This window comes from Pseudomonas sp. R5-89-07, assembly GCF_003851685.1.
GTDB lineage: Bacteria > Pseudomonadota > Gammaproteobacteria > Pseudomonadales > Pseudomonadaceae > Aquipseudomonas.
Genome location: NZ_CP027727.1, coordinates 113,122 through 228,464, shown reverse-complemented (window position 1 = coordinate 228,464; position 115,343 = coordinate 113,122). Strand labels below are relative to the sequence as shown.

The window sequence follows — 115,343 nt, the reverse complement described above, 5'->3', positions numbered from 1 at the left end:
TGGCGCCTTGCTCGGCGCGCTTCTGGTGACGCCGAGCTGCCTGTTGCTGGTCAACTACCTGTGCATTCCGCTGGGTTTGCCGGTGGTGATTGGCAACGTATTGGGCATGGCGTTAGGCAGCGTGGTGGCGTTTTTACTGTGCCGTGCACTGCCGGTGCTGGTCAGCCGTGCTGCTGAAACCAAGGCCAGCACCGCTCCCGTCGCCGCCCAGAAAATACCTGACTACGGTATACGCTGGACGTTACGTCGGGTGTTGGCGGACTTTTCCGAAGCGCCGTTCTTTGGCAATGAGTGGGCCAGCCTGGGTTTGCTCGCGGGGGTGTTGCTGGCCTACGCATTGAATCCCCTGAGCCCCGCTTATGGGTCTGGATGGTTGCCACACCTGATTGCAGGCCAAGCGCTGACCTCACTCATCGGCATTATTCTGTGGCGCCGGCAATGGCGTGAGCGTGGCTGGTACCCGACCTATGTGCCCCTGGTGTCGGTGGTGCCCGCGGCTGTGTTGACCTATGGCGGCAACCCGACCGTGATTGTAGCCAGCGCAATACTGGGCGCGCTGATCGCCCCGCCGTTGGCCTGCGCGATTGCCGGGCGCCTGCCTGGCTACCTGCACCCCTACATCGGCAACGTATTGGCTATGGCGATCAGTACGGTGTTGATCGTGCCGTTGATCGGTGTAGTGCTCGTTGATTAAGCCAAACAACGCCTGAAGGTGATTCACCCGGCACAAAAAAACCCGCCGAGGCGGGTTTTTTTATCGACACAACCCTGGGCTTAAAGCTCGGAGAAGCACTCTTCAATGATTGCCAAACCTTTATCCAACTGCTCGTCCGGGGAAGTCAACGGCACAAGTACGCGCAACACGTTGCCGTAGGTACCGCAGGACAGCAGGATCAGGCCCTTGTCGCGCGCCTTGGCCACCACGGCGGCAACAGCGGCGGCGTTCGGCTTGTGGCTGTCGCCATCTTCGAACAGCTCCACGGCAATCATCGCGCCCAGGGCACGCACTTCGCCGATCACCGGGTATTTGGCCTGGATGGCCTTGAGGCCGGTCACCAGGCGCTCGCCGACGGCCTTGCAGCGGTCCAGCAGGTGCTCTTCTTCGAACACTTCCATTACCGCCAAGGCGGCAGCGCAGGCAATCGGGCTGCCGGCATAGGTGCCGCCCAAGCCGCCTGGGGCGATGGCGTCCATGTATTCAGCCTTGCCGCACACACCGGCCAGCGGGAAGCCGCCAGCGATGGATTTGGCGAAGGTGGTCAGGTCGGCGGCAACGCCCATCTGTTCCATGGCGAAGAAGGTCCCGGTACGGCCGGCACCGGTTTGCACTTCGTCGGCGATCAGCAGGATGCCGTGCTTGTCGCACAGTTCGCGCAGGCGCTTCATGAAGGTTTTCGGCGCGACGTAGAAACCGCCTTCACCCTGCACCGGCTCGATGATGATCGCAGCGATATCACGCGGCTCGGCATCGTTCTTGAAGATACGCTCGATGCTGGCGATGGCGTCGTCATCGCTCACACCGTGCAGTTCGTTCGGGTATAGCGCACGGAACACGCCGCCTGGCATCAGGCCCATGCCGGCCGAGTAAGGCACGACTTTGCCGGTCAGGCCCAGGGTCATCATGGTGCGGCCGTGGTAAGCACCGGTGAAGGCGATCACGCCGGCACGGCCCGTGGCGGCGCGGGCGATTTTCACGGCGTTTTCCACCGCTTCGGAACCGGTGGTGACCAGCAGGGTTTTCTTGGCGAAATCACCGGGCACCTTGGCCGCGACTTTTTCGCAGACTTCGACGTAGGGCTCGTAGGCCAGCACCTGGAAGCAGGTGTGCGTCAGCTTGTTCAACTGCTCGGTCACGGCGGCGATGATTTTCGGGTGCACGTGGCCGGTGTTCAGCACAGCGATACCGCCGGCGAAGTCGATGAACTCGCGACCTTCAACGTCGGTCACGGTGGCGTTCTTCGCCGATTCGGCGAAGATCGGGTGAATCTGGCCAACACCGCGCGGTACAGCGGCTTCGCGGCGTTTCATCAGGGATGCGTTGGTCTTGCTCATAAAGTCCTCATTCGCCACTCATCGGGTGGCGTTGTTCAAGGAATACGTGGCGGGGAGGCAACTACGGCAGCATGCGATGATCGACTGCCACAGCTTTCCCGGCCACTACGAATAACGGTGTGAAACACGCAAAGGGACAGCGCTCTCGTGCCCTCTGCGTTTACTGCAATCCCTTACCGGTCAGATGCCCAGGCAGAGGTATTTGATTTCCAGGTAATCCTCGATCCCGTACTTGGACCCTTCACGGCCCAGGCCCGACGCCTTGATGCCGCCGAACGGCGCCACTTCGTTGGAGATCAACCCGGTGTTGACGCCGACCATGCCGTATTCCAGCGCCTCGGCCACGCGGAATACACGGCCCAGGTCGCGTGCATAGAAGTACGACGCCAGGCCGAATTCGGTGTCGTTGGCCATCGCGATCACTTCGGCTTCGTCTTTGAAGCGGAACAGCGGCGCCAGTGGGCCAAAGGTTTCTTCCTTGGCCACGGCGGCGTTTTTCGGCACGTCAGTGAGGATGGTCGGCTCGAAGAAGTTGCCTTCCATCACCTTGCCACCGGCCAGCAACTTGGCGCCTTTGCTCAGGGCGTCGGCGATGTGTTCCTGCACCTTGGCCACGGCTTTTTCATCGATCAGCGGGCCCGTGGTGGTGCCCTCTTCCAGACCGTTGCCGATCTTCAGTTTGGTCACGGCCACTTTAAGTTTTTCGGCAAACGCGTCGTACACCGAGTCCTGGATGTACAGGCGGTTGGCGCACACGCAAGTCTGGCCGTTGTTGCGGTACTTGGAGATGATCGCGCCTTCGACGGCCTTATCCAGGTCGGCGTCGTCGAACACGATGAACGGCGCGTTGCCGCCCAGCTCCAGGGAGACCTTCTTGATGTCCTTGGCGCATTCGGCCATCAACTGGCGACCGATTTCGGTGGAGCCGGTGAAGGACAATTTACGCACAGTCGGGTTGCTGGTCAGCTCGCCGCCGATGTCGCCGGCGCTGCCGGTGACCACGCTCAGCACGCCTTTGGGGATACCGGCGCGGTGTGCCAGCTCAACCAGGGCCAGGGCCGAGAACGGGGTTTGCGAAGCGGGCTTGATCACCATGGTGCAACCGGCGGCCAGGGCCGGGCCGGCTTTGCGGGTGATCATCGCCGCAGGGAAGTTCCAGGGTGTGATGGCCGCGGTCACGCCGATTGGCTGCTTGATCACGATCAGGCGCTTGTCGGGCTGGTGGCCGGGGATCACGTCACCGTAGATGCGCTTGGCTTCTTCGGCGAACCACTCGATAAAGGAGGCGGCGTAGACGATTTCGCCCTTGGCTTCGGCCAGCGGCTTGCCTTGTTCGAGGGTCATCAGGCGGCCAAGGTCGTCCTGGTTTTCGATCAGCAGCTCAAACCAGCGGCGCAGCTTGTTGGCGCGCTCCTTGGCGGTGAGGGCACGCCAGGCCGGCAGGGCCTTGTCGGCGGCTTCGATGGCGCGGCGGGTTTCGGCGGCGCCCATCTTTGGCACGGTGCCGAGAATTTCGCCCGTGGCCGGGTTGTTGACCTTGATGGTTTGACCATTGTCCGCATCGACCCAAGCGCCATCGATAAAGGCTTGCTGGCGGAACAACTGGGTGTCTTTAAGCTGCATGTCGGCTTTCCTTAACAGCACCGCGCGCGCGCGGAGCGAATTAGAGTTGTTGAAAGGCGCCTTGTGGGGGGCTGCCGTCAGGGAAATCGGCCTCGCTGCGCAAGATCAAGAAAGCGCGCACGGAGACAGGGCGTTTGAAATCTCAAACGAATCCTAGGATCAATGGGGGGAAGGGGCAATAGTCTGTTCGAAAAAAAGAACGTAAACGACGCATTTGGCCCAATTTTCGGATCAAACGACAACACCCCCGGCGCCTTGCGGCCACCGGGGGTGTCTGGGCCTTGCGGCTTACGGCTGGAAGGATTTGAGGATGGTCAACAGGCTGGTCAGGTTGTCGGCCACTCCGCCCTGGGCGACTTTTTCGGTAGCGGCGGCGCCGGCGGTGGTGTCGACGCTGTAGATCTGCATCACGCCCTGGTTGGTGGCCGCCTGGGCCAGGGTGTTTTGCTGCTGCTGGGCCGAGACCGAGTTCTGGAACAGGATCGCTGTGGCCTGGCCCATGGATTGATAGATCGTGCTCATGGCCATCGCTGGCGATTCGGCAACGACCTTGACGTTGGTCTGGGTGACGGCATCGGTGATTTGCGGGCTGACTGTGCTCATGGTTGAAACTCCTGGTTTTCGAAAGAACAACATCCGTTATGGCGCGGTGCTTAAGACTGGAACGACTTGAGCACGGTCAACAGGCTGGTGAGGTTATCCGACACGCCGCCCTGGGCGACTTTTTCGGTAGCGGCGGCGCCTGCGGTGGTGTCGACGCTGTAGATCTGCATCACGCCCTGGTTGGTGGCCGCCTGGGCCAGGGTGTTTTGCTGCTGCTGGGCCGATACCGCGTTCTGGAACAGAATCGCGGTGGCCTGCGCCATCGACTGGTAGATGGTGCTCATCGCCATCGCTGGCGATTCGGCCACCACTTTGACGTTGGTCTGGGTGACTGCGTCGGTAATTTGTTCGCTGACAAATGCCATGATCAATTTCCTTATTTAGTACACGGTGCATTCCGTGTTCATGAATGAACGTTGCGAAACGGAGGCTGTGAAGCGCTGATGCTCAGGGTTTTACAGCGGGTTTCAACGCAGCTTCGATCTGTGTGATCAAGCCCTGGAGCAGTGCCTGCACTTCCTTGCGTTGCGCGTTCCGATCCGGAGCCGCGCCGTCCAGCACCTGGCGTAGCGCCGCGTCACGCTGCTCGGCGGCGGTCTTGAGCGCGTGCTCGTTGGCCTTCGATTGCTCAAGCACCTGGCTGGCGCGCTTGAGGGTTTCGTCGACGATGGCTTGGGGCGTTCCGGCGAAGATCTGCGGGTTGCGCAGCATCGACTCCAGTCGCTGGCGATCAACGGTGGACAGCACCGGTGGCTGCATTTCAATCTCCTGCGGCAATGGCTTAACGGCAACAGCCCCGCTAAAGCCGCACCTCAACGTTGTCCTGCCAGAAGCCCGAGAAATAGAAGTAAGGCGAGGAGTCACAGAAGGTCGCCAACTCCGCAGGTGTGATAGCGCTGGGCTGATGAGGGAAAATGGCAGGTGGTGGCGGCACTAGATTGGCCTCGTTGTAGAGGTTGCCCACTTCATAGCAGTTGGCCGCGAACTGCGAACAGAAGGAACCGCTGCCGATGTCGATGGACTCATTGATCCGCGTCACCAGGCTGGTATCGGAAGTCCAGCGCCGGAAGGCCGAGATCATCGCGCTCCACACACTGTAGCGGCCACGGATGTCACCACCGATCTTGTCGAAGTAGAACTGCTTGGCAGCCACCGTCGCCGCCTCGCCCAGCTCTATGTCCGCACAGGAAAACACCATCGCCGAGCGTGGCGGTTTTTCCAGGCTCAGGTCGGTCAGGGCCAGGCCGCTGCCGACACTTTCGATCACCAGTGTGTCGCTTACCGCAATGGCCGGATGCACCACGTTCAGGTAGGTCGTGTCCTGCGAGAACACCTTGGCCTTGACCAGTTGGCCGGCTTTGATGAACGCCCGCGTTGCGCTGTCGTCATCTTGTTTTACCGAAAAAATAATATCCCCAGGCTGCATGATGTCGCTCCTCACTCAAGAAAAGTTGTTTTCAAGTTGCTGTTGCACCGTTCCAGCAGAACGCTGGAACGCAGTGCTCGGTTCAGGCCGCTGGCGCGGCCCGGTTGGCCAGGGTGCTCGCGTACTTGGCGATGCTCTGGTCGATCTTGTCGATGGCCACGCTGGCCGCCTCGGCTTCCATCGCCCCGGCGGCGGCGGCCACCGCGGCAGCGGCGCCCACCAGCAGGTCGGTGGCCAGGGCGCCCAAGGCGTCTTCGGCGGCGCCCGGCAGGTTGTTATTGACGATGTTCTCGGTCATTTGCTGGAGCAGCACGGCCTGGGCCGCCAAGGCGATCTTGCTCACCCCGTCGAAGTACCCCGCCGCCGCCTGCGCCACCAACCCGGCCGCCTGGCTGATCATCATGTCGGCCGGCACCGCGATCTGCGCCGGGGCATAGGCGAAGTTCTGCGAGTTGGTGAACTGCACCGCCTGCACGATCTGGCTGTTGAGGGCCGCCGTGCTGTCGGACGACGGCGCGCTCACCTGATTGAGCCAATGCTCGTTCATGCGCGCCATGACCGAGCGCGGGGCCGGGGCGGCAGGCGCCGGTGCAGGCGGGTCGGCGGCGGGCGTTGCTTGAGGGGCGGCGGGTTTCTTTCTGCTGAACCACGACATGATCGCTCTCCCCAGGCCTCAGCCCTTCTCGCCAATCTGCATGATCAGCGCCACGGCCTTGGAGATGACCGCATTGGAAATCTGGTTCATCGCCTGCTGGCTGTTGACCGCGTTCTGCAACGACAGGCCCGCCGCGCTGCTGGCCACCTGGTACAGCGACGCAATGGCCTGGGCCGGCGCTTCCGCCACCACCTTCACGTTGGTTTGGGTGACCGCGTCGGTGATCTGACTGTTGACCTCTGTCATACATCTCTCCTTGATGGCATTCACCCAGGGTTGGGCGTGAATAGTGGCGGCGGGACGCGCTCATACAACTAGAACGCTCCGCGCCAGGGTCTGTGAATCACACTCAGCGCAAGGCACTGCGCAGCAGCTGCACGCGCTTGCGCACCAGCGGCAGCTTCACCTGCAACTCGGCGGCAATCTGCGGATACGGCAGGTCGTCGACAAAGCGCATCTCGAACAAGCGCTGCTGCAACATCGGCAACCGCGCCACCTGCGCCTTGACCTGTTCCAGGCGCTCATAGCATTCCACCCGCTCCAGCACCGAAGCGCAGGGCGCGGCAAGCGCGGCCAGGTGATCGTGCTCAAGATCCACCGAATCATCGAACAGCCGCCCCTCGCGCTTGCTACGCCGCACGCTGTCGAGAAACACATGATCGAGCACCAGAAACAGAAACCCCTGGGGGTCGCGAATACGCTCCGGCGAGCGCCGAAAAAACAAAAGGGCCTTGATCGCCGTGGCCGACAGCCACTCCTGGCCCTGATCCTGATTGCCCTTGGCCCGCCGCAAGGCGCGGCGCCTGAGCTCGCCATGCACGGCGCGCCAACTCGCTTCGAACAAGTGATCATCGGCGCCGCTAAAGCCCTTGAACCCAATAGTCATCCCCATCGCCAGCACTCCTGTGCATCCTTGATGAAGGGCCAGTGTGCGAGGGCTCGACAGGGGCACGCTGTTACCTGGGGAACACCGCAACGATTAATTCACAGCAAACGCCTTGCGCCGCAAATGCTCCAGATCGTTGATCACCATGCGCTCCAGATTGCCGCTGATCACGCCAGTGCGGCGCCACAGTTGCAACTGCACATTGAGCTTGGGCCGGCTGGTATTGAGCATCGACGCCAACACCCCCTGGCTCGCGGGCAACGACACACTGGGCATGGCCAGCGCCAGGTCGATATCGCTCATATTCGCCAACAGAAACCGCGCCAAACGCGACTCCAATCGATGCAGGCACACCAGCTCAAGCAACTCGATGGCGTGGAGCAAACGCACCATCATCAGCATCAGCAAACGCCGCAGGAACACCGGCTCCTCGAACAGCACGGCAAAATGGCGGCTGCCCAACTGCAACAAACGCGTCGGGCCACTGGCAAAGGTCGACGACTCGCGACCATGGTCCTTGATCAACGCCGTCTCCCCCACCACCTGCCCCACCCCCGTACTGCCGATGATCTGCTCCCGACCGTCCGGCCCATGCACTACCGAATAAATACGGCCTTCCACCACCAACGCAATGAACTCGAGCGTGTCGTCCTTGAAATACAACAGCTCACGATCATCCAATACGCGCTCCACCATATGGGTGGCGACATAGCGCAAAAGGGGCTCCGGCATACCTCGAAACAAATCGGAGCGGGCAAGCAGGGTCTGTCTGAACGGGAGATCGAGCATCACGGTTCCTTTGGAATGCATGCGTTCACCTGGGGGAATGGCGGCGTGGAAGCGGTTCAAAGCCACAAGAGCAAAGCAAACAAAGGGACGTACAGCGCGGGGAGTTGTGAATAATGCTGGCAGTCGGCCATTTTTTGACCGGAAAGATCTAACAGTGGCAGCCAAAACGCCGGAATGGACGCATCTGGTCGACATGGGTATGATGTCGCCCGCACAAGCATCCGTAGCTCAGCTGGATAGAGTACTGCCCTCCGAAGGCAGGGGTCGTGGGTTCGAATCCCGCCGGGTGCACCAGATATGAATAAAAAAGCCCCAGGTCGAAAGACCTGGGGCTTTTTTTGTGGCTGTCACTTCAACGCTTCCGCAACGCCTCCAACCTCTCCGGCAAATCCTCCTCCGGAAAGCGCTTATGCAGCGCCAGCAGCTTCTCATCAGCCGCCTTGCTCTCTCCCACCTCACGCAGCTTCACGATCGCCTGCAGCTCCTGCTCCAAAGACGGCAATGCCACCGGCGCGGCCTTGCTGAGCTTTACCGCTGGCGGGGCCGCCATTGCATCTGCGGTTTCAGCTTGAGCCGGTGCACGTTCAAGCCTGGGGGCCGCAGCCATTCGGGCCATTGGCGCGGGTGCGGAAAACGCTTGCGGCGCTGGCTGGGCGGCCTCTTCGTGGCGCAGGGCGGAGAATGTCGCGGTGGAGACGTTCGGCTGCGGCACGGGGGAGCGGGTGATGACACCGATCATCAGCGCTAAACCTGCGACGGTGGCGAATGCCATTTGCCAGCGTGGGCGTTGGCAGGCGTGCAGCCAGCGTTGCCACAGGTTCGGTTGCGGTGTCGGGGCTTCGCGGCGGGCGGTGTTGAGGATGAAGGCGTCGAGGGACGCGGGCGGTTCGCCGGTGCTGTGTTGACGGTAGTGCTGGAGCAGTTCGTCGTCTGGGGTGGGTCGGGTGTCAGTCATACGGTTACCTCCTCGGCCAGCAGGCGCCGCAGTTTTTGCAGGGCGTAGCGCAGGCGGCTTTTCACGGTTTCCAGCGGGGCGCCGGTGAGGGTGGCGATTTGCGGGACTTCGAGCTCGCCGTGCAGGCGCAGCAGGAAGACTTCGCGCTGGTCTTCGGGCAGGTCCTGCACGGCGGCGTCGAGGCGCGCCTGGTCGCGGCTCAGGCTCAGGTGTTGTTCGGGGCCGGCGCTGTCGTCGGCCTGGGCGTGCAGCTGCTCGTCGTAGCTGTCATGCAGCGGGTTGTGAATGCCGTGCTTGCGCCAGTGGTCGATCAGGCGGTTGCGCGCAATCTGGAACAACCATGTACGAAAACTCGCCCTGCCCTGTGGCTGGGTGTTGCTGCGGATCAGGCTGAGCCAGGTGTCCTGGTAGATTTCCTCGGCAAGCTCCGCTTTGTTGCACAGGGACACGAGGAAGCGGTACAGGCCTTGGCGGTGCCGTGCGTACAAGGCTTCGAATGCGCTGGCGTCACCGCTTCGGTAGCGGGCCAGCAGCGATTCGTCGCTGGGTGGGTCATCTGGGACGGCCATACTGTGGGGTGACTCCTTTCTGTCAGCCGAAGCAGGATTAACTGTGGGAGGGGGCTTGCCCTAATGCCAGTCAGTTAAGGCTTTTTGTAGGAGCGAGCTTGCTCGCGAAGAACTCAAAGCCACCGCGTTTATCCAGAATGAACGCGTCGCCTGGACGTTTTTCGCGAGCAAGCTCGCTCCTACAGTGAGCCCCGTTCGCTTAACTGACTGGCATTAGGGCTTGCCCTCCCACATTGGACAATGTTGCGTTCGAGGTCAGGGTTTGAGGCTTTGGGCCAGTTCGACCAGTTGCACGAACTCGTTGCGCAGGCCGAACGGGTCGTCGCCGCGGGCTGAGCGCGCCAGTGCCGCGGTGTCCTGCAAATTCATGCTGCCAGTGTAGCGGCCATCGCCCTTGAGTTGTTGGGCGAACGCGGCCACGGCGGCGCTGAAGCGCAGGTCGTCGCTGGGCTTGGCGGTGGTGGGCTCGACGGCTCGCTCGATCAAGCGGCTGTCACCGCCCGCAGCAGGCTTGTAGCGAACGCGCACCATTGCCAGTTCAGTGGATTTACCCTCAGCCGCAGGCGCGCTGGCGTAGCGCAAAGGCTCCAACCAGCCCTTCTCGCCCTTTGGAACAATTTCGTACAGCGCCGTCACCGTATGCCCGGCGCCGATTTCGCCGGCATCGACCTTGTCGTTATTAAAATCCTCACGCTTCAAGGCGCGGTTTTCATAGCCCAGCAGACGGTACTCACTGACCTGCGCGGGGTTGAATTCCACCTGCAATTTCACGTCGCGCGCCACCACCGCCAGCGTCGAGCTGAGTTGGTCTACCAACACCTTGCGGGCTTCGCGCAGGTTGTCGATGTAGGCATAGTTGCCGTCGCCGGCGTCGGCCAGTTGCTCCATCAGGTGTTCGTTGTAGTTGTCCACACCGAAGCCGAGGGTGGTCAGCGAAACCCCGCTTTTACGCTGCTCCACAGCCATTTGCTTGAGGCTGTCGAAGTCGCTGATGCCCACGTTGAAGTCACCGTCGGTGGCCAGCAGGATGCGATTGATGCCGTTGTCGATGAACCCTTCGCGGGCCATCTGGTAGGCCAGTTCGATACCGGACGCGCCAGCGGTAGCGCCGCCGGCGGTGAGTTGGTCAATGGCGTTGCGGATGCTGGTTTTGTCGCGCCCGGACGTGGGCTTGAGCACCACGCGGGATTCACCGGCGTAGACCACCAGTGATACGCGATCCTGATCGCGCAGTTGGTCCACCAGCAATTTCAGGGTGCTTTTTGCCAGCGGCAAGCCTTCGCGACGGTCCATGGAGCCGGACACATCCACCAGGAATACCAGGTTGGCCGGCGGCAGTTGCGCCACAGCGCGGTCAGAAGCTTTGATGCCGATGCGCAACAGTTTTGAACGGGGGTTCCACGGCGTGGCGGCGACTTCGGTGGTGACGCCAAACGGTGAGCCATCGGTTGGCAGCGCGTAGTCATAGGGGAAGTAGTTGACCATTTCCTCCAGTCGCACAGCGCCTTCGGGCGGCAGGCGACCTTGGTTGAGGAAGCGTCTTACGTTGGCGTAGCTGCCGGTGTCGACATCCACGCTGAAGGTGGAGACCGGGGTTTCGGTGACGCGATGCACCGGGTTGTCGGGCAGGTTGGCGTATTGCTCGTGGGGTTCGCTGCGGTCAGCCATCACCGCCATTTCTTGCATCCTCATGGGTGCCGGCATCGCCATGCGCTTTGCCACGGCGCCCTGGGCCGGCGCGCTTTGCAGTTCGGCCACCGGGGTAGCCGGTTGGGCCAGCTCAGGGGAGGACGACACGCCACACCCGGCCAGCGCCATCAGCAAGGTAACGGCAACGCCTTGGGTAGCCGAGCGCAGGAGAACTGGAGAATGGGACATGGGTTGAGCCTCGTGAGTGAATAGTCCGTTCACAAGGTCAGACGCGGGGGGTGGGGGGTTCGGGTTAACGGGTGCGATTTAGATGACAGCAGAATCAGTGTGGGAGGGGGGTTGCTCCCGATGGCGGGGGGTCAGCTACCAGATGCAGTGGCTGACACTAAGCTATCGGGGGCAAGCCCCCTCCCACATTTGATCTTCATTGCCTGAAGAAAAGGTTACTTCAGTCCGTGCCGTATTTCGGATTGCGCGGGCCGTACAGGATCCCGGTGCGCTGTCCGGCCGAGAGCAACCGTGCGCTGGTGATACCGGCAATCGGGTGCGCCGCGTCGGTGGAGCTGTTGATCACTTGCTTGACCGCCGCCGTGATCAGCATCCCTACCAGGCCGCCACTGTTGTTGTTGCCCTCCTCGCTCGACGCACGCGCCGTGCCGGTCCACAGGGTGGTGCCGGTGCGCAGGTCCACCAGTTTGGCCGAGGCGGTGACCGAGGTGTCGCTGGAGATCAGCATGTACTTGGTGCCGTACTCGCTGACGGTGATGTACAGCGCGGCGTCGGCACCGAAGATGTCATGCAGCTTGGCCGGCAGTACGCCCTGGATATCGTTGGCGGTGGTCAGGCCGTTCTGGCGGAAAGTTTCGTCCACCAGGGCGATAGGCAGCACGTAGTAGCCGGCTTCGGCCAACGGGTAGGTCACTTGCGAAACCAGGCTGTAGGACGCCTGCACTTCCGGCGATTCGTTGATCGGCGGAAGCACCAGGATCGACTTGGGCCGCGCCTGTTTGTACGCCGAATAATCGAACGTCTTGGGCGCCGCGCAGCCGCCGAGCAAAGCCAGGGCCAGCAAGGCGCCGGTGAGTTTTAACAGGCTCATTTGGTGGCGACTCCGGTCTTGGCGTTTTTCAGCAGAAAGTCCATGTAGGCCGCCGACTCAGGGAACAGCGCCTTCTCGGTGCGAAACTCCTGCACCATCTGGTCATCCTTGCCCATGTTCATGTACAGCATGCCCAGGTGCGCGTGGTAACCCGGCGGCGCCTTGCGGCCACTGGCGTTGATCTTCTGCAGATCGCGTTCCAGTGCTTCCACCTGCGCTTCCTTGGGCTCACCCTTGAAGTATTCGTAAACCTGCGGCTGGTAGCTTTCCCATTGATACAGGGGTTGGGGCGCCGTCTGGCACCCGGTTACCGCCGCGATTGCTGCCAGCGTCAGTGCCAATTTCACTGCCTTGCTCATCCGTGTACTGCTCCTTGTGGTGTGGCTGATCAGTTACGCGGGTTCCAGGCGCCGGCGTTGATGCCGTCCACCAACCGGTTGATCGCTTCGCGCATGGCCAGGTCCAGGACCTTGCCATTGAGGGTAGAGTCGTAGCTGGCGGTGCCGCCGAAGCCAATCACTTCACGATTGGACAGCGCGTACTCACCGGCACCCTGGGTGGAATACACCACTTCGGAGGTGCTGATGTTGACGATATTCAATGCGACTTTGGCGTAGGCCACTTGGGTCTTGCCACGGCCGAGGATGCCGAACAGCTGGCGGTCGCCGGTTTCCTTGCGGCCGAACTCGGTCACATCGCCAGTCACCACGTAGTCAGCGCCCTTGAGCTTCTGTGCAGTGCCTTTGATCTTGGCTTCCTGGGAGATTTCGCCCATGTTGTCGCGGTCCAGCACGCTGAAGCGGTTGGTCTGCTGCAAGTGGGTGATGAGGATGGTCTTGGCCTGGCCACCAAGGCGGTCGACGCCGTCGGAAAAGATGCCGCGCATGTAGCTGGAGCGGTTGTCGAACTTGCCCACGGCGATCGGCACGCGCACGCCGGAATAGGCCACGCTGGCGCTGGCGACCTGCTCCACCGGCATGGCGCGGTTGCTCTCGGTGGCGCAACCGGCCACGGTCAACAGCGCTGCGGCGGTGAGGCCCGACAGCAGGATTTTGAAGGGTGTCTTCACGTGTTGCTCCTAAAGTGAGAAATCGGCAGAGCGCAGGGCTGCGGCAATTTCAAGGAGGGAAACACGTGCGTCTGCATTCATCCCTGAATCTGTCGTGCCGCAACGGCTGCGGCATTTTACGGGGTTGAGAGCGGTTCTCAAGGTGTTTTGAATAAACGCAGATTTAAGTGATGAGTGGGATTTGCTGAGGGGGCAAAACCGCATCTGGCTAAAGTTCTGAGCCGATGTGCCGAGACCCTGACCTGGTTCATTCATTAATAGGGATATTGCGTGTTGAAAATCCTCTTGCGGGCAGCCGCCCTCGTTGCCGCACTGTCGATGACTGGCTGTGTGTCCTACACCGTCACCGGCCCTATCGGCGCCCCGTTACACCAAGCTTCTGTCAGCAGCCCGCGCAGCGCGCAAATCGCTGATGTGACGGTGAATGCCGCTGACATCAACGACGCCAACAAAACCGCGATCAGCCGTTCGTTGACGCTGCAACTCAACCAGTACGTGCGCACCGCCGGTTACTTCAAGCAGGTCACCGAGTACCCGGTGCGCCTGGGTGAGCAGGATGTTTCGCTCAAGTTCAACATGACCTCTCTCAAGGGTCACCGCGGCGTGCACCCCGGTTATGTGCCCGGCGCATTGCTGACGTTGACGATCTGGATCTGGGTCAACGGCCCGATCTACGTCGACACCTTCGACCTGGCCGGCGACCTGGTGATCGTCGACCGCGACGGCAAGGAACTGGCCAGCAGCAAACAAGAGGTCAAGTTTGAGCGCAACGTGGGCCTTTACGGTCGCGAATATTGGGCCCCGACCATGGGCGCCAAGCAACTGAATGAACTGGTCGCGCAACTGCTCGACACCGCCACCGCCAAACTGGCCAAACCGTAAGCTCAAGGAAGCCCCACATGAAAGGATTGATCAAGCACAGCCTGGTACTCGCGGCCGTCTTGCTGACAGGCTGCGTGTCCTACTCGCAACACGAACTTCCACCGGTACAGACCTGGCCACCGACCGCCAACGCGCCCGCGCAGAAACCTACGGCGTACGTGCGCACCACCGGGCTGAACCAGGTCAACGGCGGCCCCGCCAACGCCGCTGCCGGCGCACCCGCCGCCCTGTGGGAAAAAGCCGTGGCGGATGGGTTCCGCCAGTCCAACCGCTTTGCACGGGTGAGCACTGACAAGGTTGACTCGGACATCTACGCCGACGCCACCCTGTACAACAACGAACAGTTCAGCATGGCCTCGGCGATTATCACCGGCGCAACTTTCTTCATCATCCCGTCCACGGCCAAGAACACCTTCACCCTGGAAACCGTGTTCAAGGACAAAGACGGCAAGGAATTGGGCCGGGTCAAGAAGAGCGAGTCGGTACGCACCTGGATGCACCTGGTGCTGATCGTGGGCATCCCGTTCCAGGCAGACACCCGGGAAGTGGTAGAGGCGCTGACGCGCAGCACGCTGGATGAAGCTGTGCAGCGCAAGTTGTTCTGACGGATCTACACAAATCCAAATGTGGGAGGGGGCTTGCTCCCGATGGCGGCGAGTCAGTCAATGCATGATTGGCTGGGCCATTGCTATCGGGGGCAAGCCCCCTCCCACAGTAGATTAGCGGCAGGTCCCAACTACGCGGGTTGAGGCCGTACAGCGCAAGTTGTGCTGACGGATTCACGCAAAACCAAATGTGGGAGGGGGCTTGCCCCCGATGGCGGTGGGTCAGTCAATGCGTGATTGGCTGGGCCATTGCTATCGGGGGCAAGCCCCCTTCCACATTGGGGTTAGAAGGCGTAGCGCGCCTTGAGCATGACGCCGTCGGCGTCAAAACCACTGCGTGCCTGGCGGGTGTAGCTGGCGCCGACGGTGAAGTCCGAAACCTGGTAGTTCACGCCCACACTGGCTTCATAGCTGTCACGCGCGACCGAAGCACCCGTCACGGTGAACGCCGAACCACCCGCCACGAAGCTGGAGGTTTGCGCCACGCGGTCACCCATCAGGTCGTGGTAGGCCATCAAGGTCGCTTCCGGCTGCAGCACGCCAGCGCCCATCGGCAGGTTGCCTGCCAGGCGTACACCGGCACCCAACTCACCCACTTCATAACGCTGCGAACCCGTGCTCAAGGCCGCCGACGAGCCTTTCTCGGTGTAGCCATCCATGCGCACGTTGGCATAGCGCGCCGCCACGCGGGGCTCGATCACCACCGCCTGGGACGGCTTGAAGCTGTAGCCGCCGATCACGCTGGCCGACAACACATTGCTGTCGTAGCTGCCCTTGGCCGTGGTGCCCGCGACGTGGCGCTTGCTGTCATTCTCGTTGTGGCCGTAGCTGAGGCTGCCATCCACGAACCAGTTCTGCAGCGCCCAGTTGCCATACAGCGACAGCGCGTGGCCCTCGACGTCGGTCTTGTTGCCAAGGTCCGAATGGATATTCGAATTGAGGTAGCTGTACGCCACACCCAAGGTAGTGGTGTCGTTCACACGGCCATCCACGCCTACCGCCATGCCGCTGCTGTTGGCCGAGTAACCGTTATTGCCGCCGCGACCGTCCTGGTCCATGTTGCTGCTCAGGCCCTGTACCCACACGCCACCGGTTTGGTGACTTTCACGCTGGTCGGTGAGGCGATTGAAGATCGCACCGTTGACCACGGTCTGCCCCGACAGCGCCACGTCGAGGGCGCCACGGTTGACGTCCGGGGCGAGTTGGTCGCCGACTTGCGCCAGTTGCTGCGCGGTGCCTGCGTTGGCCAGGGTCTGGAAGACTTGATCGTCCTGGCTGAGGTTGCTCAGCACGCCATTCTTGAAGCTGTTGACCGCCGTGGCCGCTGCCGCGCCGGTGCCGACACCTGCCAGGTCCTGCTGCACTTGCTGATCGCTTTTCACCGCCACCACGGCCTTGACCGTTTGCGCATCGGCCGAGTAGCTGAGCACGTCCAGCAACGACGACGCACTCGCCACCGCCACGCCGTTGTTCTGCACATTGGTGGCTTGCAGCAAGGTGTATTGCGTACCGCCTTTAGGCGCCGCGAAGTCGCCAGGGTTGGCGCTGACGGTCAGCCTGGAAGCCTGGGCCAGGTTGGCGGTGCCGTTGACGGTGAGGTACGGCGTGGTCGGCACCACGCTGTCGGCCAGGTGCATATCAAGACCTGCGCCGCTGGCCACATTGAGGTTGCCGGTGATGGCGGTGCCGGGCGCGGAGAGGTTCAGCGAACCCGAGTTGACCGACACCGGCGCGATGATACGGCTGCCGGTAAAACCCGCCTGGCCGTCGACGTTGACGGCGTTGAGGTTGAGCAGGTCGCCGGTGATTTTGCCACCGGTCCAGTTCAGCGTCGCCAGGTTGGCGGCGTCGACGGCGGTGCCAGCGTTACTGCGGATTTCGCCGGCTTGCTGGTTGATTTCGAACGGCGAGAACTGCTCAGCCGCACTCACCTGGATCGCGGTGCCGTCGGCGGTGATGAGGCCACGGTTGACGATACCGCGCGCACCGGCGGCACTGTTCTGCGCAAAGCTGGCGCCGGACAGGTCGAAGGCATTGGCCGACGCGCCCTTGGCTTCAATGGTGCCGGTGTTGAGGATGTAATCGACGGTGCCCGCGTAAAACGTCAGGCCCTTGGCTTCATTGCCGTTGGCGGAAATCAGGCCACTGTTTTCGATGCGCAGGGGGTTGGTAGCGGTTTCAACCTCCATACCCCAGGCGCCATCACCTGTGGCGATAATCGAGCCCGAGTTGAGCAGCTTGCCGCCGATGGTGGTCGGCGTGCCGCTGTTGACGTCGAGGACCAGGCCGATCGCTTCCGGGCCGGCCATATCAATCACGCCAGTGTTGGAAACGTCACCGGCAACCGTGGTGCCGTGCAGGTAAATACCCTCGCCACCGCCTAGGTAGAAGGGAAAGGGCTCGGCGCTCACCGGCGGCGTGGAACGGATGGTGCCGGAGTTGATAACGCTGCCGCCAATGGTGGTAGCGCCGATTTCAAGCCCTTCATAGGCGCCATGGGTCATCAGGATATTGCCCGCCTGAACCACATCCCCAGTGATTGTGCCGGGGTTCAGACCGGAAGGACCAGACCAGAACATCGGGTCGATGGCGATGGCGCGAATGGTGTTTCCCTGTGAGTCCAGCGTAATGTCTGCGCGGTTGATCAGCGAGCCTTGAATGTGGGTGTTTACGAATCCGAGTCCGGCAGGGTCAGTGGTGCCGGAATTGACCACCTCGGAAAACTTGCCGGTAATGGTCACGGGCTCGTTGAACGTCTCACTGGCCCAAATATTCTTGCCCTGACCCAGGTCGAACTCCACGGCCAGCACCTGGGTGCTGATTGCGCCGACCATGATTGCCAACAGACTTTTCTGGAACTGCTTGCGCTTCATTTCAAACTCCATGAACTACAGGTCAAAACCGCCAAGAGGCCCGGCGGAGTAGGTGTGCTGAACGAAAGTATCACTCGATCCGAATGACTCCCCTGGCGGCCGCCCTTCCGAATCCCAGGCGCAGGCACGCGCACCGTGGGCGATGGCAAATAGGGGCCGTAAGGGGAATAGGTTCACATCAATCCTTAATGTCATTTGAAAACGCTGCAGTCCATGCAGCCCGACCGATTGCGGGTGGGCGGGGTAAAGACACTGGGATACACAAAATGTTCAAAGCCAAAGCTGCACGCCCTGACACCGCCAACCCTGTAGGAGCGAGCTTGCTCGCGAAAATCGTCAACGATAACGCGACCAACCAGAACACGCTGCCTGGGCGTTGCACCACCAACAGCGCCACATCACCGCCAGGCTTACTTAAGCTCCTTCACCAGATACTGCGCAGATATCTGCGTAATCCCGGTTAGCGCCCGGCGCAAGGCTTCAGGGTCGGTGCGATAAGTCAGCGGCGTGTAGCCATAAACGTTCTGGCCATTGAATGGCGTCACCGTTTCAAAGGTGCGCCAGATCATTTCATCGCCGCGATTCATCTGCGCTAACACGCTGAGGGTGGGATAAATCACGCTGCTGAACCCCTGGGTCAGGCGAAAGCCCCACTCGGACACGGTCAGCTGGATCTGCGCATCGGCAGGTTCATCGTCGCCGACCACCTTGAGCGTCGAGGTCTTGCCCAGTGCATCGACAAAGCCCTGCTTGAGCAACACACCCACATCGATGTTTTCCGCTTCGATCAACGTCAGGATCGCCGCCGAAGTCGGCATCTCAGCCAGCTGCCCAAGCTTCATGCCGCCAGCCAAACCGGCGCCGCTCAAGGCCGCAGTCCCCACCTTGGACGCGCCGCTGGCCATGCCAACACCCGCACCCACTCCGGCACCCAGGGCCGCGCCCCAGGCTTGTTCGCGGCCGAAATACACCATGTTCTTTTCCCACTTCACGGGCAGGACTTTTACCGTCTTGATCTGCGCGCGGTTTTCGGGGGTGAGGGGGTGGCTGACGCAACCGCCGAGGATGAGGGTGGTGAGGAGAATGAAGAGTAGGTTTTTCACATCAGTCCCTTAATGTTTGCAGTGAATGAGTAGCTGCCGGCAGGACTTGGCCCTGCCGACAGACGGGCTTCAACTCATTTGCTTTCTTTGGCAATGGTGCCCAAGGAAGCATCTTTCACCAAGTAACGGCCTTCGACTTCGCTCAGTGTTTTGAGACTGTTGCGCGCTACGGCGAAGCCCATTTCGACTTCCTGCTTGAGGTAAACCACCTCACCCGCCTTGACGTCGATCGGCATGTCCGCCCAGTTTTCAGCCTTGGAGCTGATTACGTGTTTGCCCGGCGTCACGAAGAAATAGATGTACTGGTTACCACGGTTGTAACCCATCTCCGAGTTGGCTTCCTTGTCATCCAGGAACACGTTGAACCGCACCATCATCCCGACGTTGCTAGGGCGCACGACGTACACCAAACCTTTATCGGCCACGGCAGCCTTGGGCAGCGAATAGTTCGCCACGTCAGCCTGCATCTTCTCTACCGACGGCGTGGAGGAACAGCCAAACAGAGTGGCCAGGGACAGAACGACAGCGGCTTTGCAGAACAACTTGATCATGTATTTCTTCCTTGTGGGTAACGGTGGAGCGGTTGCGAGAGCGCCGATGATGGAGTTCTCAGTTTTTGATGCGTTGGGTCATCGCCAATGTGTCGGCAAGGGTTGGCATGGCATGAGGCATTGTGCCATTACTGTGACGCCTTGCGCGGTTTTGGGTAGGAGGCTTATAGTCCCGCCGTCGCCCATACGGCGATCAGGTTTGGCGACCTGACAACAGAGTGCAAAAGCAATCCGCTTCATGCAGGTGTTTTTGCACCCGCAAAGCTGTGCTCATTATGGCGGCTGTGCGCGGGAGACCTTCGGGTCTGCCGGTTTACTCTGTTGCCGGTTCGCCAACCTGCGCACAGCTGCCACCCATTCGTTTGGCGACGATTGAGTGGTGGCCTCGACCACCAAAACAGAGTGTTAACTATGAATCGATACATGCCCCTAACCGGCCACGACTGCACCGTCCCAGCCCTGATCATCGACACCCAGGCGCCCCTCGACGTCCTTCACGACGCCGCCGTGCACCGCATTCGGGCCGTCACCCAACTGCTGGAGAATCTGGCCTTCCGAGAACAACTCAGCAGCGATGCCGTAGTGCTTTCAGACTTCGCCCACTTGCTGGCAATTCCGCTGCGCGATGGGTGTGATTTGCTGGATGTCATCAGTCGCAGGCTGAATGCTGAGCTGTCTTGAGTGAAAAACCGGGCGGCCGTGGTGTCGCCCGCTTTGTGCGTGAGCGGGCTCAAAAGGGGACTGGCTCAAAAGGGTATCCATTTAGCTCTCGAATTTTCCGGTCATTTCACGCAGCACACCTGATCATCGGAAAGGTAATAAAGTCCCTCAAGTTTTCCGCAAATAGAAGGAAGACCAAAAACCGGTTCTGAGACATAAGAAAGAGGCAACTCGGATCTAATCGAAGGGAAATAGGGGTCAGAACACTATTACTCTATTCTTTTTGATTGGGAAATTCAAAACCGCCATAACTCCCCACGAAACCGTGGTCTGATCCCTATTCCCGTTCCACCTTGGCTAACAACTTTATTAATCAGCTGGCCTTTCAAATAACCTTTTTAGAAACTCGGAGAAGGAGGGCGCAACGAATGACAATTCGAGGTCACTGCCGGGTGTCGATTCATGATGCCACATCACCACGCTTGGATCGTCGGTCAAGCGGTTCTCTCGATAATCAAAACAGAGCACGTCACCATTCCCCAACGCTGAAAAAATAATTAATCCTTGAGCAAATTCCTCAGGAGGATACTGATACTTTATCTCCATCGTTTCAAATGATCCTTCGATTTCACCGAAAGGCAAAAACAGACCAGCGCTGCTCGTAACACCTTCCCCGAGTAGACGATTATAAAATTTGAAAACAGGTTTATTTAAAATAAACGACCCATTAAACTGCACTGAAACTTCTTTGTATTTCGCAGGAAAAACTATACCCGCCAATTCTTCGAAAGCTTCTATATCAGCAGAATCACCTTGACCATAATAAGAATCAAAATTTATTCCAGCGATCATTTAATGCGCCTACTCATCGATTTCCACCCGATGCGAAAAAAAACGAGGACATTCTCATTTAATAGTTTTCCCGGCGCAAATTTAAATAAATCTGCCCCCGCTTTTCCTTTCCCCCCTTAACAAAGGAGACTAATTTATCTAAAAAGTCCTGTACTGCTATGACAAATCAGATAAATCCCTCTTCCTCTTTCATCTTCGACAAACAAAGAATTTATCTTTACTGAGATACCCAATACCGCCCAAGCGCCAAAAATCAAAATATGAACGGAAGTCAAAATCCAGCTTTATTAGAGGCTGCCCCATATACCAAGCCAAATAATAATCAGCGGCAACTCCATAAAGAGCCTCAAACAGTGCATATTCCTGCTCTGTATTTAGCAACATGCAATCCCTGACTTGATCCCCCACCAGTTCGAGCACCCAGTTGCTGGGAACATCTAACTTATCATAGTCGTTAAACTGATCTTTACTTCCATAAAGCAGTTTTGCACGCTGGCATATTCTGTACAACTCATCGTCTCCAAGAGACTTACAGAAACTTGCCTGAGCTTGCAACCAGAGTTTCGCCTTTTGCAACAATTCAAAATCGCTAGATTCAATCGTCGGGCATAGATATAACTTATCTTCAAGCGTACCAGCTTGGAGCACCTCATTCACGCGCGACACCATACTGTCAGCTTGAGGAAAATAGCTTAACGCCTTGGTGATTTCAGGCATAGAAGAATGCACTTTGAACAATGCTAAAAAATGCGACTTATCAAAATAAGGTCCCCCCTCACAAAAAGTGCACCAGTCATTTAAAATGGGTAGGCATCAATTTTTTCCTCTTGGTAAATCCGGCAAAAGAGAAGGATCGATTTTCCATCGATCGCGCAATGCCGTCACGCCTTTATTAAATTCGTTTAGGGACTTACTGTTATCAATAACAGCTTTTAGCTCATTATGGAAAGCACCTGAAGCGTCCCCACCGAAAATTAGGGGTCAGACCACTATTCTTCTATTAGTAAACCCTAGGACGGCGAGTCACCTTAAACCCCCTAAGTGGATAAGAGTTTTCAGCTTCGCCTCCTATCAATAGACTAACTAAATAGAATAAGTGACTAAAAAATAAATCATATTTTTAAAGAGCAACTCTGCTGAACTCTAAAAAACGCGAACTCGTGGAATTCAAAAACCCCGTCCTCTCATGTCGCCCCCAACCGCCCAGACGTTTTCCGCCAGTTCAAAATATTCTCCTAACATGAACATAACTAACCAACTTACTATCAAAATCATAATGTACAGTTACCGCATTCCCTCTCACTAAAAACTCGCACCCCGGACTCGTGGGAGCCCTACCGGGAATTCGAACGGAGGGCACATTACGCAAGGGCGTACCATATTTAGCAATTGACTCTTCAATTGTGTCAATATCTGCACAAGCAGTTTTAGTTTCAGCATCAGCTGGGAAATACTCATCAGAGGCTTGATAATAAACGCGGTATGCAACAATTACACCGTCACTGCCTGACTGAAAATAGACCCCATACTCCGGTAGCTTTAGAAACTCTTCACCCTCAACCTTTACGTACTCGACTATCGATATATCTCTTCTAAACTTCGCAAGAACATTAATTAACGACGTGTTTAAGTATTCATTTGGATCCATGTTAAGCCCTATCCTTTCGAATAAATTTTTGTTTAATTCGTGAATTTGATTTCTCGTATTGTCGATTTTACTAACCGACCAGCCTTCGTCTTGCCACACAGGCATACACGTTTCTAAATCAGCTTCCGCAGCCTTATAATGGTCGGAGCCATCTAGGGGAAAATAGGGGTCAGAACACTATTACTTTATTCTTTTAACTCACACTTTTTCGGGTGTCCTGACACACCCGGTGAAACTCTTTTACCTAAAATCTGCGCGACCTGGGACGCAAACTTGATCGCCCAAAACGTAATTACCGTTTGTAGAAGATTGAATTTGTTCTATGAATCCAGGTGAAGTCCGATCCTCGAATATAGACCGATAAGCTTCGGCTCGTTGCGCGGTGCTGCTACCTAACTCGCTATAAACCGCATGCGGGCTTATAAAGCCTGATAGCTCGCCCTGTGCGTTTGCTCTATAGCTGCTCCAGCGATAGTCGCCCGGATGAGTAACCATAGCTGCCCTGAACGGGTTCATTTCGATATATCAATAGCAAATAGTTGTCTTATTGAATCAAACAGGAGCGGAAACGGCCTTCCCACACCGCGCCCGTTCGTTGATATGTTCGATTGACATATTGAACATAGCGCTGCCCCAGCCTCTGCATAAGTGGGCCAGCCCCTGCGCAGCAGGTGGCAGTCAACAACAGATGAACGTGATTTGTCATCAAGCACAATGCGTGAACTTTACAGCCATACAGTTGAGCAAGCACGGCTAATGTATCAATGTAAAAAATTTAGTCTCCATCTGAATAAAAACACGCAGACCGATTATTTCCCCGCTGGATAATGTGCAACGGGATACCCGGCATTAAACCCTAGTACGGCGAGCCATATAAAACCCCTAGCTGGATAAAAAATTACAGCTCAGCCACCCATCAATAGGCCAACGAAATAGAATAACTACAAAAAATAAATCATCGTTTTAAAGAGCAACTCCGCTGAACTTTAAAAAATGCGAAACCGTGATATGCCCCCTATTTCCCTAAAAAACGCAAAAACGTTGTCTGCACCCTATTCCCCGCTATTTTTACTTCCGTTCGTTACGCAGACTGCTGATAATCCGATTCCAGTAGCGCACTGCCTCAAAGTGCTGCTGCCTCGTCAACCAAGTCTTATTCTCAGGGCTGCTCGGATCACCACCAACGATAGCGGGTTTAATCTCGAATAGCTCCATGCCTTTAGGGCGTGAGTACTTATTAAGGTCACGCATTTCGGTCTGCCAATCGAGCAAATAGATCGGGGAGGTCACTCGCGACCGAGATGGCGTACTGCCGGTCCATACCTATAAAAGGGACTCGAACTACTGGCTTTGCTGGATCCTCCATATCGAACCCATACCCCTCCCCTCCTCCGTTAGAAGCGAACAAAAAGATACCTGGCGCATATGTCTCGACCTCATATTCATGATTGAAATCAATTAACTCTTCTGCTTTCCAAAAAATAATGTAGCTATCGCCGATGAATCCTTCCCCACCGTCGTGCTGTATAAGGAATTTAATGTAACTCTCAGGAAGTACGACTCCCAAGCGTGTTGACAGACCATCAACAGCCGAAATTTCAGCCGGACCATTGAGCTGCCCCTCTGTTAGATGATATTCCATAGCTATTTTCCTAAGTCTTTCTGCAATTGGTTCTACCCAGAAGGTACCTGCTGCCGATGAACATCGCGAGGCAGGATAACTTTATTGGGAAAATAGGGGTCAGACCACTATTCTTCTAACTCACACTTTTCGGGCGTCCTGACACACCCGGTGAAACTCTTTTACCTAATATCTGCGCAATCTCGGACGTAAACTTCTGATCGCCCAAAACGTAATTACCGTTTGTAGGAGATTGAATTTGCTCTATCAATCCGGGTGAAAGCCGATCCTTGAATATAGATCGGTAAGCTTCGGCTCGTTGCGCGGTGCCGCTACCTAACTCACTATAAACCGCATGCGGGCTTATGAAGCCTGATAGCTCGCCTTGTGCGTTTGTCCTATAGCTGTTCCAGCGATAGTCGCCCGGATGAGCAACCATACCCGCTCTGACCGGGTTCATTTCGATATATCGATAGCAAGCTAAAACATAGTTGTCTTGTTGAACCAAACAGGAGCGGAAACGGCCTTCCCACAATGTGCCCGTTCGTTGATATGTTCGATTGATATATTGGACATATCGCTGCCCCACCCCCTTCATAAGTAGGCCAGACCCTACGCAGCAGGTGGGAGTCAACAACAGATGAACGTGATTTGTCATCAAGCAAAATGCGTGAACTTTACAGCTATACAGTTGAGCAAGCACGGCTAATGTATCAATGTAAAAAATGTAGTCTTCATCTGAATAAAAACACGCAGACCGATTATTTCCCCGCTGTATAATATGCAACGGGATACCCGGCAGTAAAACCCTAGGACGGCGAGCCATATAAAACCCCTAACTGGATAAGAGTTTACAGCTTAGCCGCCCATCAACAGGCCAACGAAATAGAATAATTACAAAAAATAAATCATATTTTTAAAGAGCAACTCCGCCAAACTCTAAAAAATACAAATCCGTGGTCTGACCCCTATTCCCCTAGACATCTTCAATCAAATTGTGCCGCCTAAAATCTCTTGAAAATCATCGTTTAAATCGTCGAAACCAACTTCAGGATTAAGTACAGCCAATTGTTCTGTCGTTACTGTCAACGACTCGAGAACTTTCTCAATAATATTAATATCAATTTTTTTTTCATAATAGTTTTCAGCAAATTCTTTATAGGTAAGAGCACCTTCTTGCAAGAAACCCAGAAGAGGAAACCGCTTCAATTTATCCGGTGATGCCTGCCATGAGCCTCGATTAGCTTCCCGCCAGAAAAACAAACTTGCATCATTGTTGGAAAATGCAGGTTCATCTTTAAAAGCTCGAAATTTTTCGGGCACGTCATCCAAATGCTCTTGCGGATTCGACAATGGATTTTCATCTAGAACCTTACCTACAGCTCCTTCGCAAGTAAAGTGTATAAAGTACTCGGCCCCCTCACCGTTCTTCATGGATGCCATCATCTCTTCACCCTTCCCATCCCAATTACAATTGAACGAAAAGTACCTGTACTCCCATTGCGGCATAATTACCGCGTCTAGTAATGCCAGACCTTGAGCAGTTTTTCTGACCTTTTCGATCGAAGGCAGGTCGTTTATATTTTTAATTAAATTATTCATCTAATTCCGCCTTTTTGTCAGATTTGGCTCTATTTTCTTGCCTAGATAGAATTTGAAGATTCGAGCTACAGTTTGTACCTCCACAGTTCTTCGCTTCTTTGTGGTCAAACTGCCACTCGTTAGGGTCTGGAGTAACCCCACGCTGGCTTTTTTGTGGTTTGGTCAATACTGTACCACTAGCATCAGACTTTACCACACCGTCGTTAGCAGCTTTATTCAGCTCCAAGGCTTCTTGTTTTTGACGCAATGTGAATTCTTTTCCGGGGCCGACATTTTTTGGATTTTCAATACTTGAGTAATCAACTTTTACCGGAGCGCTTACCTCTTTTCCCCCCAGCGTCTCCTCAGGAGAACCCGCGCCGCCTTGGCTTCCTTTCCCCTTACCAGAGCTTGAACGTGAAGGCAGTGTGATCCCAACTCCGGCCTTAATTGCCTCCGCGCCGAGCTTAACTAATGGTCCGCCGCCCGCAGAGCTGATATCTGCTGCAATTTGGCTGGTCGCGTCTAGGTTGTTCCCTATCACAAAACCAACCGCAGAAGCCGCCCCGCCCTGCCCTTGGGACCTCAGTCTACCTACCAGATCAACGAGTTTCTGATCATCGTTCGCCAAGGAAGTGGCAATACCTCGGCAGCGTTGCGGATCGCGTGCGCAAAGGGCATCCAATTCGTTATTTCTCTGCTGATCAAGTTCCGCATAACGCTGCCTGACCTCACGCTTCTCTTGCTCAGTAGTCTTGCTATCTACCTCCCGAAGCATCTCCTCGACTTCTTCGTGGTAAAGATAGTTAAACGTCGTTGCTTTCTGAGCAATCTGAGAGCCTTTTTCCAAATCTCCATCCACCGCCGCAGCTGCTAACAAGCCTGTCAGTTGTGAAAGCATCAGCGTGATGTCGTCATTGCCTTGAGCAGCCCACACCAACTGATTGATGAGTGCCTCATTCAGCCCGGCAGAGGCAGCCCCGGTTTTGAAATCGCTACCTGTGGCTTCAGCCAGCAATCCCCCCATCAAAGCGTGCGCAATAATCTTTTGAGGGCTGCCATTGGGGAACGTGACGTAATCACCCACCCAATTAAAACCGGTAGCCATTGCAACGTTGCCAGCCTCTCCCAACAAGGCCGCATTGAAGTTGTCGCCGAAGCTTCCCCCTTGAATGGCCGTCGATATTCCGCTAGAGATTACCGCCCGGCCACCAGTACGCAGCGCGATATCGCCTGCTGACGTCCAGGTGAAAATATCTTTGGAGGAGTTAGTAACCGCCAACGTTGAGCCTGTACTCGGGGTAACACCTTGGACGGTGCTTGTGCTTGCACCTGCACTGTCTGCCCCAGCGAACCAATTGGTATCGGCATACTCCAGGGCACCCGCCGTAAAACCAGCGACCGCTGCGCTTTTCAGGCTATTGGCGCTGACCGTTTCCTTAAGCGCTGCACCCAAATTGCCCTTGTTGTTGATGGTGCTGGTGACCGCCGTCGTACTTAGGCTGGTGCTCACCGCAAGTGTGGCGCCCTGCAACCCGAATCCTACCGGCCCCATAATCGCCGCCATCATGATCGCAATCGCAATCTTGGCACCGGCGCCCAACCCTGAGTTGTCGTACTTGAAGCTCTCGTGAATCTCTTTCACCTGGCGCCAATCAATGTCCCCACGCGCTTCAGCTTGCTTGAGCCAGGCCAGATTAGGATCAGCCTTGACCATCGCATCAACGGTCTGGCTTACGGTCTGCTGATCGACCTGTTTGACATCGATACGAATGCCTTCGGCTGCCTTGATGACAAGCTGTCCTTGAGCAACCAGTTCGCTCTGACGCAAGGTTTCATCCGTGTTGCCTTTGCCTTTGGCACTGAACCATGAAAGATCACTTTTGCTCTTGGTGTGGCTCTCATCGTGCAGGTCCTTGACCCCTTCAAAAACAATCGCCCCGCCGCTATCAAGGATGATGTCCTTACCACCATTAAGCTTCGCGACTTGATACACCTGATCGCCATCGCTTTTCAGGACCAGGTTGCCCCCCGTCTTGATCTCGGTCCCTACTTGAGTGGTACGGGTAACTTCATCCATCTGCGCCTTTTTAGCGCCCCAGCTTCCTTTCTCCTTCATGTCATACAACGTATGCGTACTGTTCTCAGCCGCCAACAAACTCAACTTATCCCCGCTATACAGATAAGCCTCATTCCCCGCACTGATCCTGCTCGCCACGATCGTGGTGTCACGCCCAGCCTGACTGACAAAATCCCCGCCCGCCGTCAGTACGCTGGCCACTTGGGTGGTCTGATCGTCTGAGGTCTTGATGCGTTTTTTGCCGTGTTTTTCCTTGCCTTCGACGTTGTGCATGTCGCTGACCGAGGCGACGTTGACGTCGCGGCCGGCGGCAATGGTGAGGTCTTTGCCGGCGGTGGCGTTGCTGCCGATGATGTTGACGTCTTGCCCGGCTTGCATGTTGATGCTGCCGCCCGCCGTGACGCTGGCGGCGAGGTTTTTGACGTCGGTGGTGATGCTGGATTTTTCGCCGCCTTCGCGGGTCTCGTGCTTGACGCTGGTGTCGCTGGCGGCGATGAGGTTGAGGTCGCGGCCGGCAGTTAAGTTAGCGTCGTTGCCAGCGGTGAGGGCACCGCGGTTGGTGAGGTCGCGGCCGGCGTCGATGGCGAGGTTTTCGCGGGCGACGATGGTGCCGGCGCTGGTGTCGGTGAGGGTGCGCATGCCGGCGCCGTCACGTACCTGGATGGCGGTGTTGTCGTTGATGACATCGCCTTTGAGTGCGGTGAGGCTGACTTGCTTGCCGCGGATTTCACCGGCCATGGCGTTGCGGATACTGTCCTGGGCCAGCAGGTTCAGGTTGTTGCCGGCTTCGACCAGGCCGCCGGTGTAGATACTGCCCCTGCTGACGGCGGACAGGTTGTTGCTGGCGCGCAGGGTGCCGACGTTGATCAGGTCGCCGCCGGTGACCAGGTTGAGGTCGCGGCCCTGGATCAGGCTGTTGCCGCGCACGTTGCGCGAGTCGGCCTGGGCCAGGTACAGCACCGGGACAAGCACGGTCTGGCCGTCGATGACGCGGTTTTCCATCCATACGATGTCGTGGGTCAGGGCGCCGACTTGCTGGCCGGTGAGGGACACGCCGAGGCTCAGGCGCAGGGCGTCTTTGCTGGCCAGGGCGTTGTCCATCAGGTAACGGAACTGGTCGGCGTCGCTCTACAGGCCGCCGGCGAGGAAGCGTTGGCCTTTTGATGCCTTGCGCGTTTTTACGCCAAGGACTTATAGTCCGACGGTCGCCCTCATGGCGATTCAGGTTTGGCGACCTGACGGTAGAGAATGCACAAGCTGGTGGCTTTTTTGCAGCCACTTGCGCGCCTGCAAAGTCGCTTTATGACGGCTGTGCGCGGGAGACCTTCGGGTCTGCCGGTTTTCTCTACTGCCGGTTCGCCAACCTGCGTACAGCTGTCACCCATTCGTTTGGCGACGTTTGAGTGATGGCATTTATCACTTAAGTAGAGAGCTTAAATATGAACCGATACATGCCGTTAACAGGTCACGACTCAACCATCCCCGCGCTGGTAATCGACACGCAAGCGCCTCTCGATGTTCTCTATGAAGCCGCCGCGTATCGTATTCGTGCGGTGACGCAGTTTTTGGAGAACCTAGCGTTTCGGGAGGAAATCAGCAGTGATGCGATTGTGTTGCATGATTTTGCGCTGCTGCTGGCTATACCGCTGCGAGATGGGTGCGATCTGTTGGATGTTATTGGACGGAAATTAAACTCGAAAATCTAAAGCAGAATCCGGGCAGTCAAACCACAACTGCCCGGCTAATATATAAAACCATTTTATTAAAAAACCATAAAAGCAGAATCTTCCCACCAACTCTACCAAGCCCAGTCAAAACAGCCCTACACTGACCATCTTGACCAGAAAAAAATCAAATTACCAAGCTTTTTATTCGATCACCAGCACTAAGGAGCTCGTCGGCAGATAGCGGATTATAACTAATCACAATCAAAACTCCCTCTTCAAACTCACGCACTTCCTCTACATAATCACTTATTAAATCAACAAGTTCACGAGGTCCTTTTCCAAAAGCACGAAGACACAATTCCTTATCGAAATAATTCGCTGCATTTATACGAAAAACACCATCCCTACCATTGACGTCTTTCTTTGTAGCTTCACAAGCTTCTATCACTAAAGGCCAATCGCTTCTCGTAACACTCCAATCATGCAAAGCCGAGCGATAGCAACCAAATGCCTTAATATATCTAGGAAAAACAACTTTCAACAAATGTGAATAATCGACTTTTGAAGCTGTAAATTCAATAAATAGAGCATCATCAAACTGCGCATCATCTTCCAAATACTTCTGATCTCGCAGGGCGTATGAAATTCGACCTTTAACGCCGACCGGAAGTAGCTTATCTAATGATACCGAGGTCACCAACTCGCTTCCAATAGGGGGAACTTTAAGGGAATCGTTCAAACCCCATGGAACGCCCAAATCGCTTACAGCGCTCAAAAACTTATTATGCCTATCTTCGATAGACTCTGAAAAATCAGGTCTATGTCGAAATTCAAGCTTATATTTAGTCATTAAGGTGCCACCCTTACAGAAATATTTCTGATATTTTGCTCAACAAGGATATCTATTGCCCTATCAGCTGCTTTTTGATTGGGAAATTCAAAAACCGCCTTAACTCCCGGATTCTGCTTTAGCGCTGCCGATACTCGCTGAACGCTCTGTATCTGCTTATCAAATGTAGTCAGCGCCGTTTTTCGATCAATCAAGGTGATACCGTTAATATCCTCTACACCGTCAAACTTTACAAAATTGTTGCCGTTCGGATTGGGATTGTCAAATCTAATTGCCGGGACAGCTTTACGCTGCGATAGAACATCAGAAAATGCCCCTGTTGTACCCGCTTCGAACTTAACGAACGGTTTAGCGAAGTCTCCTTGAGGCTCCTGGACAAAAATCAGGCCTCTGTTTTCGCCATCTAGTTTCCGCGCATCCCTTATAGTCAAAACGTCGACCTTGGAAAGGTCCAACCCACTTCGATTAGGAGCTGGAAGTTCTTTCGTAGCCGCTGCGCTGGACGCATCTCCAGCTAATTTTCCACTAAAATATTTACCAGCCCCGCCGAACAACGCCGCCAGCGCTACCGATTTAGCTGTACTGGTTGCCAGGTCAGACGTCGCACTTGATTCTCCGGGAAAGGTTTCAGGATAAAAAGAAGCCGCAACTTTTTCAGGCTCACCGGACCTGAAATCCGCCGTAATTTGGCTGGCCGAGTCCCAAGCACCCACCATTGACGTGGTGCCCAGTGCACCTAGGCCGACCGGTAAGGCGCACGTAACTACGCCGACACAGGCAGGTGACGAAACCAACATCCCTGCATATGCCGCGGCTCCTCCCGTGAGCCCCAGGGCAGTATCCTTGCTCGCGCCAACGACCTGTACGGCCTTGCCATGAGCATTAAGTGTGTCATCGCTCCAATCCTTCCAACTGCGCCCACCGAACTGGCCGGTTGCTTGAAGCAGCGCAATCTCTTCACCATAAGTAGCCCCGCTATCCTGAAGTGCCTTGAACTTACCGTAGGTAGGATCGTCGGTCGGAATCGACTCTGCGCAGCGAGCCAACGCGCAGGCAGCTGCGTTCAAACGATCAGCTTTCTCAGGATGGAACCGTCGCTGTTCATCCAGCGCATCGGTTTGGGATTTGTGAAGAGCATGGTTGTACTGCGTGGCGTTTTTCGCTACCCAGCCACCCTTTTCCAACGATTTAGCGTCGGCATCCTGCTGCGTAGCAGCCGCAATTACACCTACGATTTGAGAGCTCATCGAGAGAAGGGTCTTGTTGCCCTTGACTAGGGTGTTCAAGTGGCCAACTACAGCTTCATTGATTCCGGCTGCCAAAGCTCCAGTTTTAAAATCGCCCCCAGTAGCCTCTGCAAGCAAACCACCCACCATTGCATGAACGATGATTTTCGGCGGATATCCGTCGGTCAAACGCCCTTTTGTATAGTCCCCCACAGCATTAAAGCTGACTGCCGCAAGCGTGTTGAATAGCGCGCTTTTCAGCGCGTCATTGCCGCTTCCACCTTGTCCTAACGCCTTGCCAACAAGCATCGAAGTGCCGTTCTGCAACGTCTGATTCGCAGCAAACTGCCCAGCCCCGGCCCATGTATTCAAAGGCGGAGACGTAATATTCCCGGTCCCGTACTCGGTCTTGGTACCTGTCCAACCATCGAAATAAGCGGCAGTCAGACCGGCTGTTGCTCCTGCAATAACGTATCCCTTCATCGCATCCGAAGAGGTTACGTCCTTGAATACCGCGCCCAGGTTGCCTCGGTTATTAACGACACTGACGGTTGCATTGGTCGCTGCCCCTGCTGCAACGGCACCTGCCGCAGCCGAAATGCCGGCCGCCGTTTCTACGGAAATGGTTCCGGCAGCAACCATGCCTCCAGTAGCGGTGCCCATTGCGCCTGCCGCCAGCGGCCCGACCACTGCCGCCATCACAATCGCAATAATGATCTGCGACGCCGGCCCCAGCCCCGAGTTGCTGTACTTGAAGCTGTCGTGGATCTCCTTGACCTGCCTCCAGTCCACATCGCCACGCTTCTCAGCGTCCTTGATCCAAGCCAACTGCGGATCGGCCTTAACCATCGCATCAATGGATTGGCTGACTGTCTCCTGATTGACCTGGTTAATGTCGATCTTCAAACCGGCGACAGCTTTGATTGCCACATTGCCTTCGGCGATCAGCTGACTCTGGCGGACGGTTTCGTCGGTGTTGCCTTTACCTTTGGAGGAAACCCAGAACGCATTGTTATTGCTCTTCTCATGGCTCTCCTGATGCAGGTCTTTGACCGCTTCAAAAGTAATCGCGCCACCACTATCCAAGGTGATGTCCTTGCCGCTTTGAAGCTTAGCAAGTTGATAGGTCTGATCGCCTTCACTCTTGAGTATCAGATCGCCGCCGGTCTTGATTTCAGTACCGACGTTGGTAATGCGAGTGACCTCGTCGCGCTGAGTTTTCTTGGAACCCCAGCCGCTGTTTTTCTTCATGTCATACAACGTATGCGTACTGTTCTCAGCCGCCAACAAACTCAACTTATCCCCGCTATACAGATAAGCCTCATTCCCCGCACTGATCCTGCTCGCCACGATCGTGGTGTCACGCCCGGCCTGGCTGACAAAATTCCCACCCGCCGTCAGCACGCTCGCCACTTGAGTAGTCTGGTCGTCCGAGGTCTTGATGCGTTTCTTGCCGTCTTTTTCCTTGCCTTCGACGTTGTGCATGTCGCTGACCGAGGCAACGTTAAGGTCGCGGCCGGCGGCAATGGTGAGGTCTTTGCCGGCGGTGGCGTTGCTGCCGATGATGTTGACGTCTTGCCCGGCTTGCATGTTGATGCTGCCGCCCGCCGTGACGCTGGCGGCGAGGTTTTTGACGTCGGTGGTGATGCTGGATTTTTCGCCGCCTTCGCGGGTCTCGTGCTTGACGCTGGTGTCGCTGGCGGCGATGAGGTTGAGGTCGCGGCCGGCGGTGAGGTTGGCGTCGTTGCCAGCGGTGAGGGCGCCGCGGTTGGTGAGGTCGCGGCCGGCGTCGATGGCGAGGTTTTCGCGGGCGACGATGGTGCCGGCGCTGTTGTCGGTGAGGGTGCGCATGCCGGCGCCGTCACGTACCTGGATGGCGGTGTTGTCGTTGATGACATCGCCTTTGAGTGCGGTGAGGCTGACTTGCTTGCCGCGGATTTCGCCGGCCATGGCGTTACGGATGCTGTCCTGGGCCAGCAGGTTCAGGTTGTTGCCGGCTTCGACCAGGCCGCCGGTGTAGATACTGCCGCTGCTGACGGCGGAGAGGTTGTTGCTGGCGCGCAGGGTGCCGACGTTGATCAGGTCGCCGCCGGTGACCAGGTTGAGGTCGCGGCCCTGGATCAGGCTGTTGCCGCGCACGTTGCGCGAGTCGGCCTGGGCCAGGTAGAGCACCGGGACGAGCACGGTCTGGCCGTCGATGACGCGGTTTTCCATCCACACGATGTCGTGGGTCAGGGCGCCGACCTGCTGGCCGGTGAGGGACACGCCGAGGCTCAGGCGCAGGGCGTCTTTGCTGGCCAGGGCGTTGTCCATCAGGTAACGGAACTGGTCGGCGTCGCTGTACAGGCCGCCAGCGAGGAAGCGTTGGCCGGTTTGCGCGAGCACGGCGTCGCGGATCAGGCGGGTTTCGTACTGGCCATCACCGAGGCGGCGCCAGGCGTTATCGGAGTTGAAGCCGAGTTTGCCGAGCATGTAGTCGGAGCTGAAGAAGCCCGATACCGAGGTGAACTCGGGGTTGGTCTCGATCAGGTAGTGGCTGGTGGGGTCGGCGTTCTTGACGAACAGGCCGTATCCGCCCTTGGGCAGTTGGAAGGTGGGCGAGGTGGTGGGGTCGACCGGGGCGAAGGCGGTGCCGGTGTAATCCACGGGCACGAAGCCGCCGCCAGGGGCCACGCCCACTACAGGCAACACGCTGCCGGGCGCCTGGGCGCTCGGGTCGTTGGCGTGTTTGCTCAGGTTGATGTTGATGCCGCCGACGGGGATGCCGGTCTGGTCGTCGCCGAGGGTGCCGGTCAACTGGGCCAGGGTGTTGTTGTGCAGCGTGCCGTTTTGCAGGGTGCGGGCGACGTTGAGGTTGACCGTGCCGCCGGCTTGCAGGGTGGCGTCGTAGCCAGGGCCGCCGTTGTCGGTCCAGGTGGTGACGTCGCTTGAGTGGACGAAAGGCCAGCTATTGGGCGAACGGTTTTTCAGTTCTTCGAAGCGCGCCTTATCGAAATTGCCCGCCGCCGTGGCCGCATTGAACGCGGGAACGTCGACATAGCGCATGCGCTCAAACAAATCGTCGGGAACGTGCCCCGGCGTGTTGACGACAATCTTGCGCTGCCCCGTGCGCGTGGCCGCGCCCTGATTGAGCAGGTCACCGGCGGTGATGCTCAGGTCGCCATTGGCGGCCATCAGGCTGTAGCGGTTCTGCACATTGTCGCCTTGCAGCAGCATGTTTTTGCCAGCCACCAGGCGCGCCGATACTGAGTCCTTGGTCGCCGCCTCAAGGTACGTTTCGTAGATGGTGATCTCGCCACGTTCCCAGTCGTCTTTCTCGCCGCAGTGTTGCGAACAAACCCAATACAAGCTACCGGTGGTGAGCGTCTGCCCGAGTTCGAATTCGTCCTTGGCGTTTTCGATAAAGCCTGCATTGATGCCGATCGAACCTTCGCTTTCCACGGTGCCGGAACGGTTGCTGAACAGCACGGCACGCCCGCCATCCCGTGCGGCGAAGCTCAAGTCGCCTTTGCTGTAGACGTCGCCATAGCTGTTGCTGAAGCCATTGCTGCGCAAGGTCATGTCGCCGCCGCTGAACAACAGCGAATCGGCCGCATTGGTGATGCCGTTGACCGCAGTGAGGTTCACCGCGCCCTGGGCACCGAGGGTGCCGCGGTTGTCGATTTGCGCGGCGGCGATATCCAGTTGCTGGCGGGCGGTGAGGAAACCGAGGTTGGCCAGGGTGCCGCTGAGCGTCAGGCGGGCATTGGTTGCCGCCAGGCGGCCGCCGTTCTGGTTGAGGTTGTTCGCGGCGACGGTGAGGGTTTGCAGGGCCGAGACGCGGCCACTGTTGTTGATATCGCCGGTGGTGATGCTGATGTCACCGTCGCTGAGCAGTTCGCCGGCGTTGTCCAGGCTGGCCACGTTGAGGATCAAGCCCTTGGCGCTGGCCATGCGGTCACCGGCCTTGAGGGCCAGGGCCTGGTCGCTCTTGTAGGTAAGCACTTCGTTGAGCTGCACGCGGCCCAGGCCGTCGACTTTACCGAACGCCCAGTCGGCGCTGCCCATGCCCTGGATATTGCCCTGGCTGCCGGAGAGGCCGGCGGTGTTGAGGTGGAACAGGCCGGTGCCGGCGTGTTGCAGCATGCCGCTCTGGTTGTTGAGGCTGGCTGCATCAAGGCTGAAGGCCTGGCTGCCGAATTCGAGGGTGCCGTTCTGGTTGTTCACCTGGCCACTGAGGTTGAGGCTGCTGCTGGCACCGCCCAGCGCGCGCAGTTGGCCGTTGGCGCTGTTGTCCAGGTTGCCGCCGGTGAGGGTCAGGCCCTGGTTGGCTTCGATCAGGCCGCCCTGGTTGGTGAGGGTGTCGCGGGAGGTGAGGGTGAGCTGGTTGCCACTGATCTGGCCGCCCGCGCTGTTGTCGAGGGTGGCGCCGCTGAGGGTCACCTGTTCTTTGCCGAACAGTTTGCCGCCACGGTTGGCCAGGGCTTGCACGGTCAGTTGCAGGTCACCCACCAGGCTCGCCAGCAGGCCGCCGTTGCTGTTGTCGACGCTGGCGGCGGTGATGTTCAGGCTGTCGCCTTGCACCGTGCCGTCCTGGTTTTGCAGGCTGCCGGTGGTCAGTACGGTGGGCGCGCCACCGCTGAGGATCAGGCCCTTGCGGTTGCTCAGGTCCTGGCCGCTGTAGCTCACGCCTTCGGCGCCAGCCAGCAGTTGGCCGTTGTCGTTGTTCAGGTGCTGCGCGGCAATGTCCACGCGCTTGCCGCGCAGGGTGCCGCCGTCGTTGTTAAGGGTGGTGAGTTGCTTGACCAGCACGCTGCGCTCGCCCGCGTCGATCTGGCCGCCGACGTTGGTGAGCAGGTCGCTGACCTTGAGCACCACGTCGCCGCCATCGCTGACCAGTGCACCTTTGTTGCTGTTGTTGAAGGTCTGTGCGGTCACGTCGACCGTCTGGCCCAGCAGGATGCCGGCGCTGTTGTCGAAACGCTCGCCCTGCAGTTGCAGCAGGCCTTCGCTCTGGATACGGCCTTGAGCGTTGAGCAACTGGCCCGGGCCTTTGAGCAGCAGGCTCACGCCCTGGGCGCCACCGGCCAGCAGGCCGGCGCTGCGGTTGTCGAGGCCTGATGCGCGCACGTCGAGTTGGTCGCCCAGCACGCGCCCGGCGCGGTTGTCGATGTCACCGCCAGCAACGTCGAGCAGCAATTGCTTGCCGACGATCACACCGCTCTGGTTATTCAGCTGGGCGGCGTGCAGTTCGATATCGTCCTGCCCGGCCTGCAGGCGGCCCTGGGCGTTGTTGAGCTGTTGCGCGGCGGTGAGGGTCAGCTTGCCGGTGTCGGCGCTGAGCACGCCGGCTGCGTTGTTGCTGAGGCTGCCCGCGTTCACGTTGAGGTCGGTGCTGGCCTGGGCGAAACCCTGGTTGTTGTTGAAGGCGTTGGCAACGGTGAGGTTGAGCGCGCCGCCGTCCGCCTGGATCAGGCCCTTGAGGCTGTTGTCGAGGTCGCTGGCATTGACGGTGGCGGTTTTGCCCACCAGCACGCCGTTCTGGTTGTTCAGGTTGCCGGCGTTGACGGTCAGGTCGTTGGCGATGACTTGCCCGCCGCTGTTGTTGAAGTTGGCGCTGGTGACGACCAGGCTGCCACCGGCCATTTCGATACGGCCCTGACGGTTGTCCAGGGAGGCGCTGTTGAGCGTGGCAGCCTGGCCTTCGCCGAAGCGAATCAAGCCGCCGAGGTTGACGATGGCCGGCGAGGTGATCGCCAGGCTCTGCTCGCCGAACAGGCGTGCGCTGGCGCCCTGGTTGGTCAGATTGGCGCTGCTGACTTCGATGTTCTTGGCCTGGATGACCGCGCCCTGGTTGGTCAGCGCTTGCGCGGCGGTGACCGCCAGGGCGCGGCTGGCCAGCAGGTTGCCGGAGGTGGTGACGGTTTGCGCGTTGACCACCAGGTCGCCAGTGGTGTTGCGGCTGTTGTCGGCGGCGACGCCGGCCTCGATGATGCCGGGGTTGCTCACGTTGGCCGCGTTGAGCTCGATGCGCTGGCCGGCGGCGATGCTCTTGCGGTTGACCAGGTCTTGAGCGCTGGTGACCTGCACGTTGCCGTTGGCGTAGACCTTGTCGGTCAGGTCGACATTCTGCGCGGTGACCTTGACGTTCCCGGTGGCCGCCGCCTGCGCCATGCTCAAGCGCCCGTTGGCGTCGAGCTGGATATCCCCACCACTGGCCGCCAGCGTGCCGTCGAGCTTCACGCCCACGCCCGCTTCGGTGCCTACCAGTTTGATCGCGCCAGCATACATGCCGCCCAGGGCCGAGGAGTCAATCGCCAGCTCCGGCTTGGCGCTGCCATCGTCGGCGCGTGGGGTGGTGTTCAGGCTTTGCGCATCGACGTCGTTGCGCCCGGCGATCACGTTGAGTTCGCGGGCATTGATTTGCGCGTTGATCTTGGCCGAGCGGGTGATGATGTCGAAACGGTCGACATTGCTGGCGTTCAGCCCTTCGCCGTCGATGGTCACGGCGCCGCCGTCGACCTGGTAACTTTTCAGCTGGCCGGTCGAGTCGATGATGGGTTTGCCGGTGGTCAGGGTCACGTTGGGCGTGTTGATAAAGCCGCAACCGCTGCAGGTAATCCCGTAGGGGTTGGCGACGATGACCTTGGCCGACTGCCCCGCCACTTCGGTGTAGCCGCGCAACTGGCTGGCGCTGCCGCCGTTGACTTCGTTGAGGATGACGCTGGCCGCGCCGCCCTTGAGGTTGGGGTTGCCGACGATGTAGCCACCCAGTTGGGTGTTCACCAGGGTACCGGTGGCGTTGTTGAGGATCACGCCGTTGGGGCCGACGTTGTACTGCTGGAACTGGTTATGGGACAAGCCTGCGCCGTTGGGCGTGGCGATGTTCACCACCGGCACGCCATTGCCCGCCTGGCCGACTGTAGTGCCCGGCGCGCTGACCACGATGCCCTCGGCCTGGGCCAGCAGCGGCTGCCAGAACAGCGCGTTGGCGAGGATCAACGCCAGCCCGCGCTTGGGCAGGCCGAAGAACGAATTGCGCGGCTTCAGGGCAGCAGAAGGTTGGCGGGCCAGGAAGGCGAATTGGCGAACGTCCATTGTCAGGTTCTCATTGCAGCGGGGCGTTGAATTACAGGAAGAAGTCCATGCGGAAGTAGATCGGCGCTTCGCGCTCAGTGATCACGCCAGGTCTTTCTAACGAGTGGGCAAAGGTCACGCTGGTGCTGACGTGTTTGCCGCGGGCGAACAGCTCCAGGGAGTTGCTGGAGACCCGCCCATGCAGGTTGTCGTTGTAGCGGTCGTTGCTGATCACGCCCTGGTCGTAGCCGACGCTGGCGCCGTATTCGGCGAAGGCCGGGCGCATCCAGTCGAGGGTCACCGGGCGCGCCCAGCGCACTTCGTTGCGCCAGTAGCCGCCGCTGTCGCCGGTGAGCTGCTGGTCTTTGAAGCCGCGTACCGAGGCGGAGCCGCCCAGGCTCATGCGTTGTGGGCTGAAGAGGATGTCTTCGCTGCGTTGGCCGGTGGCCAGGCTGGAAAAACTGAACGACTCGCCCCACAGGCTGAACGGTTGCAGGTAGCTGAGGGTGGCGGTGTATTTGCGGTAGCGCGAGTTCGGCTGACGTCGGCCCAGGGAATCGCGCTCTTCCTGCGACTGGGCGTCGAGCAGGCCGATGCCGCTTTGCATGCCCAGGTCGAGGTTGACGAAAGCGCTGCCGATGCGCCGGCCGTGGTTGATGCCCAGTTGCAGTTCGCTGAGGCGGTTGCTGCTGGGCGCGGTGCGCACGTCGAGGAGGTAGTTGTTGGTGCGCAGGTGCGCCAGGCCGACGTTGACCGAGGTCTTGCTCACGTCGTCGCGATGGATTACCCGCTCGGCGCGCAGTTGGTGGTTCTGGTTGTCGCCGTCCTGCTTGAACTTGGCGTTATCGGCCACGATGTAGGTGCGGTAGTCGCTTTCGTTGTAGGTGTAACTGAAGTTCCACCAACCCCACGGCACGTTGTAGTAGAGCAGGGTGTTTTTCGAGGTCTTCTGGTGGTCGCTGACCGCATCGTGGCCGCCGCGCAGCATCAACTGGTCGCCCAGGCCCAGCGGGCTGTCCCACTCAAGGCCGGCGCCCCATTGCTGTTCGCCGGTGCTTTTCTGGCCGTCGTTATTGCGCGACAGGCTGGCGCGCCAGGGCTTTTGCGGCGTGTTCTTGACCACCACTTCACTGCCGCCGACCTGGCTGCCGGGGGTCAGCTCCATCTGCGCCTGTTTGGACGGCAGGCGGTTGAGCTGGTCCACCAGTTGCTCGATTTCACGCAGGTTCAGCGCTTCGCCGACCTTGCCGGGAAAGGCCATGGCCAATTCACGCTCGGTCACCGTGCTGCCCTCGGCGCTTTTCAGGGCTTCGAGCTTGCCTTCCACCACCAGCACTTGCAGGTGGCCGCTGGAAAGGTCTTGCTGCGGCAGGTAGGCGCGGCTGGTGACGCGGCCTTTGCCGAGGTAATAGTCGGTGATGGCCTTGAGCAGTTCGTTGAGCTGGGACACACCCAGGCACTGGCCGATATAAGGCTTGAGCAGGCGCTCACGGTCGGAGGCCGGCAGGCTGTCGGCGCCTTTGAGTTCGATGTTCTTGATCGGAAAGCAGCGCGTGTCGGCGGGGGCAGCCGGGGCTTCGGGTTTGGCGGCTTTGCCGGGCAGGTCCTGGAGTTCCTGCAGGCGCCGTTGCTGCTCTTCGAGCAGGCGGTTCTGACGGTCGCGGATCAGGTCCTGGTCGCCGGGGGTGGGGGCGGCGAATGCAGTGTTCAAGCCCAGGCAAGTGAGCAGGAAGGTGCATAGAAGAAACCGAGTCCGTGGCATTAACAGAGGCATGTTCGATCCGTCGAAAATCAAGGGCCGGCAAACTAACATCGAACTTGCAGCCGTCCAAGACGTTGGGGCTGTTGGGTGTTCGAGCGCGTTATCCGACTAACTTCTTGATTAATAAAAATAAATATTCATCGGGCAGCTTCCGATGGGATTGCTGAGACGTTTAATCCGACCGGCGGCGGCTGTTTCGATGGTGGTTCGACTGATCAATCCTTAATCGCCATTATTTAGCCATCAGGTGTCGTCGAGTTAGGTTAGTACCGAGGATTGGAGGAAAGTTCGCGGGGGTTTTGTGAATTGGATCCCACTTATCGGAATTCCAGCAGCAGGGTTTGAACCACCACCACTTTTTGAAATTTGAAATGGCCTATGTGGGAGGGGGCTTGCCCCCGATGGCGGTGTATCAGCCAGATATTTGTGGCTGACACTCCGCTATCGGGGGCAAGCCCCCTCCCACATTGCAATTGAGGCTAGCCAATGCCTTTGTCTTTTTCAGCGCCGGGCACCAGGGCCAGGCCGGGGCGTTCGACGTCGCGGGACACGTGGGCCTTCACGCCTTCCACACCGCCCTCTTCGTCGTTGTGGATTACCAGCACGCCAGGCCGACGCAGTTGTTCGAGGTCGCCCTCGCCGAGGTTGAAGCTTTTGCTCAGGTGCTGGTCGCTGAGGGCATTCGCTTCGGCGCGACGCTGGGCGAACTTGCGGCCTTTGCGTTGCTGGTAGCGCGCCCAGGCGATCAGGATCACGGCGTTGAACAGCGCGATCCACAGGTAGGTCTGCAGGGTGTTGAGCGCGGCGAAGATCGGCGCTTCCAGGCGCGGGCCGCCGTGAGTTTCGAGCATGGCGTTCATGCCCCGGGCCAGCAGCCAGACCAGGCCGCCCCAGGCCAGCAGGGTGAGCAACACATCGATAATCCACATCACCAGGTTCTGGCGGGTTCTGACCAGTTTCATCGTCACGCCTCCTCTTGGGCAGGTTTGATACCACGGTCCGGGCTGACCCAGCGGGCGCGTTGCTGGTGCTGGTTGAACAACACCTTGGGAAAGCTGACCAGCGTGGTGAACAGGCTCACCAGCCAGAACACCATCGGGTACCACACGGTCCAGAACAGGGTTTTCCACAGGTCTTTTTCATAACGGCGGTCGATCAGGATGCTCACCGCGAATTGCAGCAGGCACACCATCGCCAGCACCAGCCCGGTAAATGCTGGCGGCACCAGGGAGTCGACGGTAATCGCCTGCGGCAACACCATGAATTTACCCAGCCCCCAGAAAAACACCGAGAGCAGGAAGGTGAACGCCCAGCCGGTGGACAGGCAGTATTCGAACAGCAGCGGCCACAGGTAGCGATGGCGCCATTGCCAGATGCCACGGATATTCTTGAACAGCACTTCAGCCCCGCCCTGGGCCCAGCGCAGCCGCTGTTTCCACAGGCCGCCGACGGTTTCAGGCATAAGGATCCAGCACAGCGCGCGCGGTTCGTAGAAGATCGCCCAGTGGTCGAGCTGCAGCTTCCAACTGACATCGATGTCCTCGGTGATCATGTCGGTGCTCCAGTAATCGATGCGGTCCAGCGCCTTTTTACGGAAGGCCACCACCACGCCCGACACGGTGAAGATTCGCCCGAACACGCGCTGGGTACGCTTGATCAAACCGATGATCGAGGAGAACTCGCCCACTTGGACGCGGCCGATCAGGGTGGAGCGTGTACGGATGCGCGGGTTGCCGGTCACGGCGCCCAGGCGCGGGTTGTCGAGCATCGGCGCGACCATGTAGGCCGCCGCGTTCTTGTCGAGCAACGCATCGCCATCGATGCACACCAGGTATTCGCTGCGCGCGGCCACTGCCCCCATGCGCAGGGCCACGGCCTTGCCCTGGTTCTGCGCCAGGTGCAGCACGCGCAGGCGTGGGTGTTGCAGCGCCAACGCGTCGAGCACGGCGGCGGTGTTGTCGCTGGAGCCGTCGTTGACTGCAATCACCTCAATGTTCGGATACACCTGGGCCAATGCGGCCGCCATGGTGTCGGCGACGTTATCGCCTTCGTTGTAGCAAGGGATGATGATCGAGATCAGCGGGTTGCCGGCCAGGGTCGGCGCCGGGGTGTCTTCCTTCCACGGCCAGTGGCGTTCCCAGTGCAGCCAGAAGTACAGGCCGCCGGCGATCCACAGCGCGGACATGAACAACGGGTAGAAAAACACGAAGTCCATCAGGAACTGCCCGGTAACCAGGAAGATCAGGCCCAGGGGCACGCCCAGTACCAGCGCCAACACGAATAAAGCCAGGATTCTGTCGAACATGATCAAGGGTTCCACTGGTTGGAAAGGGCCGGACGCACGGTCTTCAGGTCCGGGGAGTTTTCCAGGAAGTTGTCCGGGTAGTAGCCAAAGCTCTTGACCCCCTGGCGTTTGAGCACACCCATCCATTCAGCCATTTGCGCCGCGTCGATGTCCGGGGCGGCCTGGGTGCGCCAGTCCTTGGCTTGCAGTTCGAACACGGTCCGCTCCAGCGCGCCGGGGCGGGCCTTGACGGTGGCGACGAGTTTTTCCAGCCAGGCGTTGGAGTTTTCCAGGGACTGGCCTTCCATCAGCGGCATGGCCATCGGCGCGGTCCAGTCGTAGGCCTGCAGGAAGTCATCGAGGTTCTGCGCGAACCAGGCTTCGCTGGCCGGGTTGAGCATCGGTTCGGCGAAAATGTTGCGCGCGGTCTGCACCTGCGGCCCGGCGATGGCGCGGACTTTGGTGGTCAGCTCCTGGGTGAAGTCGATCAGGTAGCGGCTCTTGAAGCGGGTCCAGCGCTGCAGGGTTGCCGGGTCTGCGCGCAAGGCGGCGATGTTGCCCGGCAGGCCATTGGCGGCGTACGCCTTGAGCGCAGCGGGGCTGGCGTCTTCGAAGTCCGAGAGCACGGCGTCGTCGTGGTACAGCACACCGTCGATGGCGCTGTTGCGGGCGAGGTCTTCATAGAGTTCGCCGATGATCTTGCGCACCTGCGGGTCGAACGGCGACAGGCGTTTGTACTGATCGGGGTCGGCGCCCAGCTTGCCGGTTTGCGGGTCCCAGCGAGTCACGCGAGGCAGCTTGGGGTCGAGGGCAAAACTGAGCACCGGCATCCATGCATACACCGCAGCATGGGCGCGGGTGTGAAGCTGCCAGGAGACGCGGTTGAACAGGTCGGCGCGCACCGGCAAATGACGGTTGGGGAAGTACAGCGAATGCACCAGGCCGTCACCTTTCGGGTCGGCGAAGGCTTGCAGGAATACCGTGCCGGCGCCCATGTCGACAACGCGCTGGACGAGCTGGTCGAGGTTGCGCGCTTGCTGGGCCGGGTCGGGGTCGTAGACGTTATCCAGGTCCACGTGCAACACGCGCAGCGGCGCCGGAGTTTGCGCCGCGACGATGCTGTTGGCGAAATGCTCGCCGTCCGGGTCGGAGGCCACCAGAAAGCGCGGGCTGTTCATCAGGTTGCCGAGGCTGTCGAGGCCGTCTTCCAGGGTGAGGGCCATCTGGTAGCCCTGCTCGCTGACGATCGCCAGCGAAGTGCCCTTGGCCGCGCCGTACGGCCACACCCAGACCCGTGGCTTCTTGCCGGTGACGGTCTGGATCTTGTTAGAGATGGCCGCCACATCGGCACGCATCCGTGCGTCGAACTGCGTCTGGCTTTCATAGCGGCCGGTGGCCGGATCAAAACGCAGCGAGGTCGCCGCCGGCTCCAGGTTGCCCTGGGGGTTGGCGAGGATACCTTTGTGGTTGTCGTCGGTGTGCGCGGCGATTTCCACCAGGCCCGATTGGGACACTTCACGAATCTGCTGCCAGGTGAGGAATTCTCCACGCGGGCGCGGTGAGCCGGCGAAGTCCACCGGTTTGTTCAGCGGCGTGTCGATCCAGTAGCCCACCGGCGCCAACACAGCCGGCCACTGGTAAGCGCGCAAAATCGGCATCACACGGGTGTAGAAGCTCGCATAACCGTCGTCGAAGCTGAGCATCACCGCCTTGGGCGGCAACTCCGGGCCGCCGCTGCGGGCCTTCAGGATCTGGTCGACGCTGACCGCCTGGTAACCGTTCTCGCGCAGCCAGGCCAGTTGTTCGATCAAGCGCTCAGTGCGCACCGCCACCACCGCCTGATCGGGGTCGCGATCATTGACGTCGTGGTAGGCGATGCCCAGGAAATGGTTTTTCGGCCACGGCGCTTCGTTCGGCGCGGTTGGCCGCTGCACGGGTGGGGTATAGGGCGCGGGTTGCTGGGCGCAGGCGGCGGCCAGCATTACACCCAGGACCAACAAGCAACGGCTGAGGACGGTCATGGTCAGGCTCTTCTAGAAACGGTAAGTGAGGTCGACGAGCAGACGCAGATCGCGTTCGCGATCACCGTCATAAGGTCGGCTGATCAGGCTGAGGTTGGCGCCCATTTCCAGTACGTCGTTCCAGCGAAAGCGTTGGCCGTAACCGATAAGGCCGATGCCGCCAGTGGAATAGTCACGCTGGCTGTAGGTACCCGCGCCGATCTGGAACTGCTGGCTCCACTGCGTCTCGTAGCGGTGATAGAGCACGTGATTGATGTTGATCACCGGCAACACCGTGAAGTCCGATTTCGGGTTGAAGTACACGGTGTCTTCCTTGCTGTTGCGGCTGGCGCCGACTTCCAGGCCCAGGTCGACTTGCACATGGGGCGAGCTGTAAATGCCCTCGCGGCCGCTGAGCAGCGCTTCGAAGCGGTCGTTGCCGTCGCTGAAGTGCGACGGGCTGAGGGTCAGTTTCCATTCGCGGCTTTCATTGGCGCGCCAGCGGATGAAGCCACTGCCGCCGTTGGCCGTGACGCCGTCGTTCAAGGCGCGCAACGGCGTGGTGCTGAGCAGGTAGCCGAGGCTGCCTCCGTACTGCCAGTGGTCGTTGATGTCGCGGGCAATCGACACGCTCGCGCCTTGCTTGGAGCCATCGCCATAGGAATGGTTGGACACTTCGGCCTCGAGGGTCATGTCGCGGGTGCGCCGCTCCACGCCCACACGCTGCCAACGGTGCTGGCCGGTGCCTTCGCTGAAGTCGGCGGTGGCGTAGCCGGCACCGGCGAACAGGCGCCAGTCTTCGTCGATGGGCGGCGTGTAGATCACGCTTTCGATGCCCCAGTCGCGGCTACCGGCCACGGCACCGGCGTCGTTGTTGTTACCACCGCCGTAGCTTTTGCCGGTGTAGGCCTCGACGCGCAGTTCGGCCATGTCGTGCACATCACGCAGGCGGCTCAGGCGTTGCACTTGGCGGTTGTCCGGGTTGCGCGCCACCACATCGTCGGTGAGGGCGTCCATCTGGCGCCACTCCTGCAGGTCCATGGCGGTGTAGGCCTGGGAAACCTCCAGGCCGATGTCGCGGGGGGCCTGGGCTTCGGTTTCCTTGAGGGTGCCTTCGGCGCGGCGCGGCCAGTCGCGGGCGCGGTACATGTCGGCCTGGGCCAGGCGCAGGCCGACGTTGCCCGGCGCTTTGGCCACCAAGGCTTCCAGGCTGGCTTCGCTGCCCGGGAGGTCGCCGCCGAAGGTGCCGGCCTGGGCGGACAGTTGCTGCGCGTCCATCCAGTTGTCATTGGGGTTGCCAATCGGCAGGCCCTTGAGTTCGACGCGAGGTTTCTGTTCGTTGGCCAGGGTGTTCGCGACTTGGCGGGCATCCTCGACCTTGTCGCTTTCCAGCAGGGCGTAGAACAACGCGGTGCTGTCGTCGACGCGGTAACTGGCGTCGGCATCCGGTGCGTTCAACACCTGGCGATACAGCGGCTCGGCTTTTTCCGGCTGGCGCTGGTCGAGGTACGACGCGGCGACCCAACGCAACGCATACGTGGGCAGCTGCACGCCTTCACTGTTGAGGGTCTGGTACTCGCGAATCACCTCAGCGGTGCGCGCCCGTGCCTTGAGCGCACCCAGGCGGTCGATGCGCCAGCGCACTACGTCGTCATGGGCGCTGGCGTCCGGGGCCCAGCGGGCGATCAGCCGGTCGTAGTCGTTGAGGGCACGGTCGGCCACCACGTAGCGTTCTTTTTCGGTGCGCGTGGCGAACTCGGCGATGCGCACGCGCTCGGCGGCCAAGTCACCTTCCAGGCGGCGCTGGGTCACCGCGTCCACCAGGCCTGGGCGCTTGGCCGACAAGCGCAGCGCAGCTTCCGGCAGGCGGGCCTTTTGCAGGGCGACGATGTATTCACGCGCCACGTCGGGCTTGTCGCCGGCGCGGATAAACGCCTGGTCGAATTCGAACAGCGCGTCGTAGTTCAAATCGGCACGGCTCAGCGCGTAGCCCAGGGCCATGCGACGGTTGGGGTCGTTCGGTTGCGCCGCCACCAGCGCGCGCAGGCGTTGCACCGCCTCGCTGGCTTTGCCGCCATCGGCCTGGGTGAGCGCCAGGCCCAGTTGCAGGTCGATATTATTCGGTTCGCGCGACAGCGCCTGGCGGTAGACCGCCTCGGCCTTGGCCCACTGCTTCTGGTTGCGATAGGTGCGCGCCACCGTGGCCAACGCCTGACTGGTGAGGTTGCGATTTTTCCCCTGGCCTTCGTACACCTGCAGCACTTCAGCGTCCTGCCCCGCCCAACCGGCGATTACCAGGTGATCGCTGACCTGGCCTGGGGTTTGACGTTCGGCGGAGAGCTGGCGCAGTTGAGTCAGGGCCGGCGTGAAGTGACCGTTGCGAGCCTGGATGATCAGGGCGTCATAGGCGGGGTCGGCCACGGCGCAGGCAGGCACGAGCAATTGGCTGCACAGGGCTGCTGCGATGAGCAGCCGCAACCGGCCTGAAGCACTGAGTGAATGGATTGGCAGCATGTCGTCAGCTTCCTTACAAGGAAAGCTGCAACGATAGGTGATCCTGAGCGATGTGCATCAGGGTGTCGGCGTTTCGGGACCCGACCTAGCTTTCCTGTGAGGAACTATCTCTTAGCCAGCCAGTGGCAAGGGCAATTCAGAACAATTGTTCAGAATTGGCTGAAAGGGATTTTTTGCCGAACACAAAACAAAATGTGGGAGGGGGCAAGCCCCCTCCCACATTTTTTACCGCATTCCAGGCTGGCTTACTGGGCGCCGCCCATGGCGCCGGCTTTGGACATGACGAAGCTGATGAACTGCTCAACGGTCATCTTCTGGCCGTTGAGGGTCACTTCGTTATTGGCGTAGTGCAGCTTGGACACCACATCGGTGCCTTCCAGGGTTGCCAGTTGAGTACCAATCGCCACACCGCTGACCATCTCGGCCGCCATCTGCGATTGCTGTTCGATGGCTTTCGGGTCGGTCACGCCGCCGACCTGCGCCTGCAGCGCGGCCACGTCGCCGATCATCGGCTTGGACAGGGTGAGGTTGGCGTCCAGCAGCGAGATCATCTGCTTGCCCAGCTCAACCGGCGGCAGTTCCATCGAAGCCGGCTTGGCCAGGTCCAGCACCAAATTGAACTTGCTTTCGCCGTGGGTGGTTTTCAGCGACAGGTTTTCCACGGCCAGTTGCGGCTTGGCAGCGAGCACCTGGTTGACGTTGGCTTCGGCCAGGGTCTGCTCGGCTTCGGTGAGTTGCAGCTCCGGCGCGGGTTGGCCGGCAGCGGCGGCGGCTTGCACCGGCTGCATTTTGTCCTGATAGAGTTTGGTCAGCACCAGCATCGCCGGGATATCGACGTTCTTCATGCTCACGGCCATGGCGGCCGAGCCCACAGGCTTACCCTGGTAACCGATTTCGTCGATTTTGTAGTCGACGCGGCCGGCCAGGTTGTTGTCCTTGGTTTCGCTGGAGTCTTTTTGCTCGAAGCCCTTGAGGGTCAGCACGGCTTTCTGCGGGCCGAAGGTGACCTTGGTGTCGGTCAGCTCGATGGTGTTCTGGCCGGTGTAGAAACCGAAGGTGGATTTGGCCAGGTTGCTGGCGACGGTCAGGCCGGCCAGTTCAGCTTCGAACGCGTCGCCATTGGCATCGACGGCCGCGACCTTGAGGCTGTTCATGTAGCCGTCGGCCTTGACCTTCTGGCCTTCGGCGCTGCTGTCGAAGTCGAGGTTGGCGCCGGAGAAGCTCACCGAGGATTTGTCGTCCTTGAACTCCAGGGGCAACAGTTCGACGTTGCCGTTGACCGAGCGGCTGTAACCGATATTGGCCACGCCTTTGAGCGGCGACACGTCTTTGCTGGCAGCGAACCACTGTTCGGTGGTGGCGTTCTTTTCCAGTTCGTAGTGACTGGTGGCCATGACCGGCAGCCACTTCAGGGTGACCAGGCGCGAGAACGGCAGCGGGCCGTGTTCGATATGGTCGACGAACAGCAGCTCGGGGTTCGGGTTTTGCTCGCCGAACACACTGCCCTGGCCCTTGAGGCGGTAGTGGGCGGTGCTGCTGAACACGCCACGGTCCAGGGACACCAGTTCCAGGGACACGCTGCCGTCAACGCCGGCCATGGAGGTCTGCAGTTCCTTGTTGGCGTTCTGGATCGCGGTTTGCAGAACCGGCTCCAGTTGCTTGCCGGTGTACCAGGCGCCGCCTGCACTGACGACGCCAACGGCGACAACGAAACCCAAAAGAACGACTGCTGGCTTATTCATGAAGTGACCTGATCAAATCCTGTGAGAAGTGGGCTGTCTTCCTTGAACCCTATGGGGTTCCTGTAGGAGCGAGCTTGCTCGCGAAAAACTCATCGGCACCGCGTTTATTCAGAATGCACGCGTTATCGTTGACGTTCTTCGCGAGCAAGCTCGCTCCTACAGTACTGGCCCGTATGGCCGAAAGGCCGGGGAAGATTAGCACTGGCGGGCGCAAACGGCCCAGCCTTTCAGAGGGATCAGTTCAGCAGGAGTTCAGGAGTACTCCAGCTCGATTTCGTCCAATTGGTGATCGAAACTCCTCAGGCGCGCCGTCCAGGTGTAGACCAGCACCTCAAACTCGCGGTGTATCACCGCATTGCCGGGGGTGTCGGCCTTGGGATCACAGAAGTCCAGCTGGTAGCGCTCACGGGCCATTTGCGTGGCCACATCGGACAATTCCCGCGCGTTATTAAGCCAATGCCTGCCCTCCGCCACCTGCCGGTCGAGCACCACGCACTGCTTTTTCAGGACTTCGAGGCTTTTTTCCAGAGGCGTGCCGGTGAGGTCGCCCATGACTTCCTGGAAGGTGCGACCGGGTTGCCAGTAGCTGCCCCAGAAATAGCGGTCGAACACGGTCTCGACCCGGCGCAGGGCAACCTTGGTGTCCCAGATCGCGACGCGGGTCTTGCCTTGTTCCAGCAGTTTTCGCTTCACGCGCTGGTTTTGATAGGACGCCCAGGCCACCACGCCGATGGACAAGGTGCCGATGACCAGGCAGGCGCTGTCGAGAAACACCATGGCCTTGTCGAGTTGGTGGGCGAGCATGACCCCGTAGAAATACGCGGCCGATAACAGCACCAGTGCGAAGAGCACGCACCAGAAAGCGGGAGCATAAGGGTTTTTCATTGAATGCAATCCCCAAGAGCAAACGCGAGCAGTGTCAAGCGAGGCTTCACGGCGCCTCACCTGACAAAGCATAGCAATCACCTCATGGTTTGCCGGGTTTTACAGCGTGCGTTCGTCCGCTTTCCCAACCACCACCCAGGGCCAGGAACAAGTCGATCTGGCTCATCGCAACCTGGGTGTTGGCCGCCGCCAATTGCGCGCGCATGGTGGTGTAGGTGCGGGTGGCTTGCAGGTCGGCGAGGAACGACTCGCGCCCGGCCTGGAAGAAGCGGTGGGTCTGGTCCGCCGCCTCACGCGCCGAGCGTTCGGCGTCGGCCAGCGCCTCACGGCGCTGCAACATGGCGGTGTACTGCGCGAGGCCCGTTTGGGTTTCGCGGATGGCGTTGAGCACCACCCCGTCGAAATGCGCCAGGGCGCCCTGGGTCGCGGCTTCGGCTTCGTGGATGCGCGCACGCGCGCCGTTGGTCGGCACCGTCCAACTGATCATCGGGCCAAAGCCCCAGCGATTGGTCGCCGGCTGGCCGAGGTTGTCGAGCAGGCCCACCGTGCCCACCGTGGCGCCGATGGCGATGTCCGGATACAGGGCGCCGGTGGCTACGCCGATGCGCGCGGTGGCAGCGGCCAGTTGGCGTTCGGCCTGGCGTACATCCGGGCGGCGCTTGAGCAGCGCCGCACCGTCGCCCACCGGCAACAGCTGAGCGATGTGCGGCAGCTCGGCGCAATTGCCGGTACCGGCCGGCAGCTGATCAAGCGGTTTGGCCAGCAGCATCGACAAACGGAACAGCCCCGCCTGGCGCGCCGCTTCGTAGCGCGGCATCTCGGCACGCAGAGATTTGTATTGGGTTTGCGAGCGCGTCACCTGGGTTTCATCGCCACGCCCGGCGTCGCGCAGGCGCTGGGTGAGCTGGGTGCTTTGCGCTTGCAGGTCGAGGGATTGGTTGGCGATTGCCAGCTCTTCGTTGGCCGCGCAAACCTGGGTGTAGGAACGCACCACATCGGCCACCAGGGTAATGCGCGCGATATCGGCGGCCGCCTGGGCCGCATCGGCGCTGGCCTGGGCGCTTTCGATGCCGCGCTGCAAGGTGCCGAACAGGTCGAATTGGTACGAGGTGGTGATGCCCACGCTGCCGATGTTGTCCACCGGCACTTTGTCGGCCAGCAAGAAGGCTTCGCCGGATTCTTGCAGGCGCTGCGCTTCGGCCTTGGCGCCGGCGCTCCAGCCGCCTGCGGATTCGGCCTGCTGGGTCTGGTAGCGCGCGCGTTGCAGGTTGGCGGCGGCCACGCGCAGGTCGGTGTTGGAGGCCATGGCCTGGCGCACCAGCTCATCCAGGCGCGGGTCGTTGTAGAGCTTCCACCAGTCCGTCGGCACGGGCGCCGACACCACATTCTTACCCTGCCCCGCGATGGCGCCTTGCAGGTCGCCCCGGTTCATGGCGGCAGTGTCCGGCAGCGAGTAGTCCGGGCCTACCGCCTGGCAGGCCGACAGCAACACCCCCAGCGCAGCGGCGGCCAGCAGTTGCTTCATGGCTGGGCTCCGTCGTTGGCCTTGTCGTCGATGATCGACACCGTCGCCGTCCGCCCGGCGATCATGCGAAAGTCCGCCGGCACATCGTCAAAGGCGATACGCACGGGAATCCGCTGGGCCAGGCGCACCCAGCTGAACGCCGGGTTGACGTTGGGCAGCAGGTTGGAGCCGCTGCTGCGGTCGCGGTCTTCGATACCGGCGACGATGCTTTGCACATGCCCATGCAGACGGGCGTTGTCGCCGATCACGCGGATATCCACACCCATGCCGACGCGGATGCCGTCGAGCTTGGTCTCTTCGAAGTAGCCGTCGATATGGAAGGAATTGCTGTCCACCACCGACAGCACCGGGCGCCCGGCGGTGACGAATTCCTGGGTGCGCGGCGCGCGGTCGTTGACGTAGCCGTCCACCGGGCTGCGGATCACCGAGCGGTCGAGGTTGAGCTGCGCCGAATCCACCGTCACTTGCGCCTCGGCCAGGGCTGACTGGGCACGCGCCACGCGGGACTGGCTTTCTTCCAGTTGCTCGCTGGGCACCAGGTTGCCCAGGCCACGGTTACGCTTGTACTCGCGCTGGGCCTGGGCCAGGGTTTCCTGACGATCGGCGACGGCGGCCTGGGCCTGGCGCAGGGCCAGCTTGAAGCGGTCCTGGTCGACGGCGAACAGCACCTGGCCCTTGGTCACCAGCTGGTTATCGCGCACGTCCACCCGCTGGATCAGCCCGGACACGTCCGGGGCGATCTGCACGATGTCGGCGCGGATGTGCCCGTCACGGGTCCAGGGTGCAAACATGTAGTACATGACCATGCGCCACACAACGACGACCGCGAAACTCACGATCAGCAACGTCAGGACTACACGGCCGATGGTCAAAAAAGGTTTTTTCATGTCATCAGGTATCGACTGAGTGAGTCCACCGCGCCCAGCAACAGCGCGTAGAGCCCCACATTGAACAATGCCCGGTGCCAGACCAGGCGATAGAAGTGCATGCGCGTCAACAACCCGTGCACCACCAGAAACAACACATACGTAATGCCCATCAGCACCAGCAGCGTGGGCAGGAAGACACCGCTGATATCCAGGTCACCGATCATAAAGGCGCTCCATCCGGTAACGGCGCTTGCATCTCTGTACCGCCAATGAATTCCACGCCAGGCAGCAGTGCCAGGCGCAGCCCGGCCAGGGCGTGCAGCAGGTGCAGGCGCGTGTCGCCGTCGTCTTGCAGGCCTTGGCCGTTGAGGGCGCGGCGCGTGCGGTCCAGGGTCATCAGCAGACCGCTGGGCGCAGGCAAGCGTTCACCGGCCTTGAGGCAGGCCTTGAAATAACCGCCCACGCCTTCGACCACCTGGTTGAGCAGCACACGAGGTACGCCGAGGATGCGCGGCGAATAGGCGAGCAGATCGAGCAGGTTCAGCGCCACGCGCAGGTCGCGCAGGGCGGTGCCGGTGTCCTGGCCGGTAAGGGCCAGGCGCGGCAGGTGCTGCATCAGGCGGTCGAGCATTTGCGCGGCCATGTGCCGGTGTTCGGCCAGGGTCGCAGGTTCGGTAAGGCTGACGATGTCGCGCCAGCTGAAACGGGTCAGGCGCTTGGCCGCCAGTTCCGCACCGAAAGGCCGCGCAATCAGGGTCCAGATAAAGGCAAACAGCAGGCCAACCGGGCCGGCCAGGTTGACGTTGGCGAAGTTGAGAAAATCGGCGTCATAGGCGCCCTGGATGCTGATGAACGATGAGGTGTTGACCAGCGTCAGTAGCATGCCCAGGTAAAACCGTGGCTGCACGGTGAGAGTGCCGATGCAGATGAACGGCACGGCGAACGCCAGCACCAGCATGGGGAAATCGTGCAGGTTGGGCAGCACCAGGAACAGGTACAGGCTGGCCAGCAGCACCGACATCGCGGTCCAGAAAAAGAACCGGTAGATCTGCGGCGCGGGGTCGTCCATCGAGGCGAAAAAGCTGCACGCGACGGCGGCCAGGATCACCGCGCTGCCGCCGTCGGTCCAGCCCAGCAGGATCCAGAGCACGGAGGCGACGATGATCGCGGTGACGGTGGAAAACGCCGAGTAGAACATCAGGCCACGGTCGAGGAAGGGCGTGAGCCGGCCCAGGCGCCAGTGACGGTACACGGCGCGCCAGGTGTCCTGGCTTTCGCACCCGATGGCGGCTTGCAGGGTGCGGCAGTCTTGCCACAGGTCGACCCATTCGCCGAGGCGGTACAGGGCGTTGGAGAACAGCAGCGTGTGGCGGTCGTCCAGCGCTTCGCCCTGGGGTTGCGCGGCGTCGATCTTGTCGCGCAGTTCGCGCCAGCGTTCAAGAGGTGCGGCCTGGGTGGTGCTGTCGAGCCAGGCGTTGGCCTCTTTGAGCAGCGGTGTGAGCTGATCGAGAAACTCCGGGGCGCGGTGTTCGATGGCGTACACCGCATCGTCCAGGGCGTCGATCACCGGCAACAGGTGAATCATGCGCCCGCGCAGTTCCTTGGTGTTGCGCACCGTCTGCGGCCGCGCGCCTTCGTGGGGCAACTGGCCGATCATCAATTCGAGGGTGTTGAAGGTGGCAACCATGCCGCCGCGCAGGCTGCTGACCGCTTCCGGGTCCACATCGCGGGTGAGAAAGCGCTGGCTGTAGACCTGGGCGTCGGTAAACCACTTGGCCACCGAGCCATCGAACACCGGCATCAGGCGACGCGGCCAGAACATTGCGCCCACCACGGCAGCCACGGCGATGCCGAGGAAGATTTCTTCGGTACGCGCCTCAGCCACATCCCACACCGCCAGCGGGTTATCCACTACCGGCAGGGCGATCAGCGGCAAAGTGTAGCCGGCCAGCATCAAGGCGTAGTTATTGGCGGTGCGCAGGTGCAGGGAGAGGAACAGCAAGGTGCCCGTCCACAGGGCGATCACCACCACCAGAATATAGGGCGACTGCACGAACATCGGCACAAAAAACACCGCCGCCGCCGCGCCCATCAAGGTGCCGATGGCGCGGTACAACGCTTTGGAGCTGGTGGGGCCGACAAAGGGGCTGGAGACGATATACACCGTGGCCATCGCCCAGTAGGGACGCGGCATTTGCATGAGCATGGCGATGTACAGCGCGATCATCGAGGCGGCGAACGTACGCACGCCGTAGAACCAGTCGCGCGCGGGCGGAAAGCCGGTAAAGAACCCGTTCAAGGCGCAACCGCCTCGGCCGCTTCGAAGGCCCGCAGCACGCGCAGTGCGGCTTCCAGGTCGGTGGCGGCAATATCCACCAGAACTTCCTTGCGCAGGCGCACCAGTTGCGCTTCCACCGCCTGCACCAGCTCACGGCCGCGCTCGGTGAGGCTCAGGGCTTTCGCGCGACGGTCGTGGATGTCTTCGGTGCGGCACACATAGCCGTCATTGCACAGCCGGTCGAGCAAGCGCACCAGCGACGGGCTCTCCATGCCGGATGCCTGGGCCACCTTGACCTGGTGCACACCGTCGCCCAAACGGCCGATCATCAACAGCGGCACGGCGCAGGCTTCGGAGATGCCATAGCTCACCAGCGTGGTCTGGCAGATTTTGCGCCAGTTACGGGCGCCCACCACCATGCTGCTGCTGAGGTTCATCTGGAGTTGTTCGAGGGAATGAGACACGGGATAGTTCGCATACAGTTAGTTTGCTAACTATCAATATGGTGGATGACCGGAGGATCGTCAAGTTTTGAAACACTTTCGCGGATGAGTGGAGCGGTCAAAAAATGTGGGAGGGGGCTTGCCTCGATTGCGGTGAACCAGTCGACAACCTGCTGAATGACCCACCGCTATCGGGGGCAAGCCCCCTCCCACATAGCGTTGGGACGATCATCTGTTACATCCCTCGCCCGCCCCGCAACATCACATTCAACTCATCCACCACCACTGCCCAATCCGCATCCTCCAGAATTTCCTCACGCAAAAACGCCCTCTGGCTATCGCTCCAGAAAAACGCATCCGCCAGTTTCAATTCGGGCTTGAGCGGTGAATGAACCGCGATGAATTGCTCGATACTGACCGGGTCATCCGGCAGGCCCAGCTGTTTGAACAAGGCTGGCAGGCTGTGTACGGGCGATTCCATGGTGGGCTCCTCATAAGCAGGTTGGGGAAAGTCTAGCGGCAGCCTTCGGGTTGCGGTGCGGGTACGTTGCACAGCACGAACAACCTCGCCCTCGCCCCGCCGCCCTCCTGGCGGCTGAGTTCGCGCCAGCCGCCTGGCAACGGCGCGAATTCATCGGGCGCTTCGTTGCTGCTCACCAGCCACACCCGGCGCGTGTCGGCGGGCAGTGCAGACAAGTGGTCGAGGTAGATGCGCCCGCCGTCCTGGTCCACCAGGGTGCCGAAACCATAGGCGTTCGGCCGGGTCGAGGTTCCGTCGGGCTTGGGCGGCGTGAACAGCTGCAACTGGGCATCGGTCTGGTCGTAATACACGTAGCTCAAATACCACATCATGTCGCTGAGCACGATGCGATCGTCTTCCTGGTAATTGCGATTGATGAACTCCACCGGCACGTTGAACTGGTTCTGTTCATCCACGGTGAATGTGTTCTTCAACCCCAGCAGCTCCACGCCGGCAACCAGCACAAACAGTGCTGCACCCAGCCATGCCAGGCGTGACGGCAGGCGGTCGATGGCAAGTGCGATGAGGATCGGCAAGCCCAAGGCGTACACGGTGAGATAACGCTCGATAAATACCGGGGATATAAACGAAACCCCGTACACCAGCAGCAGCGGCAGCAGGAAGAACAGCGCCAGCAGGCGTGCCGGCCGAGAGTGCCAGGCGGTGATCGCAACCACTGCAATCAACAGCAGTGGAAAGAGCCAGAACAGCGGTGGCCAGACATCAACCGCCTCATCCTGCAGCAGGAACTGCCAGATCATCGACGGCAGCGACAGCAGATTGACCGGCTCTTCCCAGCCAATATCGCCACCCACCTTGAGCTGGTCGACGTGCTGCACCAGGTCCAAAAGGTTCGGCAGCCAAGGCAGATACAGCAACACGATCATGGCGTTGGCCAACCACCATGCCGGGCGCGTGATCAACCGTTGGCCGCGCGGCTGCAGCCCCAGGTATGCCCAATGCACCAGCACGCACAGCGCGGTGAAGTAATGGGTGTAGAAACCGGCGCTCATCAGCACCACATAAGCGGCCAGATAACGCGTGCGCTCGGGTTGGCGCATCCAGTACACCAGCGCCAGCGTAGCGCCCAGCAACCAGACGCCGAGCAGCGAGTACATGCGCACTTCCTGGCTGTAGCGCACCGCTGTGGGCAGCAGCGCCAGTAGAAGTCCGGCCAGGACTGCGGCGCGACGGGTGGACAGTTGCTGCGTCAGCCAGATCCCCAGGCCCACCACCACGGCACCTGGGATCGCGCTCATGCTTCTGATCGACCCGATGCTGTCGCCAAACACCTCGATCCAGCCGCGCAGCAGCAGAAAGTACAGCGGTGGGTGCACGTCGTGGGCGGCGTGAAACCACAGGTCGGTCACTGCGTATTCGCTGAGCAACAGGCTTGAGCCTTCATCCCCCCAGATCGCCGCCGACGTCAGGTGGTAAAACCGCAGGGCCATGGCCAGCGCCAGGATCGGCACCCACCAGAGGCGGCTGAGCCAACCCGCGCCGTCCCAGCTCAGGCGATTCAAAGCAGGCACGGCCCGGATATTTTCGTTTTGCTCTACCACAGACCGACGCACCTCAATTCCCCTGGCATTGCTCTGATTGCCTACACACACCAGCGCCACTCTAGGCCAAAAGCCCTGGGTTGGCTGCTGGAATCGGACAAATCAGCAATTTGCGTAGGCCTTCACCGAAGCGCTTGTCGGATCAGGCTATGATTGCCGTCCTCCAAGGACCCAGGATCAAGGAAACGTTATGCGCATCGGTTTGCTGTCACCTCTGGCTCTGGCCCTGCTGGCCGGTATTCCCCTGGCAGCCCAGGCCAGTTCCGACGACTCGTGCTACCCCGATTGGCGGGTGTCGCGTGACAGTCTCGAACCCTGCAGCAACCAGCCCTTCCTCAGCCCAGGCAACGACAGCCGGGTCAACCTGCGGCTGTTGCTGGCCGACAAGAAAACCGCGCCACTGGCGCCCAATGCCTTGGGCGAAGACGACCTGGCCCAGGGTTTCGGCCCGGTGCCGTTTCCGGTGTACCGCCTGGTGCCGATTCCGGCCGGCGAGGATGAACCGGATAACCAAGCCGACGATTCCCGCACCGCCGAACTCGACACCCTGCTTCAGCCGCTGGGCATCAAGCGTGAGGACTACACCACCGCAGGCCAAGCCTTCCTCAGTGGCGAAGGCAGCCGCTGCCGCAGCAATGATGACGACAGCGCCACCGCGTTTATCGGCCAGGTGATCAAAGCGGACATGCCGCCCGCCGAGCGCGACGTGCTGGTGAGGGCCCGTTTACAGCTACTGACCACCTGTGACGGCGACGCGCAGGTGGTGGACGCGCAGTTGACCCCTTCGGCCAACGCCCAACTGTTTCGCACGTATTTGCAGGCCGCCGCTGATTTCTACGGCGGCCGCTTCGGTGACGCCGAGCGCGGTTTCGCCGCCGCCTCGACCAGCGAGGTGCCCTGGCTGAAGGAAACTGCGCTGTACATGACCGCGCGCACCTCGCTGAACCAGGCCCAGGCCGAAGCGTTCGACGAATACGGCATGCCCCAGCGCGAGCAGGTGGATAAGTCCGCACTGAGCGACGCCGAAGAAGGCTTTCTCGGTTACCTGAAAACTTACCCACAGGGCGCTTACTTAGCGTCCGCCCGTGGCCTGCTGCGCCGCGTGCATTGGTTGGCGAATGACCAGACCAAGCTCGCCGAGGACTTCACCTGGCAGTTCACCAAAGCCACCGACGCCCAGCGCAATGTCGACGTGGACGCGTTGGTGGAAGAAGCCGACCTCAAGTTGCTGATGGCCCGCAATTCGGCGGCGAACAGCCCGATGCTGCAACTGGTCAACGACCTGATGGCCATGCGCGCTCACACCCCGCCGCTGTTGAGCCGCGAAGACCTCGACAAGCAAAAGAGCACCTTTGCCAACGAGCCGGCCCTGTTCGACTACCTGCAGGCGGCGTACGCCCTGTACGTGGAGCATCAACCCGACGCTGCGCTCAAGCACCTGCCGACGGACGTGCCGTCGAACCTGGATTACTTTGCCTTCAGCCAGCAAACCCTGCGCGCCCTGGCCCTGGAAGCCAAGCAAGACTGGAAAGGCGCCGAATCACTGTGGCTGCAGCTGCTGCCGCTGGCCAAGCAACCGCTGCAACGCGACCAACTGGAGCTGGCGCTGGCGATGAACTACGAGCGCAGCGGCCAGCTGGCCAAGGTATTCGCCGCCGACTCGCCGATCAGTGCCAGGCAGGTGCGCTACATCCTGCTGCGCAACGTCGCCGGGCCCGACCTGTTGCGCCAGCAGATCGCCAAGGCCAGCGACCCGACTGAACGCCAGACCGCGCAATTCGTGCTGCTCTACAAGGACCTGCTGCATGGCCAGTTCGCCACATTCGCCGACGACCTCAAGCAAGCCTCGCTGTCTGAAGACAAACTTGGTACCAGCCTGGGTTACACCTACAGCAGCGGGCAAAGCCTGACGCTGTTCCAGTGGAACGGTGATAAAGCCGAATCCGGCTACGCCTGTCCCAGCATCGCGCAAACCGCCGCGAACTTGCAGAGCGAGGCAAAGAATCCGCAGGCCCTCAACTGCCTGGGTGAATTCATCCTGCGCAATGGCCTGGACGGCATGCCGCTGGAACAAGCCCGCGCCACCGGCAGCCTTGGCGGCACCGCCTCGGATTTCAAAGGTGAAACCTTCTCGCGCCTGGATGGCTACAAGCAGGTGATTGCCAACCCCAAGGCCGCGAAAACCGACAAGGCCTACGCGCTGTTCCGCGCGATCAATTGCTACGCGCCGGCCGGCTACAACAGCTGCGGCGGCGAAGATGTGGCACCCGCCGTGCGCAAGGGCTGGTTCCGCCAGCTCAAGACCAGTTTCGCCGATAGCCAGTGGGGCAAGTCGCTGCAGTACTACTGGTGAAAACCCTGTGGCTGGGCCTGCTGTTGCTGGCAAGCCCGGCCTTTGGCGCCGTTGACGCCCGCGACTACGACGCCTTCTGGCTGTGGAGCGGCGTCGCGCCCCAGCCGGTAATCAAACAGGCCAGGACCCTGTACATCCTTCAGGGCCAGATCAACTCCACCCGCCGCGCCCCGCAACGCGGTGTGCGCCTGATCGCCCAGGGCATGAGCGTGCCGCGTATCACCCAGGGCGACGTCTGGGTGGTGTACCGCGCCCACACCCTGCGATGGCCAGAGCAGGTCTACACCCAACTGCTCGGCCAGGTGCAACGCTGGCGTGAGGCGGGCAACCCGGTGGTCGGCATCCAGATCGACTTCGACGCCCGCACCCAATACCTGCACGAATACGCCGCCTTTCTGCGCGACCTGCGCCACCGCCTGCCGGCTGACCTGCGCCTGAGCATCACCGGCCTGATGGACTGGAGCAGCAACGCCGACCCCGCCGCCATCGCCCAGCTCAAGGGCGTGGTGGATGAAGTGGTGGTGCAAACCTATCAAGGGCGCCACAGCATTCCCGACTACGCCGCGTATCTGCCCCGGATGAACCGGCTGGGCGTGCCGTTCAAGGTTGGCCTGATTCAGGACGGGGACTGGCAAGCGCCGGGGTATTTGCAGGGGAGCGAGTGGTTTCGGGGGTATGTGGTGTTCTTGCAGAACCCTTAGATCGCATTGAGCCGAATGCTTCTCTGTAGGAGCGAGCTTGCTCGCGAAGAACTCAGGGCCTGCGCGTCTACCCTGAATGAACGCGTTGCCTGGAAGGCTTTCGCGAGCAAGCTCGCTCCTACAGGGACTGGCATTCGCATTGAGCTGGATATTTCTCAAGCTGGATTAAACAATATGGATGATATAAGTTACCTTTAGCCAATTAAAGGTTGATATATCATGCAGTCCGCTAAAAAGCCCAACGCCCACAAAGGGTACATCTCAGAGCGAAGCGATGAGCTGATGAAAGGCATCGGAAACGGTATCGAAATAGCCCGCATTCGTCGTCGGCTGAAGATTTCCACGATATGCAGTCGCGCGGGCATCACCCGGCAGACGTATCAGCGGCTGCGACAGGGAGAAGCCGGCGTGTCCCTCGGTGTACTGATGAATGTGCTCAGCGCGATGGACCTGGAGGAAGGGATGGCGAGCATCGCATCGCCAGACCTTGACCAGGTGGGGATTACCCTGAGCCTCGCCCGTGAGCCTGACCGAATTCGCACAGAAGGAGACCCTCATGTCCTGGAAGCCGATTGGTAATGCATTTGTTTTTTCGGCTCACTCAATCGGTGATCCGGTTCCCGTCGGTGAAGTGGCCATGTACGGGAGCGGGTTCGTTTTTCGGTACGCGAACAGCTGGCTCGCACGGCCCAACGCATTCGCGATTGACCCGCTGAATTTGCCACTGACCCCCAACCAGTATTCCTCCACGCGCATGTTTGGGGTGCTTGACGACGCCACTCCGGACAATTGGGGTCGGCGTGTTCTGCTGGCCACCCACAAACAGCATCCGCAAAACGACATCGAATGGCTGCTTGCCTCGCGGGGTGCCGGGGTTGGTTGCCTGCTTTTCAGTGCTTCGCGCCATCTGTTACCTACCCTGCATCAGCCGCCACGATTTGAAGATCTCGAAAAAATCATGGTGGGCCTCGATCAAGTGGAGAAAGGCGATGTGGACCTCCCTGCGGAAATCGCACGGCTATTCGAGTTCGGAAGCTCCATGGGCGGCGCCAGACCCAAGGTCACCGTGACCCATGAAGGTAAGGAATGGATTGCCAAGTTCGGCCGCAGCGACGATGTTTTCGATCAGCCCCGTGCTGAATTTGCCAGCCTGCAAATGGCGAACGCGGCGGGTCTACCGGCAGCGGGGCACAAGTTGGTCGAGGTAGCCGGCAGACCGGTGTTGATGGTCGAGCGTTTTGACCGGCATGAAGGAACGGGGCGCGAGCACTATGTCAGCTGTAACTCTTTGGTGAGCGTCGAGAAGCCGAGAATGCGCGTTGGCGCGGTTGATAGTGATGTTTCCTATTCCAGAATCGCGGACGTTTTGAAGAAGGTCAGCGACGATGCAACGCTCGACATGCGTGAGCTTTACCGGCGTATGGCGTTCAATGTGCTCATCGGAAATAGCGACGACCACCTGAAACAAACCGGACTACTTTTGACCAACTCGTCGAGCTACTCCCTTGCGCCAGTATTCGACGTGCTGCCCCACCCAACGCAGCTAGGCTTGCAGGCGCTCATCATCGGGAATGAGGGAAGGGTATCGTCTATCAGCAATTTGCTGAGTACGCCCGAGCGCTTTGGGTTGGGGACGGATGAAGCAAGATCCATCGTCACTGACGTCTATGCCGTCGTGCGAGAAGCCTCCGGTTTTTTTGAAGCGGCAGGCTGCAGCGGTGCCGATGCCAGCATGCTTTCTACGGTATGCACCCGGTTCGAATCGGCGCTCAGACCGGCGTCGTAGACGCGTTATAGGCTGAGCGGGTACACCGATTCCCAGCCGCCACCCAAGGCTTTGTACAAGCCGACCATGGCCAATGACACACCGGTAGAGCTTTCCACCCACTGTTCCTGAGTCGCCAGCAGCGCGCTTTGCACAGTGAGCACGTTGACGAAGTCCGCCACGCCTTCGACGTACTGGTGTTGCGCGGTGGTCAGGGCGATCTGGTTCTGGCGCACGGCTTCGGCGAGGCTGTCGCGGCGCAGTTGGCTGGCGTTGTAGCGGGTCAACTGATCGTCGATTTCATGCCAGGCGCGCAGCACGGTTTGCTGGTAGGCCAGCGCCGCTTCCTGCTGCTGGGCTTCGCGCAGATCCACCATGCCTTGCAGGCGCCCGCCGTTGAACAGCGGCAGGCTCAATTGCGGGCCGAAGGCCAAGGCGCGCGAGCCCCAGGAGCCGAAATCCGAGAGTTGCATGGCCTGGGAGCCGAGGCTGCCGGACAGGGTAATGCGTGGGTAGAAATCACCCTTGGCCACGCCGATGCTGGCGGTGGCGGCGTGCAGGCGGGCCTCGGCCTGGCGGATGTCCGGGCGGCGCTCGGCCAGCTCCGACGGCAGGCCGATAGCGACCTGGCGCTGGGTCTGCGGCACGGCGGCGTCCTTGGACAGTTGCGCGTGCAGGGCCTGCGGTGGTTCGCCCATCAGCAGGCTCAGGGCGTTGATCAATTGGTCCTGGCGCTGTTGCAAATCCGGCAGGCGCGCTTCGATGGCGGCGACCTGGGCGGCGGCTTCGGCCACGTCCAGGTCCGTCGCCACGCCGTCGGCCAGGCGCAGTTGCGAGAGCTTGAGGCTGTGGCGGGCGACGTCGAGGTTTTGCTCGGTGACGGCTCGGGTGTTCTGTACGCCACGCAGTTGGATGTAGTCCTGGGCGGTCTCGGCCAGCACCGACAGCAACACGGCGCGGCGGTCGTTTTCCGCGACTTCCAGGGTGGCGTCGGCGGCTTCGGTCTCGCGCTTGACCCGGCCCCAGAAATCCAGCTCCCAGGCGGCGGAAAAGCCCATGTCCCATTGGTTGAACGCAGCGCGGCCGTTCTCGCCGGAGGGGTCGCTCAAGCCTTTGCCACTGTTGCGCTTACGCTGGTAGGCGCCGCCGGCATCGAGGCTCGGATAGCGCTCGGCGGTGGTCACCTGGCGCACGGCACGGCTTTGTTGCAGGCGGCTGCTGGCCAGTTTCAGGTCGAGGTTATCGCTCAGAGCACGGCGTGTGAGGGCCGACAACTGCTCGTCGTGGAACACGTCCCACCAGCGCTCCTGCAACGGGTCGCTGTTGGCGCGGCTGGCCGCCTGACGCCCCTGCGGCTCACTCCATTGGGCCATCTGCGGGCCTTGTGGCCGCTGGAAATCCGGGCCGACCGTGCAGGCGCTCAAGCTGATCAGGCTCAGGGTGAGCCAGGCGAGGTGTCTCATTGTTGGGCCACCTCAGCGTGTTGCGCGCCAGCATGGGTGTCGACGCTGGCTTCTACCGACATACCGACCCGCAGGCGTTCGGTGAGCGGCTGGTTCGGCTCAAGCACAATCTTCACCGGAATACGCTGCACCACCTTGGTGAAGTTACCGGTGGCGTTGTCCGGTTTGACCGAGGCAAAGGTCACTCCGGTGGCCGGCGCCAGGCTTTCCAGGTGGCCGTCGAGCACCTCGCCATCGAGGCTGTCGACCCGCACCTGCACAGCCTGGCCGGCCTGCATGTGGGACAGTTGTGTCTCCTGAAAATTGGCCACCACATAGGCTTCGGCCAGCGGCACCACGGCGAGAATCTTGCTGCCCGGCGTGACATAGGCGCCAACCCGCACCGCACGCTCACCGACCATGCCGTCCACCGGCGCGACGATGCGTGTGTAAGACAGCTGATAACTGGCCATCTCCAGCGCGGCTTGTGTGCGCTTCAACCCCCCCTCAGCGGCGTCACGCTGGGCCGTGAGAATTTCCACTTGCTTGCGTTCGGCTGCCAGCACCGCCGTGGATTTGGCCAGGCGCGCGGTGGCCTGGTCGATACGGGTCTTGGCTTGCTGGGCGTTCTGCACAGTGCCCGCGCCGACGCCAGCGAGGTGGTTGTAGCGGTTCAGTTCGTGTTCGGCAAACGCCACTTCGGCGCGATCCGCCGCCACGGTAGCCTGGGCCTGGGCGATCACCGAGCTTTGGCGCTCCAGGGTCGCGGTGGCGTTTTTCAGCTGGGCCTGGGCGACCAGGGTGTCGGCGTCGGCGGCTTGGGCGGCGGCGCGAAAATCGCGATCGTCGATCAGCGCCAGTAACTGGCCGGCTTTGACACGCTGGTTGTCTTCCACCAGCACTTCCTTGATGAAGCCGGCTACGCGAGGGGCGACCAGGGTGAAGTCGGCGGCGACGAAGGCGTCGTTGGTGGTCTGGCGCTGGCTGCCGAAGATGCCCGGCGCAACCAGGTACACCAGCACGCCCACGGCAAATACAGCGATGACGGAGACGGCAATTTTGTCTTTGCGTTTCATGAGAAATCCTTGGGGTCAGGTCGGTGCGCGAGGCGGAAAAATCCGCGTGGGCATCCAGAAAATCAGCAGGATCAACGCCACCGCGACGCCCGCCATGACGACATACAGGTCCGAAGACGTGAGTACCACGGCCTGCTCGTGCAGGCGGTGCGCCAGGCCCGGCGCGTCAGCGTCGGCCAGCGGCGAGTTGCCCAGGCGGTCCACCAGCATGGTCGAGTGGTAATGCCCGCGCTGGGTAGTCAGCGTGTCCAGCACCGCGGTGGCGATCACGGCGGACAAGCCCTTGACAGTGTTGAACCAAGCCGAGGCGAACGGCCCTTCGATGGGTTGAATGCTGCCGGTGGACAGCATCAGCAACGGCAGAACGGCCATCGGCTGACCAAAGATCTGCAGCAGGTACCAACCGTAAAAATCATCACGAATCCACGCCGAGGTCAGGTGCGAACTGCCGAGACAGCACACCACCAGCATGCCCAGGCCAATGCCCAGCACCCAGCGGCAATCGACCCAGCGCAGATTGCACAGCGCCGCCACCAGCGGCAGCGCGATCAACTGCGGCAGCGCCATCAGCAGCATCACTGGCGCGGTTTGCAGCGGACGGTAGCCCTGGACCTGAGCGAGAAAACTTGAGGGGATGATGATCACCGAGGTCAGCACCATCAGCACGCCAGCCAGCACGATCAACGCGAACGCCAGGTTGCGTAGGCCGAGCATCTGCAACTTGAAGAACGGCAGCGGCTGCGACCATTCGTTGAGCAGGAATAGCACCAGCAACACCGTACCGCCACTGAGCAGAAAGGTGATCAGGCCCGACTCGAACCAGTCCAGGCGGTTGCCTTGCAACAGGCCGATCACCAGCATGCAGATCGCCGGAAAGCCCAGCAGCAGGCCACGCCAGTTGAACTGCTTGAAGCGTTCCAGGCGCAGCGGATCCTGGGGCAAGCCGTAGGCGACGGCAGCCATCGCCAGCAGGCACGGCCCGACGATCTGCCAGAACGCCCATTGCCAGCCGACGTATTCGGTCCACAGCGCGGCCAGCGGCGTGCCCAGGCTCGGGCCGAAGGTGGCCGTGAGTGCGTAACCGGCAAGGCCATACAACTTGACGTTGGCCGGCAGGAAACGCAGCGCCACGGTCATCAGCATCGGCGGCAACGCGCCGCCAGCCAGGCCTTGCACGGTGCGCAGCAACAGCAGGCTTTCGTAGTTCGGTGCGAACGGGCACAGGATGCCGAGCAGGGTAAACAGGCCAATCGCGCCCAGGGTGAAACGCCGCAGCGACAGCGTGACCGCACACCACGGCGCGAACGCCATGGCGGCCACGGAGGTGGCGGTGTAGGCCGCGACCAGCCAGGTGCCTTCGTCAAAACCGATGTACAGCGCACCCCGGATATCGGCGAGGGCGACCTTGGTGACCATCTCGTTGAGACCGGACACCAGCACCGCCAGCAACACGCCGACCAGACCGATGATGATGCGCGGGCCGAACACCGGTGGGCTGAGCGCAGTGGGCTTGGCTGCGGCCTCGAGGGCGGGAGCAGCGAGGGATGTCATGGACAGGTAACTCGGAATGGGAAATACCCGAGCAGTTTAATCAGGCAAATGCATGACAAAAAGTGACTTGTTGGCAGGTTATAAGTGCGTCAGGCGCAATCCTAAAATGGGTGTAGAGCTAAAGTGGGAGGGGGCTTGCCCCGGTACAAACCGGGGACATCGTTTACATTTCTAACCGGGGACATGGTTTACAGGTTAATACGCATGATCAGGAGGTAACTGATCATGCCCTGGAACCAAGAGTCTCCGATGAATCAACGAATCAGACTGGTTGCCGACTGGCTTTCTGGCAACTACACCAAAAGCCAGTTGGCACGTCGCTTTGACGTTAGTCGGCCTACGGTCGACAAATGGATTGCCCGGCACAACGGCGATTTAAAGTCCTTATCCGAGCTGTCCCGACGACCTCACAACAGCCCAAATAAAACCGACGACGAGATCTTGGCTCGTGTGGTGGCGATGAAGGAGGCCCACGATAAATGGGGGCCTAAGAAGCTTCTCGAACTATTACGGCTTGAAGATCCTTCCGTCGCCTGGCCTTCTCCAAGTACAGCGGGCCAGTGGCTTGAACGACTTGGGCTCGTCAACAAACGACGTTTCAAGCGCCGGCACAGTATTTCCCAGGCAGAAATGCGAGAGGCCAACGAACCTAACAAGACTTGGTGCGCTGATTACAAAGGGCAATTCAAGATGCTTGACGCGCAGATGTGCTTCCCTTTGACCGTTACAGACCACGCGTCCCGGATGATTCTGGCGTGCAGGGCCCATCCCCAGATCAAGACCCAGCCAGTAAAACAAGCATTTGAAAGGCTTTTTCAGGAGTACGGCATGCCGGAAGTTATCCGTTCGGACAACGGGGTTCCGTTCGCCTCTCCGGGTCTGGCAAGAATGTCCACATTGGCAGTTTGGTGGATTCGTCTGGGCATCTATCCGGAGCGCACCATGCCAGGAAGACCCGCCCAGAATGGTCGCCATGAGCGAATGCACCGTAGTTTGAAACTTGAGCTGCCCATAGGGAAAAACTTAGTCGAGCAGCAGCTTTTGCTGGAGCATTTCAGGCATGAGTTCAATTACGTACGCCCTCATGAAGCCCTCGGCATGAAACGTCCGGGAGACCTATATGTGCCGTCTACCCGACTTTACCCAGGCTGTTTGCCCGATGTGGAGTATCCCGCAGAAATGAGGGTTCGCAGCGTCAGACAGGACGGATCGATCAAATGGAACGGCAAGTTGTTATTTGTCAGCGAGGCACTATCTGGGGAAAGGATAGGACTCAAAGAAGTTGAAGATGATGTTTGGGATTTGTACCTGTGTGATTATCCCCTGGGGAGGCTTGGGCGAGGTATGACCCGCGTCCAGGCCTCAAATGTGTAAACGATGTCCCCGGTTTCAGATGTAAACGATGTCTACGGTTCTACACCCCGATTGCGGTGTGACAGTCACCTGATGTGAAACTGAACCACCGCTATCGGGGGCAAGCCCCCTCCCACATTGGATTTCAGCGGGGCTGGGCTTCGAGCCAGGTGGCGTGGCAGCTTTCACGCATGGTTTCGCGCAACCATTTGTGCGCAGGGTCTTTATCGAAGCGCGGGTGCCAGGATTGCGCCAATACCAGGGTCGGCAGCGAAATCGGCAAGGCGAACGAGCGCAGCGGCAGTTTCAGGCGCTTGGCGCTCAAGAGGGCTTCCTTGGGCACCGGCAGCAGCAGGTCGGAATCGGGCAGCATGAACATCGCACCGTGAAAGCCAGGGGCGATCATTGCCACATGGCGTTCCAGGCCCTGGGCGTTCAAGGCGGTGTCGATAGGGCCGCGGGCGATGCCGCGCCGCGAGATGCTGATGTGGGAATAGCTGGCAAACCGTGCGGCGGTGATCTCTTCGTCGAACAGCGGGTGATCTTCCCGTGCCAGGCCGACAAACGTGGTCGAGAACAAATTCTGCACTTTCACTTCGGGACCGGCCGGCATGGTATTGCTCACCCGCAGGTCCAACCGCCCTTCGCGCAGCGCTTCGTCGTCGGTGTCGCCTTCTGGCACGAAGCGCAGTTCGCAAAACGGCGCCGCACGTTGCAGGGTATCGAACAGCCGGCCGCCGTACACGCCGATGAAAAAGTCATTGGCGCGCACGCTGAAGCGGCGGCGCAAGGTGCTCAAATCGACCTGGTCGGCCGAGCGAAACAACAACGCGGCCTGTTCCACCACGTTGCGCACCTGGCCTTGCAGCTCAAGCGCCTTGGGCGTCGGCACCAGGCCGCGGCCGGCACGCACCAGGATCGGATCACCCACCGCCTCGCGGATCCGCGTGAGGGTGCGGCTCATGGCCGCCGGGCTCAGGTTCATCCGCCGCGCGGCGCCCACCACGCTGCCTTCATCGAGCAAGGCGTCGAGGGCGACCAGCAGGTTCATGTCCGGTAGTTGCATGCCAAGCACTCATGTTCGGTTGGGAGTGAACTGGACGCAATGCTAGCAGGCTTTACCGGTTCAGAACGGCGCATCCCCCTGGATGGTGGTGCGAAACAACTTGCGCCGCAGGTGGCTGGGACAGCCGGCCGCCAGGTGGATCAGCGAGCGGTTGTCCCAGAACACCAGGTCATGGGGCTGCCACGCGTGGCGGTAGATGTTTTCCGGCAGCACGCTGTGGGCGTAGAGCTGGGCCAGCAGGTCGCGGCTTTCGTCTTCCGGCAGGCCGACGATGCGGGTGGTGAAGCCTTCGCTGACAAACAGCGCCTTGCGCCCGTTTTCCGGATGGGTGCGCACGATCGGGTGCACTACTTCGGCCACTTGGGCGAGCTGTTCCGGGGTCAGCGTGGGCCGCCAGTTGCCTTCGAATTTGGTTTCGCTGTAACGCGCTGTATAGGAATGCGCGGCGCTGCGCCCTTCGACGGCTTTGCGCAGGTGCTCGGGCAGTTGCTCCCAGGCTTTGTGCATGTCGGCAAACAGCGTGTCGCCACCTTCGGACGGCAGCTCCTGGGCATGCAGCATCGAGCCCAGGCTTGGCAGTTCCTTGTACGACAGGTCCGAGTGCCAGAACTTCCCGGCATCGCCCAGGCCGATGGATTGGCCGTTTTCGATGATGTTGGAGACGATCAGGATCTCCGGGTGGTTGACCAGCAGAAATTGTTTGAGCACATGAATTTGCAGCACGCCGAAGCGGCGGCTGAAGGCGATCTGCTGTTCGGGGGTGATGCGTTGGTCGCGGAATACGATGACGTGGTGGTCCAGGTGCGCGCGATGGATACGGGCGAAGTCCTGGTCGTTGAGCGGCTGGGACAAGTCGAGACCGATGATCTCGGCGCCGACGCTGCCGGGGAAAGGGCGGATGTCGAAGGTTTGGTTGATGGCGGGCATTGGATTCACTTCCGGCAGACAGGGGAGTGAATTTATAGGTCTAAGAAAGGAAGTTTAAATACTGTTAGGACATATCCATATGCATTGGGGTGATGCTGATGGCCCTATCGGGGGCAAGCCCCCTCCCACATTTGAATGCGTTCACAAATCAAGTGTGGGAGGGGGCTTGCCCCCGATGAGGCCCGCAAGGCCGGCCGGGATTAACGCTCGTGCAACGCTTCGGCCCGCGCCTTGATGATCGGCTTGAGCAGGTAGCTGAGGATGCTTTTCTTGCCGGTGATGATGTCCACCGAAGCGACCATGCCGGGGATGATCAGCAGCGGCTTCTCGTCGGTGCCCAGGTGGCTGCGGTCGGTGCGCAGGGTGATCATGTAGTAGGTGGTTTTCTTGTCTTCATCGGTGATGGTGTCGGCGCCGATGCGTTCGAGCTTGGCCTTCAGGCCACCGTAGATGGTGTAGTCATAGGCGGTGAACTTGACCACCGCTTCTTGCCCTGGGTGCAGGAAGGCGATGTCTTGCGGGCGGATCTTGGCTTCCACCAGCAGGGTGTCGTTCAGCGGCACGATTTCCACCATGTCGCTGCCCGGCTGGATCACGCCGCCGACGGTATTGACCAGCAACTGCTTGACGATCCCGCGCACCGGCGAGGTGACCAGGGTACGGCTGACACGGTCTTCCAGGGCCCGGCCGGTGGATTCGGCCTTGTTCAGTTCGGTGCGGGCCTCGTTGAGCTGGGTCAGGGCTTCGCTGCGGAATTTGCCGCGGGTTTCGTCGATCTTGCGCTGCACTTCCTTGATCGCCGATTCGGCGCGGGGGATTGCCAGGGTGGTGGCGTCCAACTGACCCCGGGTTTCCATTTCAGCACGCTTGAGGCGCAGCACTTCCACCGGCGACACCGCGCCCTGGGCCACCAGTGGCTCGGACATGTTGATTTCCTGGCGTTGCAGGGACAACTGGCTGCGGTACTGGCCTTGCTTGGAGGTGAACTCGCGCAGTTCCTGCTGGCGCTGCACCAGTTGCTCCTGCAAGCCGCCGACTTCGTCTTTCAATTGCTGGCGGCGGCTTTCATACAGCGAGCGCTCGTTGGCGGCCTGGCTTGGCGCGGCCTTGAGCACCTCGTCGGGAATGTTAAGCGGGCGATCATCCACTTGCGCGCTCAGGCGCTCGACGCGCAGTTGCATGGCCAGGCGCAGGGCTTCGGTTTCGCCGGCGTTGGACACAAACCGCGTGTCATCCAGGCGAATCAACGGCGCACCGGCCTCGACGATCTGGCCTTCCTTTACATACAGCTCGGCGACGATACCGCCTTCCAGGTTCTGGATTTTCTGCAGCTTGGACGACGGAATCGCCTTGCCGTCGCCACGGGTCACTTCGTCGATGCTGGAAAAGCCCGCCCAGGTCACCAGGAACAGGAAGAAGGCGATGATGGCCCAGATGGTCAGGCGGATGACCCGCGGCGCATCTTCGATCAGCGCTTTGTTGACCTCGGGCAGCGGCTGGCCCTGCAGCGAGTCGGAACCTTTGAAATAGCGGCCGACCGCGCTCTTGATAGAGTTAAGCAACACTGATCTGCCCCTTCTTCAACGCTTCCATGACCACGGCTTTCGGGCCGTCCGCGAGAATTTGCCCACGGTCGACCACCAGCAGGCGGTCGACCAGGGAGAGCAGCGAGGCACGGTGCGTCACCAGTACCACCGTCTTGTTTTGCACCACGGCTTGCAGGCGTTGTTTCAAGCGTTCTTCACCGGTGTTGTCCATCGCGCTGGTGGGTTCGTCCAGCAGCAGGATAGGCGGGTTGAGCAGCAGCGCACGGGCCAGGGCGACGTTCTGGCGCTGGCCGCCGGACAGGTTCTGCCCGCGCTCGCCGACTTGCAGCTCGTAGCCTTGCGGGTGCAGGCGCGCGAATTCATGCACGCCGGCCAGTTCCGCCGCTTGCAGGACCATTTCATCCTCGACATAACGTGCGCCGCTGACCAGGTTGTCGCGCAGGGTGCCGGCCAGCAATTGGATATCCTGGGCGACGTAGCCGATGTTGTGGCGCAGTTCGCTGACATCGATCTGGCGCACGTCCACACCGTCCACCAGCAACGCGCCGGAGTCGGGCTGGTAAAGGCCGACGATCAGTTTGGCCAGGGAGCTTTTGCCCGAACCACTGCGGCCGATGATGCCGATTTTTTCCCCTGGCTTGATCACCAGGTTGATGTTTTTCAGTGCAGCGTTCTGTTGGTTCGGGTACGTGAAGTTCAGGCCCCGGCACTCGATGGCGCCCTGCAGGGTGCGGCGGCTCATGGGGCGCTCGTCGAAGTTGCGCTCCTGGGGCAGTTCCATCATCTGGTCCACCGAGGTCATGGTGACCTTGGCTTGCTGGTAACGCGTGAGCAGGCCCGACAGCGAGGCCAGCGGGCTCAACGCGCGGCCGCTGAGCATGTAGCAGGCGATCAGGCCACCCATGCTCAGGTTGCCGTCGATGATCTGGTACACGCCGAACACGATCATGATCACGCCGGCCAGTTGCTGGATCAGCAGGGTCATGTTCATCGACAGGCCCGACAGCAACTTCACCCGCAGCTCGAGCCGGCTCAAGGTGCCGATGGTCTGCTCCCAGCCGTACTGGCGTTCGCTCTCGGCATTGTTGACCTTGACCGCATCCAGCCCGGCGAGGGTTTCGATCAGGCTGGACTGGCGCTCGGCGGCCAGGGCCATGGTGCGTTCCATGGTCGCAACCAAAGGCTTCTGCAGGGCGTAGCCGATGCCCAGGGCAATCGGAAAGGCCAGCACCGGAATCCACACCAGATGACCACCAAGGATGGCGATCACCACGAAGATCAGCAGCGTGAACGGCAGGTCGATCAGGCTGGTGAGGGTCAGCGAGGCGAGGAAGTCGCGCAGGCTCTGAAACTCATGGATGTTCTGCGCAAAGCTGCCGACCCGCGCCGGGCGGTATTTCATCGACATACCGACGATGCGCTCGAACAGCGTGGCAGAGATGATCAGGTCGGTTTTTTTACCGGCCAGGTCCAGGCACAGGCTGCGCAGGCTTTTGAGCACCAGGTCGAACAGGTACGCGCCGCAGATGCCCACGGCCAGCACCCACAGGGTAGCGGTGGCCTGGTTCGGTACCACGCGGTCGTACACGTTCATCACGAACAGCGGCGCGGCCATGGCGATGATGTTGATCAAGAAGCTGGCGGCGATGGCGTCGGTATACAACCAGCGCGAACGCTTGAGCGTGTCACGAAACCAGGACCGCGCCCGCGGGATCAGGGTGCCGTGGTTGACGTCGAATTTGTGCTGCGGCTGGGCGAAGAAGACTTTGCCGATGTAGTCGTCGGCCAGCAGCTCGCGCTTGATCAGCACTTCACCGCCGTCGCTTTCGCTGAGCAGCACGCGCGCCTGGTCGTCGCCCTCCCAACCGACCAGCACGGTACTGCGCCCGTCCTTGAGCAACAGCAGCGCCGGCAACGCGATGGTCGGGATCTGTTCGAGCTTGCGTTGCAGCAACCTGCCCTGCAGGCCGGCACGCGCGGCGGCACGCGACAGCAACTCGGCACTCAGGCGCTGCGAAGGCAACGGCAGGCCAGTGGTGAGCATGGCCGCGCTGGCCGGTTTCTGATGCAGGGCGCAGAGTGCCAACAACCCGTCAAGTAACGGGTCGTCGTGCAGCGTGCGTGGATCGTGACTGAGATGAACTCGACTGACTTCGGATTCCACGCGGTGCACTCTCGACTAACAGATGGGGCTATGGGTGACTCAGTTCATCCCAGGCAGCTGGACTTTGGGCTTCACATCGTTTTGCACGATGGAGGCCATTGGAGCGACTACGCCTTGGCTTTTGAGCAATTGGCCCATGGTCGCCTTGATTCGGTACTGAGTAAATAACTGAATGTTCTTGATCTCCTCCAGACGACGCGAAGCGGTGAACAATTCGTTCTCACTGTCGAGCAAGTCCAACAGGGTACGTTGGCCCAGGCTGAACTGTTGCTGGTAGGAGGTGCGCACGCGGGTGCTGTGGTCCACATACTGCTGGGCCACCGGCAACTGCGCGTTGGCATTGTTCAGGGCGTTCCAGGCCAGGCCCAGTTCCTCATTGAGCTGACGCAGGGCGTTGTTGCGGATGTCCAGGGCCTGGCTGGTCTGGTACGACTTCGATTGCAGGTCGGCCTTGTTACTGCCACCGGCAAACAGGTTGAAGCGCATACGCACCATGGCTTCCCAGCCATTGCTGTGGTTGGCGTCACCGGAAACGTTGTTGTCGGCGTTGGTGCCAAGCTCAGCGTCAAAGCGCGGGTAGAAGCTGGACTTGGCGGCATCGTATTGCTTTTCGGCGGCAGAGATGTCCGACTCGGCCGAGCGCAGCACCGGGCTGTTGTCGAGCATCTGGCGACGCGCTTCATTCAAGTCGGCCGGGAGCATGGCCATGAACGGCGCCGGGCGTTCGAGCTGGTCGGGCATCTGGCCAACGGCGCTGAGGTAGTTGGTTTGCGCATCCGCCAGGTTGGTCTGCTCGGTGATCAGGTTGTTGCGGGCCTGGGCCAGACGCGCTTCGGCCTGGTCCTGGTCGGCGCCGTTACCCACGCCGCGCTGGGTGCGCAACTTGATCTGATCGTAAATGCGTTCGTGGTTGCGCAAGTTGTCTTCGGCCAGGCGCACGAACTCGCGGCGGGTCAACACTTCCAGATAGACCTGGGCGACGGTCAACGCGGTGCGCTCGGACGTACCGAGCAGGGAATAGGCACGGGAGTTGACGTTGGCTTGTTGACGCCCGACTTCGCTGGAGGTGGCGAAACCGTCAAAAATCATTTGCTGCAGGCGCAGGCTGGATTCGCCGCGGTTCAGCGTGTCCCAGTGATTGCCACTGGTGCCATTATTGGCGCGGGTGGTGGCGTTGTCGGTGCCTTCGCGGCCATAGCCGGCGTTCAGGTCGACGCGAGGCAGGTAACCGCCTTGGGCTGCACGCAACTGGTAATCGGCGGCAATTCGGCTGTTCACACCGGCCTGAATTTCAGGGTGCACATCCAGCGCCTGCTGCATGGCTTGGGGCAGTGTTTGGGCTTGGACGAAACTGGCGGCGAGGACGAACGGTATTGCCTTGAGCAGGTGCAGACGCATTAAAAAATTCCCCAGGACTTCTTGTCTCAAATCACAGCGATTGGCGCCGCCGCGTCGGATAATGGCTACCGTAATGACCGTACGTCGGAAAGTTCAAAAAGCGGAACTGCTTCACACATGTAGGACGGTTCGCCGCATAAATATCAATGTGACATTACGGAGGCGATTGTTTAGGATGGCGACCATAAGGTCAATAGTTTGGCATAAACAAGATAACTAAAAAATCTAGCCAATAATTTGACGTCAGTAACTATCTAGACTACGTCCCCTCCAGTTTGGCCCTCTTCCTGAGCGGCCACATGGAAATCATCAGAAACGGATCGCCGGAGAAATATTTAATGAGCAATGTTGTTGCCATCGTCAAAAGCATTGTTGGTCAAGTGTTCGTTATTTCTCCGGAAGGAACACGCCGTGTTCTGGTTGAGGGTGATCGCCTGTTCGCGGGCGATCAGGTTGACACCGGCCTGTCCGGCGCGGTGAGCCTGGAATTGGCGGATGGGCGCACGTTAGACCTGGGTCGTGACACCCAGTGGAGCGCCGACATGCCGGACTCCACTGCCGACCTGGCCGCCGCCACCGAACAGGCCGCGCCGTCGGTTGCCGAACTGCAGCAAGCCATCGCCGCAGGCGCCGACCCGACCACCGACCTGGAAGCCACTGCCGCCGGTGCCACCGCTGCCGGTAATGGTGCTGCGGGCGGGGGCCACAGCTTTGTGGTACTGGACGCGACCGCCGGCCGTGTCGACCCGACCATTGGTTTCCCGACCGGACCACTGGGCCAGGGCACCTCTGCACTTAATACGCTCACTGGCGCCCAAGGCTCCACTGATGCGGGCAACCAGCTGCTGCAGCCGTCGACGCTGTCCCTGAGCGCAACCCCGACGATCACCGAAGCCGGTGGCGTGCTGACCTACACCGCCACCGTGACCCAGGCGTCCACCAGCGACTTGACCGTCACCCTGTCCAACGGCGCGGTGATTACCATCCCGTCCGGCCAACTGACCGGCACCGTCAACGTCCCCCTGGCACCCAACGACAGCCCGTACATCGACGCCAGCCAGATCAGCGTCAACGTCACCGGCACCTCCGGCGGCAATAACCTGGTGCTGACCCTCGACCCTAACCCGGCCGTGACGCAGATTACCGACACGATCGATACCACCACCGTTACGCTGACGGCGGGTTCAAGCGTGACCGAAGGCGGTCAGATTACTTACACCGCGACGTTGACTAACCCGGCGCAGACGCCGGTGAACGTCACCTTGAGCAATGGCTCGGTGATTACCATCAAGGCGGGTGAGTCAGTCGGCACAGTGGTCGTCGATACCCCGGCCAACGACGTCTACGTCAACGGTTCGACTGTCAGCACCACCATCACCGGTGCTACCGGCGGCAACTTTGAGAATCTGGTGCCGAGCACGGCGCCTGCGGTCACCACGATTACTGATTCGGTTGATACCACCACTGTCACGCTGACGGCGGGCTCGAATGTCACCGAAGGCGGTCAGATCACTTACACCGCTACCCTGACCAACCCTGCGCAGACGCCGGTGACTGTCACTTTGAGCAATGGCTCGGTGATTACCATCAAGGCGGGTGAATCAGTCGGCACAGTGGTCGTCGATACACCGGCCAACGATGTCTACGTTAATGGTTCGACTGTCAGCACCACCATCACCGGTGCAACCGGCGGCAACTTTGAGAATCTGGTGCCGAGCACGGCGCCTGCGGTCACCACGATTACTGATTCGGTTGATACCACCACTGTCACGCTGACGGCGGGCTCGAATGTCACCGAAGGCGGTCAGATCACTTACACCGCGACCTTGACTAACCCGGCGCAGACGCCGGTGACTGTCACTTTGAGCAATGGCTCGGTGATTACCATCAAGGCGGGTGAGTCAGTCGGCACAGTGGTCGTCGATACCCCGGCCAACGACGTCTACGTTAATGGGTCGACTGTCAGCACTACGATCACCGGTGCTACCGGCGGCAACTTTGAAAACCTGGTGCCGAGCACAACGCCTGCGGTCACCACGATTACTGATTCGGTCGACACCACCACCGTCACGCTGACGGCGGGCTCGAATGTCACTGAAGGCGGTCAGATCACTTACACCGCGACCTTGACTAACCCGGCGCAGACGCCGGTGACTGTCACTTTGAGCAATGGCTCGGTGATTACCATCAAGGCGGGTGAGTCAGTCGGCACAGTGGTCGTCGATACACCGGCTAACGACGTCTACGTTAATGGTTCGACTGTCAGCACCACTATTACCGGTGCAACCGGCGGCAACTTTGAAAGCCTGGTGCCGAGCACGACGCCTGCCGTTACCACGATTACTGATTCGGTCGACACCACCACCGTCACGCTGACGGCGGGTTCGACTGTGACCGAAGGCGGGCAGATCACCTACACCGCGACCCTGACCAACCCGGCCCAGACGCCGGTGAACGTCACCTTGAGCAATGGCTCGGTGATTACCATCAAGGCTGGGGAGTCGGTAGGCACAGTGGTGGTCGATACCCCGGCTAACGATGTCTACGTTAATGGGTCGACTGTCAGCACCACTATTACCGGTGCAACCGGCGGCAATTTTGAAAGCCTGGTACCGAGCACGACGCCTGCCGTCACCACCATTACCGACTCCATCGACACCACGACCGTCACCCTGACAGCACCGGCCGTGGCGAGCGAAGGTGGGCAGATTACGTACACGGCGACGCTTTCCAATAAGGCGGAAACAGATGTAACGCTGAAACTGGATAACGGCTCGTCGATCACTATCAAGGCTGGCGATACCGTCGGCACTGTGACTGTGCCTGCGCCAAGCGATGACGTGTTTGTCGACAAGAGCACTCAGACTGTTCAGATCACTGAGACGGCTGGCGGCAACTTCGAAAAACTGGAAGTTGCGGGCAACGGTGCAACGACCACGATCAACGACACTATCGACAAAGTTGACGTCGTCCTGACCGCAACTCCTACCGTGGGTGAAGGCGGCAACATCGTCTACACCGCTACCCTTGTGGATAAAAACGGCACGCCGGTGACCAACATCACCAACCCGTTGACCGTCACGTTGGATAACGGCCAGAGCATCACCATTGGTATAAACCAATCGAGCGGTAGCGTTTCGGTTATAGCTTCGGATGATGTGTACAAAGGCGACCAGACCGTCACCACTGCTATCAAAGGCGTCACCGGTGGCGAGCATTTCGAGAACCTGGTGCCGGGTACTACTCCGGTTAACACCACCGTTACCGACACACCGGGTACCGACAACGCCACCACCGTCACGCTGACCGCGCCAAACGCCGTCAACGAAGGTGGTCAGATCACCTACACCGCGACCTTGAGCAACAAGGCCGGCAGTGACGTCACCCTGAAATTGGACAACGGCTCGTCGATCACTATCAAGGCTGGCGACACCGTCGGCACCGTGACTGTTCCCGCGCCTACCGATGACGTGTTCATCGATAAGGGCACTCAGACTGTTCAGATCACCGAGACCACTGGCGGCAACTTCGAAAAACTGGAAGTTGCAGGCAATGGCGCAACCACCACGATCAACGACACCATCGACAAAGTTGACGTCGTTCTGACCGCCACTCCTGCCGTTGGCGAAGGCGGCAATATCGTCTACACCGCTACCCTTGTGGATAAAAACGGCACGCCGGTGAGCAACATCACCAACCCGCTGACCGTCACGTTGGATAACGGCCAAAGCATCACCATTGGCGTCAATCAGTCGAGCGGCAGCGTTTCGATTGCTGCGCCGAATGATGTCTACAAAGGCGATCAAACCGTCACCACCGCTATCAAAGGCGTGACCGGTGGCGAGCACTTCGAAAATCTAGTGCCAGGTACCGCGCCGGTTAACACCACTGTTACCGACACACCGAGCACTGACAACACCACCACCGTCACACTGACCGCGCCAACCGCAGTCAACGAAGGTGGTCAGATCACCTACACCGCGACCTTGAGCAACAAGGCGGGTACTGACGTCACCCTGAAACTCGATAACGGTTCTTCGATCACCATTAAGGCTGGCGACACCGTCGGTACTGTGACTGTGCCTGCGCCAAGCGATGACGTGTTCATCGATAAGAGCACTCAGACCGTCAAGATCACCGACGCTGCCGGCGGCAACTTCGAAAAACTGGAAGTTGCGGGCAACGGTGCAACCACCACGATCAACGACACTATCGACAAGGTCGATGTGGTTCTGACCGCTACCAACACCGTTGGCGAAGGCGGCAACATCGTCTACACCGCCAGCCTTGTGGATAAAAACGGCACGCCGGTGACTAACATCACCAACCCGCTGACCGTCACCCTGGATAACGGCCAGAGCATCACCATCGGCGTGAATCAGTCGATCGGTTCTGTTTCGGTTGTTGCACCGGATGACGTTTACAAAGGCGATCAGACCGTCACCACCGCTATCAAAGGCGTGACCGGTGGGGAGCATTTCGAAAACCTGGTGCCGGGTACTACAGCGGTTAACACCACAGTTACCGACACACCAGCTACAGCGGATGCCACTACCGTAACGTTGACTGCGCCAAGCGCGGTTAACGAAGGTGGACAAATCACCTACACCGCGACCTTGAGCAACAAGGCCGGTACTGATGTCACGCTGAAGCTGGACAACGGCTCGTCGATCACCATCAAAGCGGGCGACACCGTCGGCACCGTGACTGTTCCAGCGCCGACTGATGATGTGTTCATCGACAAGAGCACTCAGACCGTCAAGATCACCGACGCTGCCGGCGGCAACTTCGAAAAACTGGAAGTTGCGGGCAATGGTGCAACTACCACAATCAACGACACCATCGACAAAGTCGACGTAGTCCTGACCGCCACTCCTACCATTGGTGAAGGTGGCAATATCGTCTACACCGCTACCCTTGTGGATAAAAACGGAACGCCGGTGACCAACATCACCAATCCGCTGACCGTCACCCTGGATAACGGCAAAACCATCACTATCGGCGTGAACCAGTCCAGCGGCACGCTCACCACGGTGGCGCCAAACGACGTTTATAAAGGCGATCAAACCGTCACCACCGCTATCAAAGGCGTGACGGGTGGCGAGCACTTTGAAAACTTGGTTCCGGGTACTACGCCGGTGAATACCACCGTCACGGATACCCCGGGCTCATCTGATACCACTACCGTCACACTGACCGCGCCAAGCGCCGTCAACGAAGGTGGTCAGATCACGTACACCGCTACGCTCTCTAATAAAGCTGGCAGTGACGTCACCCTGAAGCTGGATAATGGCTCGTCGATTACTATCAAGGCTGGCGATACCGTCGGCACTGTGACCGTGCCAGCACCGACTGATGATGTGTTCATCGACAAAAGCACTCAAACGGTCAAGATCACCGACGCTGCCGGCGGCAACTTCGAAAAACTGGAAGTTGCGGGCAATGGTGCAACTACCACAATCAACGACACCATCGACAAGGTCGACGTCGTTCTGACCGCCACGCCTACCGTCGGCGAAGGCGGCAATATCGTCTACACCGCTACCCTTGTGGATAAAAACGGCACGCCGGTGAGCAACATCGCCAACCCGCTGACTGTCACCCTGGATAACGGCCAGAGCATCACCATTGGTGTGAACCAGTCCAGCGGTACAGTCACCGCCGTGGCACCAAACGATGTTTACAAAGGCGATCAAACCGTCACCACCGCCATCAAAGGCGTGACCGGTGGCGAGCACTTTGAAAACCTGGTGCCAGGCACTACAGCGGTGAACACCACCGTTACCGACACACCGGGTACCGACAACACCACCACCGTAACGCTTACCGCGCCAAGTGCCGTCAACGAAGGTGGCCAAATCACCTACACCGCGACCTTGAGCAACAAGGCCGGTACCGACGTCACCCTGAAGCTGGACAACGGTTCTTCGATCACGATCAAGGCTGGCGATACCGTCGGCACCGTGACTGTTCCAGCGCCGACCGATGACGTGTTCATCGACAAGAACACTCAGACCGTCAAGATCACCGACACTACTGGCGGCAACTTCGAAAAACTGGAAGTTGCGGGCAACGGCGCAACCACCACAATCAACGACACCATCGACAAAGTTGACGTCGTTCTGACCGCCACGCCTACCGTCGGCGAAGGTAGCAACATTGTCTACACCGCTACCCTTGTGGATAAAAACGGCGTACCGGTGAGCAACATCACCAATCCGCTGACCGTCACTCTCGACAACGGAAAAACCATCACCATCGGTGTGAACCAGTCCAGCGGTACAGTCACCGCCGTGGCACCGAACGACGTTTACAAAGGGGATCAAACCGTCACTACCGCTATCAAAGGCGTGACTGGCGGCGAGCACTTTGAAAACTTGGTGCCGGGTACTACGCCAGTTAACACTACCGTCACGGACAACCCAGGCACTGATAACACCACCACCGTAACACTGACTGCGCCGAGTGCCGTTAATGAAGGTGGTCAGATTACGTACACCGCTACGCTTTCCAATAAAGCGGGCAGTGACGTTACGCTGAAACTCGATAACGGTTCTTCGATCACCATCAAAGCTGGCGATACCGTCGGCACCGTGACTGTGCCTGCTCCGACTGATGACGTGTTTATCGATAAGAGCACTCAAACGGTCAAGATCACCGACGCTTCCGGCGGCAACTTCGAAAAACTGGAAGTCGCGGGCAACGGTGCAACCACCACGATCAACGACACCATCGACAAAGTCGACGTAGTCCTGACCGCCACTCCTACCGTCGGCGAAGGCGGCAACATCGTCTACACCGCTACCCTTGTGGATAAAAACGGCACGCCGGTGAGCAACATCACCAACCCGCTGACCGTCACCCTGGATAACGGCCAGAGCATCACCATCGGTGTAAACCAGTCCAGCGGTACAGTCACCGCCGTTGCACCAAACGACGTCTACAAAGGCGATCAAACCGTCACCACCGCCATCAAAGGCGTGACCGGTGGCGAGCATTTTGAAAACCTGGTGCCAGGCACCACAGCAGTGAACACCACCGTCACCGACACCCCGGGCAGCACCGACCTCACCAGCGTCACGCTGACTGCGCCAAGCGCCGTCAACGAAGGTGGCCAGATCACCTACACCGCTACCCTGAGCAACAAAGCCGGCAGCGACATGGTGGTCCAGTTGGACAACGGCTCCAGCATCACCATCAAGCAAGGTGCAACCGTGGGCACGGTGACTGTGCCTGCTCCGACCGATGACGTGTTCATCGACAAGAGCACACAGACCGTCAAGATCACGGGTACCAGCGGCGGTAATTTCGAGGGTGTGACGGTCACTCCGGGCGGCGCGACCACCACGATCAACGACACCATCGACAAAGTTGACGTAGTCCTGACCGCCACTCCTACCATTGGTGAAGGTGGCAACATCGTCTACACCGCTACCCTTGTGGATAAAAACGGAACGCCGGTGACCAACATCACCAATCCGCTGACCGTCACCCTGGATAACGGCAAAACCATCACTATCGGCGTGAACCAGTCCAGCGGCACGCTCACCACGGTGGCGCCAAACGACGTTTATAAAGGCGATCAAACCGTCACCACCGCTATCAAAGGCGTGACCGGTGACGAGCACTTTGAAAACTTGGTTCCGGGTACTACGCCGGTGAATACCACCGTCACGGATACCCCGGGCTCATCTGATACCACTACCGTCACACTGACCGCGCCAAGCGCAGTCAACGAAGGTGGTCAGATCACGTACACCGCTACGCTCTCTAATAAAGCTGGCAGTGACGTCACGCTGAAACTCGATAACGGCTCGTCGATCACTATCAAAGCGGGCGACACCGTCGGCACTGTGACCGTGCCAGCACCGACTGATGATGTGTTCATCGACAAGAGCACTCAGACCGTCAAGATCACCGACGCTTCCGGCGGCAACTTCGAAAAACTGGAAGTCGCGGGCAACGGCGCAACCACCACGATCAACGACACTATCGACAAGGTCGACGTCGTTCTGACCGCCACTCCTACCGTCGGCGAAGGCGGCAACATCGTCTACACCGCTAGCCTTGTGGATAAAAACGGCGTACCGGTGACCAACATCACCAATCCGCTGACGGTCACCCTGGATAACGGCAAAACCATCACTATCGGCGTGAACCAGTCCAGCGGCACGCTCACCACAGTGGCGCCAAACGACGTCTACAAAGGCGATCAGACCGTCACCACCGCCATCAAAGGCGTGACCGGTGGCGAGCATTTCGAAAACCTGGTGCCGGGTACTACACCGGTTAACACCACCGTTACCGACACACCGGGTACCGACAATGCCACCACTGTCACGCTGACCGCGCCAACCGCAGTCAACGAAGGTGGGCAGGTTACGTACACAGCGACGCTTTCCAACAAAGCAGGCAGCGACGTCACCCTGAAGTTGGATAACGGTTCGAGCATTACTATCAAGGCTGGCGACACCGTCGGTACTGTGACTGTGCCTGCGCCTACTGATGACGTGTTCATCGACAAGAGCACTCAAACAGTCAAGATCACCGACGCGACTGGCGGCAACTTCGAAAAACTGGAAGTCGCGGGCAACGGCGCAACCACCACGATCAACGACACCATCGACAAAGTCGACGTGGTTCTGACCGCCACCAAGACCGTTGGCGAAGGCGGCGATATCGTCTACACCGCCAGCCTTGTGGATAAAAACGGCACGCCGGTGAGCAACATCACCAATCCGCTGACTGTCACCTTGGATAACGGCAAAACCATCACCATCGGTGTAAACCAGTCCAGCGGTTCTGTTTCGGTTGTTGCACCGGATGACGTTTACAAAGGCGATCAAACCGTCACCACCGCCATCAAAGGCGTGACCGGTGGCGAGCACTTTGAAAATCTGGTACCCGGCACCACGGCGGTGAATACCACCGTCACGGATACCCCGGGCTCATCTGATACCACCACCGTTACGCTGACTGCGCCAAGCGCTGTCACCGAAGGTGGCCAGATCACCTACACCGCGACCTTGAGCAACAAGGCCGGTACCGACGTCACGCTGAAGCTGGACAACGGTTCGAGCATCATCATCAAGGCTGGCGATACCGTCGGCACTGTGACTGTCCCAGCGCCTAGCGATGACGTGTTCATCGATAAGAGCACTCAAACGGTCAAGATCACCGACGCTTCCGGCGGCAACTTCGAAAAACTGGAAGTCGCGGGCAATGGCGCAACCACTACGATCAACGACACCATCGACAAGGTCGACGTAGTCCTGACCGCCACCCCTACCGTCGGTGAAGGCGGCAACATCGTCTACACCGCCAGCCTTGTGGATAAAAACGGCGCACTGGTGAGCAACATCACCAATCCGCTGACCGTCACTCTGGGTAACGGCCAAAGCATCACCATCGGTGTGAACCAATCCAGCGGCACGGTCACCACCGTGGCTCCAAACGACGTCTACAAGGGCGATCAAACCGTCACCACCGCCATTAAAGGCGTCACCGGTGGCGAGCATTTCGAAAACCTGGTGCCAGGTACTACAGCGGTTAACACCACTGTCACGGATACTCCGGGCACAGCTGATACCACTACCGTCACCCTGACCGCGCCAAGTGCGGTTAACGAAGGTGGTCAGATCACCTACACCGCGACGCTCTCTAATAAAGCGGGCGGTGACGTCACGCTGAAGTTGGATAACGGTTCGAGCATCACCATCAAGGCCGGCGACACCGTCGGTACAGTGACTGTGCCTGCCCCTACCGATGACGTGTTCATCGATAAGAGCACCCAGACCGTCAAGATCACCGACGCAACTGGCGGCAACTTCGAGAAGCTTGCAGTCGCAGGCAACGGCGCAACCACCACGATCAACGACACCATCGACAAGGTCGACGTAGTCCTGACCGCCACGCCTACCGTCGGCGAAGGCGGCAACATCGTCTACACCGCCAGCCTTGTGGATAAAAACGGCGCACTGGTGACCAACATCACCAATCCGCTGACTGTCACCCTGGATAACGGCAAAACCATCACCATCGGTGTAAACCAATCCAGCGGCACGGTCACCACCGTGGCACCAAACGACGTGTACAAAGGCGATCAAACCGTCACCACCGCTATCAAAGGCGTGACCGGTGGCGAGCATTTTGAAAACCTGGTGCCAGGCACCACAGCAGTGAACACCACCGTCACCGACACCCCAGGCAGCACCGACCTCACCAGCGTCACGCTGACTGCGCCAAGCGCCGTCAATGAAGGTGGCCAGATCACCTACACCGCTACCCTGAGCAACAAAGCCGGCAGCGACATGGTGGTCCAGTTGGACAACGGCTCGAGCATCACCATCAAGCAAGGTGCAACCGTGGGCACGGTGACTGTGCCTGCTCCGACCGATGACGTGTTCATCGACAAGAGCACACAGACCGTCAAGATCACGGGTACCAGCGGCGGTAATTTCGAGGGTGTGACGGTCACTCCGGGCGGCGCGACCACCACGATCAACGACACCATCGACGACGTGACCGTGGTGCTCAAGGCCACCGGTTCGGTCAGCGAGGGCGGGCAGATCGTCTACACCGCGTCGCTGGTCGACAAGAATGGCGTGGCAGTGAACAACGTGGGTTCCGACCTGGTAGTGAAGCTGGATAACGGCTCGACCATTACCATCGGCAACGGCAAATCCAGCAACTTCACTACAGCCACCGCCGCGAACGATGCGTATATCGGCGCCAATGACGTCACGGCCAAAATCAATGCCGTCGTCAGCGGCGGTGACAAATACGAGCACTTGATTGTCGATGGCAGCACCGTAGTCACCAAAGTCACGGACGTGGTCACCAACACTACCCTCAGCATCGGCGGCGACGCTTCGGTGAGCGAGGGCGGTACGGCGCACTACACCCTGACCTTGAGCAACCCGGCGCAAACCGATGTGACCGTTACGCTCAAGTACAGCGGCACGGCCACCGACGGTTCGGACTTCAATGGCGTGTACACCGTGAAGATCCCGGCCGGCGCCAGTAGCGTGCCGTTTGATATCCGCACCCTTGACGACAGGATCACCGAGCCGACTGAAAAAATCGTCATCACCATCGACAAGGCCACCGGGGGTAATTTCGAGAACCTGGTGATCGACAAGGGCACGGTCAGCACGGACATCCTCGATAACGATGCGCCACCGGTGATCGACCTGGACGCCAACAATTCCAGCGGCGCCAGCGGCAACGACTACAAGACCACCTTCACCGAAGGTACCGCCGGGCCGGGTGTGTCGATTGCCGACACCGATATCAAGATCACCGACCCGGACAGCACGATGCTCACCGGCGCAACGGTCACGCTGACCAACGCGCAAGCCGGTGATGCACTGAACCTGGGCAACAGCGTGAATGGCATCAGCGTCAGTACCAACAACCTGACAGGCACCATCACGGTGACGTTGTCGGGTAGCGCGACGCTGGCTGACTACATGCAGCGTATCCAGAACATCACGTTCACCAACAACAGCCATGACCCAAGCACCACGCCACGCACCATTACCGTGACCGTGACCGACGGCGGCAACTACTCCAACGTCGCCACCACCACGGTCAACGTGGTAGCCGTCAACGACGCGCCAGTGGCTACAGGTGGGGCGGTGACCGGCACTGAAGACACTGCGCTGGCCTTGACCTGGGCAAACTTCGGCGTGACCGACGTGGACTCGCCAGCAGCCAGCCTCGGCGTGAAAATCACCGACCTGCCGGTTGCCGGCAAGCTGCAATACCTGGCAGCCGATGGCACGACCTGGACCAACGTGACCAGCGGCCAGACCTTCACCAAAGCCCAGATCGATGGCGGCCAGTTGCGCTTTATGCCGAACGCCAACGAGTCCGGCGCAGACGGTTATGGCGGCACCAGCATTGGTAACAAGCAGGCCGATTACGCGCAGTTCAAGTTCCAGCCAACCGACGGCAAGGACCTGGGCACCAGCGCCACGGTGAAGGTGGATATCACCCCGGTGGCCGACGCACCAACCCTGAGTGTGGCCGACAACAACGTCAACTCGGTTGGCCTGGTCAAACAGACCTGGAGCAGCATTTCCGGGCTGGGCAACTCCGGCAACGGTGCCGCGCCGGATGCGTTGAAAAAAGCCATCGACGGCGCAGGCACGCCGAACAGCACCGCGGTGGTGACCAATGTGGAGTCCACTACCGACGTCGCTCCAGGTTCAGGCGGAAAAATCTCCGGCCTGATGTACATGGAAGCGGGCAAGAACTACACCTTCAGCGGCGTCGCCGACGACAGCCTGCTGATCAACATCGGCGGCAAGGACGTGGCCAGCGGCCTGTGGGGCACCAACAGCGGCAAGTTCAGCGGCACGTTCACGCCGTCGGTCAGCGGTTACTACAGCGTTGAGATCTATCAAGCCAACCAGGCGGGCCCCGGCAGCTATGACGTCAACCTGTCGGTCAATGGCGGCGCAGTCCAGAACTTGAGCACCAGCAACGTCCCGCTGTACACCGGCATCACCGACCTGACCAACGCCGGCGTGACCGTGTCCGACCTGCATGGCAGCAACGGTGACGGCTACTACGTGGGCTACAAGCTCAATGAAGGCCAGGAAAACGGCAGCGTGAAGCTGTCCAAGATCACTACCGCGCTGACCGATACCGATGGATCGGAAACCCTGGCCGTGAAGATCAGTGGCGTTCCGGCAGGTTCGGTGCTTACCGATGCGTCGGGGCACACTTTCACCGCGACTAAAACCGTGGGCGAAGTCAACGTCAACGGCTGGGACCTGAGTACCCTGACCATCAAGCCGCCGACTTACTACAGCGGCCAGTTCAACCTGACAGTCACCTCGACCTCTACCGAAAGCATCGGCGGTTCGGCGACCACCACCGCGCAATTGCCCGTGACGGTGTACCCGGCGACCTATAACTCGGTGACCGGCACGTCGGGCAGCGACTCGATCGTTGGCAGCGATGGCAACGACATCGTCGTGGCGGATATCGGCGGCCTGAACGTGGTGCAAGGCAAGAACTACAACATCGCGTTCATGGTGGACAGTTCCGGCAGCATGAGCACCGCGTCGATCAACGCGGCAAAAGCTTCGTTGACCTCGGTGTTCAACTCGCTCAAGGACAGCCTGGGCACTAACACGTCGGGCACGGTGAATATCTTCCTGGCCGACTTCGATAGCCAGGTGAACAAGTCGGTCGCGATCAACCTGAATGCCCCCAATGCACTGGCCCAGCTCAAAGCGGTGCTGGACTCGATGGTGTCAGAAGGCGGCACCAACTACGAAGACGTGTTCAAGACCACCGCCAACTTCTTCCAGAGCGACCTGGCGACCAAAAACACCGGTGCGACCAACCTGACGTACTTCATCACCGACGGCCAGCCGACGTTCTACCAGAGCGGCGAGCAGACCAACCTGACGCTGTATGGCAACGTCAAGTTCGATGATGTGGTGACGACGGCCAACTACACCCCCGGGACCTCGGTCGGCAAGTACTTGGATAACACCCATTACTTCAGCATCGACACCTCGGGTGCCGCTCAACTGCAAACCTGGAACGGCTTCTGGTGGACGGCCGCCAATCTGGGCCTGGTCCGTGCCCAGGGCGACGGCACCTTTGAGCTATCCAATCTTGACGGCCGAGGCAACAGCACCGACGCGGCAACATTGGCTAATTCCAAGAGCGCCTTCGCGCTGCTGGGCGGGCTGTCGCAAGTGGAGGCGATCGGCATCAACAGCGACGTCAGCCTCAGCGACCTGAAGCCTTACGACAGCGATGGCAAGCCACAGGCCAATATCGATCCGAAGGACCTGGCCAATGCCATCCTCGGTCATACCGAGGCGACGCTGCCAGGTGCGGACAGCATCAGCGGTGGCGACGGCAATGACATTCTCTTTGGCGACCTGGTGAGCTTCAGCGGGGTGACCGGTGAGGGTTACAACGCCCTGCAGGCCTTTGTTGCCCAGAAAGCTGGCGTGGCGGTTTCGTCGATCACCACGTCGAACGTGCACCAGTACGTCACCGAGCATTACGCAGACTTCGACGTCTCCGGCGCCAAAGATGGCAACGACACGCTGCTCGGCGGCGCTGGCGATGACATTCTGTTCGGTCAGGGCGGCAACGACGTGCTGGACGGCGGCAAGGGCAATGACATCCTGCTGGGCGGTACCGGCAACGACACGTTGATCGGCGGTCAGGGCAACGACATCCTGATCGGCGGTTCGGGTGCCGACACCTTCGTGTGGAAAGCGGGCGACACCGGCAACGACGTGATCAAGGACTTCAAGGCGTCGGAAGGTGATCGAATTGATCTGCGTGACCTGTTGAAGGGCGAGACCGACAGCACCATCGACAACTACCTGAAGATCACCACGGTAGAAGGTGTGTCGACTCTGCAAGTGAGCAGCGAAGGCAAGCTGAACGCCGCGGGCGGCCTGGCCAATGCCGATGTGACCATCAAGCTGGAAGGCAACGATTGGTCGCACACCAGCATCAACTCGCTGATCAGCGGTGCCGACCCGACCATCAAGATCGATCACACCGCCTAAGCTTCGGTTTATCGGCCGCCCTCAAGGCGGCCGATTTATTTGGGCGATACGTTGCTGGCCCTGGCGGTCGGTTGCATCGCATACTCGCGCTATCAGCACACGGCCAGCCTATGCGGCTAAACGTGTGTGGCTCATTTTCGAGGGGTTCTTATGTTTTACGTGCAACGTGATGCACAGGGCGCGTTGAGTCGCGTAGAGGCCGCCGCCTTTGCCGAATCCACCGAAACGCTGCCGGCCGATCACCATGAGATCCAGGCCTGGTACGCCAACGAAGTGGTGGAAACCAGCCTGGCCCAGCTCAAGCAGAGTGACCTGGAGATGATCCGGGTACTGGACGACTTGATCCAGGTGCTCACGCGCAAGGGCGTCATCAGCGTGACCGACCTGCCTCCCGCGGCCCAGGCCAAACTGATGGACCGTAATCAGGCACGGGAAGCGTTGGGTGGCTTGAGCCAGTTGATCAATGACGATGAGAAAGGGCTTATTTAATTCCTGAAGCCAAACCGGATAGAAATGTGGGAGGGGGCTTGCTCCCGATAGCGGTGCACCAGTCACTGAAGATATTGGCTGATTGACCGTTATCGGGAGCAAGCCCCCTCCCACATGGGTTCTGCGTTATTTCCAGGGTGCAGGCTCGCCGAACAACTGCCCCTGCACACCAAAAATCCCCATCTCGCGAATCACCTTCAGCTCACCCTCGGTCTCCACACGTTCGGCAATCAACGGCAGATCGATGCTGTGGGCCGCGCGCTGGATGGCTTCGATAAACAGGCGCTTGTCGCTTTCCTGGTCGATGGCACGGATGTAACTGCCGTCGATCTTCAAGTACGCCAGGCCCAGGCGTGCCAGGTTGCCGATCATGCTGAAACGCCCACCGAAACGCTGAAGGCTCAGAGAGAAGCCCAGCTCGCGCAGGCGCTGGGTCATTTGCTCCAGCACGAGCTGTTCAGGCAGTTGCTCTTCACCAATCTCCAGCGTGAGGCGTGGGCCCAGGTTGCTGTGCTGGCGCAGCAGGTCATAAATGCGCTGCAGTGCCTGAGGGTCCTGCAAGGTCGCGGCTGACAGGTTCAGCGCCAGGTTATGACTGTGGCCGATCATCTGTTTGAGTACTTGCTCCAGCATCATGTGGTCCAGGCGCGCAGACCAGCCGAAACGCTCGAGCCACGGCAGGAAACGCCCGGCAGGGATGGTATGGCCGTCAAGGTCTTGCAGGCGCGACAGCACCTTGTAGTGCAACACCAATTGCGGATCCTGGCTGGCAACGACCGGCTGGAAGTACAGCTCGAAACGCTGTTGGGTCAGCGCCTGATCCAGCAACGTGTGCCAGGCATGGTGATCGTCACCGACGCTGGCGGCAGCGCTGTGATCGAGGCACACCCACGTGGTGTCACCCTGCCCTTCTGCCTGAGCCAGGGCTTGGTCGGCGAGGGTCAGCAGCGCCTGCGGCGCATCGCCATGGTTGAACGGTGCCAGGCCGATATAGGCCACGGGCGCAACGTCGCTGGCCCCGGTGGCTTGCAGGCTGTGCAAGGTGCTTTCGAGGTTCTGTGCCAATTGCAGCGCTTCTTCACGCGTCAGCCCAGGCGCCAGCACAGCGAATTCGCCACCCCGGATACGGGTAACTAGGTTATGGGTTTCCGGGTACGGCTCGCACTGGCGCAGCAGTTGTTCGCCGACCGCTTGCAGCAACTGGTCGGTACGTTGGCCCCCCATGCGCTGGTTCAGGCCGGCCAGGTCCTTGACGCGCAACACCAGCAAGTAGCCGGAACTGGTTTCTTCGGGGTTGCTGACGCGGGCGTTGAGTTGCATCTCGAAATAACGGCGGTTGGCAAGGCCGGTGAGGTTGTCCTGGTAGGATTCGGTGCGCAGCTTTTCACTGCGCTCGGCCTGCTCCTGGAACAGTGCCTTGAGCTTTTCCACCATTTGGTTCATCGCCTGTACCACACGGCGTAATTCCGGCGTGCGTGGCAGGTCGGGCAGACTGAGGAATTCTCGACGGGCGATCGCGTGGGACTGTTTGACCATGTAGTCCAGCGGCTTGAGTTGCCGGCGCAGCAACAACCCACCGAGCACCACGCTCACTGCACCGCACAGCAGCAACCAGCCGAGGCTGCCCAAGGCGCTCTGCCAGAGTTTGGCCAGGGCAAACATCGGATGGCTGACTACCTCGACTCGCGCCGCCTGCTCCCACCCACGGCTCACCAGCGCATCCCCACCGGCCGGCTCCAGGCCGATCAATTTTACAAACCAGTTGGGCACGCCGTTGTTGTCGGGTATACCGCTGCGCTCGACGATGGTTTTGTCCGTGGCCAGGTCCACCACACGGATGCTCGCGTAGTAGCCGCTGTCGAAGATCGAGCTGACCAGCAACTCGACCATCGCCGGGTCATCGATATTGGGGGTGAGCGACAGCGCCAGCGCCGTGGCGGCGTCCTGCGCATGGGAGCGCAACTGGTTGACGTATTGCGTGCGCGAACTTTCCAGGCTGACCATGAAGCTGCCGCTGAAGGCGACCACCAGGAACAGACAGATTGCGATCAATAGCTGTTTGAACAGAGACATCCGATCAGTTACTCCTAGTTGGCAGGCTCGGCTGGAAAGCCTTCCGCACGCATTTTTTTCAACACATCCTGCCAGCGCGACAAGCGTTTGGTATCACCGACCTTCTTGTTGCCCTTGGCACCGGGCAAGTACAACCCCTCGGCATTGAATGAATACACCGGGATCAAATCGGTACGACGGGTTGCCGGCAGGATGTCATCCATCAGGCTGTCGAGCACCAGCGGGATGGCGTCGGGGGTCGAATAGTAGGTCAAGACCATATGCGCGCGATTCTGACGCAAGGCCTTGACGTAGGTAATGCGCAATTTGTCGCTGGACACGCCCAGGTGACGCAAACTGAAATACTTGGCGATGGCGTAGTCTTCGCAGTCACCGGCGCCCTTCCAGAGTGCCTCGATGGGTGTCTCCCAATAGTCGACCGCGTGCCAGAGATCGATGTCTTCCACGTAGGTCATTTGTTTATTGAAAAACAAGTTAACAACCTTGAGCTGTTCTGGCTCGCTGACCTGTTTTTCGCTGGTCAGCAGCCGCTGCCAGGCGTCAATACGCTGCTGGCCCTCGCCCAATGGCCCGTACAAGGCGCTAGCCTTGCGGCTGATCTGCGAGAAATCCCAATCGGCATGCAGCCCGCCAAGCATCAGGCCGGCCAATAAGATCGCTGATAAAAGCCAGCAAAAAACTCGATAGGGAATAAAACTTACCGCCAAGGCGTTCAGTCCATGAGAAGAGACGGAATTTCAAGGGATGGTGAAGCTTCGTCTCACAAAAAACAATGGCATAGTGAGATCATTCATCAGCAGAACGAGTTTATAACCGCCTCCTGTGAGACGCATAAAAATCACACTGTAGGCCCTTACAAACGGAAACTTTGGTTGTTTGACAAGTGCCTGGGCCATCTCTAGTGTGCTTTGGATCCAATAACCACACTTTATTATTCAGGAAGGAGGGTAGCGTAACCGTGACGCCGAAGCCGAACCCTTTAAGCAGTATCAAGGTCAATGGGCCAATTCCCGCTCATCTTGCCCGCGCCGTTATTGAAGAAACGTTGCGCAACGCCATTCTAGACGGACGGTTGCCCTGTGGCACCGCGATGCGCCAGCAAGAGCTTGCCAGCCTGTTCGGCGTCAGCCGCATGCCGGTGCGTGAGGCTTTGCGCCAGTTGGAGGCACAGTCCCTGCTGCATGTGGTGACCCACAAGGGTGCTGTGGTTGCTCCATTGATCGAGGATAATTCGGCCGAAACCTATGCCCTGCGCCTGCTATTGGAGTCCGAGGCCTTGCGCTTGTCGATCCCATTGCTCACTGAGTCTGATACCGCCGAGGCAGAGGCCTATATCGATGCGCTGGAGTGTGAAAAGGACTACAGCGAGATCGGTCGCCTCAATCGTCTGTTTCACATGGTCTTGTATGGCAAGGCGCCAAACCATCGCCTGCTCAAACTGGTGGAGCATGGACTGAATGAAGAGGAGCGTTTTCTGCGCTTCAACCTCGAGTCGATGGGACTGGGCGAGACGTCACAGGAAGATCACCGCGAACTGCTGCGCCTGGTAATGCAGAAGAAAACCGAAGAGAGCGTCCTGACACTACGTAATCACCTGATGCGAGGCATGGAGGTCATCAATACCTACCTCAATAGCCTCGAAACTGCGGATAGAAACGGCACATCGTAAGGCGTTCGCACCTTTCCTTGAACCTTTGCATCGCGGGGTTACCTTCCTTATCAGGAAGCGTCCCGCGTTGATAACGCTGTAAACAAACTGGCAACCCTTAGTTAGATCAGCGCTATATAAGGAAATCTCTCACGCTTAAAAATACCTGTTTCCGTCGTAAGCTTTCGCTCGAAAAAACAACTCATACATTTACAAACTCATCTAAACGTTTATCCAGCTTATTATCACAAACCGACTCAATAAACCCTGTCCATCAGCTGCCCGCGTATTGCATCAGCGCTCCTCGCGTGAGCGCGCCTTAACGTCAATTATTCATCTAACAACTACAACACCCATCACTGCAACTAGAGCAGCCGCAACAACTTTATAGGCGTCAACCATGCATCATCACTTGCTCGAACAAAAAAAACTGCACGTGTGCAGCCACCCGCTATTTGTAGGAATAACTTCACTTAGCAAATTACAACACTTTATGGAAAGCCATGTATTTGCGGTTTGGGACTTCATGACCCTGACCAAACGCCTGCAACAAGACCTTACTTGTACGCAAATACCCTGGCTTCCGCCCACCCATCCGCAGGCTGCGCGCCTGATCAATGAAATCGTGCTGGGTGAGGAGTCAGACGAACATCCGACCCGCGGCCACTGCAGCCACTTTGAGCTGTACCTGGAGGCCATGGCAGAGGTGGGCGCCAACACCCGCGTCATCGCACGTTTCATTGAGCTGCAACATCAGGGAGTGGAAGTAAGCGCAGCGCTGCAAATGATCGGTGCCCCTCCCGGTGTACCCCGCTTTGTCGACAGCACATGGCAGATCGCACTCAGCGCCCCCACCCACTGCGTAGCGGCTGCCTTTTTGCATGGGCGCGAGGGTGTGATTGCCTCGATGTTCGAGCGCCTTTTGCGCGCCAGCCCCTTCATTGCCCGTCAGGCCCCCATCTTGTGTCACTACCTCAACCGCCACATCGAGCTGGATAGCCAGGAGCATGGGCCGGCAGCAGAACAGATGCTCCAGGGTTTGATCGGCGCAGACCCGACTCGCCAGCGACAAGCCGATAATGCCGCCCTCGATGCCCTGGAAAGCCGCATTACCTTTTGGGATGACGTGCAGGCCTCAATGCAAGAGGTACATCCATGAGTACCACCGACTACCGCTCCTTCGCCGAAGACTGGGAGCGTCGTGCCACCGTCCGCACCCGCCCGCGCCGTGTGTTGGAAAACGACGGCAAACTGATCTACCCCCTGTGCCGCCAGCCTCTGGTACTGAGTGCGACTTTCCTCAAGCACTGCCCACAGTGGCGCGACTTTGTGCTGACGCAGAGCTTTTACCGATTCATCCATGACATCGTCATTTTCGAAACCGAGATCGTCGACAAGACCGCCCGCAGTATCGCCAAGAATCGCTTCTCGCTGCCCCTGCCCCTCGCCTGCCGCTACGACGCGATGACCGTCGTGGTGGATGAGGATTACCACGCATTGGTGGCGCTGGACTTCCTGCAACAAGCCGTGGAATTGACCGGCATCCAGCCCCTCGACCTGCCCGGGCGTATCGAACTGAGCCGAGCCTTGCCGGCAGCCCTGGCGCAGGCACCGGAGCACCTGTGCGATGCCGTCGAGTTGATCGTCGTGGCCATCGCCGAAAACACCGTCACCCATGACGTGGCGGCCTTTTCCAACGACGACAGCGTCAAGGCGTCAGTGCGCGGCCTGATGGCCGACCACCTGTTCGATGAAGGGCGCCACGCCCGGTTCTGGACACAATTGGTGCGCATCTACTGGCAGTCGGCAAGCGCGCAAGACCGCGACAGTATCGCAGGCGTGCTACCGATTTTCCTGGCCCATTACCTGACCAACGAACTACAAAAAAGCTTCGACCTGCAGTTGGTCGAACACCTGGATATCGGTGCCGATATCCGTTTGGCACTGCATGACGAAATCGTTGCGTTGGACTTTCCCATCACCCCCCAGCACCCGATGATGGGCAATATCACGAGCTTCCTGCATCACAGCGGCATGCTGCACACCCCTAGCGTGAAACGAGCCCTGGGTGATTACTTTCTCGTACTGGGGAGAGTGACATGAGGCGCCTGACGATTGAATGGGGCGTTGCGAGTGGAGCGCTGGAGGCCCTCAGGCATGTGCTGGAACAATACGGGCATACCGCCGGGCCGGGGTCGGTCGACCTGGTCATTGAGGACGGCAGCCCGGCACCATCAGCTTTATCCATCGACGCGCCTTGGATGAGCCTGCGATTGGGCATCGGCCCAGTGTCCGCAAACGGGCTACCGAGGCTTCAGTTTCGCTGCTACGACCGTGAGCGACGCTTGTTAGCGGTGCACGACGTGGCCGAGGAGCCCAGCGGCAACGGCCAGCGATTGCGCCGTCGTGCGAAGGACGCCTTGGTGGACTGGGCAGCGTCGTTGGTCAGCGGATTCTCAAGAGATCCAGGCTATTTTTGTACGACGGCCACCCCAGACACCTCCTCCGAACACGGCTTGCAAGGACTGGAGGCACTGGCGTTCATGCATCGGTTCAACCGTACAGCAGACGCAGCGCTGCTACGCGCGGCACAGGTGCCCATGATCGAACGGTTGCAAGCCAGCCTTGGCACCTTCGCTCATCGTACAGCGCTGAATATCGCGGGTCGTGTGGTGACTTATCGGCAACTTCAGGAAAAAGCGGTCGCCATTCAACAGCGCTTTCTGCCCCTGCTGGAGGGCATTGAAACCCCGCCGGTGGTGGGTGTATGCCTGGACAGATCCACCGAGCTTTACGCAAGTATTCTGGCGGTGTTGGGTTGCGGCGCGGTGTATTTGCCGCTGTCTCCGGATCATCCGGTAAAACGCCAGCAGAGCATGCTGATAAGCGCAGGTGCCTGCCTATTGCTGGAGGATGGCTTGCATTCATTGCGGGATCATTTCGCCTCGCTTGATGTGAGCACACTCTCCCCACAAGGCATCGACCCCACGCAAGCGCTGATGCGCCATCGTCCCCACGCCGACGCGCCGTGCATGGCGCTTTTTACCTCCGGCACCACCGGGCGACCCAAGGGCGTGTTGCTCAGTCAGCATAATTTGGCGCACTTCACAGCCTGGCTCGGTGCCCATGTGGCGCTGGACGATAAAAGCCGCGTCCTGCAATTTTCGCCGCTGAGCTTTGACTCTTCGCTGATCGATATTTTCCCCGCCTTGATGGCGGGCGCTGAGTTGGTTGTCCCTGGCGCAGACCAACGTCACGATCCTCAGCAACTGGTCGAGTTGATACGCCAGCAGCGTGTCACCCATGCTTTTTTGCCACCGGCACTGCTCAGCATCCTGCCCCAGGACCAGTCTTTGGACCTCTCCCATTTGCTCACTGGCGGTGATTTTTGCGAGCCCCACGTGATCGAGCGAATGGCAGGCCAATGCCAGATGCACAACCTCTATGGCCCCACTGAAGCCACGGTACTGGCAACCCATCGGACGTTTCAGCACGATGACAGCAATCGCAACATCGGCTTGCCCATTGCCAACAGTCAGGTCCTGATCCTCGACGAGCACTTGCAACCGGTGGATGAACACGTGATGGGCGATCTTTATATCGCAGGCCCGGGGGTAAGCCTGGGCTACATGAACGGGCCACCACAGGCCGACTCCCCATTCGTCAAGCTGCGGTTGCCCGATGGACAATGGCTGCAGGCTTATCGCAGCGGCGACTTGGCGAAATGGACGCAGGACGGTATTGAGTTGGGTGGGCGACGGGACGATCAAGTCAAGATCCGAGGTTTTCGAGTCGAGCCTCAGGAGATTGAGCAGTGCCTGCGCAGCAGTCGATTGTTTCGCCAAGTGGCAGTGGTGATTGACCAGGCGCATAGAATCATTGGCTTTGCAGCCCAGCCCGAACCCGGAGCCACGCTGGCCAGCCTGAAGGCGCATGCCCGGCAGTGGCTGCCTGAGTATATGCAACCTGTCGCCTGGAGCGAGCTGCCGAGCCTGCCCGCTTCCAGCAACGGCAAGATCGATCGCAACGCGTTGCGCACGGCACCTGACACTCGTGCCCACGAGGTGGCGCGTTGCAGTACACGCACGCCCGTCCAGGCGCAGCTGGTGGGCCTATGGGCGCAATTGTTAGGGTTGCCTGCCGACGAAGTGTCAATCGACGAAAGCTTTTTCAACCTGGGTGGCCATTCGATCCTGCTGTCCACCTTGTTACTGCGCCTGCGCGAGCAGTTTGGTCGCAGCCTTTCCTTGAGCCAGTTTTTTGAAGCTCCGACGATTCGCTCTCTGGCCCTGCAGATGGCGGGCGGAGCGCTGCCGAACGCATCGTTTAGCCAGATGGAAAAAGATGCGTCCCGAGCCTTGGAGTTTGAAGTGCTCCCTGAAGCGCAGGCAGGAGACCCGCGCAAGGTGATCGTCACGGGGGCAAACAGCTTCGTCGGCGTGCATATCGTCCAGGCGTTGCTGGCTGGTGGGGCGCAGGAAGTAGCGTGCCTGGTTCGGGCGCTGCCAGGCCAGTCGGCGCAGGAACGATTCACTCAGGCGTTGCGCGAATACCACCTGGAGCACTTGGATCGAAGCCGAGTGCAGGTGTACGCGGCCGACCTTTGCCTACCACGCCTGGGCCTGTCCTGTGAGGCGTACGACCACCTTGCCCGCACTCACGGCGTGCTTGTGCACAATGCGGCTCAGGTCAACCATGTGATCGACTACACAACACTTGCCAAGGACAACGTCGAACCGGTGTTTGAATGCCTGCGTCTTTGCGAGACCCACTGTAAGAAAGTTTTCAACTTCATTTCAACGCTGTCGGCTTGCAGTGGCATCGACAGTGATCGGTATGTTCTCGAAGCACCCGCAAGCCTCGCGTTGCCGATCTACGTAAAAAATGGCTACAACCTCTCGAAGTGGGTGGCGGAGCGACTGTTGGGGCGTGCCGTCGAGCGAGGGGGCTGGGTGAATATTCATAGACCGGGGAATATCAGTTTCAACAGTCAGAACGGTGTCTGCCAACCTCATAAAAACCGATTGATGTTGATGCTCAAAGGTTCGTTGCAGTTAGGCATGGTCCCTACAATAGCGGGGAATTTCGATCTGATGCCGGTGGACTTCCTGGCGCGCTTTATCGCGTTTCACAGCCCGCGGTTTGTCGAGGGGCGAAATGTGTTCAACCTGCACAATCCACAACCTTTGAGTTGGGACCAGTATGTTGATGCGTTCAGCCTGGCAGGGCACACCTTTGAACGAGTCAGCCTTGAACATTGGCAATGGGCGTTGCGAACAGTGCGCAGTGACAATGCATTGTTTGGCGTACTGGGCTTCTACCTTGATGGGCTGGGGGAAGACATCGGCGACACGTCGATGATCCATCACAGCAATGCCCAGTGGGGGCTGGAGCAGATGGGCGCACACTATCCGCCCAAGAGCCCCGCGCTGTTACGCAAGGGCTGTGACTACCTCAGGGCCATTGGCTTTCTCTGAGCGGCTGTGGGGCCGCAGCAGACCGCGTGCTTTAGCTGCTTGGCTGAGTGTCGGAGCGAGGCTCGCTCCGATACAGCCAGGATCAGATTTTGAAGCTATCGACCAATTGCTTCAGTCGACTGGCCTGCTGGGACAGTGCATCGCAGTCCTTGAGCGTCTCGTTAAGATTGGCCACGCCTTGCTGATTGAGCAGGTTGATCTGGTTGATGTCGACGTTGAGGGTTTCAACCACCGCCGTTTGTTCCTCAGTAGCAGCGGCGACCGATTGGTTCATGCCGTCGATCTCAACGATTCGCTGCGTCACGCTGACCAGACGCTCGCCTGCCTGGTTAGCCACTTCGACGCTTTCTTCGCTGGAGGCTTGGCTAGCGTTCATGGTGGTCACGGCTTCACGCGAGCCCACTTGCAGGGAAGTGATCATTTTGTGGATCTCTTCTGCCGACTCCTGGGTACGGTGAGCCAGGTTACGCACCTCATCAGCGACCACGGCAAACCCACGCCCAGCTTCGCCAGCACGGGCAGCTTCGATTGCCGCGTTAAGCGCGAGCAGGTTGGTCTGCTGGGAGATGCCCTTGATCACATCAAGAATGTGCCCGATGTTGTCGGTACTGGCGTTGAGGGTTTCGATCTGCGTGCAGGACAGGCTGATTTTCTGCGACAGTTCCGACATCGCCTGGATGGTCTGCTCGACCACCTTGCGCCCATCATCAGCTTGCTCGCTGGCACCGCTGGCATGCTGCGAGGCATCGGCGGCGTTACGTGCGATTTCCTGGGTAGCGGCGCCCAGTTCGTTGATCGCGGCTGCCACGCTGTTGGTACGAGCGCTTTGTTCGTCAGAGCCAATGATCGATGCGTTGGACGACGCCATCACGCGCTGGGACAAATCATGCACCTGGCGTGTCGCCGACGAAACTTCGGAGATCGAGGCGTGGATCCGTTCGACGAACTGATTGAATGCGCTCCCGACTTCGCCGAACTCATCTTTGCTGGTCACATCGAGGCGTCGGGTCAGATCACCTTCGCCTTGGGCGATGTCCTGCATGGCGACGCCCATGGTGGTCAACGGGCGTAACAACACTTGAATCAACAGACTCAGCAGTACGGCAATCGCTACCACGGCGATAAGCATCGCGATCAACGCTGAAGTGCGGAATTTACCCAGTGCGGCGTAGGCTTTGTCTCTGTCGATAGACAAACCGATGTACCAGTCAGCGCCCGGCAAACCGCTGATTGGGGTAAACGAGAGGATTCGGTCTTGTCCATTGAGGACTACGTCCTGGTTAACCTTCTCGATGCGCACTTGGCTGCCAGGATAGATGTCCTTGAGGTTTTTCATCACCTGATCCTGGTCGGGACTGACGATGACTTGGCCATCACCACTGACCAGGAACGCATGGCCAATACCGCCAAAATCTACCGAGTTGATAATCTTCACCAAGGTTTGCAGGCTCAAGTCACCACCTACTACGCCGAGCAACTCTCCGTTCTTCTTCACCGGCATGGCGATTGTCACGATCTGGCCGCCTACAGCCGCCATATAAGGCGGGGTAAGCATGGTTTTGTCGGCTGCTACGGCTTGCTTGTACCAAGGGCGCTGACGTGGGTCATAGCCTTCAGGCATCTTCGCATCGGGGCGCTGGGTGAATACACCGTTGACCTGGCCAACATAGGTGAACTGGAAGTTGGCGGTGAGCGCCGGTTGATCGACCAAGCCGGGAAGGTCCGCGCCGCTCCCTTGATGAGCAACGTTTTGTGCCAGGTTTTCAAGGACCAGGATGCGGCCGCTGAGCCAGTTCTGCACACTGCTGGCGGTTAGCTCGCCGGATTGCTGGATAGAAGACGCCAGGTTTTGCCTGATGGTGTTGCGCTGCAGGTAATCGTTATAAAGCGTGAACAGCGCAAAGGCCAGAACCACGACGCCTGACGCAGCCAACAGAATTTTATGACTGAACTTGAGATTCATTTCATCGACTTCTTTTGCCAAAGGGGGGTGAGCGTGCCGAGTGGAACATTCCATGTAACGCGATAGGCGGACTCTGCGACCGCTCTATTTCGGTGCACGCATGGCTCGTCAGGCTTTCGGCAAGAAATCGATAAATCTTAGGACTTTGTGTGAATCTTCCTCTTTTAGCGCAGAGGGCCGACAGGCGGTAGGTGCGTAGCCCGATATCGGCCACAGACAGCCCTAAACGACAAAACCCCTGTCTGCGTTAGCAGACAGGGGTTTCGGAATTCAATCTTGACGATGACCTACTCTCACATGGGGAAACCCCACACTACCATCGGCGATGCATCGTTTCACTGCTGAGTTCGGGATGGGATCAGGTGGTTCCAATGCTCTATGGTCGTCAAGAAATTCTGTGTACCAGATCGTTGCGTCAGCAACGTGCCGGTGAAATTCATGGACTTCTACATAAACAAAACCCCTGTCTGCGTGAGCAAACAGGGGTTCTGGAATTTAATCTTGACGATGACCTACTCTCACATGGGGAAACCCCACACTACCATCGGCGATGCATCGTTTCACTGCTGAGTTCGGGATGGGATCAGGTGGTTCCAATGCTCTATGGTCGTCAAGAAATTCGGGTACTGAGTCGTGACCAGATGGCCTCGCTTCAGCAAATTGGGTATGTAATAGAATTCAGTGTTTTGTGAGCGTCGAACTTTCGGTTCATTGCGTCTTCACACACCGCAATCTGGTCTCTCTCGAGTCGCAAATTGCTTGGGTGTTATATGGTCAAGCCTCACGGGCAATTAGTATTGGTTAGCTCAACGCCTCACAGCGCTTACACACCCAACCTATCAACGTCGTAGTCTTCGACGGCCCTTCAGGGAACTCAAGGTTCCAGTGAGATCTCATCTTGAGGCTAGTTTCCCGCTTAGATGCTTTCAGCGGTTATCTATTCCGAACATAGCTACCCGGCAATGCCACTGGCGTGACAACCGGAACACCAGAGGTTCGTCCACTCCGGTCCTCTCGTACTAGGAGCAGCCCCTCTCAAATCTCAAACGTCCACGGCAGATAGGGACCGAACTGTCTCACGACGTTCTAAACCCAGCTCGCGTACCACTTTAAATGGCGAACAGCCATACCCTTGGGACCGGCTTCAGCCCCAGGATGTGATGAGCCGACATCGAGGTGCCAAACACCGCCGTCGATATGAACTCTTGGGCGGTATCAGCCTGTTATCCCCGGAGTACCTTTTATCCGTTGAGCGATGGCCCTTCCATACAGAACCACCGGATCACTAAGACCTACTTTCGTACCTGCTCGACGTGTCTGTCTCGCAGTCAAGCGCGCTTTTGCCTTTATACTCTACGACCGATTTCCGACCGGTCTGAGCGCACCTTCGTACTCCTCCGTTACTCTTTAGGAGGAGACCGCCCCAGTCAAACTACCCACCATACACTGTCCTCGATCCGGATAACGGACCTGAGTTAGAACCTCAAAGTTGCCAGGGTGGTATTTCAAGGTTGGCTCCACGCAGACTGGCGTCCACGCTTCAAAGCCTCCCACCTATCCTACACAAGCAAATTCAAAGTCCAGTGCAAAGCTATAGTAAAGGTTCACGGGGTCTTTCCGTCTAGCCGCGGATACACTGCATCTTCACAGCGATTTCAATTTCACTGAGTCTCGGGTGGAGACAGCGCCGCCATCGTTACGCCATTCGTGCAGGTCGGAACTTACCCGACAAGGAATTTCGCTACCTTAGGACCGTTATAGTTACGGCCGCCGTTTACCGGGGCTTCGATCAAGAGCTTCGCGTTAGCTAACCCCATCAATTAACCTTCCGGCACCGGGCAGGCGTCACACCCTATACGTCCACTTTCGTGTTTGCAGAGTGCTGTGTTTTTAATAAACAGTCGCAGCGGCCTGGTATCTTCGACCGGCATGAGCTTACGGAGCAAGTCCTTCACCCTCACCGGCGCACCTTCTCCCGAAGTTACGGTGCCATTTTGCCTAGTTCCTTCACCCGAGTTCTCTCAAGCGCCTTGGTATTCTCTACCCAACCACCTGTGTCGGTTTGGGGTACGGTTCCTGGTTACCTGAAGCTTAGAAGCTTTTCTTGGAAGCATGGCATCAACCACTTCGTCGTCTAAAAGACGACTCGTCATCAGCTCTCGGCCTTAGAATCCCGGATTTACCTAAGATTCCAGCCTACCACCTTAAACTTGGACAACCAACGCCAAGCTGGCCTAGCCTTCTCCGTCCCTCCATCGCAATAACCAGAAGTACAGGAATATTAACCTGTTTTCCATCGACTACGCTTTTCAGCCTCGCCTTAGGGACCGACTAACCCTGCGTCGATTAACGTTGCGCAGGAAACCTTGGTCTTTCGGCGTGGGTGTTTTTCACACCCATTGTCGTTACTCATGTCAGCATTCGCACTTCTGATACCTCCAGCAAGCTTCTCAACTCACCTTCACAGGCTTACAGAACGCTCCTCTACCGCATCACTTACGTGATACCCGTAGCTTCGGTGTATGGTTTGAGCCCCGTTACATCTTCCGCGCAGGCCGACTCGACTAGTGAGCTATTACGCTTTCTTTAAAGGGTGGCTGCTTCTAAGCCAACCTCCTAGCTGTCTAAGCCTTCCCACATCGTTTCCCACTTAACCATAACTTTGGGACCTTAGCTGACGGTCTGGGTTGTTTCCCTTTTCACGACGGACGTTAGCACCCGCCGTGTGTCTCCCATGCTCGGCACTTGTAGGTATTCGGAGTTTGCATCGGTTTGGTAAGTCGGGATGACCCCCTAGCCGAAACAGTGCTCTACCCCCTACAGTGATACATGAGGCGCTACCTAAATAGCTTTCGAGGAGAACCAGCTATCTCCGAGCTTGATTAGCCTTTCACTCCGATCCACAGGTCATCCGCTAACTTTTCAACGGTAGTCGGTTCGGTCCTCCAGTTAGTGTTACCCAACCTTCAACCTGCCCATGGATAGATCGCCCGGTTTCGGGTCTATTCCCAGCGACTAGACGCCCTATTAAGACTCGCTTTCGCTACGCCTCCCCTATTCGGTTAAGCTCGCCACTGAAAATAAGTCGCTGACCCATTATACAAAAGGTACGCAGTCACCCAACAAAGTGGGCTCCCACTGCTTGTACGCATACGGTTTCAGGATCTATTTCACTCCCCTCTCCGGGGTTCTTTTCGCCTTTCCCTCACGGTACTAGTTCACTATCGGTCAGTCAGTAGTATTTAGCCTTGGAGGATGGTCCCCCCATATTCAGACAAAGTTTCTCGTGCTCCGTCCTACTCGATTTCATGACTAAGAGATTTTCGCGTACAGGGCTATCACCCACTATGGCCGCACTTTCCAGAGCGTTCCGCTAATCTCAAAGCCACTTAAGGGCTAGTCCCCGTTCGCTCGCCACTACTAAGGGAATCTCGGTTGATTTCTTTTCCTCAGGGTACTTAGATGTTTCAGTTCCCCTGGTTCGCTCCATACACCTATGTATTCAGTGTAAGGTAACCATCTTATGATGGCTGGGTTCCCCCATTCAGACATCTCCGGATCAAAGTCTGTTTGCCGACTCCCCGAAGCTTTTCGCAGGCTACCACGTCTTTCATCGCCTCTGACTGCCAAGGCATCCACCGTATGCGCTTCTTCACTTGACCATATAACCCCAAGCAATCTGGTTATACTGTGAAGACAACATTCGCCGAAAATTCGAATTTCTCAGTTAAGAGAACTCACAAATTTTACCTTAGCCTGATCCGTTACCAGTGAAAGTAACGTTCAGTCTATCTTTCTATCACATACCCAAATTTTTAAAGAACGAACTAGTCAAAGACTAGAAATCAACATTCACCATCACAACGATGGAATGCTCATTTCTAAGCTTTATACCGACAGAAGCAGTAGTGGTGGAGCCAAACGGGATCGAACCGTTGACCTCCTGCGTGCAAGGCAGGCGCTCTCCCAGCTGAGCTATGGCCCCGTATTTCTACAGGCGTTTCCCACACAAAATTGGTGGGTCTGGGCAGATTCGAACTGCCGACCTCACCCTTATCAGGGGTGCGCTCTAACCAACTGAGCTACAGACCCAATTTCGGGCTGCTTCTTTCGTCTTCTTCAATGAATCAAGCAATTCGTGTGGGAGCTCATGGAGCAGCTGATGTCGTCGATTAAGGAGGTGATCCAGCCGCAGGTTCCCCTACGGCTACCTTGTTACGACTTCACCCCAGTCATGAATCACACCGTGGTAACCGTCCTCCCGAAGGTTAGACTAGCTACTTCTGGTGCAACCCACTCCCATGGTGTGACGGGCGGTGTGTACAAGGCCCGGGAACGTATTCACCGCGACATTCTGATTCGCGATTACTAGCGATTCCGACTTCACGCAGTCGAGTTGCAGACTGCGATCCGGACTACGATCGGTTTTGTGGGATTAGCTCCACCTCGCGGCTTGGCAACCCTCTGTACCGACCATTGTAGCACGTGTGTAGCCCAGGCCGTAAGGGCCATGATGACTTGACGTCATCCCCACCTTCCTCCGGTTTGTCACCGGCAGTCTCCTTAGAGTGCCCACCATTATGTGCTGGTAACTAAGGACAAGGGTTGCGCTCGTTACGGGACTTAACCCAACATCTCACGACACGAGCTGACGACAGCCATGCAGCACCTGTCTCAATGTTCCCGAAGGCACCAATCCATCTCTGGAAAGTTCATTGGATGTCAAGGCCTGGTAAGGTTCTTCGCGTTGCTTCGAATTAAACCACATGCTCCACCGCTTGTGCGGGCCCCCGTCAATTCATTTGAGTTTTAACCTTGCGGCCGTACTCCCCAGGCGGTCAACTTAATGCGTTAGCTGCGCCACTAAGAGCTCAAGGCTCCCAACGGCTAGTTGACATCGTTTACGGCGTGGACTACCAGGGTATCTAATCCTGTTTGCTCCCCACGCTTTCGCACCTCAGTGTCAGTGTTGGTCCAGGTGGTCGCCTTCGCCACTGGTGTTCCTTCCTATATCTACGCATTTCACCGCTACACAGGAAATTCCACCACCCTCTACCACACTCTAGTCAGTCAGTTTTGAATGCAGTTCCCAGGTTGAGCCCGGGGATTTCACATCCAACTTAACAAACCACCTACGCGCGCTTTACGCCCAGTAATTCCGATTAACGCTTGCACCCTCTGTATTACCGCGGCTGCTGGCACAGAGTTAGCCGGTGCTTATTCTGTCGGTAACGTCAAAACAATCACGTATTAAGTAACTGCCCTTCCTCCCAACTTAAAGTGCTTTACAATCCGAAGACCTTCTTCACACACGCGGCATGGCTGGATCAGGCTTTCGCCCATTGTCCAATATTCCCCACTGCTGCCTCCCGTAGGAGTCTGGACCGTGTCTCAGTTCCAGTGTGACTGATCATCCTCTCAGACCAGTTACGGATCGTCGCCTTGGTGAGCCATTACCTCACCAACTAGCTAATCCGACCTAGGCTCATCTGATAGCGCAAGGCCCGAAGGTCCCCTGCTTTCTCCCGTAGGACGTATGCGGTATTAGCGTCCGTTTCCGAACGTTATCCCCCACTACCAGGCAGATTCCTAGGCATTACTCACCCGTCCGCCGCTCTCAAGAGAAGCAAGCTTCTCTCTACCGCTCGACTTGCATGTGTTAGGCCTGCCGCCAGCGTTCAATCTGAGCCATGATCAAACTCTTCAGTTCAAACATCTTTGGGTTTTTAAGAAACCCTAAACTTGGCTCAGCAATCGTTGGTTACATCTTTGATTTCTCGCGGAGTAACTTGTGATGCTGATAATCTTGTTGACTATCAGTCTGACTCCACAAGCACCCACACGAATTGCTTGATTCAGTTGTTAAAGAGCGGTTGGTTAAGATCTTTCGTCTCAACCGAGGCGCGCATTCTACAGCAGCCTCATTTGCTGTCAAGTGGTTATTTTCAGAAGTTTTCGAAGATTTCTTCAACAACTTCAACCACTTGCGCTTGCGATCTCTCGTAAGCGGGAGGCGAATTGTACAGCGTTACACGCTGCTGTCAACACCTCTTTTTCAACTTCCTTTTGACTTCGATGAACTGAAGCAACCTGCTGCCGAAACCTACTTAACTCATTGTTTACCAAGGAGTTTTCCGTTTCGACTGCGCCGGAAGTGGGGCGAATTATAGGCTTCCAGAATCTGCCGTCAACTTCTAATTTCGTTTTCTTATCAATTAGTTAGGATTGATCAAAAAACAATCGACTGACGCCTCCATATATAGGAAAGGGCATTCAGATAACGCCAGCCTCTCTTAAAGCAGCCACACTCGATGGTGTCAGCCCCAGCACACCCTGCAGCACCTGAAGTGTGTGCTCACCCAGCAACGGAGGCGCACTGCGATATTCCACAGGTGTCTTTGAAAGCCGTATCGGGCTGGCAACCTGAGGCACCATCCCCGCTAAAGCATGGGGCAGCTCTATGGCCAGCCCCCGCGCTTTCACCTGAGGGTCAGCAAACATTTGCGCCAGATCGTTGATCGGCCCGCACGGCACACCGACTTTCTCCAGTTGTGACACCCACTCTGCCGTAGTCTTGAAGACGGTTGCCTGACGAATCAGCGGAATCAACGCCGCACGGTTGGCAACCCGCATCTTGTTCGTAGAGAACCGCGGATCATCCACCCACTGCGGCTGCCCAGCCACTTCGGCGAACTTGCGAAACTGGCTGTCATTACCCACCGTCAGGATGAAATCACCATCAGCCGTAGGAAAGTCCTGATAAGGCACGATATTCGGATGCGCATTGCCCAGGCGTTTCGGCGAGACTCCAGTCGTCAGGTAATTCATCGCCTGATTGGCCAGACACGCCACTTGCACATCCAACAGCGCCATGTCGATGTGCTGCCCACCGCCGTCATGGTCCCGGTGAGCAAGCGCCGCCAGGATCGCCACGGTGGAATAGAGGCCCGTGAGAATATCGGTCAATGCCACGCCAACCTTCACCGGCCCCGCGCCCTCATCCCCCTCAGGCCGGCCGGTCAGGCTCATCAGCCCCCCCAGCCCTTGAATCATGAAGTCATAGCCGGCACGCGTTGCGTAAGGTCCGGTCTGGCCGAAGCCTGTGATCGAGCAATAGATGAGCTCCGGATTTATTTCCTTGAGCGACTCATAATCCAAGCCATAAGCCGCCAGGCCACCCACCTTGAAGTTTTCGATCAGGATGTCCGACTTGGCCGCCAGGTCACGCACCAGCTTCTGTCCCTCAGGCTTGGTGAAGTCGATGGTCACCGACTCCTTATTCCGGTTGGCAGCCAGGTAGTACGCCGCCTCGCTGGTATTCTCACCATAGGCGTCCTTGAGGAAAGGCGGCCCCCAGGCACGCGTATCGTCACCATTTCCCGGCCTTTCGACCTTGATCACCTCGGCCCCAAGGTCGGCAAGTATCTGGCCGGACCAAGGGCCCGCCAGTACTCGCGACAAATCCAGTACCCGCAGATGCGAGAGCGCGCCCATGCCCGTGCTCCTATTAATAGAAGGCCTGAAGACCGGTTTGCGCGCGCCCCAGGATCAGGGCATGCACGTCATGCGTACCTTCGTAGGTATTGACCACTTCCAGGTTGACCAAATGCCGCGCCACCCCGAATTCGTCGGAGATGCCGTTGCCACCGAGCATGTCTCGAGCCATGCGCGCGATATCCAGGGACTTGCCGCAAGAGTTGCGCTTCATGATCGACGTAATCTCCACCGCTGCAGTCCCTTCATCCTTCATCCGCCCAAGACGCAGGCAGCCTTGCAGCGCCAGCGTGATCTCGGTCTGCATGTCGGCCAGCTTCTTCTGGATCAATTGCGTGGCGGCCAATGGCCGACCGAACTGCTGACGGTCCAGGGTGTACTGACGCGCGGTATGCCAGCAGAACTCGGCAGCTCCCAGCGCTCCCCAAGAGATGCCGTATCGCGCCGAATTCAGGCAAGTAAAAGGACCTTTCAAGCCACGCACATCCGGAAAGATGTTTTCTTCCGGAACAAATACGTTATCCATCACAATCTCGCCGGTGATGGAAGCCCGCAGGCCAACCTTGCCGTGAATCGCCGGAGCGCTCAGGCCCTTCCAGCCCTTTTCCAGGACAAAACCACGTATGTCGCCGGCGTCATCCTTACCCCAGACCACAAATACATCGGCGATCGGGCTGTTGGTGATCCACATCTTCGCGCCGGTCAGGCTGTAGCCACCCTCCACTTTACGTGCACGGGTAATCATCGCGCCTGGATCCGAACCATGATTGGGCTCGGTGAGACCGAAGCAGCCGATCCATTCGCCGGAGGCCAATTTCGGCAGGTATTTCTGCTTTTGCGCTTCGGTCCCGAATTCATTGATCGGCACCATCACCAACGAGGACTGCACACTCATCATCGAGCGATAACCGGAATCGACACGCTCGACTTCGCGGGCAATCAACCCGTAACTGACGTAGTTCAAGCCGCTGCCGCCGTATTGCTCGGGGATCATCGCGCCCAGCAAACCGGTTTCGCCCATTTCGCGGAAGATCGCGGGGTCGGTCTTTTCATGGCGGAAAGCTTCAAGCACACGAGGAGCCAACTTGTCCTGAGCGAACTGCTCGGCACTGTCACGCACCATGCGCTCCTCTTCGGTGAGTTGTTGATCCAGCAGCAGTGGATCGATCCAGTTGAAGCTTGCCTTGCCAGCCATGAATAAGTCCTCACGAAAAGAATCAAACGTCGTGCATGCAGACTAGGCCGGGCCGGTGCAGAGGGCAAACGAGGTTTCTGCAAGAGCTTGTGCTAATTTCTCACTTCGTAATGCACAACAAGGCCGATAAAAGCGCCTTACATGTGAGGACAATGTATATGCGCAGGAAAATCCCCAGCACTACCGCACTCATTAGCTTTGAAGCAGCGGCCCGCCACGAGAGCTTCACCAAGGCGGCGCTGGAGCTTTCCATCACCCAAGGCGCGATCTGCCGACAGATCGCCAGCCTTGAAGAGTTTTTGAGTGTCGAGCTGTTTCGACGCTCGCGGCGCGGGGTAAAGCTGACCGAGGCCGGACTGTCCTATAGCCGCAGAGTGGCGACGCAACTGGATGCAGTGGAGCGCGACACCCTCTCCGTCATGGGCCAGCAGGGCGCGAACGTCATCGAACTGGCAGTGGTACCTACGTTTGGCACTCAGTGGCTGATCCCGCGCTTGAAAGACTTTCAACAGCAGCACCCGGAAGTGACCGTCAACCTGACCAACCGCACGCGCCCCTTCCTGTTTGCCGACACCGAATTCGACGCCGCGATCTACTTCGGCGATGCCGACTGGTCCGGCACACACTCTCATAGGCTCATGGGCGAAAACCCTGTCCCCGTCTGCAGCCCATGCTTGCTCGGCGAACGCGCGCACTTCACTCCACAGGAAATTTCCGAACTGCCTCTGCTGCAGCAGACAACGCGCCCTTATGCCTGGCGTCAGTGGTTCAACGCCCAGCAGCTGAGCATCGCGCGCGACATGACAGGCCCGCGTTACGAGCTATTCTCAATGCTGTCTCAGGCGGCAATGCATGACATGGGCATCGCGTTGATCCCACCCTTCTTGATTCAGCGAGAGCTGAAAGAGAAACGACTGGTGATCGCGAGCAACCAAACCCTGCGCAGCGACAAGGCTTATTACCTGATGATCCCGGAGCGAAAGGTCGAATCCGCCTCCTTGCACGCGTTCCGAGATTGGCTGATTGTTCAATCGCAGCGCTACAACTCCAATGTTTAAAGGCATAGAGCTACTTACTGACTTTGTAGTCAAATAAATTAAAGCACTACAGATATAATTGAATGTCGCATTTAAGCAGACTGTATCGGCTAAACGAAAATGAGGCTCAAGGCCATGATTCTCATGGCTTGTAGCGACTATCACAGACCAATAACCGACTATTCACATCGAAGATGGAAATGCCAGCCTAAAATCCCGTAAAGCCTTTAAACATCTGTATTTAAAGCGGTTATTTCCTGGCATTGCGACAATCAGTCACAGGGTGACTTGTAGTTAATTTTTCGTCACCCGTCATAATCCCTTGAAGGCCGTAAAGTTCGCCTGCAAAATGCCGCGCCCCGCTGTCATTTCAGCGGGATCGTGCTGATCGTCCGCCCCAGCTGCGCCACTGACGGCGCACTGGCCTTTTTACAAAAAGATCAAAAGCAAAAAGATCATGCAGGAGATTTGACGTGCACATTGGTGTTCCTCTCGAAACCCAGACCGGTGAAACGCGGGTGGCTGCCACCCCGGAAACCATCAAGAAGCTGATCGGCCAGGGCCATAAGGTCACTGTACAAAGCGGCGCAGGCATTAAAGCCAGCATCGTCGACAGTGCCTATGAAACGGCAGGCGCAACCATTGGCGGCGCCAACGATGCGTTTGGCGCCGAATTGATCCTCAAGGTGGTCGCCCCGAGCGACAGCGAACTGGCGCTGATCAACAGCGGCACCGTATTGGTGGGCATGCTCAACCCGTTCAGCAACGAAACCATCGCCAAGCTTGCAGAACGCGACATCACGGCCTTCGCTCTCGAAGCTGCGCCACGCACTTCGCGAGCCCAGAGCCTGGATGTGCTGTCCTCACAGGCCAACATCGCCGGCTATAAAGCCGTCTTGCTGGCGGCCCATCACTACCCGCGCTTCATGCCGATGCTGATGACCGCTGCAGGTACCGTGAAAGCGGCCCGTGTGCTGATCCTCGGCGCCGGCGTCGCAGGTCTGCAGGCCATCGCAACAGCGAAACGCCTGGGTGCAGTGATCGAAGCCTCTGACGTACGCCCGGCCGTAAAGGAACAGATTGAATCCCTCGGCGCCAAGTTCGTCGACGTGCCTTACGAAACCGATGAGGAACGCGAATGCGCAGTCGGCGTCGGCGGTTATGCACGTCCGATGCCTACCAGCTGGATGCAGCGCCAGGCCCTGGCGGTACATGAGCGCGCCAAGCAAGCCGACATCGTTATCACCACCGCATTGATCCCCGGCCGCAAGGCACCCACCTTGCTCAGCGCCGAAACCGTCGCACAGATGAAGCCCGGCTCGGTGGTCATTGACCTCGCGGCAGCACAGGGCGGTAACTGCCCGCTGACCGTCGCCGATCAAGTCGTGGTGGAAAACGGTGTGATCATTTGCGGCCCGACCAACCTGGCCGGTGCCGTGGCAGCCGATGCATCGGCGTTGTATGCACGCAACCTGCTGGACTTCCTGAAACTGGTATTCACCAAGGAAGGGCAGTTTGAAATCAACCTCGAAGACGACATCGTCGCCGCGTGCCTGATGTGCCGCGACGGCCAAGTCATCCGCAAAAACGCCTAAGCAGGGATTCAGACGATGGAAGAGCTTATCTCCCCCGGTATCTACAACCTGATCATCTTTGTGCTGGCGATTTATGTCGGTTACCACGTGGTCTGGAACGTGACACCCGCACTGCACACGCCGTTGATGGCGGTGACCAACGCCATTTCGGCCATCGTGATCGTCGGCGCGATGCTCGCCGCGGCCCTCACGGTGACGCCGCTGGGCAAAACGATGGGCACCCTGGCCGTGGCGCTGGCGGCCGTCAACGTATTTGGTGGCTTTCTGGTCACCCGGCGCATGCTTGAGATGTTCAAGAAAAAAGCCCCGAAAGTAAAAGAAGAGGCGCCAAAGTAATGAGCATGAACCTCGTCACGACGCTCTACCTGATTGCGTCGATCTGTTTCATCCAAGCCCTCAAGGGCCTCTCGCACCCGACCACTTCGCGGCGCGGCAACCTGTTCGGCATGCTCGGCATGGCGCTGGCGGTGCTCACCACCGTTGGCCTCATCTATAAGCTCGGCGCTGAGCTGGCAACCGCCGGTATCGGCTACGTAATCGTCGGCCTGCTGATCGGCGGCACCGCCGGCTCGATCATGGCCAAGCGCGTAGAAATGACCAAGATGCCGGAGCTGGTCGCCTTCATGCACAGCATGATCGGCCTGGCAGCGGTATTTATCGCCATCGCGGCTGTCGTCGAGCCGCAATCGCTGGGCATCGTCAAACACCTGGGCGACTCGATTCCTGCCGGCAACCGCCTGGAACTGTTCCTTGGCGCGGCGATTGGTGCAATCACCTTCTCCGGTTCGGTGATCGCCTTCGGCAAGCTGTCGGGCAAGTACAAGTTCCGCCTGTTCCAGGGTGCACCGGTACAGTTCGGTGGCCAGCACAAGCTCAACCTGGTGCTGGGCCTGCTGACCCTGGGCCTGGGGCTGACGTTCATGTTCACCGGCAACCTCACTGCTTTCGCAGTGATGCTGGCCCTGGCTTTCGTGCTGGGCGTGCTGATCATCATCCCGATCGGTGGCGCTGATATGCCGGTCGTGGTGTCGATGCTCAACAGCTACTCTGGCTGGGCGGCGGCGGGGATTGGCTTTTCGCTGAACAACTCGATGCTGATCATCGCCGGCTCCCTGGTGGGCTCCAGCGGCGCGATCCTCTCGTACATCATGTGCAAGGCGATGAACCGCTCCTTCTTTAATGTACTGCTCGGCGGTTTCGGCAATACGCCGGATGCCGGTGCAGCGACAGGCTCCAAGGAAGCGCGCCCGGTGAAGTCCGGCTCGGCCGACGACGCCACCTTCCTGCTGACCAACGCCGACACCGTGATCATCGTGCCGGGCTATGGCCTTGCCGTGGCCCGGGCGCAACACGCGCTCAAGGAATTGACCGAGAAGCTGACTCATCGCGGCGTGACGGTGAAGTACGCGATCCACCCGGTGGCGGGCCGTATGCCAGGGCACATGAACGTACTGCTGGCCGAGGCAGAAGTGCCTTACGACCAGGTGTTCGAGATGGAAGACATCAACTCCGAGTTCGGCCAGGCCGATGTGGTACTGGTGCTGGGCGCCAACGACGTGGTCAACCCGGCCGCCAAGAACGACCCGAACTCACCGATCGCCGGCATGCCGATCCTCGAGGCGTTCAAGGCCAAGACCATCATCGTCAACAAGCGTTCGATGGCCAGCGGCTACGCGGGCCTGGATAACGAGTTGTTCTACCTGGACAAGACCATGATGGTCTTCGGCGATGCCAAGAAGGTCATCGAAGATATGGTCAAGGCCGTCGAATAACACTGCGCCAGCGCAATACCCGAAACCCTGGCCTCACGTAGGCTGGGGTTTTTTATTACCACGTGAAACCCGACCAAAGGCTCTAAATCGCCACTCGGCATTCGACCATGGTAGCGGGCCGAAACTTTTTGAAATCACTACACTGCCCACCTTGCTTCCGTAGCCTGAGATAAACATTCATGTACCGTGATCGTATCCGCTTGCCTTCGTTGTTGAACAAGGTCATGAGCGCGGCAGACGCCGCTGCACTGATCGAGGACGGCATGACCGTCGGCATGAGCGGCTTCACCCGTGCCGGTGAAGCCAAGGCCGTGCCCCACGCCCTGGCCGAACGCGCCAAGACTTCGCCGCTGAAAATCACCCTGATGACCGGCGCCAGCCTGGGTAACGACCTGGACAAGCAGTTGACCGAAGCCGGCGTGCTGTCACGCCGCATGCCATTCCAGGTGGACAGCACGCTGCGCAAGGCGATCAATGCGGGCGAGGTGATGTTTATCGACCAGCACCTATCGGAAACCGTCGAGCAACTGCGCAACAACCAGCTCAAGTTGCCGGACATCGCGGTGATCGAAGCCGTTGCGATCACCGAGCTGGGGCATATCGTGCCCACTACCTCGGTGGGTAACTCGGCCAGCTTCGCGATTTTCGCCAAACAAGTGATCGTCGAGATCAACCTGGCGCACAACCCGAACCTGGAAGGGCTGCACGACATCTATATCCCCTCCTACCGGCCAACGCGCACCCCGATTCCGCTGGTTAAAGTCGACGACCGCATTGGCAGCCCGGCTATTCCGATCCCGCCCGAGAAGATCGTCGCCATTGTCATCACCAACCAGGCCGATTCTGCGTCCACCGTGACGCCACCCGACGCCGATACCCAAGGCATCGCCAATCACCTGATCAACTTTCTGAAACAGGAAGTAGACGCCGGGCGCATGACCAACAAGCTCGGCCCGCTGCAGGCCGGCATCGGCAATATCGCTAACGCGGTGATGTGCGGCTTGATCGACTCGCCGTTCGAAGACCTGACCATGTATTCGGAAGTGTTGCAGGACTCGACGTTCGACTTGATCGACGCCGGCAAGCTGAGCTTCGCCTCCGGCAGCTCGATTACCCTGTCGGAACGGCGCAACGCCGATGTGTTCGGCAACCTTGAGCACTACAAGGACAAACTGGTGCTGCGCCCGCAGGAGATCTCCAATCACCCTGAAGTGGTACGTCGCCTGGGCATTATTGGGATCAACACCGCGCTGGAGTTCGATATCTACGGCAACGTTAACTCCACCCATGTCTGCGGCACGCGAATGATGAACGGTATCGGCGGTTCCGGGGACTTTGCGCGCAATGCGCACCTGGCGATCTTCGTGACCAAGTCGATTGCCAAAGGCGGTGCCATTTCCAGCGTGGTGCCAATGGTGAGCCATGTGGACCACACCGAGCATGACGTAGATATCCTGGTGACCGAGGTGGGCCTGGCTGACTTGCGTGGCCTGGCGCCACGAGAGCGCGCTCGGGTGATCATCGACAACTGTGTGCACCCGGCGTATCGCGACGCGCTGAACAATTACTTCGACGCCGCCTGTGCGATCGGCGGGCATACCCCGCACATCCTGCGCGAAGCACTGAGCTGGCACATTAACCTGGAAGAAACCGGCCACATGCTGAAGGCTTGACCGATACACAACCG

Annotated in this window: 76 protein-coding genes, 3 tRNA genes, 4 rRNA genes and 1 pseudogene (1 of these 84 running past the window's edge); 22 read left to right on the top strand and 62 right to left on the bottom strand. The window is 59.1% G+C overall.

Translation table 11 applies throughout. The features are described 5' to 3' along the window. A protein-coding gene (locus C4J94_RS00965; protein ID WP_164485545.1) for a hypothetical protein crosses the window boundary here: on the top strand, window positions 1–694 show its 3' portion. It extends 506 nt beyond the left edge of the window; the window shows 694 of its 1,200 coding nt (coding positions 507–1,200); its start codon lies beyond the left edge, outside the window; the stop codon is at window positions 692–694. An 80-nt stretch (window positions 695–774) separates the two neighbouring features. Here C4J94_RS00965 and gabT read toward each other — a convergent pair whose 3' ends face one another. The 10 genes from gabT to C4J94_RS00915 all read right to left on the bottom strand — a co-directional run bounded on the left by gabT (window position 775) and on the right by C4J94_RS00915 (window position 8,055). Further along, window positions 775–2,052 (bottom strand): 4-aminobutyrate--2-oxoglutarate transaminase, encoded by a 1,278-nt coding sequence (gene gabT, locus C4J94_RS00960; protein ID WP_124384588.1) that lies wholly within the window; start codon window positions 2,050–2,052, stop codon window positions 775–777. Between the two features lie 180 nt (window positions 2,053–2,232). Next, complete coding sequence (gabD, locus tag C4J94_RS00955) at window positions 2,233–3,675, bottom strand: NADP-dependent succinate-semialdehyde dehydrogenase (RefSeq protein ID WP_124384587.1); 1,443 nt, start codon at window positions 3,673–3,675, stop codon at window positions 2,233–2,235. A gap of 288 nt (window positions 3,676–3,963) precedes the next feature. Then, complete coding sequence (locus C4J94_RS00950; RefSeq protein ID WP_104995182.1) at window positions 3,964–4,278, bottom strand: RebB family R body protein; 315 nt, start codon at window positions 4,276–4,278, stop codon at window positions 3,964–3,966. Window positions 4,279–4,328: 50 nt separating this feature from the next. Beyond that, on the bottom strand, window positions 4,329–4,643 hold the full coding sequence (locus C4J94_RS00945; protein ID WP_124384586.1) for a RebB family R body protein: 315 nt from the start codon (window positions 4,641–4,643) through the stop codon (window positions 4,329–4,331). Window positions 4,644–4,725: 82 nt separating this feature from the next. Further along, window positions 4,726–5,037 (bottom strand): hypothetical protein, encoded by a 312-nt coding sequence (locus tag C4J94_RS00940; RefSeq protein ID WP_124384585.1) that lies wholly within the window; start codon window positions 5,035–5,037, stop codon window positions 4,726–4,728. Window positions 5,038–5,077: 40 nt separating this feature from the next. Beyond that, window positions 5,078–5,704 (bottom strand): hypothetical protein, encoded by a 627-nt coding sequence (locus C4J94_RS00935; RefSeq protein WP_124384584.1) that lies wholly within the window; start codon window positions 5,702–5,704, stop codon window positions 5,078–5,080. A gap of 82 nt (window positions 5,705–5,786) precedes the next feature. Beyond that, on the bottom strand, window positions 5,787–6,359 hold the full coding sequence (locus tag C4J94_RS00930) for a hypothetical protein (RefSeq protein ID WP_124384583.1): 573 nt from the start codon (window positions 6,357–6,359) through the stop codon (window positions 5,787–5,789). A gap of 18 nt (window positions 6,360–6,377) precedes the next feature. Further along, entirely contained in the window at window positions 6,378–6,605 is a 228-nt protein-coding gene (locus C4J94_RS00925; RefSeq protein ID WP_003187543.1) for a RebB family R body protein, read from the bottom strand. Window positions 6,606–6,708: 103 nt separating this feature from the next. After that, entirely contained in the window at window positions 6,709–7,251 is a 543-nt protein-coding gene (locus C4J94_RS00920; RefSeq protein WP_177413437.1) for an RNA polymerase sigma factor, read from the bottom strand. Window positions 7,252–7,338: 87 nt separating this feature from the next. Then, on the bottom strand, window positions 7,339–8,055 hold the full coding sequence (locus C4J94_RS00915) for a Crp/Fnr family transcriptional regulator (RefSeq protein ID WP_124384581.1): 717 nt from the start codon (window positions 8,053–8,055) through the stop codon (window positions 7,339–7,341). A 196-nt stretch (window positions 8,056–8,251) separates the two neighbouring features. On the opposite strand from C4J94_RS00915, the gene C4J94_RS00910 reads away from it, so the two are divergent. Continuing rightward, window positions 8,252–8,328, top strand: a tRNA-Arg gene (locus C4J94_RS00910). A 58-nt stretch (window positions 8,329–8,386) separates the two neighbouring features. Here C4J94_RS00910 and C4J94_RS00905 read toward each other — a convergent pair. The 6 genes from C4J94_RS00905 to C4J94_RS00880 form a co-directional block, all read right to left on the bottom strand. Beyond that, complete coding sequence (locus tag C4J94_RS00905) at window positions 8,387–8,989, bottom strand: hypothetical protein (protein WP_124384580.1); 603 nt, start codon at window positions 8,987–8,989, stop codon at window positions 8,387–8,389. Then, window positions 8,986–9,558 (bottom strand): RNA polymerase sigma factor, encoded by a 573-nt coding sequence (locus tag C4J94_RS00900; protein ID WP_124384579.1) that lies wholly within the window; start codon window positions 9,556–9,558, stop codon window positions 8,986–8,988. Before C4J94_RS00900 ends, C4J94_RS00905 begins: the two co-directional genes overlap by 4 nt. Before the next feature lie 255 nt (window positions 9,559–9,813). Next, window positions 9,814–11,436 (bottom strand): VWA domain-containing protein, encoded by a 1,623-nt coding sequence (locus tag C4J94_RS00895; protein WP_124384578.1) that lies wholly within the window; start codon window positions 11,434–11,436, stop codon window positions 9,814–9,816. 220 nt (window positions 11,437–11,656) lie between these two features. Beyond that, window positions 11,657–12,307: a DUF799 domain-containing protein gene (locus C4J94_RS00890; protein ID WP_124384577.1), complete on the bottom strand. Its 651-nt coding sequence runs from the start codon at window positions 12,305–12,307 to the stop codon at window positions 11,657–11,659. Continuing rightward, the gene (locus C4J94_RS00885; protein WP_124384576.1) at window positions 12,304–12,666 is read right to left on the bottom strand and encodes a DUF4810 domain-containing protein; all 363 of its coding nucleotides are present in this window, start codon (window positions 12,664–12,666) and stop codon (window positions 12,304–12,306) included. The genes C4J94_RS00890 and C4J94_RS00885 overlap by 4 nt, the downstream gene beginning before the upstream one ends. 29 nt (window positions 12,667–12,695) lie before the next feature. Beyond that, entirely contained in the window at window positions 12,696–13,376 is a 681-nt protein-coding gene (locus tag C4J94_RS00880; RefSeq protein ID WP_124384575.1) for a CsgG/HfaB family protein, read from the bottom strand. Between the two features lie 270 nt (window positions 13,377–13,646). Here C4J94_RS00880 and C4J94_RS00875 point away from each other — a divergent pair, with 270 nt between their 5' ends. Both C4J94_RS00875 and C4J94_RS00870 read left to right on the top strand, forming a co-directional pair. Next, entirely contained in the window at window positions 13,647–14,258 is a 612-nt protein-coding gene (locus C4J94_RS00875; protein WP_124384574.1) for a hypothetical protein, read from the top strand. A 17-nt stretch (window positions 14,259–14,275) separates the two neighbouring features. Then, the gene (locus C4J94_RS00870) at window positions 14,276–14,863 is read left to right on the top strand and encodes a hypothetical protein (protein WP_124384573.1); all 588 of its coding nucleotides are present in this window, start codon (window positions 14,276–14,278) and stop codon (window positions 14,861–14,863) included. A 284-nt stretch (window positions 14,864–15,147) separates the two neighbouring features. Here C4J94_RS00870 and C4J94_RS00865 read toward each other — a convergent pair whose 3' ends face one another. From C4J94_RS00865 to C4J94_RS00855, 3 genes are all read right to left on the bottom strand, one after another. Further along, on the bottom strand, window positions 15,148–17,736 hold the full coding sequence (locus tag C4J94_RS00865; protein ID WP_124384572.1) for an autotransporter outer membrane beta-barrel domain-containing protein: 2,589 nt from the start codon (window positions 17,734–17,736) through the stop codon (window positions 15,148–15,150). Between the two features lie 410 nt (window positions 17,737–18,146). Continuing rightward, window positions 18,147–18,839 carry a hypothetical protein gene (locus tag C4J94_RS00860; RefSeq protein ID WP_124384571.1) on the bottom strand — a complete coding sequence of 231 codons (693 nt, stop codon included), beginning with the start codon at window positions 18,837–18,839 and terminating at the stop codon, window positions 18,147–18,149. A 74-nt stretch (window positions 18,840–18,913) separates the two neighbouring features. Beyond that, window positions 18,914–19,306 carry a DUF2846 domain-containing protein gene (locus C4J94_RS00855; protein ID WP_177413417.1) on the bottom strand — a complete coding sequence of 131 codons (393 nt, stop codon included), beginning with the start codon at window positions 19,304–19,306 and terminating at the stop codon, window positions 18,914–18,916. Between the two features lie 507 nt (window positions 19,307–19,813). Here C4J94_RS00855 and C4J94_RS00850 point away from each other — a divergent pair. Continuing rightward, a complete protein-coding gene (locus C4J94_RS00850) occupies window positions 19,814–20,071 on the top strand; it encodes a hypothetical protein (protein WP_124372368.1) in 258 nt (85 codons plus the stop codon). A gap of 348 nt (window positions 20,072–20,419) precedes the next feature. Here the strand turns inward: C4J94_RS00850 and C4J94_RS00845 are convergent, their stop codons facing one another. From C4J94_RS00845 to C4J94_RS00805, 8 genes and pseudogenes are all read right to left on the bottom strand, one after another. Then, window positions 20,420–20,902, bottom strand: a complete 483-nt coding sequence (locus tag C4J94_RS00845) for an SMI1/KNR4 family protein (RefSeq protein WP_124384569.1) — start codon at window positions 20,900–20,902, stop codon at window positions 20,420–20,422. 189 nt (window positions 20,903–21,091) lie between these two features. Further along, window positions 21,092–21,619, bottom strand: a complete 528-nt coding sequence (locus C4J94_RS00840) for a hypothetical protein (RefSeq protein ID WP_256657624.1) — start codon at window positions 21,617–21,619, stop codon at window positions 21,092–21,094. Window positions 21,620–22,124: 505 nt separating this feature from the next. Next, window positions 22,125–22,655: a hypothetical protein gene (locus tag C4J94_RS00835; RefSeq protein ID WP_124384567.1), complete on the bottom strand. Its 531-nt coding sequence runs from the start codon at window positions 22,653–22,655 to the stop codon at window positions 22,125–22,127. 439 nt (window positions 22,656–23,094) lie between these two features. Beyond that, window positions 23,095–23,256, bottom strand: coding sequence for a hypothetical protein (locus tag C4J94_RS27710; RefSeq protein WP_256657707.1), 162 nt, complete (start codon window positions 23,254–23,256; stop codon window positions 23,095–23,097). Between the two features lie 537 nt (window positions 23,257–23,793). Continuing rightward, complete coding sequence (locus tag C4J94_RS00820) at window positions 23,794–24,192, bottom strand: SMI1/KNR4 family protein (RefSeq protein ID WP_124384566.1); 399 nt, start codon at window positions 24,190–24,192, stop codon at window positions 23,794–23,796. Between the two features lie 115 nt (window positions 24,193–24,307). Then, window positions 24,308–24,997: a transposase gene (locus C4J94_RS00815; protein ID WP_124384565.1), complete on the bottom strand. Its 690-nt coding sequence runs from the start codon at window positions 24,995–24,997 to the stop codon at window positions 24,308–24,310. A 164-nt stretch (window positions 24,998–25,161) separates the two neighbouring features. Next, window positions 25,162–25,773 (bottom strand): hypothetical protein, encoded by a 612-nt coding sequence (locus C4J94_RS00810; RefSeq protein WP_124384564.1) that lies wholly within the window; start codon window positions 25,771–25,773, stop codon window positions 25,162–25,164. A gap of 759 nt (window positions 25,774–26,532) precedes the next feature. Continuing rightward, window positions 26,533–28,999: pseudogene (locus tag C4J94_RS00805) on the bottom strand (DUF637 domain-containing protein); the annotation flags it as partial. Between the two features lie 272 nt (window positions 29,000–29,271). On the opposite strand from C4J94_RS00805, the gene C4J94_RS00795 reads away from it, so the two are divergent. After that, on the top strand, window positions 29,272–29,538 hold the full coding sequence (locus C4J94_RS00795) for a hypothetical protein (RefSeq protein WP_256657623.1): 267 nt from the start codon (window positions 29,272–29,274) through the stop codon (window positions 29,536–29,538). A gap of 145 nt (window positions 29,539–29,683) precedes the next feature. Here C4J94_RS00795 and C4J94_RS00790 read toward each other — a convergent pair whose 3' ends face one another. The 16 genes from C4J94_RS00790 to C4J94_RS00715 form a co-directional block, all read right to left on the bottom strand. After that, a complete protein-coding gene (locus tag C4J94_RS00790; protein WP_124384562.1) occupies window positions 29,684–30,349 on the bottom strand; it encodes a hypothetical protein in 666 nt (221 codons plus the stop codon). Further along, on the bottom strand, window positions 30,349–38,652 hold the full coding sequence (locus C4J94_RS00785; protein ID WP_256657622.1) for a DUF637 domain-containing protein: 8,304 nt from the start codon (window positions 38,650–38,652) through the stop codon (window positions 30,349–30,351). The genes C4J94_RS00790 and C4J94_RS00785 overlap by 1 nt, the downstream gene beginning before the upstream one ends. A gap of 31 nt (window positions 38,653–38,683) precedes the next feature. Next, the gene (locus C4J94_RS00780; protein ID WP_124384561.1) at window positions 38,684–40,405 is read right to left on the bottom strand and encodes a ShlB/FhaC/HecB family hemolysin secretion/activation protein; all 1,722 of its coding nucleotides are present in this window, start codon (window positions 40,403–40,405) and stop codon (window positions 38,684–38,686) included. A 467-nt stretch (window positions 40,406–40,872) separates the two neighbouring features. Continuing rightward, window positions 40,873–41,355, bottom strand: coding sequence for a poly-beta-1,6-N-acetyl-D-glucosamine biosynthesis protein PgaD (pgaD, locus tag C4J94_RS00775; RefSeq protein ID WP_124384560.1), 483 nt, complete (start codon window positions 41,353–41,355; stop codon window positions 40,873–40,875). A 2-nt stretch (window positions 41,356–41,357) separates the two neighbouring features. After that, a complete protein-coding gene (gene pgaC, locus C4J94_RS00770) occupies window positions 41,358–42,698 on the bottom strand; it encodes a poly-beta-1,6-N-acetyl-D-glucosamine synthase (RefSeq protein ID WP_124384559.1) in 1,341 nt (446 codons plus the stop codon). A gap of 2 nt (window positions 42,699–42,700) precedes the next feature. Then, window positions 42,701–44,698 (bottom strand): poly-beta-1,6-N-acetyl-D-glucosamine N-deacetylase PgaB, encoded by a 1,998-nt coding sequence (gene pgaB / locus C4J94_RS00765; protein ID WP_124384558.1) that lies wholly within the window; start codon window positions 44,696–44,698, stop codon window positions 42,701–42,703. Window positions 44,699–44,710: 12 nt separating this feature from the next. Then, window positions 44,711–47,191 (bottom strand): poly-beta-1,6 N-acetyl-D-glucosamine export porin PgaA, encoded by a 2,481-nt coding sequence (gene pgaA, locus C4J94_RS00760; RefSeq protein ID WP_124384557.1) that lies wholly within the window; start codon window positions 47,189–47,191, stop codon window positions 44,711–44,713. Window positions 47,192–47,436: 245 nt separating this feature from the next. Next, window positions 47,437–48,933: a YdgA family protein gene (locus C4J94_RS00755; protein ID WP_124384556.1), complete on the bottom strand. Its 1,497-nt coding sequence runs from the start codon at window positions 48,931–48,933 to the stop codon at window positions 47,437–47,439. A gap of 252 nt (window positions 48,934–49,185) precedes the next feature. Beyond that, window positions 49,186–49,818: an NADH:ubiquinone oxidoreductase subunit N gene (locus tag C4J94_RS00750; protein ID WP_124384555.1), complete on the bottom strand. Its 633-nt coding sequence runs from the start codon at window positions 49,816–49,818 to the stop codon at window positions 49,186–49,188. A gap of 82 nt (window positions 49,819–49,900) precedes the next feature. Next, a complete protein-coding gene (locus C4J94_RS00745) occupies window positions 49,901–51,343 on the bottom strand; it encodes an efflux transporter outer membrane subunit (protein ID WP_124384554.1) in 1,443 nt (480 codons plus the stop codon). After that, window positions 51,340–52,230: an efflux RND transporter periplasmic adaptor subunit gene (locus C4J94_RS00740; RefSeq protein WP_124384553.1), complete on the bottom strand. Its 891-nt coding sequence runs from the start codon at window positions 52,228–52,230 to the stop codon at window positions 51,340–51,342. The genes C4J94_RS00745 and C4J94_RS00740 overlap by 4 nt, the downstream gene beginning before the upstream one ends. Next, complete coding sequence (locus C4J94_RS00735) at window positions 52,227–52,436, bottom strand: DUF1656 domain-containing protein (protein WP_003187469.1); 210 nt, start codon at window positions 52,434–52,436, stop codon at window positions 52,227–52,229. The genes C4J94_RS00740 and C4J94_RS00735 overlap by 4 nt, the downstream gene beginning before the upstream one ends. Continuing rightward, window positions 52,433–54,511, bottom strand: coding sequence for an FUSC family protein (locus C4J94_RS00730; RefSeq protein ID WP_124384552.1), 2,079 nt, complete (start codon window positions 54,509–54,511; stop codon window positions 52,433–52,435). Before C4J94_RS00730 ends, C4J94_RS00735 begins: the two co-directional genes overlap by 4 nt. Beyond that, on the bottom strand, window positions 54,508–54,927 hold the full coding sequence (locus tag C4J94_RS00725; protein ID WP_124388899.1) for a MarR family winged helix-turn-helix transcriptional regulator: 420 nt from the start codon (window positions 54,925–54,927) through the stop codon (window positions 54,508–54,510). The genes C4J94_RS00730 and C4J94_RS00725 overlap by 4 nt, the downstream gene beginning before the upstream one ends. Before the next feature lie 241 nt (window positions 54,928–55,168). Then, entirely contained in the window at window positions 55,169–55,414 is a 246-nt protein-coding gene (locus tag C4J94_RS00720) for a DUF2789 domain-containing protein (protein ID WP_124384551.1), read from the bottom strand. A 32-nt stretch (window positions 55,415–55,446) separates the two neighbouring features. Beyond that, window positions 55,447–57,027 carry a glycosyltransferase family 39 protein gene (locus C4J94_RS00715; RefSeq protein WP_124384550.1) on the bottom strand — a complete coding sequence of 527 codons (1,581 nt, stop codon included), beginning with the start codon at window positions 57,025–57,027 and terminating at the stop codon, window positions 55,447–55,449. 178 nt (window positions 57,028–57,205) lie between these two features. Between C4J94_RS00715 and C4J94_RS00710 the strand changes: the two genes are divergently transcribed. The 4 genes from C4J94_RS00710 (at window position 57,206) to C4J94_RS00695 (ending at window position 61,855) form a co-directional block, all read left to right on the top strand. Then, on the top strand, window positions 57,206–59,368 hold the full coding sequence (locus C4J94_RS00710) for an outer membrane assembly lipoprotein YfiO (RefSeq protein ID WP_124384549.1): 2,163 nt from the start codon (window positions 57,206–57,208) through the stop codon (window positions 59,366–59,368). Then, window positions 59,365–60,069, top strand: coding sequence for a DUF3142 domain-containing protein (locus C4J94_RS00705; protein ID WP_124384548.1), 705 nt, complete (start codon window positions 59,365–59,367; stop codon window positions 60,067–60,069). Before C4J94_RS00710 ends, C4J94_RS00705 begins: the two co-directional genes overlap by 4 nt. Window positions 60,070–60,288: 219 nt before the next feature. After that, window positions 60,289–60,648 carry a helix-turn-helix transcriptional regulator gene (locus C4J94_RS00700; RefSeq protein ID WP_124384547.1) on the top strand — a complete coding sequence of 120 codons (360 nt, stop codon included), beginning with the start codon at window positions 60,289–60,291 and terminating at the stop codon, window positions 60,646–60,648. Further along, entirely contained in the window at window positions 60,626–61,855 is a 1,230-nt protein-coding gene (locus C4J94_RS00695; RefSeq protein WP_124384546.1) for a type II toxin-antitoxin system HipA family toxin, read from the top strand. The genes C4J94_RS00700 and C4J94_RS00695 overlap by 23 nt, the downstream gene beginning before the upstream one ends. 5 nt (window positions 61,856–61,860) lie before the next feature. Here the strand turns inward: C4J94_RS00695 and C4J94_RS00690 are convergent, their stop codons facing one another. Genes C4J94_RS00690 through C4J94_RS00680 form a run of 3 tightly spaced genes read right to left on the bottom strand, consistent with a single transcriptional unit; the run spans window position 61,861 to window position 65,903 of the window. Next, the gene (locus C4J94_RS00690; protein ID WP_124384545.1) at window positions 61,861–63,297 is read right to left on the bottom strand and encodes an efflux transporter outer membrane subunit; all 1,437 of its coding nucleotides are present in this window, start codon (window positions 63,295–63,297) and stop codon (window positions 61,861–61,863) included. Then, the gene (locus C4J94_RS00685; RefSeq protein WP_124384544.1) at window positions 63,294–64,352 is read right to left on the bottom strand and encodes an HlyD family secretion protein; all 1,059 of its coding nucleotides are present in this window, start codon (window positions 64,350–64,352) and stop codon (window positions 63,294–63,296) included. Before C4J94_RS00685 ends, C4J94_RS00690 begins: the two co-directional genes overlap by 4 nt. Before the next feature lie 15 nt (window positions 64,353–64,367). Continuing rightward, window positions 64,368–65,903, bottom strand: coding sequence for an MFS transporter (locus tag C4J94_RS00680; RefSeq protein ID WP_124384543.1), 1,536 nt, complete (start codon window positions 65,901–65,903; stop codon window positions 64,368–64,370). A 225-nt stretch (window positions 65,904–66,128) separates the two neighbouring features. Between C4J94_RS00680 and C4J94_RS00675 the strand changes: the two genes are divergently transcribed. Continuing rightward, a complete protein-coding gene (locus C4J94_RS00675; protein ID WP_124384542.1) occupies window positions 66,129–67,277 on the top strand; it encodes an integrase core domain-containing protein in 1,149 nt (382 codons plus the stop codon). Window positions 67,278–67,401: 124 nt separating this feature from the next. Here the strand turns inward: C4J94_RS00675 and C4J94_RS00670 are convergent, their stop codons facing one another. The 5 genes from C4J94_RS00670 to C4J94_RS00650 all read right to left on the bottom strand — a co-directional run bounded on the left by C4J94_RS00670 (window position 67,402) and on the right by C4J94_RS00650 (window position 74,358). Then, window positions 67,402–68,322: a LysR family transcriptional regulator gene (locus tag C4J94_RS00670; protein WP_124384541.1), complete on the bottom strand. Its 921-nt coding sequence runs from the start codon at window positions 68,320–68,322 to the stop codon at window positions 67,402–67,404. A 60-nt stretch (window positions 68,323–68,382) separates the two neighbouring features. Further along, complete coding sequence (locus tag C4J94_RS00665; protein WP_124384540.1) at window positions 68,383–69,249, bottom strand: TauD/TfdA family dioxygenase; 867 nt, start codon at window positions 69,247–69,249, stop codon at window positions 68,383–68,385. Between the two features lie 200 nt (window positions 69,250–69,449). Further along, a complete protein-coding gene (locus C4J94_RS00660; protein ID WP_124384539.1) occupies window positions 69,450–70,814 on the bottom strand; it encodes an HlyD family type I secretion periplasmic adaptor subunit in 1,365 nt (454 codons plus the stop codon). Further along, entirely contained in the window at window positions 70,804–72,960 is a 2,157-nt protein-coding gene (locus C4J94_RS00655; protein ID WP_124384538.1) for a type I secretion system permease/ATPase, read from the bottom strand. Before C4J94_RS00655 ends, C4J94_RS00660 begins: the two co-directional genes overlap by 11 nt. Before the next feature lie 39 nt (window positions 72,961–72,999). Next, complete coding sequence (locus tag C4J94_RS00650) at window positions 73,000–74,358, bottom strand: TolC family outer membrane protein (protein WP_124384537.1); 1,359 nt, start codon at window positions 74,356–74,358, stop codon at window positions 73,000–73,002. A gap of 338 nt (window positions 74,359–74,696) precedes the next feature. On the opposite strand from C4J94_RS00650, the gene C4J94_RS00645 reads away from it, so the two are divergent. Further along, window positions 74,697–88,913 carry a retention module-containing protein gene (locus C4J94_RS00645; RefSeq protein WP_124384536.1) on the top strand — a complete coding sequence of 4,739 codons (14,217 nt, stop codon included), beginning with the start codon at window positions 74,697–74,699 and terminating at the stop codon, window positions 88,911–88,913. Window positions 88,914–89,063: 150 nt separating this feature from the next. After that, on the top strand, window positions 89,064–89,402 hold the full coding sequence (locus tag C4J94_RS00640) for a hypothetical protein (RefSeq protein ID WP_057725300.1): 339 nt from the start codon (window positions 89,064–89,066) through the stop codon (window positions 89,400–89,402). A gap of 126 nt (window positions 89,403–89,528) precedes the next feature. Here C4J94_RS00640 and lapD read toward each other — a convergent pair whose 3' ends face one another. Both lapD and lapG read right to left on the bottom strand, forming a co-directional pair. Then, window positions 89,529–91,475: a cyclic di-GMP receptor LapD gene (gene lapD, locus C4J94_RS00635; protein ID WP_124384535.1), complete on the bottom strand. Its 1,947-nt coding sequence runs from the start codon at window positions 91,473–91,475 to the stop codon at window positions 89,529–89,531. Between the two features lie 14 nt (window positions 91,476–91,489). Next, a complete protein-coding gene (gene lapG, locus C4J94_RS00630; RefSeq protein ID WP_124384534.1) occupies window positions 91,490–92,182 on the bottom strand; it encodes a cysteine protease LapG in 693 nt (230 codons plus the stop codon). A gap of 251 nt (window positions 92,183–92,433) precedes the next feature. Between lapG and C4J94_RS00625 the strand changes: the two genes are divergently transcribed. The 4 genes from C4J94_RS00625 (at window position 92,434) to C4J94_RS00610 (ending at window position 98,600) form a co-directional block, all read left to right on the top strand. Then, complete coding sequence (locus C4J94_RS00625; RefSeq protein ID WP_124384533.1) at window positions 92,434–93,144, top strand: GntR family transcriptional regulator; 711 nt, start codon at window positions 92,434–92,436, stop codon at window positions 93,142–93,144. Window positions 93,145–93,523: 379 nt separating this feature from the next. Continuing rightward, the gene (locus C4J94_RS00620) at window positions 93,524–94,282 is read left to right on the top strand and encodes a DUF3050 domain-containing protein (RefSeq protein WP_124384532.1); all 759 of its coding nucleotides are present in this window, start codon (window positions 93,524–93,526) and stop codon (window positions 94,280–94,282) included. Continuing rightward, on the top strand, window positions 94,279–95,226 hold the full coding sequence (locus C4J94_RS00615; RefSeq protein ID WP_124384531.1) for a diiron oxygenase: 948 nt from the start codon (window positions 94,279–94,281) through the stop codon (window positions 95,224–95,226). The genes C4J94_RS00620 and C4J94_RS00615 overlap by 4 nt, the downstream gene beginning before the upstream one ends. Next, window positions 95,223–98,600 (top strand): amino acid adenylation domain-containing protein, encoded by a 3,378-nt coding sequence (locus C4J94_RS00610; RefSeq protein WP_124384530.1) that lies wholly within the window; start codon window positions 95,223–95,225, stop codon window positions 98,598–98,600. The genes C4J94_RS00615 and C4J94_RS00610 overlap by 4 nt, the downstream gene beginning before the upstream one ends. 82 nt (window positions 98,601–98,682) lie before the next feature. Here the strand turns inward: C4J94_RS00610 and C4J94_RS00605 are convergent, their stop codons facing one another. The 9 genes from C4J94_RS00605 to C4J94_RS00565 all read right to left on the bottom strand — a co-directional run bounded on the left by C4J94_RS00605 (window position 98,683) and on the right by C4J94_RS00565 (window position 109,252). Beyond that, the gene (locus C4J94_RS00605) at window positions 98,683–100,563 is read right to left on the bottom strand and encodes a methyl-accepting chemotaxis protein (protein ID WP_124384529.1); all 1,881 of its coding nucleotides are present in this window, start codon (window positions 100,561–100,563) and stop codon (window positions 98,683–98,685) included. A 274-nt stretch (window positions 100,564–100,837) separates the two neighbouring features. Beyond that, window positions 100,838–100,953 (bottom strand): 5S ribosomal RNA (gene rrf, locus C4J94_RS00600). A 109-nt stretch (window positions 100,954–101,062) separates the two neighbouring features. Beyond that, window positions 101,063–101,178, bottom strand: a 5S ribosomal RNA gene (gene rrf / locus C4J94_RS00595). A gap of 155 nt (window positions 101,179–101,333) precedes the next feature. Next, window positions 101,334–104,225: ribosomal RNA gene (locus C4J94_RS00590) — 23S ribosomal RNA — on the bottom strand. A gap of 247 nt (window positions 104,226–104,472) precedes the next feature. Then, window positions 104,473–104,548: transfer RNA gene (locus C4J94_RS00585), tRNA-Ala, on the bottom strand. Between the two features lie 30 nt (window positions 104,549–104,578). Next, a tRNA-Ile gene (locus tag C4J94_RS00580) sits at window positions 104,579–104,655 on the bottom strand. Between the two features lie 81 nt (window positions 104,656–104,736). After that, window positions 104,737–106,273 (bottom strand): 16S ribosomal RNA (locus C4J94_RS00575). The 16S, 23S and 5S rRNA genes sit together here with 2 tRNA genes alongside, the layout of an rRNA operon. A gap of 563 nt (window positions 106,274–106,836) precedes the next feature. After that, entirely contained in the window at window positions 106,837–108,057 is a 1,221-nt protein-coding gene (locus C4J94_RS00570; protein WP_124384528.1) for a CaiB/BaiF CoA-transferase family protein, read from the bottom strand. Window positions 108,058–108,070: 13 nt separating this feature from the next. Next, window positions 108,071–109,252: an acyl-CoA dehydrogenase gene (locus tag C4J94_RS00565; RefSeq protein WP_010207882.1), complete on the bottom strand. Its 1,182-nt coding sequence runs from the start codon at window positions 109,250–109,252 to the stop codon at window positions 108,071–108,073. A 158-nt stretch (window positions 109,253–109,410) separates the two neighbouring features. Here C4J94_RS00565 and C4J94_RS00560 point away from each other — a divergent pair, with 158 nt between their 5' ends. The 5 genes from C4J94_RS00560 (at window position 109,411) to C4J94_RS00540 (ending at window position 115,329) form a co-directional block, all read left to right on the top strand. Next, complete coding sequence (locus tag C4J94_RS00560; protein ID WP_124384527.1) at window positions 109,411–110,310, top strand: LysR family transcriptional regulator; 900 nt, start codon at window positions 109,411–109,413, stop codon at window positions 110,308–110,310. Window positions 110,311–110,762: 452 nt separating this feature from the next. Beyond that, on the top strand, window positions 110,763–111,884 hold the full coding sequence (locus C4J94_RS00555; protein WP_124384526.1) for a Re/Si-specific NAD(P)(+) transhydrogenase subunit alpha: 1,122 nt from the start codon (window positions 110,763–110,765) through the stop codon (window positions 111,882–111,884). 15 nt (window positions 111,885–111,899) lie between these two features. Then, window positions 111,900–112,220, top strand: a complete 321-nt coding sequence (locus C4J94_RS00550) for an NAD(P) transhydrogenase subunit alpha (RefSeq protein WP_003187417.1) — start codon at window positions 111,900–111,902, stop codon at window positions 112,218–112,220. Further along, the gene (locus C4J94_RS00545) at window positions 112,220–113,656 is read left to right on the top strand and encodes an NAD(P)(+) transhydrogenase (Re/Si-specific) subunit beta (RefSeq protein ID WP_124384525.1); all 1,437 of its coding nucleotides are present in this window, start codon (window positions 112,220–112,222) and stop codon (window positions 113,654–113,656) included. Before C4J94_RS00550 ends, C4J94_RS00545 begins: the two co-directional genes overlap by 1 nt. A 179-nt stretch (window positions 113,657–113,835) precedes the next feature. Next, on the top strand, window positions 113,836–115,329 hold the full coding sequence (locus C4J94_RS00540) for an acetyl-CoA hydrolase/transferase family protein (RefSeq protein WP_124384524.1): 1,494 nt from the start codon (window positions 113,836–113,838) through the stop codon (window positions 115,327–115,329). The last annotated feature ends 14 nt before the right edge of the window (window positions 115,330–115,343 follow it).

Coding starts and splice junctions, on each gene's coding strand:
- C4J94_RS00725 (WP_124388899.1), bottom strand. CDS start 54,927: ATGAACCTCAGCAGCAGCATGGTGGTGGGCGCCCGTAACTGGCGCAAA.
- C4J94_RS00550 (WP_003187417.1), top strand. CDS start 111,900: ATGGAAGAGCTTATCTCCCCCGGTATCTACAACCTGATCATCTTTGTG.
- C4J94_RS00920 (WP_177413437.1), bottom strand. CDS start 7,251: ATGGGGATGACTATTGGGTTCAAGGGCTTTAGCGGCGCCGATGATCAC.
- C4J94_RS00720 (WP_124384551.1), bottom strand. CDS start 55,414: ATGGAATCGCCCGTACACAGCCTGCCAGCCTTGTTCAAACAGCTGGGC.
- gabD (WP_124384587.1), bottom strand. CDS start 3,675: ATGCAGCTTAAAGACACCCAGTTGTTCCGCCAGCAAGCCTTTATCGAT.
- C4J94_RS00850 (WP_124372368.1), top strand. CDS start 19,814: ATGCCCCTAACCGGCCACGACTGCACCGTCCCAGCCCTGATCATCGAC.
- C4J94_RS00540 (WP_124384524.1), top strand. CDS start 113,836: ATGTACCGTGATCGTATCCGCTTGCCTTCGTTGTTGAACAAGGTCATG.
- C4J94_RS00700 (WP_124384547.1), top strand. CDS start 60,289: ATGCAGTCCGCTAAAAAGCCCAACGCCCACAAAGGGTACATCTCAGAG.
- C4J94_RS00670 (WP_124384541.1), bottom strand. CDS start 68,322: ATGCAACTACCGGACATGAACCTGCTGGTCGCCCTCGACGCCTTGCTC.
- C4J94_RS00680 (WP_124384543.1), bottom strand. CDS start 65,903: ATGACATCCCTCGCTGCTCCCGCCCTCGAGGCCGCAGCCAAGCCCACT.
- C4J94_RS00755 (WP_124384556.1), bottom strand. CDS start 48,933: ATGAATAAGCCAGCAGTCGTTCTTTTGGGTTTCGTTGTCGCCGTTGGC.
- C4J94_RS00695 (WP_124384546.1), top strand. CDS start 60,626: ATGTCCTGGAAGCCGATTGGTAATGCATTTGTTTTTTCGGCTCACTCA.
- C4J94_RS00900 (WP_124384579.1), bottom strand. CDS start 9,558: ATGGCCGTCCCAGATGACCCACCCAGCGACGAATCGCTGCTGGCCCGC.
- C4J94_RS00925 (WP_003187543.1), bottom strand. CDS start 6,605: ATGACAGAGGTCAACAGTCAGATCACCGACGCGGTCACCCAAACCAAC.
- C4J94_RS00840 (WP_256657624.1), bottom strand. CDS start 21,619: ATGCCTGAAATCACCAAGGCGTTAAGCTATTTTCCTCAAGCTGACAGT.
- pgaD (WP_124384560.1), bottom strand. CDS start 41,355: ATGAAACTGGTCAGAACCCGCCAGAACCTGGTGATGTGGATTATCGAT.
- C4J94_RS00795 (WP_256657623.1), top strand. CDS start 29,272: ATGAACCGATACATGCCGTTAACAGGTCACGACTCAACCATCCCCGCG.
- C4J94_RS00735 (WP_003187469.1), bottom strand. CDS start 52,436: ATGATCGGTGACCTGGATATCAGCGGTGTCTTCCTGCCCACGCTGCTG.
- C4J94_RS00915 (WP_124384581.1), bottom strand. CDS start 8,055: ATGCATTCCAAAGGAACCGTGATGCTCGATCTCCCGTTCAGACAGACC.
- C4J94_RS00620 (WP_124384532.1), top strand. CDS start 93,524: ATGCATCATCACTTGCTCGAACAAAAAAAACTGCACGTGTGCAGCCAC.
- C4J94_RS00545 (WP_124384525.1), top strand. CDS start 112,220: ATGAGCATGAACCTCGTCACGACGCTCTACCTGATTGCGTCGATCTGT.
- C4J94_RS00940 (WP_124384585.1), bottom strand. CDS start 5,037: ATGCAGCCACCGGTGCTGTCCACCGTTGATCGCCAGCGACTGGAGTCG.
- gabT (WP_124384588.1), bottom strand. CDS start 2,052: ATGAGCAAGACCAACGCATCCCTGATGAAACGCCGCGAAGCCGCTGTA.
- C4J94_RS00615 (WP_124384531.1), top strand. CDS start 94,279: ATGAGTACCACCGACTACCGCTCCTTCGCCGAAGACTGGGAGCGTCGT.
- C4J94_RS00930 (WP_124384583.1), bottom strand. CDS start 6,359: ATGTCGTGGTTCAGCAGAAAGAAACCCGCCGCCCCTCAAGCAACGCCC.
- C4J94_RS00895 (WP_124384578.1), bottom strand. CDS start 11,436: ATGTCCCATTCTCCAGTTCTCCTGCGCTCGGCTACCCAAGGCGTTGCC.
- lapD (WP_124384535.1), bottom strand. CDS start 91,475: ATGTCTCTGTTCAAACAGCTATTGATCGCAATCTGTCTGTTCCTGGTG.
- C4J94_RS00935 (WP_124384584.1), bottom strand. CDS start 5,704: ATGCAGCCTGGGGATATTATTTTTTCGGTAAAACAAGATGACGACAGC.
- C4J94_RS00745 (WP_124384554.1), bottom strand. CDS start 51,343: ATGAAGCAACTGCTGGCCGCCGCTGCGCTGGGGGTGTTGCTGTCGGCC.
- C4J94_RS00890 (WP_124384577.1), bottom strand. CDS start 12,307: ATGAGCCTGTTAAAACTCACCGGCGCCTTGCTGGCCCTGGCTTTGCTC.
- C4J94_RS00790 (WP_124384562.1), bottom strand. CDS start 30,349: ATGACTAAATATAAGCTTGAATTTCGACATAGACCTGATTTTTCAGAG.
- C4J94_RS00650 (WP_124384537.1), bottom strand. CDS start 74,358: ATGCGTCTGCACCTGCTCAAGGCAATACCGTTCGTCCTCGCCGCCAGT.
- C4J94_RS00905 (WP_124384580.1), bottom strand. CDS start 8,989: ATGACTGACACCCGACCCACCCCAGACGACGAACTGCTCCAGCACTAC.
- C4J94_RS00845 (WP_124384569.1), bottom strand. CDS start 20,902: ATGATCGCTGGAATAAATTTTGATTCTTATTATGGTCAAGGTGATTCT.
- C4J94_RS00690 (WP_124384545.1), bottom strand. CDS start 63,297: ATGAGACACCTCGCCTGGCTCACCCTGAGCCTGATCAGCTTGAGCGCC.
- C4J94_RS00810 (WP_124384564.1), bottom strand. CDS start 25,773: ATGAATAATTTAATTAAAAATATAAACGACCTGCCTTCGATCGAAAAG.
- C4J94_RS00820 (WP_124384566.1), bottom strand. CDS start 24,192: ATGGAATATCATCTAACAGAGGGGCAGCTCAATGGTCCGGCTGAAATT.
- pgaC (WP_124384559.1), bottom strand. CDS start 42,698: ATGTTCGACAGAATCCTGGCTTTATTCGTGTTGGCGCTGGTACTGGGC.
- C4J94_RS00750 (WP_124384555.1), bottom strand. CDS start 49,818: ATGAAAAACCCTTATGCTCCCGCTTTCTGGTGCGTGCTCTTCGCACTG.
- C4J94_RS00945 (WP_124384586.1), bottom strand. CDS start 4,643: ATGGCATTTGTCAGCGAACAAATTACCGACGCAGTCACCCAGACCAAC.
- C4J94_RS00685 (WP_124384544.1), bottom strand. CDS start 64,352: ATGAAACGCAAAGACAAAATTGCCGTCTCCGTCATCGCTGTATTTGCC.
- C4J94_RS00870 (WP_124384573.1), top strand. CDS start 14,276: ATGAAAGGATTGATCAAGCACAGCCTGGTACTCGCGGCCGTCTTGCTG.
- C4J94_RS00665 (WP_124384540.1), bottom strand. CDS start 69,249: ATGCCCGCCATCAACCAAACCTTCGACATCCGCCCTTTCCCCGGCAGC.
- C4J94_RS00780 (WP_124384561.1), bottom strand. CDS start 40,405: ATGCCTCTGTTAATGCCACGGACTCGGTTTCTTCTATGCACCTTCCTG.
- C4J94_RS00640 (WP_057725300.1), top strand. CDS start 89,064: ATGTTTTACGTGCAACGTGATGCACAGGGCGCGTTGAGTCGCGTAGAG.
- C4J94_RS00710 (WP_124384549.1), top strand. CDS start 57,206: ATGCGCATCGGTTTGCTGTCACCTCTGGCTCTGGCCCTGCTGGCCGGT.
- pgaB (WP_124384558.1), bottom strand. CDS start 44,698: ATGACCGTCCTCAGCCGTTGCTTGTTGGTCCTGGGTGTAATGCTGGCC.
- C4J94_RS00605 (WP_124384529.1), bottom strand. CDS start 100,563: ATGAATCTCAAGTTCAGTCATAAAATTCTGTTGGCTGCGTCAGGCGTC.
- C4J94_RS00740 (WP_124384553.1), bottom strand. CDS start 52,230: ATGAAAAAACCTTTTTTGACCATCGGCCGTGTAGTCCTGACGTTGCTG.
- C4J94_RS00570 (WP_124384528.1), bottom strand. CDS start 108,057: ATGGGCGCGCTCTCGCATCTGCGGGTACTGGATTTGTCGCGAGTACTG.
- C4J94_RS00855 (WP_177413417.1), bottom strand. CDS start 19,306: ATGCAGGCTGACGTGGCGAACTATTCGCTGCCCAAGGCTGCCGTGGCC.
- C4J94_RS27710 (WP_256657707.1), bottom strand. CDS start 23,256: ATGACAAATCACGTTCATCTGTTGTTGACTGCCACCTGCTGCGCAGGG.
- C4J94_RS00885 (WP_124384576.1), bottom strand. CDS start 12,666: ATGAGCAAGGCAGTGAAATTGGCACTGACGCTGGCAGCAATCGCGGCG.
- C4J94_RS00865 (WP_124384572.1), bottom strand. CDS start 17,736: ATGAAGCGCAAGCAGTTCCAGAAAAGTCTGTTGGCAATCATGGTCGGC.
- C4J94_RS00610 (WP_124384530.1), top strand. CDS start 95,223: ATGAGGCGCCTGACGATTGAATGGGGCGTTGCGAGTGGAGCGCTGGAG.
- pgaA (WP_124384557.1), bottom strand. CDS start 47,191: ATGCTGCCAATCCATTCACTCAGTGCTTCAGGCCGGTTGCGGCTGCTC.
- C4J94_RS00565 (WP_010207882.1), bottom strand. CDS start 109,252: ATGGCTGGCAAGGCAAGCTTCAACTGGATCGATCCACTGCTGCTGGAT.
- C4J94_RS00950 (WP_104995182.1), bottom strand. CDS start 4,278: ATGAGCACAGTCAGCCCGCAAATCACCGATGCCGTCACCCAGACCAAC.
- C4J94_RS00645 (WP_124384536.1), top strand. CDS start 74,697: ATGAGCAATGTTGTTGCCATCGTCAAAAGCATTGTTGGTCAAGTGTTC.
- C4J94_RS00785 (WP_256657622.1), bottom strand. CDS start 38,652: ATGGACGTTCGCCAATTCGCCTTCCTGGCCCGCCAACCTTCTGCTGCC.
- C4J94_RS00835 (WP_124384567.1), bottom strand. CDS start 22,655: ATGCCTGTGTGGCAAGACGAAGGCTGGTCGGTTAGTAAAATCGACAAT.
- C4J94_RS00675 (WP_124384542.1), top strand. CDS start 66,129: ATGCCCTGGAACCAAGAGTCTCCGATGAATCAACGAATCAGACTGGTT.
- C4J94_RS00560 (WP_124384527.1), top strand. CDS start 109,411: ATGCGCAGGAAAATCCCCAGCACTACCGCACTCATTAGCTTTGAAGCA.
- C4J94_RS00815 (WP_124384565.1), bottom strand. CDS start 24,997: ATGGCTCGCCGTCCTAGGGTTTTACTGCCGGGTATCCCGTTGCATATT.